Annotated in this window: 103 protein-coding genes (2 of these 103 only partly in view); 63 read left to right on the top strand and 40 right to left on the bottom strand. The window is 65.5% G+C overall.

From position 1 onward, the window contains the following. From AABF56_RS25270 to AABF56_RS25260, 3 genes are all read left to right on the top strand, one after another. Positions 1-1,379 carry the 3' portion of a hydantoinase B/oxoprolinase family protein gene (locus AABF56_RS25270; protein WP_272807687.1) on the top strand. Its footprint begins 280 nt before the window's first position, so only the last 1,379 of its 1,659 coding nucleotides appear in the window; its start codon lies off the left edge, out of view; it ends in the stop codon at positions 1,377-1,379. Positions 1,380-1,505: 126 nt separating this feature from the next. Beyond that, positions 1,506-2,312: an NAD-dependent epimerase/dehydratase family protein gene (locus AABF56_RS25265; RefSeq protein ID WP_272807688.1), complete on the top strand. Its 807-nt coding sequence runs from the start codon at positions 1,506-1,508 to the stop codon at positions 2,310-2,312. After that, positions 2,312-3,505: an NAD(P)/FAD-dependent oxidoreductase gene (locus AABF56_RS25260; protein WP_272808139.1), complete on the top strand. Its 1,194-nt coding sequence runs from the start codon at positions 2,312-2,314 to the stop codon at positions 3,503-3,505. The genes AABF56_RS25265 and AABF56_RS25260 overlap by 1 nt, the downstream gene beginning before the upstream one ends. 19 nt (positions 3,506-3,524) lie before the next feature. Here AABF56_RS25260 and AABF56_RS25255 read toward each other — a convergent pair whose 3' ends face one another. Further along, positions 3,525-4,256 carry a FadR/GntR family transcriptional regulator gene (locus tag AABF56_RS25255; protein WP_272807689.1) on the bottom strand — a complete coding sequence of 244 codons (732 nt, stop codon included), beginning with the start codon at positions 4,254-4,256 and terminating at the stop codon, positions 3,525-3,527. Positions 4,257-4,432: 176 nt separating this feature from the next. On the opposite strand from AABF56_RS25255, the gene AABF56_RS25250 reads away from it, so the two are divergent. Beyond that, positions 4,433-5,182 carry an SDR family NAD(P)-dependent oxidoreductase gene (locus AABF56_RS25250; RefSeq protein WP_272807690.1) on the top strand — a complete coding sequence of 250 codons (750 nt, stop codon included), beginning with the start codon at positions 4,433-4,435 and terminating at the stop codon, positions 5,180-5,182. Then, positions 5,175-5,918 carry an SDR family oxidoreductase gene (locus AABF56_RS25245; protein ID WP_272807691.1) on the top strand — a complete coding sequence of 248 codons (744 nt, stop codon included), beginning with the start codon at positions 5,175-5,177 and terminating at the stop codon, positions 5,916-5,918. Before AABF56_RS25250 ends, AABF56_RS25245 begins: the two co-directional genes overlap by 8 nt. 18 nt (positions 5,919-5,936) lie before the next feature. Here AABF56_RS25245 and AABF56_RS25240 read toward each other — a convergent pair whose 3' ends face one another. The 5 genes from AABF56_RS25240 to AABF56_RS25220 form a co-directional block, all read right to left on the bottom strand. Then, positions 5,937-6,728, bottom strand: coding sequence for a MurR/RpiR family transcriptional regulator (locus AABF56_RS25240; RefSeq protein ID WP_272807692.1), 792 nt, complete (start codon positions 6,726-6,728; stop codon positions 5,937-5,939). Between the two features lie 43 nt (positions 6,729-6,771). Then, entirely contained in the window at positions 6,772-7,629 is an 858-nt protein-coding gene (locus AABF56_RS25235; protein WP_272807693.1) for an inositol monophosphatase family protein, read from the bottom strand. After that, positions 7,626-8,723: an ABC transporter ATP-binding protein gene (locus tag AABF56_RS25230; RefSeq protein ID WP_272807694.1), complete on the bottom strand. Its 1,098-nt coding sequence runs from the start codon at positions 8,721-8,723 to the stop codon at positions 7,626-7,628. The genes AABF56_RS25235 and AABF56_RS25230 overlap by 4 nt, the downstream gene beginning before the upstream one ends. 5 nt (positions 8,724-8,728) lie before the next feature. Continuing rightward, complete coding sequence (locus tag AABF56_RS25225; RefSeq protein ID WP_244766329.1) at positions 8,729-10,411, bottom strand: ABC transporter permease; 1,683 nt, start codon at positions 10,409-10,411, stop codon at positions 8,729-8,731. A gap of 166 nt (positions 10,412-10,577) precedes the next feature. Next, positions 10,578-11,597 carry an ABC transporter substrate-binding protein gene (locus tag AABF56_RS25220; protein ID WP_272807695.1) on the bottom strand — a complete coding sequence of 340 codons (1,020 nt, stop codon included), beginning with the start codon at positions 11,595-11,597 and terminating at the stop codon, positions 10,578-10,580. Between the two features lie 380 nt (positions 11,598-11,977). Between AABF56_RS25220 and AABF56_RS25215 the strand changes: the two genes are divergently transcribed. The 5 genes from AABF56_RS25215 to AABF56_RS25195 all read left to right on the top strand — a co-directional run bounded on the left by AABF56_RS25215 (position 11,978) and on the right by AABF56_RS25195 (position 17,444). Continuing rightward, on the top strand, positions 11,978-12,817 hold the full coding sequence (locus AABF56_RS25215) for a DMT family transporter (RefSeq protein WP_272808140.1): 840 nt from the start codon (positions 11,978-11,980) through the stop codon (positions 12,815-12,817). A 184-nt stretch (positions 12,818-13,001) separates the two neighbouring features. Beyond that, entirely contained in the window at positions 13,002-13,916 is a 915-nt protein-coding gene (locus AABF56_RS25210) for an ABC transporter permease (RefSeq protein ID WP_272807696.1), read from the top strand. A 9-nt stretch (positions 13,917-13,925) separates the two neighbouring features. Beyond that, the gene (locus tag AABF56_RS25205; protein ID WP_398430904.1) at positions 13,926-14,846 is read left to right on the top strand and encodes an ABC transporter permease; all 921 of its coding nucleotides are present in this window, start codon (positions 13,926-13,928) and stop codon (positions 14,844-14,846) included. After that, complete coding sequence (locus AABF56_RS25200; RefSeq protein WP_272807697.1) at positions 14,839-16,473, top strand: ABC transporter ATP-binding protein; 1,635 nt, start codon at positions 14,839-14,841, stop codon at positions 16,471-16,473. The genes AABF56_RS25205 and AABF56_RS25200 overlap by 8 nt, the downstream gene beginning before the upstream one ends. Next, positions 16,470-17,444, top strand: a complete 975-nt coding sequence (locus tag AABF56_RS25195) for a 2-hydroxyacid dehydrogenase (protein WP_272807698.1) — start codon at positions 16,470-16,472, stop codon at positions 17,442-17,444. The genes AABF56_RS25200 and AABF56_RS25195 overlap by 4 nt, the downstream gene beginning before the upstream one ends. Here the strand turns inward: AABF56_RS25195 and AABF56_RS25190 are convergent. Beyond that, the gene (locus AABF56_RS25190) at positions 17,432-18,145 is read right to left on the bottom strand and encodes a GntR family transcriptional regulator (protein ID WP_244766336.1); all 714 of its coding nucleotides are present in this window, start codon (positions 18,143-18,145) and stop codon (positions 17,432-17,434) included. The genes AABF56_RS25195 and AABF56_RS25190 overlap by 13 nt on opposite strands. Before the next feature lie 145 nt (positions 18,146-18,290). Between AABF56_RS25190 and araD the strand changes: the two genes are divergently transcribed. From araD to greA, 7 genes are all read left to right on the top strand, one after another. After that, complete coding sequence (araD, locus tag AABF56_RS25185) at positions 18,291-20,027, top strand: L-arabinonate dehydratase (RefSeq protein ID WP_272807699.1); 1,737 nt, start codon at positions 18,291-18,293, stop codon at positions 20,025-20,027. A gap of 93 nt (positions 20,028-20,120) precedes the next feature. After that, complete coding sequence (locus tag AABF56_RS25180; protein WP_272807700.1) at positions 20,121-20,831, top strand: ribonuclease activity regulator RraA; 711 nt, start codon at positions 20,121-20,123, stop codon at positions 20,829-20,831. Positions 20,832-20,971: 140 nt separating this feature from the next. Continuing rightward, complete coding sequence (locus AABF56_RS25175) at positions 20,972-21,877, top strand: 5-dehydro-4-deoxyglucarate dehydratase (protein WP_244766339.1); 906 nt, start codon at positions 20,972-20,974, stop codon at positions 21,875-21,877. Then, positions 21,877-22,782: a dihydrodipicolinate synthase family protein gene (locus tag AABF56_RS25170; RefSeq protein ID WP_272807701.1), complete on the top strand. Its 906-nt coding sequence runs from the start codon at positions 21,877-21,879 to the stop codon at positions 22,780-22,782. Before AABF56_RS25175 ends, AABF56_RS25170 begins: the two co-directional genes overlap by 1 nt. A gap of 150 nt (positions 22,783-22,932) precedes the next feature. Beyond that, on the top strand, positions 22,933-24,453 hold the full coding sequence (locus tag AABF56_RS25165; RefSeq protein ID WP_272807702.1) for an ABC transporter substrate-binding protein: 1,521 nt from the start codon (positions 22,933-22,935) through the stop codon (positions 24,451-24,453). A 63-nt stretch (positions 24,454-24,516) separates the two neighbouring features. Further along, positions 24,517-25,572: an Ldh family oxidoreductase gene (locus AABF56_RS25160; RefSeq protein ID WP_272807703.1), complete on the top strand. Its 1,056-nt coding sequence runs from the start codon at positions 24,517-24,519 to the stop codon at positions 25,570-25,572. A gap of 105 nt (positions 25,573-25,677) precedes the next feature. After that, entirely contained in the window at positions 25,678-26,160 is a 483-nt protein-coding gene (greA, locus tag AABF56_RS25155; RefSeq protein WP_272807704.1) for a transcription elongation factor GreA, read from the top strand. A 4-nt stretch (positions 26,161-26,164) separates the two neighbouring features. Here greA and AABF56_RS25150 read toward each other — a convergent pair whose 3' ends face one another. Beyond that, positions 26,165-26,863, bottom strand: coding sequence for an LrgB family protein (locus AABF56_RS25150; protein WP_272807705.1), 699 nt, complete (start codon positions 26,861-26,863; stop codon positions 26,165-26,167). Next, positions 26,856-27,230, bottom strand: coding sequence for a CidA/LrgA family protein (locus AABF56_RS25145; protein ID WP_244766345.1), 375 nt, complete (start codon positions 27,228-27,230; stop codon positions 26,856-26,858). The genes AABF56_RS25150 and AABF56_RS25145 overlap by 8 nt, the downstream gene beginning before the upstream one ends. A 168-nt stretch (positions 27,231-27,398) precedes the next feature. On the opposite strand from AABF56_RS25145, the gene AABF56_RS25140 reads away from it, so the two are divergent. The 7 genes from AABF56_RS25140 (at position 27,399) to AABF56_RS25110 (ending at position 34,620) form a co-directional block, all read left to right on the top strand. After that, a complete protein-coding gene (locus AABF56_RS25140) occupies positions 27,399-27,797 on the top strand; it encodes a hypothetical protein (protein WP_272807706.1) in 399 nt (132 codons plus the stop codon). 71 nt (positions 27,798-27,868) lie between these two features. Continuing rightward, positions 27,869-29,341: a multicopper oxidase family protein gene (locus AABF56_RS25135; RefSeq protein WP_272807707.1), complete on the top strand. Its 1,473-nt coding sequence runs from the start codon at positions 27,869-27,871 to the stop codon at positions 29,339-29,341. A gap of 122 nt (positions 29,342-29,463) precedes the next feature. Next, positions 29,464-29,973 (top strand): c-type cytochrome, encoded by a 510-nt coding sequence (locus AABF56_RS25130; protein WP_272807708.1) that lies wholly within the window; start codon positions 29,464-29,466, stop codon positions 29,971-29,973. A 134-nt stretch (positions 29,974-30,107) separates the two neighbouring features. Then, complete coding sequence (locus AABF56_RS25125) at positions 30,108-31,664, top strand: D-aminopeptidase (protein WP_338341920.1); 1,557 nt, start codon at positions 30,108-30,110, stop codon at positions 31,662-31,664. 133 nt (positions 31,665-31,797) lie between these two features. Continuing rightward, positions 31,798-32,649: a D-amino-acid transaminase gene (locus AABF56_RS25120; protein ID WP_272807710.1), complete on the top strand. Its 852-nt coding sequence runs from the start codon at positions 31,798-31,800 to the stop codon at positions 32,647-32,649. A gap of 136 nt (positions 32,650-32,785) precedes the next feature. Then, positions 32,786-33,823: a DmpA family aminopeptidase gene (locus AABF56_RS25115; RefSeq protein ID WP_272807711.1), complete on the top strand. Its 1,038-nt coding sequence runs from the start codon at positions 32,786-32,788 to the stop codon at positions 33,821-33,823. Further along, a complete protein-coding gene (locus AABF56_RS25110; protein WP_272807712.1) occupies positions 33,820-34,620 on the top strand; it encodes a M55 family metallopeptidase in 801 nt (266 codons plus the stop codon). The genes AABF56_RS25115 and AABF56_RS25110 overlap by 4 nt, the downstream gene beginning before the upstream one ends. Here AABF56_RS25110 and AABF56_RS25105 read toward each other — a convergent pair. After that, the gene (locus tag AABF56_RS25105) at positions 34,592-35,563 is read right to left on the bottom strand and encodes a LysR family transcriptional regulator (protein WP_272807713.1); all 972 of its coding nucleotides are present in this window, start codon (positions 35,561-35,563) and stop codon (positions 34,592-34,594) included. The genes AABF56_RS25110 and AABF56_RS25105 overlap by 29 nt on opposite strands. 182 nt (positions 35,564-35,745) lie before the next feature. Here AABF56_RS25105 and AABF56_RS25100 point away from each other — a divergent pair, with 182 nt between their 5' ends. From AABF56_RS25100 to AABF56_RS25060, 9 genes are all read left to right on the top strand, one after another. Continuing rightward, the gene (locus tag AABF56_RS25100) at positions 35,746-37,371 is read left to right on the top strand and encodes an amidohydrolase (protein WP_272807714.1); all 1,626 of its coding nucleotides are present in this window, start codon (positions 35,746-35,748) and stop codon (positions 37,369-37,371) included. A 56-nt stretch (positions 37,372-37,427) separates the two neighbouring features. Further along, a complete protein-coding gene (locus AABF56_RS25095; RefSeq protein ID WP_272807715.1) occupies positions 37,428-39,020 on the top strand; it encodes an ABC transporter substrate-binding protein in 1,593 nt (530 codons plus the stop codon). Between the two features lie 83 nt (positions 39,021-39,103). Then, the gene (locus tag AABF56_RS25090; protein ID WP_272807716.1) at positions 39,104-40,039 is read left to right on the top strand and encodes an ABC transporter permease; all 936 of its coding nucleotides are present in this window, start codon (positions 39,104-39,106) and stop codon (positions 40,037-40,039) included. A gap of 5 nt (positions 40,040-40,044) precedes the next feature. After that, positions 40,045-40,866 carry an ABC transporter permease gene (locus AABF56_RS25085; protein WP_272807717.1) on the top strand — a complete coding sequence of 274 codons (822 nt, stop codon included), beginning with the start codon at positions 40,045-40,047 and terminating at the stop codon, positions 40,864-40,866. After that, positions 40,863-41,774, top strand: a complete 912-nt coding sequence (locus AABF56_RS25080) for an ABC transporter ATP-binding protein (protein ID WP_272807718.1) — start codon at positions 40,863-40,865, stop codon at positions 41,772-41,774. The genes AABF56_RS25085 and AABF56_RS25080 overlap by 4 nt, the downstream gene beginning before the upstream one ends. After that, entirely contained in the window at positions 41,771-42,733 is a 963-nt protein-coding gene (locus AABF56_RS25075) for an ABC transporter ATP-binding protein (RefSeq protein ID WP_272807719.1), read from the top strand. Before AABF56_RS25080 ends, AABF56_RS25075 begins: the two co-directional genes overlap by 4 nt. Before the next feature lie 86 nt (positions 42,734-42,819). Beyond that, entirely contained in the window at positions 42,820-44,691 is a 1,872-nt protein-coding gene (locus AABF56_RS25070) for a sigma-54-dependent Fis family transcriptional regulator (protein WP_272807720.1), read from the top strand. 162 nt (positions 44,692-44,853) lie between these two features. Further along, positions 44,854-45,927, top strand: a complete 1,074-nt coding sequence (locus AABF56_RS25065; protein WP_272807721.1) for a 2,3-butanediol dehydrogenase — start codon at positions 44,854-44,856, stop codon at positions 45,925-45,927. Positions 45,928-45,993: 66 nt separating this feature from the next. Continuing rightward, a complete protein-coding gene (locus tag AABF56_RS25060; protein ID WP_272807722.1) occupies positions 45,994-47,793 on the top strand; it encodes an NAD(P)/FAD-dependent oxidoreductase in 1,800 nt (599 codons plus the stop codon). Between the two features lie 76 nt (positions 47,794-47,869). Here the strand turns inward: AABF56_RS25060 and AABF56_RS25055 are convergent, their stop codons facing one another. The 3 genes from AABF56_RS25055 to AABF56_RS25045 all read right to left on the bottom strand — a co-directional run bounded on the left by AABF56_RS25055 (position 47,870) and on the right by AABF56_RS25045 (position 51,611). Then, a complete protein-coding gene (locus AABF56_RS25055) occupies positions 47,870-49,243 on the bottom strand; it encodes an aspartate aminotransferase family protein (RefSeq protein WP_272807723.1) in 1,374 nt (457 codons plus the stop codon). A 257-nt stretch (positions 49,244-49,500) separates the two neighbouring features. Next, positions 49,501-50,997, bottom strand: a complete 1,497-nt coding sequence (locus AABF56_RS25050) for an NAD-dependent succinate-semialdehyde dehydrogenase (protein ID WP_272807724.1) — start codon at positions 50,995-50,997, stop codon at positions 49,501-49,503. A 131-nt stretch (positions 50,998-51,128) separates the two neighbouring features. Next, the gene (locus AABF56_RS25045) at positions 51,129-51,611 is read right to left on the bottom strand and encodes an Lrp/AsnC family transcriptional regulator (protein ID WP_064332869.1); all 483 of its coding nucleotides are present in this window, start codon (positions 51,609-51,611) and stop codon (positions 51,129-51,131) included. Between the two features lie 102 nt (positions 51,612-51,713). Between AABF56_RS25045 and ehuR the strand changes: the two genes are divergently transcribed. From ehuR to doeB, 10 genes are all read left to right on the top strand, one after another. Further along, positions 51,714-53,099 carry a MocR-like ectoine utilization transcription factor EhuR gene (gene ehuR, locus AABF56_RS25040; RefSeq protein ID WP_443021171.1) on the top strand — a complete coding sequence of 462 codons (1,386 nt, stop codon included), beginning with the start codon at positions 51,714-51,716 and terminating at the stop codon, positions 53,097-53,099. Positions 53,100-53,221: 122 nt separating this feature from the next. Next, positions 53,222-54,007, top strand: coding sequence for an ectoine/hydroxyectoine ABC transporter ATP-binding protein EhuA (ehuA, locus tag AABF56_RS25035; protein WP_272807725.1), 786 nt, complete (start codon positions 53,222-53,224; stop codon positions 54,005-54,007). A gap of 62 nt (positions 54,008-54,069) precedes the next feature. Further along, the gene (gene ehuB, locus AABF56_RS25030; protein ID WP_272807726.1) at positions 54,070-54,921 is read left to right on the top strand and encodes an ectoine/hydroxyectoine ABC transporter substrate-binding protein EhuB; all 852 of its coding nucleotides are present in this window, start codon (positions 54,070-54,072) and stop codon (positions 54,919-54,921) included. A gap of 205 nt (positions 54,922-55,126) precedes the next feature. Continuing rightward, entirely contained in the window at positions 55,127-55,786 is a 660-nt protein-coding gene (gene ehuC / locus AABF56_RS25025) for an ectoine/hydroxyectoine ABC transporter permease subunit EhuC (protein WP_272807727.1), read from the top strand. 2 nt (positions 55,787-55,788) lie between these two features. After that, positions 55,789-56,451: an ectoine/hydroxyectoine ABC transporter permease subunit EhuD gene (ehuD, locus tag AABF56_RS25020; protein WP_272807728.1), complete on the top strand. Its 663-nt coding sequence runs from the start codon at positions 55,789-55,791 to the stop codon at positions 56,449-56,451. Beyond that, a complete protein-coding gene (gene eutA, locus AABF56_RS25015; protein WP_443021172.1) occupies positions 56,451-57,227 on the top strand; it encodes an ectoine utilization protein EutA in 777 nt (258 codons plus the stop codon). Before ehuD ends, eutA begins: the two co-directional genes overlap by 1 nt. A gap of 3 nt (positions 57,228-57,230) precedes the next feature. Then, positions 57,231-58,238: a hydroxyectoine utilization dehydratase EutB gene (eutB, locus tag AABF56_RS25010; RefSeq protein ID WP_272807729.1), complete on the top strand. Its 1,008-nt coding sequence runs from the start codon at positions 57,231-57,233 to the stop codon at positions 58,236-58,238. Then, on the top strand, positions 58,235-59,227 hold the full coding sequence (gene eutC / locus AABF56_RS25005; RefSeq protein ID WP_272807730.1) for an ectoine utilization protein EutC: 993 nt from the start codon (positions 58,235-58,237) through the stop codon (positions 59,225-59,227). Before eutB ends, eutC begins: the two co-directional genes overlap by 4 nt. Before the next feature lie 34 nt (positions 59,228-59,261). Then, positions 59,262-60,443 carry an ectoine hydrolase DoeA gene (doeA, locus tag AABF56_RS25000; RefSeq protein ID WP_272807731.1) on the top strand — a complete coding sequence of 394 codons (1,182 nt, stop codon included), beginning with the start codon at positions 59,262-59,264 and terminating at the stop codon, positions 60,441-60,443. Positions 60,444-60,446: 3 nt separating this feature from the next. Further along, positions 60,447-61,454, top strand: a complete 1,008-nt coding sequence (gene doeB, locus AABF56_RS24995; protein ID WP_272807732.1) for a N(2)-acetyl-L-2,4-diaminobutanoate deacetylase DoeB — start codon at positions 60,447-60,449, stop codon at positions 61,452-61,454. Between the two features lie 106 nt (positions 61,455-61,560). On the opposite strand, the gene AABF56_RS24990 is transcribed toward doeB, so the two are convergent. The 9 genes from AABF56_RS24990 to AABF56_RS24950 all read right to left on the bottom strand — a co-directional run bounded on the left by AABF56_RS24990 (position 61,561) and on the right by AABF56_RS24950 (position 72,467). Further along, positions 61,561-62,412 (bottom strand): hypothetical protein, encoded by an 852-nt coding sequence (locus AABF56_RS24990; protein WP_272807733.1) that lies wholly within the window; start codon positions 62,410-62,412, stop codon positions 61,561-61,563. A 207-nt stretch (positions 62,413-62,619) separates the two neighbouring features. After that, positions 62,620-62,946 (bottom strand): hypothetical protein, encoded by a 327-nt coding sequence (locus tag AABF56_RS24985; RefSeq protein WP_244766375.1) that lies wholly within the window; start codon positions 62,944-62,946, stop codon positions 62,620-62,622. 215 nt (positions 62,947-63,161) lie between these two features. Continuing rightward, complete coding sequence (locus tag AABF56_RS24980) at positions 63,162-64,007, bottom strand: transporter substrate-binding domain-containing protein (protein WP_272807734.1); 846 nt, start codon at positions 64,005-64,007, stop codon at positions 63,162-63,164. 118 nt (positions 64,008-64,125) lie between these two features. After that, the gene (tcuB, locus tag AABF56_RS24975) at positions 64,126-65,289 is read right to left on the bottom strand and encodes a tricarballylate utilization 4Fe-4S protein TcuB (protein WP_272807735.1); all 1,164 of its coding nucleotides are present in this window, start codon (positions 65,287-65,289) and stop codon (positions 64,126-64,128) included. A 15-nt stretch (positions 65,290-65,304) separates the two neighbouring features. Next, entirely contained in the window at positions 65,305-66,699 is a 1,395-nt protein-coding gene (gene tcuA / locus AABF56_RS24970; RefSeq protein ID WP_288084773.1) for an FAD-dependent tricarballylate dehydrogenase TcuA, read from the bottom strand. Between the two features lie 176 nt (positions 66,700-66,875). Continuing rightward, positions 66,876-68,522, bottom strand: a complete 1,647-nt coding sequence (locus AABF56_RS24965) for an amino acid ABC transporter permease/ATP-binding protein (protein ID WP_272807737.1) — start codon at positions 68,520-68,522, stop codon at positions 66,876-66,878. A 127-nt stretch (positions 68,523-68,649) separates the two neighbouring features. Then, positions 68,650-69,630, bottom strand: coding sequence for an ornithine cyclodeaminase family protein (locus tag AABF56_RS24960; RefSeq protein WP_272807738.1), 981 nt, complete (start codon positions 69,628-69,630; stop codon positions 68,650-68,652). 8 nt (positions 69,631-69,638) lie between these two features. Beyond that, positions 69,639-70,841: an NAD(P)/FAD-dependent oxidoreductase gene (locus AABF56_RS24955; protein WP_272807739.1), complete on the bottom strand. Its 1,203-nt coding sequence runs from the start codon at positions 70,839-70,841 to the stop codon at positions 69,639-69,641. An 84-nt stretch (positions 70,842-70,925) separates the two neighbouring features. Further along, the gene (locus tag AABF56_RS24950; protein ID WP_272807740.1) at positions 70,926-72,467 is read right to left on the bottom strand and encodes an aldehyde dehydrogenase family protein; all 1,542 of its coding nucleotides are present in this window, start codon (positions 72,465-72,467) and stop codon (positions 70,926-70,928) included. A gap of 76 nt (positions 72,468-72,543) precedes the next feature. On the opposite strand from AABF56_RS24950, the gene AABF56_RS24945 reads away from it, so the two are divergent. The 6 genes from AABF56_RS24945 to AABF56_RS24920 are packed head-to-tail and all read left to right on the top strand — an operon-like array spanning position 72,544 to position 80,131. Then, positions 72,544-74,196, top strand: coding sequence for a hydantoinase B/oxoprolinase family protein (locus tag AABF56_RS24945; protein ID WP_272807741.1), 1,653 nt, complete (start codon positions 72,544-72,546; stop codon positions 74,194-74,196). Further along, entirely contained in the window at positions 74,186-76,294 is a 2,109-nt protein-coding gene (locus tag AABF56_RS24940) for a hydantoinase/oxoprolinase family protein (protein WP_272807742.1), read from the top strand. Before AABF56_RS24945 ends, AABF56_RS24940 begins: the two co-directional genes overlap by 11 nt. After that, complete coding sequence (locus tag AABF56_RS24935) at positions 76,294-77,904, top strand: thiamine pyrophosphate-binding protein (RefSeq protein WP_272807743.1); 1,611 nt, start codon at positions 76,294-76,296, stop codon at positions 77,902-77,904. The genes AABF56_RS24940 and AABF56_RS24935 overlap by 1 nt, the downstream gene beginning before the upstream one ends. An 11-nt stretch (positions 77,905-77,915) precedes the next feature. Further along, the gene (locus AABF56_RS24930; RefSeq protein ID WP_244766384.1) at positions 77,916-78,701 is read left to right on the top strand and encodes an SDR family NAD(P)-dependent oxidoreductase; all 786 of its coding nucleotides are present in this window, start codon (positions 77,916-77,918) and stop codon (positions 78,699-78,701) included. Between the two features lie 12 nt (positions 78,702-78,713). Beyond that, the gene (locus tag AABF56_RS24925) at positions 78,714-79,628 is read left to right on the top strand and encodes a branched-chain amino acid transaminase (RefSeq protein ID WP_272807744.1); all 915 of its coding nucleotides are present in this window, start codon (positions 78,714-78,716) and stop codon (positions 79,626-79,628) included. Then, positions 79,610-80,131 carry a MaoC family dehydratase gene (locus AABF56_RS24920; protein WP_272807745.1) on the top strand — a complete coding sequence of 174 codons (522 nt, stop codon included), beginning with the start codon at positions 79,610-79,612 and terminating at the stop codon, positions 80,129-80,131. The genes AABF56_RS24925 and AABF56_RS24920 overlap by 19 nt, the downstream gene beginning before the upstream one ends. A 32-nt stretch (positions 80,132-80,163) precedes the next feature. Here AABF56_RS24920 and AABF56_RS24915 read toward each other — a convergent pair whose 3' ends face one another. From AABF56_RS24915 to AABF56_RS24905, 3 genes are all read right to left on the bottom strand, one after another. Further along, positions 80,164-80,913 (bottom strand): FadR/GntR family transcriptional regulator, encoded by a 750-nt coding sequence (locus AABF56_RS24915; RefSeq protein WP_272807746.1) that lies wholly within the window; start codon positions 80,911-80,913, stop codon positions 80,164-80,166. 136 nt (positions 80,914-81,049) lie between these two features. Then, on the bottom strand, positions 81,050-82,504 hold the full coding sequence (locus AABF56_RS24910; protein ID WP_272807747.1) for an NAD(P)/FAD-dependent oxidoreductase: 1,455 nt from the start codon (positions 82,502-82,504) through the stop codon (positions 81,050-81,052). Next, the gene (locus AABF56_RS24905) at positions 82,501-82,740 is read right to left on the bottom strand and encodes a (2Fe-2S)-binding protein (RefSeq protein WP_338341918.1); all 240 of its coding nucleotides are present in this window, start codon (positions 82,738-82,740) and stop codon (positions 82,501-82,503) included. Before AABF56_RS24905 ends, AABF56_RS24910 begins: the two co-directional genes overlap by 4 nt. A 257-nt stretch (positions 82,741-82,997) precedes the next feature. On the opposite strand from AABF56_RS24905, the gene AABF56_RS24900 reads away from it, so the two are divergent. Continuing rightward, the gene (locus tag AABF56_RS24900; RefSeq protein ID WP_272807749.1) at positions 82,998-83,981 is read left to right on the top strand and encodes an NAD(P)-dependent oxidoreductase; all 984 of its coding nucleotides are present in this window, start codon (positions 82,998-83,000) and stop codon (positions 83,979-83,981) included. Positions 83,982-84,225: 244 nt separating this feature from the next. Here AABF56_RS24900 and AABF56_RS24895 read toward each other — a convergent pair whose 3' ends face one another. From AABF56_RS24895 to AABF56_RS24870, 6 genes are read right to left on the bottom strand one after another with little or no spacing between them, the layout of a single operon-like run. Further along, positions 84,226-86,412 carry an acetate--CoA ligase family protein gene (locus AABF56_RS24895; RefSeq protein WP_272807750.1) on the bottom strand — a complete coding sequence of 729 codons (2,187 nt, stop codon included), beginning with the start codon at positions 86,410-86,412 and terminating at the stop codon, positions 84,226-84,228. A 49-nt stretch (positions 86,413-86,461) separates the two neighbouring features. Further along, entirely contained in the window at positions 86,462-86,890 is a 429-nt protein-coding gene (locus AABF56_RS24890; protein ID WP_272807751.1) for a Zn-ribbon domain-containing OB-fold protein, read from the bottom strand. 3 nt (positions 86,891-86,893) lie between these two features. After that, the gene (locus tag AABF56_RS24885; RefSeq protein WP_272807752.1) at positions 86,894-88,039 is read right to left on the bottom strand and encodes an acetyl-CoA acetyltransferase; all 1,146 of its coding nucleotides are present in this window, start codon (positions 88,037-88,039) and stop codon (positions 86,894-86,896) included. Continuing rightward, positions 88,039-89,031, bottom strand: a complete 993-nt coding sequence (locus AABF56_RS24880; protein ID WP_272807753.1) for an SDR family oxidoreductase — start codon at positions 89,029-89,031, stop codon at positions 88,039-88,041. Before AABF56_RS24880 ends, AABF56_RS24885 begins: the two co-directional genes overlap by 1 nt. Before the next feature lie 52 nt (positions 89,032-89,083). Further along, positions 89,084-90,265, bottom strand: coding sequence for an acyl-CoA dehydrogenase family protein (locus tag AABF56_RS24875; protein ID WP_272807754.1), 1,182 nt, complete (start codon positions 90,263-90,265; stop codon positions 89,084-89,086). 10 nt (positions 90,266-90,275) lie between these two features. Continuing rightward, positions 90,276-91,550 carry an acyl-CoA dehydrogenase family protein gene (locus AABF56_RS24870; RefSeq protein ID WP_272807755.1) on the bottom strand — a complete coding sequence of 425 codons (1,275 nt, stop codon included), beginning with the start codon at positions 91,548-91,550 and terminating at the stop codon, positions 90,276-90,278. A 190-nt stretch (positions 91,551-91,740) separates the two neighbouring features. On the opposite strand from AABF56_RS24870, the gene AABF56_RS24865 reads away from it, so the two are divergent. The 5 genes from AABF56_RS24865 (at position 91,741) to AABF56_RS24845 (ending at position 95,497) form a co-directional block, all read left to right on the top strand. Beyond that, complete coding sequence (locus AABF56_RS24865) at positions 91,741-92,571, top strand: transporter substrate-binding domain-containing protein (RefSeq protein WP_272807756.1); 831 nt, start codon at positions 91,741-91,743, stop codon at positions 92,569-92,571. Positions 92,572-92,633: 62 nt separating this feature from the next. After that, entirely contained in the window at positions 92,634-93,104 is a 471-nt protein-coding gene (locus tag AABF56_RS24860; RefSeq protein WP_272807757.1) for a hypothetical protein, read from the top strand. Between the two features lie 9 nt (positions 93,105-93,113). After that, the gene (locus tag AABF56_RS24855) at positions 93,114-93,893 is read left to right on the top strand and encodes an enoyl-CoA hydratase/isomerase family protein (RefSeq protein ID WP_244766399.1); all 780 of its coding nucleotides are present in this window, start codon (positions 93,114-93,116) and stop codon (positions 93,891-93,893) included. A gap of 27 nt (positions 93,894-93,920) precedes the next feature. Further along, on the top strand, positions 93,921-94,109 hold the full coding sequence (locus AABF56_RS24850; RefSeq protein ID WP_244766400.1) for a hypothetical protein: 189 nt from the start codon (positions 93,921-93,923) through the stop codon (positions 94,107-94,109). Further along, positions 94,106-95,497, top strand: coding sequence for an amidase (locus AABF56_RS24845; protein WP_272807758.1), 1,392 nt, complete (start codon positions 94,106-94,108; stop codon positions 95,495-95,497). Before AABF56_RS24850 ends, AABF56_RS24845 begins: the two co-directional genes overlap by 4 nt. A gap of 72 nt (positions 95,498-95,569) precedes the next feature. Here the strand turns inward: AABF56_RS24845 and AABF56_RS24840 are convergent, their stop codons facing one another. The 5 genes from AABF56_RS24840 to AABF56_RS24820 form a co-directional block, all read right to left on the bottom strand. Next, entirely contained in the window at positions 95,570-96,781 is a 1,212-nt protein-coding gene (locus tag AABF56_RS24840) for a HAMP domain-containing sensor histidine kinase (protein ID WP_272807759.1), read from the bottom strand. A gap of 1 nt (position 96,782) precedes the next feature. Next, positions 96,783-97,478, bottom strand: coding sequence for a response regulator (locus tag AABF56_RS24835; protein WP_272807760.1), 696 nt, complete (start codon positions 97,476-97,478; stop codon positions 96,783-96,785). A 9-nt stretch (positions 97,479-97,487) separates the two neighbouring features. After that, positions 97,488-98,024, bottom strand: coding sequence for a cytochrome b (locus AABF56_RS24830; protein ID WP_272807761.1), 537 nt, complete (start codon positions 98,022-98,024; stop codon positions 97,488-97,490). Positions 98,025-98,094: 70 nt separating this feature from the next. Next, the gene (locus AABF56_RS24825; RefSeq protein ID WP_272807762.1) at positions 98,095-98,580 is read right to left on the bottom strand and encodes a Spy/CpxP family protein refolding chaperone; all 486 of its coding nucleotides are present in this window, start codon (positions 98,578-98,580) and stop codon (positions 98,095-98,097) included. 166 nt (positions 98,581-98,746) lie between these two features. Further along, positions 98,747-99,688 (bottom strand): LysR family transcriptional regulator, encoded by a 942-nt coding sequence (locus AABF56_RS24820; RefSeq protein WP_244766406.1) that lies wholly within the window; start codon positions 99,686-99,688, stop codon positions 98,747-98,749. 269 nt (positions 99,689-99,957) lie between these two features. On the opposite strand from AABF56_RS24820, the gene AABF56_RS24815 reads away from it, so the two are divergent. The 6 genes from AABF56_RS24815 (at position 99,958) to AABF56_RS24790 (ending at position 105,515) form a co-directional block, all read left to right on the top strand. Beyond that, positions 99,958-100,782 (top strand): amino acid ABC transporter ATP-binding protein, encoded by an 825-nt coding sequence (locus tag AABF56_RS24815; protein WP_443021173.1) that lies wholly within the window; start codon positions 99,958-99,960, stop codon positions 100,780-100,782. A 13-nt stretch (positions 100,783-100,795) separates the two neighbouring features. Next, entirely contained in the window at positions 100,796-101,455 is a 660-nt protein-coding gene (locus AABF56_RS24810) for an ABC transporter permease (protein WP_244766407.1), read from the top strand. A gap of 11 nt (positions 101,456-101,466) precedes the next feature. Beyond that, positions 101,467-102,198: an ABC transporter permease gene (locus tag AABF56_RS24805; RefSeq protein ID WP_272807764.1), complete on the top strand. Its 732-nt coding sequence runs from the start codon at positions 101,467-101,469 to the stop codon at positions 102,196-102,198. After that, the gene (gene alr / locus AABF56_RS24800) at positions 102,188-103,354 is read left to right on the top strand and encodes an alanine racemase (protein WP_272807765.1); all 1,167 of its coding nucleotides are present in this window, start codon (positions 102,188-102,190) and stop codon (positions 103,352-103,354) included. The genes AABF56_RS24805 and alr overlap by 11 nt, the downstream gene beginning before the upstream one ends. Position 103,355: 1 nt before the next feature. Beyond that, a complete protein-coding gene (locus AABF56_RS24795) occupies positions 103,356-104,201 on the top strand; it encodes a transporter substrate-binding domain-containing protein (RefSeq protein ID WP_272807766.1) in 846 nt (281 codons plus the stop codon). Positions 104,202-104,270: 69 nt separating this feature from the next. Continuing rightward, positions 104,271-105,515 (top strand): CapA family protein, encoded by a 1,245-nt coding sequence (locus AABF56_RS24790; protein WP_272807767.1) that lies wholly within the window; start codon positions 104,271-104,273, stop codon positions 105,513-105,515. Positions 105,516-105,531: 16 nt separating this feature from the next. Here the strand turns inward: AABF56_RS24790 and AABF56_RS24785 are convergent, their stop codons facing one another. Further along, entirely contained in the window at positions 105,532-106,005 is a 474-nt protein-coding gene (locus AABF56_RS24785) for a hypothetical protein (protein ID WP_272807768.1), read from the bottom strand. 201 nt (positions 106,006-106,206) lie between these two features. Between AABF56_RS24785 and AABF56_RS24780 the strand changes: the two genes are divergently transcribed. Both AABF56_RS24780 and AABF56_RS24775 read left to right on the top strand, forming a co-directional pair. Then, a complete protein-coding gene (locus AABF56_RS24780) occupies positions 106,207-108,996 on the top strand; it encodes a bifunctional aconitate hydratase 2/2-methylisocitrate dehydratase (protein ID WP_272807769.1) in 2,790 nt (929 codons plus the stop codon). 324 nt (positions 108,997-109,320) lie between these two features. Beyond that, the gene (locus tag AABF56_RS24775) at positions 109,321-110,706 is read left to right on the top strand and encodes an FAD/NAD(P)-binding protein (RefSeq protein ID WP_272807770.1); all 1,386 of its coding nucleotides are present in this window, start codon (positions 109,321-109,323) and stop codon (positions 110,704-110,706) included. Positions 110,707-110,771: 65 nt separating this feature from the next. Here AABF56_RS24775 and AABF56_RS24770 read toward each other — a convergent pair whose 3' ends face one another. From AABF56_RS24770 to AABF56_RS24760, 3 genes are all read right to left on the bottom strand, one after another. Beyond that, on the bottom strand, positions 110,772-111,107 hold the full coding sequence (locus AABF56_RS24770; protein WP_272807771.1) for a TIGR01244 family sulfur transferase: 336 nt from the start codon (positions 111,105-111,107) through the stop codon (positions 110,772-110,774). Between the two features lie 182 nt (positions 111,108-111,289). Then, positions 111,290-111,850 (bottom strand): FMN reductase, encoded by a 561-nt coding sequence (msuE, locus tag AABF56_RS24765; protein WP_272807772.1) that lies wholly within the window; start codon positions 111,848-111,850, stop codon positions 111,290-111,292. A gap of 167 nt (positions 111,851-112,017) precedes the next feature. Next, positions 112,018-112,248, bottom strand: the 3' end of a protein-coding gene (locus AABF56_RS24760; RefSeq protein WP_272807773.1) for a hypothetical protein. It continues 249 nt past the right edge of the window; the window shows 231 of its 480 coding nt (coding positions 250-480); its start codon lies beyond the right edge, outside the window; its stop codon occupies positions 112,018-112,020.

Raw genomic sequence — 112,248 nt, 5'->3', positions numbered from 1 at the left:
ACGACCCGTGGAAGGGCACCGGCCACCTGCACGACATCACCGTCGTCACGCCCTCCTTCCACCATGGCAGGCTGGTCGGCTATTTCGCCTCCACCGCCCATGTGGTGGATATCGGCGGACGCGGCTTCGGGCCGGATGCGCGCGAGGTCTATGAAGAAGGCCTCTTCATCCCGATCATGAAGTTCTTCGAGCGCGGCGACTTGAACCGCACGCTCATCCATATCGTGCGCAACAATGTGCGCGAGAGCGACAAGGTGGTCGGCGATTTCCACGCGCTCGCCGCCTGCAACGAGACCGGCCACCGCCGTCTCGTCGACATGCTGACGGAGTTCAGCCTCGAAGACCTGTCGATGATCGGCGGCTTCATCCTCAAGCACAGCCGCGAAGCGACGCTGGAGCGCCTCAAAAACCTGCCGCACGGCAGCTGGTCCTATAGCCTCGATCTCGACGGCTATGACGAGCCGGTGCATCTCGCCGCAACGCTGAGCATCGGGCCGGATGGCGTGCTGGTCGATTTCGACGGCACCTCGGGCATGAGCAAGTTCGGCATCAACGTGCCGCTGGTCTATGCGAAGGCCTATGCCTGCTACGGCATCAAATGCGTCGTCGCACCCGAGATCCCGAACAATGCCGCCTCGCTTGCGCCGTTCGACGTCGCCGCGCCGGAAGGCTGCATCCTCAATGCCAAGCGGCCGGCCCCGGTCGCGGTGCGCCATGTGCTCGGCCATTTCGTGCCGGACCTCGTGCTCGGCGCGCTGCACCAGGCGCTGCCCGGCCAGGTGCCGGCGGAAGGGGCGAGCGCGCTCTGGAACCTGCATATGAGCGTGCGCCCGGTTTCCGACCAGATCGGCGGCAAGGGCGCGGAAATCCTGATGTTCAACTCCGGCGGTACCGGCGCACGCGCTTCGCTGGATGGCCTCAACGCGACGGCCTTCCCGAGCGGCGTGCACACCATGCCGATCGAGGCGACGGAGAATGTCGGCCCGGTTATCGTCTGGCGCAAGGAATTGCGCGAAGGTTCCGGCGGGGCGGGCGCCCAGCGCGGCGGCCTCGGCCAGATGATAGAGATCGAGGCGGCCGAGGGGTATTCATTTCGCTTCTCCGCCATGTTCGATCGCTTGAACCATCCGGCCCGCGGCCGCGACGGTGGCCTCGACGGCGCCCCCGGCGGCGTTGCGCTGGACGACGGTACGGTGCTGAAGGGCAAGGGGCTGCAGTTCGTGCCGGAGGGGCGCCGCCTCGTGCTCTCGCTGCCGGGTGGCGGTGGATACGGCGATCCGGCCGCGCGTCCGGCGGAGGCCGTCGCCTATGACGTCAGGCACGGCTATATCACCGGCGAGCAGGCCGTGCTCTACGGCAAGGCGGAAGGGAAAGCATGAGACGATGCGTCCCGTAGACAATCGCGGAAGTCCGGCCACGGGCCGTCCCCTCCCTCGTATGATACGCTCATGCCGGCCATCGGGCGCATCGCCCGTGGACCGGCCGGTTTTGCTGAAGGAAAGATCATGTCGCATTTTCAAAGGGTTCTGTTGACGGGGGCGGCCGGCGGCGTCGGCACGGCGCTACGCCAGTCGGGCATGCGGCTCGGCAAGGTCGTGCGGCTTTCCGACCGCCGGCCCTGCGAAAACCTCGCGCCGCACGAGGAGGATTTCACGCTCGATCTTGCCGATTTCGATGCGGTCTGCGCGGCGGTGAACGGCTGCGATGCCATCGTGCATCTCGGCGGCCAGCCGCTCGAGGCCGAATGGAAGACGATCCTCGACAGCAACATTTCAGGCGGTTACCACATCTACGAGGCCGCACGCCGCCACGGCGTCAAGCGCATCGTCTATGCCAGCTCCGTCCATGCCATCGGCTATTACGAGCGCACGGAGACGATCGACGGCAACGTGCCGACGCGGCCGGACAGCCTCTACGGCGTTTCGAAGACCTTTGTCGAAAATCTCGGCCGCTACTATTTCGACAAGTTCGGCATCGAGAGCGTCAGCATCCGCATCGGCTCCTGCTTCCCGGAGCCGACCGACCGGCGCCATCTCATCACCTGGCTCTCCTACCGCGATTGCCGCCAGCTCGTCGAAAAATGCCTGTCGGCGGAGCGCGTCGGCTTCATGGTCGCCTATGGCATGTCGAACAACAGCCGCGCCTTCTGGGACAACCGCACGGCGGCCTCGCTCGGCTACAGGCCGCAAGACAGCGCCGATGACTATGCGGACAAGGTTTTCGCCGCGACCAGGCAGGGTGACCCGAACGATCCGGCGGTGCGCTACCAGGGCGGCAGCTTCTGCGCGGCCGGCCATTTCGAGGATAAATGATGCAGGCTTCGCGGACATCCTATGATGTGGTGATCGTCGGCGGCGCGGTGGTCGGCAGTGCGGCGGCCTATTTCCTGGCGACCAATCCGGATTTTACCGGCTCCGTGCTGGTGATCGAGAAGGACTGGACCTACCAGCGATCGGCGACCGCGCTCTCCTCCAGCTCCATCCGCCACCAGTTCTCCAACGCCATCAACGTTCAGGTCTCGCAGTTCGGCACCGAGTTCATCCGCAATTTCAAGGAGAACGTCGCTGTCGACGACGACACGCCGGAGATCGGCTTCCATGAGAACGGCTATCTCTTCCTCGCCGGCGACGAACGCGGTGCGGAGGTGCTGCGCCGCAACCATGAAACGCAGGTCTCCTGCGGCGCTGAGGTTTCGCTGCTCGACCCGGAGGGGCTCGCCCGGCGCTTTCCCTGGCTCAACACGGAAGGCCTGATGCTCGGCAGCACCGGCGAGCGCGGCGAGGGCTGGTTCGACAGCGTCGGCCTGCTGCAGGGCTTCCGCAAGAAGGCCCGCGCGCTCGGCGTCGAATATATCGAGGACGAGGTGGTGGCGATCGACCGCGAGGGCGACCGTATCGTCTCCGTGATGACGAAGGGCGGGCAGACGATTGCCTGCGGCACGCTGGTCAACACGTCGGGCACCAACGGCAAGGTCATGGCGCGCATGGCGGGCCTCGACATTCCCGTCGAGCCGCGCCGCCGCTCGCTCTTCGTGGTCGATTGCCGCGAGCCGCTCGGCCCCGGCGTCGGCCTCACCATCGACCCGACCGGCGTGTTCTTCCGCCCGGAGGGCAAGTTCTACCTGATGGGCACCTATCCCAAGCACGACCCGGAGGTCGACCCGAACGATTTCGCTGTCATGCACGACGAGTTCGAGGAGGAGATCTGGCCGACGCTGGCGAACCGCGTGCCGGCCTTCGAGGCGATCAAGGTCGTCAACAGCTGGGCGGGGCACTACGATTACTGCACGCTCGACCACAACGTCATCCTCGGCCCGCACAGCGAGGTGCGGAATTTCCTCTTCGCCAACGGCTTTTCCGGCCACGGGCTGCAGCAGTCGCCGGCCATGGGGCGCGGGCTTTGCGAACTGATCACCTATGGAAGCTTCCGCACGCTCGACCTCTCGCCCTTCGGCTACGAGCGTGTTGTCGCAAACCGGCCCTTCCTGGAGGATGCCGTCATCTGACGGCGCGTGCGCCGGCCCCTCAATCGTCCCATTCGCTGCCCGCCGGCTCGTCCAGGAGGGTGCGGTAGCGGTCCAGGCTTTCCTCCAGATGGGCGGCCAGCGCCTGCTTGGCGGCTTTCGGTTCGCCCTGGGTGATGGCGGCGAGGATGGCGGCGTGCTCGCGGTTGATCTTCTTCAGGTACGCCTTCGAGGCGGGGCCGGACTGGCGGTGCTTGAGAACCAGGTCGAGATTGATCTCGCCCATCACGGCCTCGAGGAAGCGCGGGAAATGCGGGTTGCGCGTCGCCTTGGCGATGGCGAGGTGGAACTCGAAATCGGCGTGTGCCTCGATCTCGGCATTGTTCGTGTCGAGCGTCTCGATATGGTCGAAGGCCCGGGCGATCTCGGCGAGGGCTTCCGGGGTGCGGCGCTGGGCGGCCAGCGCCACGGCCTGCATTTCGACGCCGAGCCGCAGTTCGAGGATCTGCATGGCCGAGCGGATGTCGTCGATGCGGCTGATCTCGAAGTTCAGCGCCCGCGCATCCTTCTCCGTGACATAGACGCCCGCGCCCTGCCGCGCGATGACGCGGCCGGCGACCTTGAGCGAGGCCAGTGCCTCGCGGATGACGGTGCGGGAGACGCCGAATTCCTCGCACAGCTGGGCGCTCGAAGGGATCTTCTCGCCGGGTGGATAGAGGCCCGAGTCGATCCGCTCGGCGAGCCTGGCGACGACGATCTCCGCGAGGTTGCCGCGCTGCGTGATGATCGACATGCCGATCCAGCCTTTCCCGGGTTTTCATTTATCACATATCATACACAGCCGGCTTCTCCAGAGGAAGGACGCCGGCGGGCGGCCTTCGGGAAGCAGCTTGCTTTTCGGCAAAGTTAGCATATAAGTGATAACATACCAATATGGCGTTGCCGCGAAAATCGCGGAGGAGATGGAGCATGCAGGACCAGTCTGTTGTCATCGTCGGCGGCGCTTCGGGGCTCGGTCTCGCCACGGCCCGGCTGATGGTGGAACGGGGCGCTGCGAAGATCGGCCTTATCGACCGCAACGAGGCGCTGCTCGCTTCCTCCGCGGCGGCGCTGTCCGCGATGGGCGCCGAGGTGGCGACCGCCGTTGCCGACATTTCCCGCGCCGAGACGGCCCATGGCGGGTTCGCCGCGGTTGCGGAAAAGCTCGGCCGCGTCCATGCCCTCGTCAACAGCGCCGCCATCTATCCGCGCAAGCCGATCCTCGACATCACGGACGAGGACTGGGACCTGGAGAACGCCATCAACATCAAGGGCACCTATCACATGATGGTGGCGGCGGTGCGCCACATGCGCCGTTTCGTGACCCTGCCGGAGGTGACCGGCCGCATCGTCAACGTCACCTCGGTCGATGCCTTCAAGGCGCATCCGCAGAACGCCCACTATGCCGCCACCAAGGCCGCGGTCGTCAGCCTCACCAAGTCCTTCGCCCAGGAATGTGCCAAGGACCAGATCCTCGTGAACTCGGTCGCGCCGGCCGGCTTTGCCACGGACCGCGCCAGGGAACTCGGCTTCCTGCCCGAGCTTGCCAGGGCAAGCGCGCTCGGCCGGGCGGCTGAACCGGTGGAAATGGCCGAGTGGATCGTCATGATGGCTTCCAGCCGCAACACCTATGCGACGGGCGAGAATGTCGTGGTCAGCGGGGGCTACATCTATGTCTGACGCAAATCGCGTCGCCGTCGTCACGGGGGCTACCAGCGGCATCGGCGAGGCCATCGTGCCGATGCTGCGGGGGCGGGGACTGGCGGTCTACGCCGTCGGCCGCAACGCGGCGGCGCTTGCCGGGCTGGCGGAACGCTGCGGGGCGATCCCCGTCGAGGCGGACGTGCGCGATACGGCGCGCATCGCCGAGGCGCTGGCGGGCGTCGCGGTCGACATCCTCGTCAACAATGCCGGCATCCTGTCGACCCGTGCGGCTTTCCAGGACATCGACCCCGCCGAGATCGACGCGATGATCGACGTCAATCTCAAGGCGCCGATGCACCTGACACGGGCCTTCCTGCCCGGCATGGTGGCGCGCAAGCGCGGCCATCTCCTCTATGTCGGTTCCAGCGGCGGCCAGGCGCCCTATCCGAACATGGGAGCCTATGGTGCCTCGAAGGCGGGTCTCAGCCTCTTTTGCGACAACCTGCGCTGCGACCTCCTCGGCACCGGCGTGCGGGTGAGCGAGGTCGTGCCCGGCCGCGTCCAGACGGCGCTCTACCGCACCTCGCTCCCCGGCGACCAGGCGAATGCCGTGCTCTATGACGGCTACCGGCCCATCCAGCCGGAAAACATCGCGCAGATTGTCCACGACGTGATCGCTCTGCCCGCCCATGTCGATGTCGCCCGCGTCGAGGTCTTCCCGACCGACCAGGCGACCGGCGGCGGCACGATGGTGAAGTTCGAGGCGCCCTGAAACCGCAAGGCGGCCGGCTCAGGCAGGCGGCCCGGCCTCCCGCTTGCGGGCGAGCAGGGCAAAGAGCACGTCGAGCATCACATACATCGGCGCGCGGCCCGTCGGCACGATGAGCGGACGGCCGGAGGCGCGGTAGGCGTTGAGATTGATGTTCTCCTCGGCGAGCGAGGCGACGACCGAGCCGCCGGGCGAGATCGACAGGATGCGCGCGCCGGCCTTCTTGGCGATCTCCATATTGGCGATCAGGTAGCTCGTGCGGCCGGAGAAGGAGAGCACGAAGAGCACGTCCTGCGCCGTCAGCCGCGGGGCGGAGACCATCTGCAGCGTCGGGTCGGCATAGGCGACGCTCGCTATGCCGAGCGAGGCGAGGCGGTGCTGTGCCTCGCCCGCCAGGAAGCCGGATCCGCCATAGCCGTAGACGTCGATGCGGCGGGCGCCGGCGAGCAGGTCCACGGCGCGCCGGAGCGAGTCGAGGTCGAGATCGTGCCGCGCCTCGCGCAGGGATTCCGCCGCGCGGTTGAAGACGTCGTCGACGAGGCCGGTGAAGGGATCCGCGCCGCTTTCCGCCGTGCTCGCCGGCGCCTGGCGCACGGCCAGCTGCTGGGCGAGCTTCAGCCGGAAATCCGGAAAGCCGTCGCAGTCGAGCCGCCGGCAGAAGCGGATGATCGACGGCTCGCTGACCTTGGCGATGCGTGCGGCATCGGTGATCGACCAGGTGATCGCCGTGCTCGGCGTGTCGAGGATCGCCTCGGCGATCCTGCGCTCGGCGGGCGTGAACTGCGACAGCGATTGCCTGATCAGGTCGAGCATGGAACCCTTTGTGCCGGCGGGACGATGGTCTTGCGGGTGACGGTCACAGTGTGCCGCCGGCCATCACCGCCGACAGGCAGGACGATTGATAGTCAAAACCGGCCTGCGCCACAACGAGCCTTTTGACCGATGCCAGCGCATCCTCGTTCGGCTCGATGCGCCGCCCCTCCGCGTCCGCGGCGACAACCTGCCCGCCGGCCGCCTCGACCAGCTGGATTCCGGCCGCGATGTCCCAGGCATTGAACTTCGATTCGTAGCAGACCGCCACGCGGCCGACGGCGACATAGGCAAGATGCAGCGCGCAGGAGCCGAGCCGGCGCACGGCGCGGAACGCGTTGACGAGGTCGGCATGGGCTTCCTGGGCGGCGCGGGAAGGGCGCTCGCCCTCGTAGGGCGCATTCGTCAGCACTTCCACCTCGCGGTCCGTGCGTCCGCGCAGGAAGGGTTTTATCGGCTCGCCGTTCAGCGTCAGCCGGCCGTGCGCGGCCATGAACAGCTCCTCGCGGACCGGATCGTAGACGACGCCGCAGACCGCCTTGCCGGCGTGATAGGCGGCGATCGAGACACAGAAGAAGGGCAGGCCCGAGGCGAAATTGCTGGTGCCGTCGATCGGGTCGATGATCCACGTCGTCTCGCCTTCGCCCTGCCAGCCGCCTTCCTCGCCGAGGATGCGCGAGGCCGGCAGGCGCGACCAGATCGTGTCGCACGCGGCCCGTTCCGCCGCCTTGTCCGAGGCGGTCACGATGTCGAAGAAGCCGGCCTTCTGCTGGGTCTGCAGGGTTTCCGGGCTGGCATTGACGAAGCCCCGGTGCGCGACGATGCCGGCGGCCAGTGCGGCTTCGCAGGCCACGGTCGCGATCATATCATGAAGATCCCCGGTGAGGGGCTGGTTGAGGGTCATGCGGCTTTTCCCATGCTGGCTGTTTCGGTTTCCGGCAGGATCCAGACCGGCCGGCTGTCGATGGAAAGGCGCAGCGTCTGGCCGACCTCGGCAACGCCCGTCCGGTAATAGTCGCTGTCGAGGAAGACGCATTCCTGGCCTTCGATCTCGGTAAGGTACTCGACATGGGCGCCCTGGAAGACCACGCGGCGCACCTTCGCCTCCATCGCGCCGTCGGGATCGACCCGGATATGCTCCGGCCGCACGACGCAGCGCACCGCCTCACCCGGCCTGAAGGCGCGGGGGCCGCGCGCCAGCGTGAAGGCGACCGTCGTGCTGATGCGCACGCGCACCGTTGTCTCGTCCACGGTCTCGACCGTGCCGCGGAGAATGTTCGCCTTGCCCATGAATTCGGCGACGAAGCCGGTGCCGGGGCGGGAATAGACGTTGAGCGGCGTGTCGTCCTGCTCGATGACGCCGCCGCGCATCACCACCACGCGGTCGGAGATCGCCATGGCCTCGCTCTGGTCGTGGGTGACATAGAGGCTGGTGATGCCGAGGCGCAGCTGGATGGCGCGCAGCTCGTCGCGCATGCGCTCACGCAGCTGCGCGTCGAGGTTGGAGAGCGGTTCGTCGAAGAGCAGCACCTTCGGCTGGGTGACGACGGCGCGGGCGAGCGCCACGCGCTGCTGCTGGCCGCCGGAGAGCCGTGCGGGCGCGCGGTCGGCATATTGCGCGAGCGCCATGGTCTCTAGGATGGAATCGACCCGGTCCTTCATCTCGCCCTTGGCCAGGGGCAGAAGGCGCACGCCGTATTCGACGTTCTCGCGCACCGTCATGTGCGGGAAGAGGGCGTAGCTCTGGAACACCATGCCGACATTGCGGGCGTTGACCGGCACGTTGGTGACATCGCGCCCGCCTATGGTGATCGTGCCGTCCGTCGGCGTCTCGAAGCCGGCGAGCATGCGCAGCGTCGTCGTCTTGCCGCAGCCGGAGGGGCCGAGCAGGGTGACGAGCGTGCCTTCCTCGATGGTGAGGTTCAGCCGGTCGACGGCGGTCGCGCCGGCAACGCCGGGAAAGCGCTTGGTGATGTTGGAGAAGATGACTTTCGACATGGGGCTTACCTCTTCGATGTCGAATTGAGAACGAGCTGCATGAGCGCCAGGATGGCGAGCACGACGAAGACGAGGATACTGCAATAGGCCGCCGCGACGCCGAGCTTCAGCGTTTCCACCTGCGACAGGATGGTGACGGTGATCAGCGTCCAGTTGGCCGAGACGAGGAAGATCACCGCCGACAGCGTCGTCAGCGAGCGTGTGAAGGCATAGGAGAGCGAGGTGAACAGCGCGGGCTTCAGGAGCGGCAGGGTGATCTGGAAGAAGGTCCGCGTGTTGGAGGCGCCGAGGATGGTGGAGGCTTCCTCGATGGACTTGTCGATCTGGCGCAGCTGGTTGGAGCCGGCCTCGATGCCGACCTGCAGGTTCTTCACGACCATGGCGGCAATGACGATGAAGGCGGTGCCGGTCAGGAGCAGCGGCGGGGCGTTGAAGGTGCTGACATAGCCGATGCCGAGGATGGTGCCGGGCGCCGCGAAGGAGAGGAGCGTGCCCCAGCGCAGCAGGAAGCTGCCCGGGAAGGCCTTGCGGATCAGGAGATAGGCGATCAGCATGCCGGCGATGGCGGTGACGGGCGTTGCGATGCCCGCGAGCAGCAGCGAGTTGCTGAGCGTGTGGAAGCCGGCGGTGAAGACGGTGACGTAGTGCGCCGTGGTCAGCGTGTTGTCGACGCCCGGCAGCCTGGTGAAGGAGACGTAGATCACCGTCAGGTAGAAGAGCAGGATGGCAAGCACGATGGCGTAGCAGGCGATGGTGAGCGGCACGACGACCGCGCCGGAAATGCGGATCGTCTGGGCGGAGGGCTTGCCCGTGACCGTGACATAGCTGCGCTTGCTCACCCAGTAGCGGTGGATGAGGAAGGCGGTCATCGAGGGCACCAGCATGAGGCTGGCGAGCAGCGCGCCGGCCTGCAGGTTGAAGTAGCCCACCATCTGCGAATAGGCCTCGACGGCAAGCGTGTTGAAATTGCCGCCGATCAGCATCGGATTGCCGAAATCCTCGACCGACTTCACGAAGACGAGCAGCGTGGAGGAGAGGATGGCCGGCGTCACCAGCGGCAGCGTGACGCGCGAAAAGGTCGTCCAGCGCGAGGCGCCGAGCGAGGCGGAGGCGTCCTCCAGCGCGCTGTCGATCGATTGCAGCATGCCGCGGATGTTGAGATAGGCGATGGGCGTGAAGGCAAGCGACTGGATCAGCACGAGGCTATGGAAGCCGTAGACATTGGCGTTGCGGATGCCGAGCAGTTCGCGGGTGATGAGGCCTGAGCGGCCGAACAGGATGACCACCGCCAGCGCCATGACGAAGGGCGGCGAGATGATCGGCAGGAGCGCCACGCCATGCACGAAGATCTTGCCCGGCATCGTGGTGCGTGTCGCGGAGAAGGCGAGCAGGAAGCCGGCGGCCGTGGCGATCAGCGCCGAGGTGGCGCCGAGCAGCAGCGTGTTGGCGAGCGATTCCCAGACGAAGGACTGCGACAGCGTGCTGATGAGGACGGCGATGTCGAAGCCGTGCTCGGTGACGACCGCCTGTTTCAGGACGGTGAAGATCGGCAGGGCGGCGAAGACCAGCACCGAAAGCGTGGTGACGGCGAAAATGCCGAACAGCCAGGGATCGACGACGATGTTGCGCAGGAAGGCCGGCGCTGCCGCCGTCCGCCCGGACGGCGTCGCTTGCGAGGCGAGGGTCATGATGGGGCTCCTTGAGCGGTCCGCGCGGAACCGCATGAAGACAAAGAGAGCGAGCCTTTCGCCTGCTGACAAGCCCCTTGCCAGGGGCTGCCCTTTCTCCCCGCCGGGAAGAAAGGGCAGCCGGCTGGGAGAGGGGAGGCGGCGGCCGGTCAGTGGTCGGGGTGGCTTACTTGGCGTCGGCCTTGTGGCGGACGTCGTTCTCGTAGCGCTCCAGCAGGCGCGCGCGGTTCTCGCCGGCCCAGGTGAAGTCGTAGTCGATCATCTTGACGTTCGACAGGTCGATCCTGGCATCCGGGTTCTTGTAGCCAGGCACGATCGGGCCGCGGAAGGTGGCGCCGATGGCGGCCTGGCCCTTTTCCGTCAGCACCCAGTCGAGGAAGGCGCTGGCGCCCTTGGCCTGCTCCTCCGGCGCATTGGCGATGGCCGCGGCGGCATTCACCTCGAAGCCGGTGCCTTCCTCCGGGAAGGAATAGCCGACCGGATAACCCTGGGCGAGCGCCGCCTCGATGTCCTGCGTATAGGCCATGGCGAGCGCGATCTCGTTGTTGGCGACCATGCGGGAGGGGGCGATGCCGGAGCGGGTGTACTGCACGACGTTCTTGTCGATCTCCTTCATAAGCGTGAAGGCCGGCTCCTCGCCGAGCAGCTGGACGGTCGAGGCGAGCGCGACATAGGCCGTGCCGGACGAGGCCGGATGGGCGAGCGCCACGCTGTCCTTGAAGGCCGGATCGGCGAAGGCCTTCCAGCTCGTCGGCGGCTTGGCGCCGATTTCGTCGAGCACCTGCTGGCTGTAGGCGAAGACGATGGGCGACAGCGAGATCGGCGTCCAGCGGGCTTCCTTGTCGGTGTAGCGCGGATCGACCTTGTCGATGCCAACGGCCTTGTGCGCGGCAAGCAGGCCCTCGCCGGCCGCCTGGATGAAGTTGTCCGCCGCGCCTGCCAGCCAGAGGCCGGCTTGCGGATTGGCCTTTTCGGCGCGGATGCGGGCGAGGATCTCGCCGGCGCCGATGCGCACGAACTGCGCCTCGATGCCGGTATCGTCCTTGAAGGCCTTCAGCACGGCGCCGCAATCGTCTTCCGACATCGGGCAATAGACGGTCATTTCCGCAGCATCGGCGCTACCGGCCGACAAGACGTGCGAGCACAGGACTACGAGCGCTGAGGCCAGCGCGAAACGGCGTGACATATCGATTTCCTCCAGGTGACGCCACGGCCTCCTGCAAAGACCGGTCGGGCCTTCGCGTCTCACCGCCGTGGGTGAGCATGGGTATAATGAAGAAATCTACATTTGTCAAAGAAAATGTAGATAAGCTACATTCGCTTCTCAACCGTGCCGCTGGTGCCCGTGGCGGCGGCTACGCCGCTGTGCGCGCTCTCGCCTTCGGTACTAATATTCTTATATTTTAGTATGGATCGCCGCATCGCCATGCCGTAAGTTCGCGCGCAGGAAGAGGGGCGTGCGCGGAGGAAGGTCATGGCGTTCCACATCATATCCGGGCCGGTCGCGGGCGGTTTTGCGTGAGGGCGGCGGTGCCGGGGCCGCGGGCAGGCGCGGCCGTGCTCATCATGGTGTGTGCGGCCGTGCTGGCCGGGCTCGACGCGGTGATCGTGCGCATGCTGGCGGGCGGCGTCCATCCGCTGATCATCGGGTTCTTCCGGGCGCTGTTCGGCCTTCTCGCCGTGCTGCCCTTCCTGTTGCGGCGGGTCGAGATCATGGCGTCCCCCTATCGCGCGCTGCACGTCGTGCGCGCGGGCCTGAAGTTCGCCTCGCTCGTCGCCCTGTTCATCGCCTTCGGGCATGCCCCGCTCGCCGATGCCACGGCGATCAACTTCACCATGCCGATCTTCCTCACGCTCGGCGCCTGGATCTTCCTCAAGGAGAAGGTCGCGCTGTCCGTGGTCTTCGGCGTGCTGGCCGGATTCATCGGCATCGTCATCATCATACGGCCCGGCGCCGGCGCGTTCGATCCCTGGCTGCTCTTTGCTCTTGCCGGCGCGATCCTGACGGCGATCAGCCAGCTGATCCTGCGGCGCATGGCGCTGCGTGACACGACCGATCGCCTCGTCGCCTGGAACCTGCTGGCGATGGCACCGCTGGGCCTTCTCGCCGCCCTTCCGGTCTGGGCGGCGCCGAGCCCGGCGCAGATCGGCCTGCTGGCGTTGCAGGGTGGGCTGGGGGCGCTCAACATGGCGCTCATCACGCGCGCCTTCGCTATGGCGAGCGCGTCGTTCCTCGCCCCGCTCGATTTCCTGCGCCTGCCGGTCGTGGCGGCGCTCGCCTTCCTGTTCTTCGGCGAGATCGCGCCGGTGGCGACGTGGATCGGTGCCGCGATCATCTTCGGCGCAGCGCTCCTGGCGGCCGGCGGGGCGCGGTGGCGGCGTCACCGCGCCGAGGGCGGCGACTGATTTCGCCGAACGTGAAAAAAAGGTTCACAAAAATCTCAGATGTACTAATATATTACTTACGGTGGGTTCAGGCGACGTGCCGTCGATTGGTCCGCAGGGGCCTGCAGGAGCCGGGAGGGCGGCCTCCTGCAAGACGGCCGCGCGCAGGACCGGACCCATGAAATTCTCGCTCGGGAGGAGTGGCATGAAATCATTCATCGGCAAGCGGGCCATTGCCAGCGGTGTTTCGCTGGTGGGGCTCGTCGTCCTTGTGTTCTTCCTGTCGAGGCTGACGGGAGACCCCACCGACCTTTACCTGCCGCTCGATGCGTCCGTGGAGATGCGCGAGCAGTTCCGCCAGATGCACGGTTTCAACGATCCGCTGATCGTGCAGTTCGGCCGCTATGTCGCCGATCTCGTGCAGCTTGACTTCGGCCATTCGCTGCGCCAGGCGCGGCCGGCGATGGAGGTGGTGCTGGAGGCCTTCTCCTGGACGCTCCGGCTCGCCGTCATCACCATGAGCTGCGTGACGGTGGCGGCGATCGTCATCGGGTCGCTCGCCGCCTTCCGCGTCGGCGGCATCTTCGACCGGATCGCCACCTTCTTCTCGCTGATCGGCGCCTCCGCCCCGGATTTCTGGCTCGCCATCGTCGCCATCGTCATCTTCGCGGTCAACCTGCACTGGCTGCCGACCTCGGGAACGGGGACGGCGCTGCACTGGATCCTGCCGGTCAGCGTGCTCTTCATCCGCCCCTTCGGCCTGATCCTGCAGGTGGTGCGCGGCTCGATGATCAACGTGCTCTCCTCGGCCTATGTGAAGACCGCTCGGGCGAAAGGCGTGCGCACGCCGCGCATCATCTTCGTGCACGGCCTGCGCAACGCCATGCTGCCGGTCATCACCGTGATCGGCGACCAGGCGGCGGCGATCCTCAACGGCGCCGTCGTGGTCGAGACGGTCTTCGGCTTTCCCGGCATCGGCAAGCTGATGATCGATTCCATCCTGCTGCGCGATTTCGCCGTTGTGCTCGCCGTGATCATGGTCTCCGCGCTGGCGATCTTCCTCATGAACCTCCTGATCGACCTCGCCTATGCGCTGCTCGATCCCCGTATCCGGTATTGAGCGATGACCATGACCGACACGCAAACTCTCTCCGGACGAAAGCCGGGCGGTGCGCTGGCCCGCTGGTTCTCCATGCTGTGGGCGGACAAGTTCGCCTTCTTCGCGGCGCTCTTCCTGCTGCTGGCGCTGCTCTGTGCGCTCTTCGGCCCCCTCCTCCTGGAGGCGGTCGCCACGAAGCAGAACCTGCGCGGGCGCAACGCGCCGCCCTTCGACCTGGCGCGCGGCTGGATCTACATTCTCGGCGCCGACGCGCTCGGCCGGCCGCTGCTGGCCCGCATCGTCGTGGCGGCGCAGAACACGATGCTCGTCGCGGGCGCGGCGGTGCTGGCCTCCTCGCTCGTCGGCGGCACGCTGGGGCTGGTGGCCGGCTACAGCCGGCGATCCGCCAGCCAGTGGATCATGCGGCTCGGCGACGTCATCATGTCCTTTCCCTCGCTGCTGCTCGCCGTCATCGTGCTCTACATGCTCGAGCCCTCCGTCGCCAACATCGTGCTGGTGCTCGCCGTCACGCGCATCCCGATCTACCTGCGCACGACGCGCGCCGAGGTGCTGGAGGTGCGCGAGCGCATGTTCGTGCAGGCCGCGACCGTGATGGGCGCCTCGCACCGGCGCATCGTCTTCCGTCATATCCTGCCGGTGATCCTGCCGACGCTGGTGACGATCGCGACGCTGGATTTCGCCTTCGTCATGCTGGCCGAATCCTCGCTCTCCTTCCTCGGCATCGGCATCCAGGCGCCGGAGATCACCTGGGGCCTCATGGTCAGCCAGGGGCGGCCCTATCTCACCAATGCCTGGTGGCTGTCCTTCTGGCCGGGCCTTGCGATCATCCTGACGACCCTGTCGCTCAATCTTCTTTCGAACTGGATGCGCATCGCGCTCGATCCGACGCAGCGCTGGCGCCTTGAAATGGGAGGCCGCAGGAATGGCTGAACACCTGCTGGAGGTCCGCGGCCTGTCGGTCGAGTTCCACACCGCTGCCGGCACGGTCAATGCCGTGCAGGACGTCAGCTGGCATCTCGATCGCGGCGAGACGCTGGCCATCCTCGGCGAAAGCGGCTCGGGCAAGTCCGTCTCCGCCTCGGCGATCATGAACCTCATCGACATGCCGCCCGGCAGGATCACCGCCGGCACCATTCTCTTCAACGGAAGGGACATGCTGGCCATGGATGCCGAAGAACGCCGGGCGATCAACGGTGCGAAGATCGCCATGATCTTCCAGGATCCGCTCGCCCATCTCAATCCCGTCTATGCCGTCGGCTGGCAGATCTGCGAGATGATGACGACGCACGGCACCCCCGGGGCGGAGGCGCGACGGCGCGCGCTGGACCTCCTCGAGCGCGTCGGCATCCCGCAGCCGGAAGCGGCCATGCGCAAATATCCGTTCCAGTTCTCCGGCGGCCAGCGGCAGCGGCTGATGATCGCCATGGCGCTCGCCTGCAAGCCGGACATCCTCATCGCAGACGAGCCGACCACGGCCCTCGACGTGACGGTGCAGGCCCAGGTGCTGGAGCTTCTGAAGGCGTTGCAGCAGGAGACCGGCATGGGCCTCCTCCTCATCACGCATGACCTCGGCGTCGTGGCCGAGATCGCCGACCGGGTCGTGGTGATGAACGGCGGCTCCATCGTGGAGACCGGCAAGGCCGCGGCCGTCTACCAGAACCCGCAGCATCCCTATACGCGCAAGCTGATCGACGCGGCGCCCGGGAAGGGGGCGATGCCCGAGGGGCGCGAGCGCCGGGGCGAACCGCTCGTCAAGGCGGTCGGCCTGCACAAGCACTACGGCCTCTTCCATGCGCTCAAGGGCATCGACCTTGCGATCATGCCCGGCGAGACGGTCGCCGTGGTGGGGGAGAGCGGCTCGGGCAAGTCAACACTCGCCCGCGCCATGCTGCGGCTCGACGATCCCGACGGGGGAGAGATCTTCTATCGGTGCAGGGACCTTCTGGCGATGACCCCGCGCGAATTGTTCGGGCTGCGGCGCGACCTGCAGATGGTGTTCCAGGATCCCACGCAATCGCTCAATCCGCGCATGACGGTGTTCCAGCTCATCTCCGAGGCCTGGGTGATCCATCCGGATATCCTGCCGAAGGCGCGCTGGAAGGAGAAGGTCGCCGAACTGCTGGTCAAGGTCGGGCTGAAGCCGGACATGGCCGGCCGTTATCCGCACCAGTTTTCCGGCGGCCAGCGGCAGCGCATCGCCATTGCCCGGGCGCTGGCGATGGAGCCGAAGCTGATCGTCTGCGACGAGGCGGTGTCCGCCCTCGACGTGTCGATCCAGGCGCAGGTCATCGCGCTGCTCGACGGGCTCCGGCGCGAATTCGGCCTCTCCTACCTGTTCATCGCCCATGACCTGCCGGTCGTGCGCGATTTCGCCGACCGCGTCATCGTCATGAAGGCCGGCGAGATCGTCGAGGAAGGCCCGGTGCGGCAGATCTTCGATGCCCCGCAGCATCCCTATACGCGTGCGCTGCTCGCCGCGAGCCTCGATCCGGATCCCGATATCCAGGCCGCCCGCCGCGCCGCCCGAAACCTCGAAGAAGGACGTGTCACCGCATGAAGCCCGATGTTCTGGTTGCCTATCCGCTCCGCCCGCGCCAGATGGCCCTGCTCGAAGAGGCCTATACGGTGCACCGCCTCGATCTCCTGAAGGGCGATGACCGCGAGGCGATGCTGGCGGAAGCCGGCCCGCGCTGCACCGCCATGGTGGTCAACGGCCATGTGGCGATCGACGACGCGTTCCTGGCGCGGCTGCCGGCCCTGAAGCTCGCCGCCTGCTCCTCCGCCGGCTACGACCAGATGGACGTCGCAGCGATGACCCGGCGCGGCGTCACCCTCACCAACACCTCCGACGTGCTGCTCGACGATGTCGCCGACATGGCGCTGCTCCTGATGCTGGCCGCCCGGCGCCGGCTCGTTGTCGGCGACCGCTATGTCCGCTCGGGCGACTGGGGGCGGCAGGGCATGATGCCGCTGACGACGTCGACCGCCGGGAAGAGGGCGGGCATCGTCGGGCTCGGCCGGATCGGCCTTGCCATCGCCCGGCGCTGCGAGGCCGTCGGGCTGACCATCGGCTACTACGGCCGGTCGCGGAAGACCGGCAACGACTATGCCTATTTCGACGATCCGGTGAAGCTGGCCGAATGGGCCGACATCCTGCTGGTCTCAACGCCCGGCGGGGCGGAAACCGAGGGGCTGATCTCGGCCTCGGTGCTCGACGCCCTCGGCCCGGCCGGCAGCCTCGTCAACATCGCGCGCGGCTCGGTGGTGGACGAGCCGGCGCTGATCCGCGCGCTCAGCGAGGGGAGGATCGCCTCGGCCGGGCTGGATGTCTATTACAACGAGCCCAATCCGGACCCGGCCTTCGCCGCGCTCGACAATGTCGTGCTCTACCCGCATCACGCCAGCGGCACGGAAGAGACGCGCGACCGCATGGCACAGCTCGTCATCGACAACCTTGCGGCCTTCTTCGCCGGAAAGCCGCTCCTGACGCCGGTGAACGGAGCAAAGGCAGCGCGTCAGGCGAAGTAGTGCGGAAACTCGTTGCGCAGCTCCTCGACCTTGGCGACGGTGCGGCTGAGATGATCGCGGATGGCGGCGATGGCGGCATGCTCGTCGCCGGCCGCGATCGCCTCGACGATCGCGCGGTGGCCCTCGAGGATGTTCACCACCTTGCCCTTCTCCGGAAGGTGCAGGCGGCGGATGCGCTCCAGATGCCCAGAGCGCTCGCGGATCAACTGGTGCAGGCCGCTGCGCTTGACGCCGGCAAACAGCGTCTGGTGGAACAGCTCGTCCAGTTCCTGGAAGATGACCATCTGCTCGGGATCGTCGGCGACGGCCTCCTGCATCTTGATGATGGAGCGGGCCCGCGTGACGGTGGAGGGATCCGGCTCCTGCGCCAGGCGGCGGCAGACCTCGGTCTCCAGCGCCACGCGCAGGAAATGCGCCTCGTAGATCTGCGGCACGTCGATGCGCGTCACGACGGTGCGCGACTGCGGATAGATGCGCACGAGGCCCTCCTGCTTGAGGAGCTGCATCGCCTCGCGGATGGGGGTCTGGCTGACCTCGTAGGTCTCGGTCAGCTCGGTGCGCGACAGCGTGGTGTCCGGCGGCAGCTGGATCGTGATGATGCGTTTGCGCAGGTCGTCGTAGACGCGCTGCACGGTGCTTCCCGCGATGGCGGGGAAACCGGGTGACGAAAGGCCGAACGTCTGGGCAAGCGATGTGGTCATCGTGGTGGTCCTTTTTCCCGCAGTGTTATCCGGCGTGCCGCTCATACACAAGAATAGAAATATAGATGTTGATATAGATGTAAAACTAAAATATTAGTATCGATGTTGAAGCGCAGCCGGGAGGCGGCTGCGGAAGGAGACGGAAATGGCCGGGAGGAAGACCTACGAAGAGCTGCGTTCGGCCCGCTGGATGATGCCGGACGATCAGCGGTCGTTCGGGCACCGGTCGCGGACGATGCAGATGGGCTACGCGCCGGAGGACTGGCAGGGCAAGCCGATCATCGCGATCATCAACACCTGGTCGGACGCCCAGCCCTGCCACATGCATTTCCGCGAGCGGGCCGAATGGGTGAAGCGCGGCATCCTGCAGGCGGGCGGCTTTCCGATGGAGCTGCCGGCATTGTCGCTCTCTGAGAATTTCGTCAAGCCGACGACCATGCTCTACCGCAACCTCCTTGCCATGGAGACCGAGGAGCTGCTGCGCTCCCACCCGATCGACGGCGCGGTGCTGATGGGCGGCTGCGACAAGACCACGCCCGCTTTGGTTATGGGCGCGGTCTCCATGGGCGTCCCCTTCATCTACCTGCCGGCCGGCCCCATGCTGCGCGGCAACTATGCCGGCAAGACGCTGGGCTCCGGCACGGACGGCTTCAAATATTGGGACGAGCGCCGGGCCGGGACGATCTCCAGGGAGGAGTGGCAGGGCATCGAGGGCGGCATCGCCCGCAGCTACGGCCATTGCATGACCATGGGCACGGCCTCCACCATGACGGCGATCGCCGAGGCGATGGGGTTGACGCTGCCGGGTGCCTCCTCGATCCCGGCCGCCGATGCCAACCACCAGCGCATGTCGGCCGCCTGCGGCCGGCGCATCGTCGACATGGTCTGGGAAGACCTGACGCCGGACCGGATCATCACGCCCGCCGCGGTGAACAATGCCGTCACGGTGGCGATGGCGACGGGCTGTTCGACCAATGCCATCATCCACCTTATCGCCATGGCCCGCCGGGCGGGCGTTCCGCTGGAGCTGGACGATCTCGACCGCATCGGCCGCACGACGCCGGTGATCGCCAATATCCGCCCGTCGGGCTCGACCTATCTCATGGAGGATTTCTTCTATGCCGGGGGCCTGCGCGCGCTGATGAAGCAGCTCGGCGACAAGCTCGACCCGACCGCGATCACCGTGACCGGCCAGCCGCTGGTCGAGGGGCTCGATGCCGTTAAGGTCTGGAACGACGACGTGATCCGGCCGCTCTCCGATCCGGTCTACCACGAGGGGTCGCTGGCCGTGTTGAAGGGCAATCTCGCGCCCGATGGCGCGGTCATCAAGCCGGCGGCCTGCGATCCCAGGTTCCACCGTCACCGTGGCCCGGCGCTCGTGGCCGACAGTTACCCCGACCTGAAGGCGATCATCGACGATCCGGACTACCCGCTGACGCCGGAGACGGTGCTCGTCCTGCGCAATGCCGGGCCGCAGGGCGGGCCCGGCATGCCGGAATGGGGCATGATCCCGATGCCCAAGGCGCTCCTGAAGCTCGGCCTGCGCGACATGGTGCGCCTGTCGGATGCGCGCATGTCGGGCACGAGTTTCGGCGCCTGCGTGCTGCATGTCTCGCCCGAGGCCTTCGTCGGCGGCCCGCTCGCGCTGCTGAGGACCGGCGACATCGTCGAGCTCGACATCCCGGCGCGCAGCCTCAACATGCTCGTTCCCGAGGCGGAGCTTGCCGCGCGCCGCGCGGCCTGGCGACCGCCGGAGCCCCGTTACGAGCGCGGCTACGGCTTCATGTTCACCCGGCATATCGAGCAGGCCGACAAGGGCTGCGACTTCGATTTCCTGCGCACCGAATTCGGCGGCAAGACGCCGGAACCGGTCATCAACTGACGAGGCGCGCCATGCCCGGTGGGCTGCGGCCTTGCCGGCAGGGCGCGTGACTGGACTGTTGAAACCCGCCGTTTCGGCGATTGAGGAGGACAGATGAAACCCGAAACCCATGAGAAGCTGCAGGGCGTTTCCGTCGCGACCCTGTGCTCGGCGCTCTACAAGCGCGGCCTCCGGAACCAGACGATCCAGGATGTGCGCCCCGTCCGCGCCAAGGGGCGCAACATGGTCGGGCCGGCCTTCACGCTGCGCTACATGCCGGCCCGCGAGGATCGCAATCCGATGTCCGTCTTCCGCGATCCCAAACATCCCCAGCGCCTCGCCATCGAGACCTGCCCCGAGGGGCATGTGCTCGTCATGGACAGCCGCAAGGATCCGCGCGCGGCCTCGGCCGGCGACATCCTGATCACGCGGCTGATGGCGCGCGGCGGGGCAGGGGTGGTGACCGACGGCGGTTTTCGCGATTCCATGGTGATCGGCGCGCTCGACATCCCCGCTTACCACAATCGGCCCTCCAGCCCGACGAACCTGACGCTGCACGAGGCGATCGACATCAACGTGCCGATCGGCTGCGGCGATGTCGCGGTCTTCCCCGGCGACGTGGTGGTCGGCGATGACGACAGCGTCATCGTCATCCCGGCGGAGATCGCCGACGAGATCGCCGACGAGGCTGTCGAGATGACCGCCTACGAGGACTTCGTCGTCGAGCGGGTGAAGGCGGGGCACACGATCATCGGGCTCTACCCGGCGACCGACGAGGCCAATCTCGCGCTCTTTGCCGATTGGCGGGCGGCGAACGGCCGCTAGGCCCTCCGCCCTCAAGGCACGACAGCATAACAAGGCCGGGGTGTCCGTTCCGGCCGAGAGGACGCGCGCGCCCGGCACGGCCATCGGAATTTCCCGCCGCTCTTCCGGAAGAGCGGCGCAACCGAACTGAGGAGAATAGCATGATCCACCCGACCGACCTGCGCGAGATCATTCGCAACGGCCTCCTGTCCTTCCCGGTCACGCCCTTCGATGCCGAGGACAATTTTGCGGCGAAACCCTTTGCTGCGCATCTCGAATGGCTTTCGTCCTACCCGGTGGCGGGCCTCATCGTCGCGGGCGGCACGGGTGAGCTCTTCTCGCTGGCGCCGGGCGAGGTGGTCGAGGTCGTGAAGACGGCACGCATGGTGGCGGGGGATGCGCCCGTCATCGCCGGCTGCGGCTACGGCACGCGGATCGCCTGCGACATGGCGCGCGAGATCGAAGCGGCCGGCGGCGACGGCATCCTGCTTTTGCCGCACTACCTCACCGAAGCGCCGCCGGAGGGCATTGCCGCCCGCATCCGCGCCGTGTGCAAGGCGACCCGCATGGCCGTCATCGTCTACAACCGCGGCCAGGCCCGCGTTTCCGCCGAGCAACTGGCGAAACTGGCCGAGGAATGCCCCAACCTCATCGGCTTCAAGGACGGCACGGGCGACATAGACACCGTCCGGCGGGTGACGGTGATGCTCGGCGATCGCCTGTCCTATATCGGCGGCATGCCGACGCACGAGCTCTTCGCCCAGGCCTATCGCGGCGCCGGCATGCCGACCTATTCCTCGGCGGTCTTCAATTTCGTTCCCGAGACGGCCCTGAGGTTCCACGGGGCCTTTCTTGCCGGCGACGATGCGACCTGCGAGCAGATGCTGCGCGGCTTCTACTATCCCTTCGCCCGGATCCGGGACCGCAAGAGCGGCTATGCCGTCTCCGCCGTCAAGGCGGGCGTGCGTCTGCGCGGCTTCGATGCCGGCCCGGTGCGCGCGCCGCTGACGGACCTTTCCGAGGAGGAGATCGCGATGATGCGCGACCTCATCGCGTCGGCAAAATGATGGCGGGTGATCTGAGAAAGGCGCTGGGCGGCATTTCCGGCATCCTCGTCACCCCGTTCGATGCCGAGGACCGGATCGCGCCGGACCGCTTGCGCCCGATCCTCGACCGGGCGCTCGCCGCGGGCCTGCATGTGCCCGTGGTGAACGGCAATACCGGCGAGTTCTACGCCCTGACCGTCGAGGAGGCCGAGGCGATGACCATCGCGGTCTGTGGGCTCGTCGACGGCCGCGCGCCTGTTGTCGCCGGCGTGGGACGGTCGGTGAAGGACGCCTGCCGGCTGGCGACCGCGGCCCGCCGCGCCGGCGCGGCGGGCCTCATGGTGCACCAGCCGCCCGATCCCTTCGCCGCCCCGCGCGGCGTCGTGGACTATGTCGAGCGGGTGGCGGAGGCCGGCGCGGGACTGCCTCTGGTGCTTTATCTGCGCAACGACGCCATCGGCACCGCGGCCATCGCCCGGCTCTGCGCCATTCCCGGCGTCATCGGGGTGAAATGGGCGACGCCGAACCCGCTGAAGCTCGCCGAGGCGATCGCGGCCTGCGATCCCGGCATCCTCTGGGTGGGCGGGCTCGCCGAGGTCTGGGCGCCGGCGCTCTATGCCGTCGGCGCGCGGGGCTTCACCTCCGGCCTCATCAACATCTGGCCGGAGCGCTCCATCGCCATCCATGCGGCGCTCGAAACCGGCGACTATGCCGCCGCGCGCGGCCTGATCGCGGATATGGCGCCTTTCGAGGCGGTTCGCGCCATGGAGCTGAACGGGGCCAATGTCACCGGCGTGAAGGCGGCGCTTGCGGCGATGGGCTGCGACTGCGGCTCGACGCGCCCGCCCGCGGCCTGGCCGCTTTCGTCCGACCAGCAGGCCATCCTGCGGCAGTTCCTCGTCGCAAACCGACTCATCCAAGCTTGAAATAGGAGGTAAACTGGAATATTAGTGTGCATGTGCATTAGTTGATCCGCAATTCGGAGGGGAATTGCCCGGATCACCATCGCGACCCACAGGTCTGGATTTCATCAAAGAAAAGAGGCGTCCTGCCGGATGCCGAGGGAGGAGACCGAAATGAAACGCCGCATGGCAGCTGTCTGTTTTTCCACCACGATGCTGGCGCTGGGCGCCGGCCACGCCACCGCGCAGGACGCGAACAGGAACGTGACGATCGTGCTTGCCGAAACCGTCGACGTGGTCGAGCCCTGCATGGCGGCCCGCCAGGATGTCGGCCGCGTCATTTCCGAGAATGTCAACGAGATGCTCGTCGAGTTCGACTATGTGAATGGCGGGCTGAAGCCGCGCCTTGCCACGGAATGGTCGCAGGTCGACGCAGATACCTGGGAATTCAAGCTTCGGCCGGGCGTCAAGTGGCACGACGGCAAGGACTTCACGGCCAAGGATGTGCAGTTCACCATCGAGCGCAACAAGAATCCCAAATTCAGCTGCGAGGTGGGCGGCAAGTATTTCGGCGGCACCGAATTCAGCTTCGAGAGCCCCGATGCTCATACGATCCGCATCACCACCAAGCCGGCACAGCCGATCCTTCCGCTGCTGATGACCGTCATGCCGGTCGAATCCGCCGAGGCGACGCCGGCCGACGAATTCACCCGCAACCCCGTCGGCACCGGCGCCTATGTCTTCGACAAGTGGGAGGTCGGCCAGTCGATCGTCCTCAAGCGCAACCCGAACTACTGGGGCGAGCAGCCCGCCGTGGAGCAGGCCACCTATCTGTTCCGCTCCGACAGTGCCGTGGCGGCGGCCATGGTCGAGGCCGGCGAGGCGGATATCGTGCCGTCCGTCGCCTTGCAGGATGCCACGAACAAGGAAACGGACTTCGCCTATCCGAATTCCGAGACGACGTCCCTGCGCATCGACACGCGCGAGGCGCCGCTTGACGACCGGCGCATCCGCGAGGCGATGAACCTTGCCATCGACCGGCAGGCCATGCTCGGAACGCTGTTCCCCCAGCAGGCGCAGATCGCCACCCAGCTCGTCGTGCCGACGACCATCGGCTACAATGCCGACATCCCCGTCTGGCCCTATGATCCCGAAAAGGCCAGGAAGCTGGTCGAGGAGGCGAAGGCCGACGGCGTACCGGTCGACAAGGTGGTCCGCATCATCGGCCGCAATGGCCAGTATCCGAACGCCACCGAGGCGATGGAAGCCATCATGGCGATGCTCCAGGAGGTCGGCCTCAACGTGAAGCTCGACATGTACGACGTGTCGGTCTGGAACAACTACTTCGTCTCGCCCTATGTGGCCGATTCCGGCCCGACGCTGACCCAGTCGCAGCATGACAACGCCACCGGCGACCCGGTCTTCACCGCCTTCGTCAAATATGCCTCGACGGGCGCGCATTCGATGGTGCGGGATCCGGCCGTGGATGCGCTGATCGAAAAGGCGACGACGGCGACGGGCGACGAGCGCACCAAGCTGTGGAAGGAGCTGTTCGCCAAGGTGAACGCGGAGATCATCGCCGATATCCCGATGTTCCACATGGTCGGCTTCACCCGCGTCTCGCCCCGGCTGGATTTCAAGCCGACGATCGCGACGAATTCCGAGCTCCAGCTCTCCCAGATCAAGTTCAAGTAAGCCTGTCGTGCGGGCCGGTCCGACCGGCCCGCATCGTCTGCCAAGCGATGGATGGATAGCCCGATGCCCCATGTCGACCACCGTGCCCTGACCGCTTTCGTCGAACGCATGCTGGCCAAGGCCGGCATGGAGGCCGACAAGGCCGAAGCCACCGCCGCCATCCTCGTCGAAGGGGACATGATCGGCCATGACACGCACGGGGTGGGCCTGCTGCACTGGTATCTCGAGGCGCTCGAGGACGGATCGCTGGCCAAGGCCGGCCGCTACGATGTGGTGGCCGACCGGGGCAGCACCTTCGTCTGGGACGGCAATCTGCTGCCGGGCGCCTGGCTGCTGACCAGGGCGCTCGACCAGGCCTGCGAACGCGTCGCCGATCATGGCATCGTCGCGGCGGCCATCCGCAACTGCCACCATACCTGTGCGCTGTCGGCCTTCATGCGCCGCGTGACCGAGCGCGGCTATATCGTGCAGATCTCCGTTTCCAATCCGGGCGCGTCGCGCGTCGCGCCCTATGGCGGCACCCGGCCGCTGCTGACGCCCAATCCGACGGCGGCGGGCTATCCGACGTCCGGCGATCCGATTCTGATCGACGTCTCCTGCTCGATCACGACGACCACGATGACGCAGACGCTCGCCAAGCGCGGCGAGGACTTTCCGGAGGACTGGGGCCTGACGGCCGCGGGAGAGCCGACCCGCGACCCGCGCGACATCACCGAGCGCGGCGGCTCCATGATGCCGCTCGGCGGCGTGGCCAAGGGGCACAAGGGCTTCGGCCTCGCCCTCATGGTCGATCTCATGGGGCAGGGCCTTTCCGGCAAGGGCCGGGCGAACACGGCGCCCGGCACCTTCGCGCAGAGCGCCTTCCTGCAGGTGATGGATCCGGCCTTCTTCGCCGGGCTCGACGCCTTCACCACCCAGGCGGACTGGACGGCCGCCGCCTGCCGGGACAATCCGCCGGCCCCTTGGAACGACGGTCCCGTGCGCATGCCTGGCGACAGCGCGGCCCGCAAGCGGCAGGCGGCGCTGTCGGGCGGCGTTCCCGTCGGCGATGCGGTCTGGGCGAAGCTCGCCCGGAATGCGGAGCGGCTGGGCGTCGCGATGCCGGCGCCGAACGCCTGACCGCCGGCGCTCCGCCGCCGAGGAATTGACCCGTCCTTTCGCGATGGGATACGGTTACCGTTCCCGCGGGCCATGGGCCCGCCGCGCCAGGAATGGAGTTCGAGCGTGAGCGTTGCCTTCATGAAGGAAGAAAGCGCCGAGACGGCAGCGGAAACCCTGCTGCCCGAACGGGCGATTTCCCCGCACCCGAACCTCGTCACGGAGGCCGGGCTGAAGGCGCTGGAGGCGCAGCTTCAGGAGGCCCGCGAGGCCTATGCGGCGGCGAATGCCATCGAGGACGTCAACGAGCGCCGGCGGCAGGCGGCCGGCCCCGGGCGGGATCTGCGTTATCTCGCCGAGAGGGTCCGCACCGCCGAGCTTGTTGCCGCCCCGGCTTCGAACGATGTCGTTTCCTTCGGCAGCACCGTCACCTTCAGCCGCGACGACGGGCGGGTGCAGACCTATCGCATCGTCGGCGAGGACGAAGCCGACCCCAAGGCCGGCTCGATCTCCTATGTGGCGCCGGTGGCCCGCATTCTCATGGGCAAGGCCGTCGGCGATCTCGTGACCGTCGGCGAGCAGGAGATCGAGATCATCGCCATCGCGTGAGCGGTCACAGGAAGAGATGCACGATGAGCGACGTGAGCACCGCGTTCAGCCCCATCGCGATTCCCGAAAACAGGCCTGCGACCGGATCCACGGAATAGGCGCGCGCCGTGCCGATGCCGTGCGAGGCGAGGCCCACGGCAAAGCCGCGCGCGCTGTAGTCCTTGATGCGCATGGCGTTCATCATCGGCGTCACGACGATCGCGCCGCAGATGCCGGTGAGGACGACGACGGCCGCGGTGAGGGCCGGGTCACCCGCAAGGCCCGACGAAATGGCCATGGCGACCGCCGCGGTCGTGGATTTCGGGGCGAGCGAGGCGACGACCTCGGGCGTGAAGCCGAACAGCCGGCTGAAGAATACAGTCGAGCCGACCGCCGTGAGGCTACCGACGAAGAGGGCGGCGAGCAGCGGCAGGAGGTTGCTCTTCACCAGCGACAGTTTCTCGTAGAGCGGGATGCCGAGCGCCACGGTCGCCGGGCCCAGCAGGAAGTGGATGAACTGCGCGCCCTCGAAATAGGCGGCGTAGTCGATCCCGCCGACGCAGAGCACGGTCGCGATCGCGGCGATGGAGAAGAGGATCGGGTTCAGCAGGGGATTTCCCGGGCTGAGCCCGGCAAGGCCGGTGGCGGCCAGCCAGACGGCCAGCGTGGCGGCGAGCCAGAGCAGGGGCGAGGTGGCGAGATAGACCCAGAGCCCGTCAGTCATCGGCATAGCCTCCGGAAAGCCGCTTCACCAGGATGAAGACCCAGACGGTGACGGCGAGCGTGATGACGGTCGAGAGCAGCACGATGGCGAGCAGCGCCAGGCCGCGGTCGCGGATGAGGTCGAGGTGCTGGATGATGCCGACCCCGGCCGGCACGAAGAGGATGCCGAGATTGGCGAGGATCGCCCTGGAGGTGTCGAGCGTCTGCCGGTGGGCGGATTCGAGGAGCGGTTTGCCGCCGGTCAGCGTGAGGACCACGGCGATCATCGCCATGCCGATGACCGGCCCCGGCACGAAGCCGCCGAGAAAATAGGCGGTCACTTCGCCGATCAACTGGAAAACAAGCAAGATCGTAATTCCGACGAGCATCTGCGCACTCCCTGCCCTGGCCTCGATAGGTCCATTCTCGATCCGGACGAGCGGCAAGGCGCGGCTGTCGGAACGCACGGCCTCGGGCCGTCGCCTGCGAGGATTAAAGGCCTTTTGCCTGTAAATCCATCGCCGTGGCCGGATCGGAGGCCGCGCGGCACTTTGCCCATGGCCTTGCCGATGGACAAAGCCGGGCCGGGCTCCTACTTTCGCTCCATGCTGCGGTTCCTGATGCTTGTCGTTTCGGCGTGTCTGTTCGCGGTCGTGTCCTTCACGGCCGCGGCGCACGAGACCGGCATGATCGTCTCGACGGAACTGGCCGGCCGCATGCAGCCGATGGAGCATGCTTCCATGGCAAAGGCGTCCTGTAGCGACCACGGGACCTGCACGATGGATCCCGGCCTGTGCGATCTCGTCTGCACGGGTGTCGGCGTGTTCCTGCCGGCGGGGCGGCTGTCCGCAGGCCTCGCCATGCCGCGTGAAACCTATACCCGCCATCCCGACGCCGCCCTTGTCTCGACCCCGCCGGCCCTTAACGACCGGCCTCCCATAGCGCATCGCCTCTGAAGCCGCGGCAGGCCGCGCCTGCCGTATTCCTCCAGATTTTTTGAGCGGGACGTCCGTCCCGAGGTGATGCCATGAGATCCTTTTCCCGACGCGGCTTCCTGGCCGCCGGCGCAGCGACGCTCGCTGCAACCCAGTTCCCCGTCCGCGCCTTCGGCCAGGCGGCCGCGCCGCTGCGGCTTGCCGCCACGCGCCGCACGCTCGATATCGACGGCCGCGCCGCCACCGTCTTCGGCCTTGCCGGCCCAGGCGGGCAAGGCCTCGTGCTCGATCCCGGCCAGCGCTTCCGGGTGACCCTCGACAACGACCTGCCCGTTCCGACCATCGTGCACTGGCACGGCCAGATCCCGCCGAACGCGCAGGACGGCGTGCCCGACCTGCCGCAGCCGCTGCTTGCGCCCGGCGAGACGCGCAGCTTCGATTTCGTCCCGCTTTCCGGCACGCACTGGATGCACAGCCACGTTCCCATCCAGGAAATGCAACTGCTTGCCGCCCCGCTGATCGTGCGCCGGCCGGAGGACGTCGCCGCCGACCGGCAGGAGGTTGTGCTCTTCCTGCATGATTTCTCCTTCAAGGCGCCGGAAGAGGTGCTGGCGGAGATCACCGGCGGACACGGCGCCACAGCTTCCGGCACGATGCAGGGCATGGGCCACGGCGGCATGCATGCCGGCGCCGGAACCGCGGGATCGATGGCGATGCCGATGGACATGGGGACCATGGGCGGCATGGCCATGGACCTCAACGACTACGATTGGGATGCCTATCTCGCCAATGACCGCACGCTCTCTGATCCCGAGGTCGTGCCGGTCGAGCGCGGCGGGCGGGTCCGGCTGCGTATCATCAATGCCGCCGCCGCGACGGTCTTCTGGATCGATACCGGCACGGTGGAAGGGCAGCTCGTCGCGGTGGACGGACACCCGGTGCGCCCGCTTGCGGGTTCCCGTTTCGGGGTCGCCATGGGGCAGCGCCTCGACATCGAGATCGACCTGCCGAACGAGGGCGGCGCATGGCCGGTGCTCGCCCTTCGCGAGGGCGCGCGCGAGCGGACCGGCATCGTCCTTGCCACGCCCGGTGCGGCGGTCGCCAGGCTCGACACCCTCACCGAGAGGGCAGCGCCGGCCTTCGATACCGACCTTGCGCAGGAGGCGACCCTTGTCGGCATCGACGCCTTGCCCGAAAGGCCGGTGGAGCGCCGCCACATGATCATGCTGGGCGGCGCGATGCAGCCCTATGCCTGGACCATCGACGGGGCGGTCTGGGGCAAGCATCGCCCCATCGCCGCAAAAAGCGGCGAGCGGGTGGAACTCGCCTTCCACAACATGTCGGTGATGGGCCATCCGATGCACCTGCACGGCCATGCCTTCCAGGTGGTCGGGATCAATGCCCGCCGCTTTGCCGGCGCGCGGCGCGACACGGTCTACGTGCCGCCGATGTCCATGGTCGCGGTGGCGCTGGATGCGGGGGAGGCCGCCCGCTGGATGCTGCATTGCCATCACATGCCGCATCTTGCGACCGGCATGATGACCGAGTTCCGGGTCGAGGCGTGAAGGCGGCATGGATTGCAGGCGAGGCGGCCCGGTGGCCGCCCCGCCTGTCCCGCGGCCCTTTCTGGAAACCGCTCCTTGCCGGGCGCGATCGCTGCGACCGGCTTCCTATCAGGACAGGAACCATGACACGAAACGATCAACAGCCCGGGCATTCGAAGACTGCGCTCGGCGCACCGGAAAAGCCGGCGTCGGCCGGCAGCATGAACAAGGGGAAGATTGCCGTCATCGCCATCGTCGCGGCGGGCATTGCCGCCGTCGCCCTCTGGGCGCGTCGGGGCGCGGAGGCGCCGGCGACCGGAGCAGCGACCGGCAAAGGTTCCATGGTCGCGGTCACCGTTCCCGCCACCCTCTCGGAGGCGGCGAAGATGGGGGAGAAGGCGTTCAACGCCGTCTGTGCCGCCTGCCACGGCGCCAATGCCGCGGGAACCGAGGCCGGGCCGCCGCTGGTGCATGAGATCTACGAGCCCTCGCACCACGGCGACCAAGCCTTCGCGGTGGCCGTCGCCAACGGTGTGCGCGCGCATCACTGGACATTCGGCGACATGCCGCCCCAGCCGGCGATGACGCGGGCCGACCTCCGGAACGTCATCGCCTATGTGCGCGAGCTGCAACGGGCAAACGGCATCGACTGACCGGCGCATGCCTTGCCGGCCAGATTTGCCGAGTTGCGAAGCGACCACGGATGGCAACAATGGCCGCCGGTGAGATTCGCAGCGATCCCCGCAGGGCAGATGCCGGCGGGGCAAGGACGGAAGGCAGGCAGGGCATGATCGACGGCAAGCGGCTCGAAGCGGAGATGGATGCGCTTCCCGTGCGGTTCCCCGGGCCGGGCGGCGTCGCCGGCGTGGTCAGCGAAGGGCGGGTCGTCGCCCTTCGTGCCTGGGGGTTCTCCGATCTCGACACGCCTCGGGCCATGACGGCGGGGACGCGGCTGCCGATCTGCTCGGTCTCCAAGCAGTTCACCTGCGCGGCCATGCTCGCCGCCTGTGGCGCGCCGGAGGCACTCGATGGCCGGCTTGCCGCGCACCTGCCGAGTTTCGAAGGCCCGCTGCCGCGCGTGCGGGACCTCTGCAACAACCAGTCGGGCCTGCGCGACTACTGGGCACTGACCGTGCTGCACGGCGCCAGGGCCGAGCAGACCTTTTCGCGCGATGACGCGGCAGCGGTGTTCAAGCGCATGCGCAGCGGGCACTTTGCGCCCGGCACGCGCTATTCCTACAGCAACGGCAATTTCCGCCTCGTCTCCGATCTTCTCGAGGAGTTCTCCGGCGAAACGCTCGAGGCGCTCTATGCGCGACACATCTGGGAGCCGGCCGGCATGACCGGCGCGGTGCTGACCGCCGATACCCGCCAGCCGGAGGACGGCGTGGTGGGCTACGAGGGCAGCGACGCCACCGGCTATCTGCCGGCGGACAACGGCATCTACTGGCGGGGCGATGCCGGCATTTCCGCCTCGCTCGACGACATGATCGCCTATGAGCGCTGGATCGATGCCACGCGCGGGGATCCGGACAGCCTCTACCGGCAGATCGCGGTGCCGCAGATCTTCCGTGACGGTACGGTCGCCGCCTATGGCTTCGGCCTGCAGCATTCGCGCGTCGGCGATGTCGCCTTCACCGGCCATAGCGGCGCCCTGCGCGGCTTCCGGGCCTACCGGGCCCATTCGGCCGAAGCGCGGCTCTCGGTCGTGGTGATGTTCAACCATCACGGCGATGCGCATGGGGCGGCGCACCGGCTGCTGCGCACCGCGCTCGGCCTGCCGCACCCCGTCCCCCAGCCGCTCGACGAGCGCTGGGGCGGGCAGTGGATGAGCCGCGAGACCGGTCTTCTCGCGCGGCTGGAGCCGGGCCTCGACGCGGCGACCCTGCGGTTCGGCACGTCGCCGGAAAGCCTTTCGCAGACGGAGGACGGCGGCCTTGCCTCCTCGTCCGTCACGGTCGCCCGCGCGGGCGAGGACCTCCTGATGCAGCGCGCGCAGGAAAATTACGCCGAGAGGCTGGCGCCGGTCGCCCCGGTGCCGGCGTTCGGAGACAGGCGCCTTGCGGGCCGCTACCGCTCCGCCGAGCTGGAGGCGGATATCGTCATCGAATGCCGCGACGGGGGGACCTATCTCTGGGCGGAGGGTTTCCTCGGCACGGGCCGGCCCGAGATCGTCCAGCCGGCCGGGCCCGATATCTGGATCGTCGTGACGCGCCGCTCGATGGACGCGCCCGCTCCGGGGGACTGGACGCTGTTGGCCGAGCGCGATGCGGCCGGACACATCACCGGCCTGACGCTCGGCTGCTGGCTGGCCCGAGGAATCCGCTATGCCCGATGCACGTGACAATACCTAAGTCATTGCGAAACAATGGCTCAGGCGATTTTTGCATAGGATGCTGCCCAAATTGAATTGGTCAGCCGCGGCAAGTCGCACCAATGTTCGGCGCGAAGAGCCACAGGCGCAGCAAGGGGAACAGATGGGCAGGATCGTCTACGTCCACGGTCAATTCGTGCCGGAGGAGGAGGCCAGGATCGGGCTGTTCGATCGCGGCTTCCTGTTCGGCGATGCCGTCTACGAGGTGACGGCGGTGATCGCCGGGCGGATGATCGACAACGACCTGCATCTCGCCCGGCTCGAACGTTCGCTGAAGGAGCTGGATATTCCCCTGACGCTCGGCCGGCCGGACATCGTGGCCGTCCAGACGGAGCTGATAACCCGCAACGCCCTGCAGGACGGCACGGTCTATCTGCAGGTCTCGCGCGGCGAGGCGGACCGCGACTTCTTCTACCCCGCCACGCTGGCGCCGCGGCTCGTCGGCTTCACGCAGGCCAAGACCCTCACCGGCACCAAGGCGCAGCAGAACGGCATTTCGGTCGACCTTGCCGCCGATCCGCGCTGGCAGCGGCGCGACATCAAGACCGCCATGCTGCTCGGCCAGGTGATGGCCAAGCAGGCGGCGCGCGCCCGCGGTTTCGACGATGTCTGGCTGGTGGAGGACGGGCTGGTGACGGAGGGGGCCTCCTCGACCGCCCACCTCATCACCGCCGATGGCCGCATCCTCACCCGCGCCGCCTCGCAGGCCACGCTGCCGGGCTGCACCCAGCGCGCCCTTGCGCGGCTCTGTGCCGCCGACGGCCTGCACATCGAGGAGCGCGCCTTCACGCCCGAGGAGGCGCAGGGCGCGGCAGAGGCCTTCCAGACCTCCGCTTCCAGCCTGGTCACGCCCGTCGTGCGCATCGGCGACCGGGTGATCGGCGACGGAAAACCAGGGCCGCGGACGCGGGCGCTGCAGGAGCTCTATCTGGAAGCGGCCGGCGTTTCGGTCTAGAGCATTTCCCGCCGAAGCGAAGTCGCTTCGGCGTCGGATAATGCGGTAAAAGCAGGAATCCAGAGCATTTCCGACGAGGCGGCTCGCTCGGAAAAAGGTCATCCTTTCAAGGATTGGAAGGCCGGGAGGGGCGGACATGAAGACGGCGCGTGAACTGGGCCTGATCCCTGAGGGGCGGCTGGAGCCGGGGCCGGGCAATGCCATCACCGATGTTCCCGGGGTCGCCGTCGGCCATCGCTCGCTGCGCGGCGAAGGCCTCTTCACCGGCGTGACGGCCATCGTGCCGCATCCCGGCGATCTCTTCCGCGTCAAGCCGCGGGCGGCGGTCGAGGTCGTCAACGGTTTCGGCAAGTCGGCCGGGCTGATGCAGGTGGCCGAGCTCGGCACGATCGAGACGCCGATCCTGCTCACCAACACGTTCGGCGTCGCCGCCTGCACCGAGGCGCTGATCCGCCGCGCCATCGCCGCCAATCCGGCGATCGGCCGCAAGACCTCGACGGTCAACGCGCTGGTCTGCGAATGCAACGACGGCAGCATCAACGATATCCAAGCGCTCGGCGTGACGCCCGCGGATGCAGAGGCGGCCCTCGATGCGGCGCGGCCGGGGCCGGTCGAACAGGGCGCGGTCGGTGCCGGATCCGGCATGACCGCCTTCGGCTTCAAGGCCGGCATCGGCACCGCCTCGCGGCTGATGCGCATCGGCAAGCGCGACTTCACGCTCGGTACGCTGGTGCTCGCCAATTTCGGCGCGGCGGGCGATCTCGTCCTGCCGGACGGCCGCCGGCCCGATCCGCGGGTGCCGGCAAGCCCCGAGCGCGGCTCGGTCATCGTCGTCATGGCGACGGACCTGCCGCTGGGGGACCGGCAATTGCAGCGCGTCGCCCGGCGCGGCGGCGCGGGGCTTGCAAGGCTTGGCGCCTTCTGGGGCCATGGCAGCGGCGATGTCGTCCTCTGTTTCACCACGGCCGATCCGGTGGAGCACGATCCGGCGGCGCCCGTCGCCATGCAGCAGCGGCTGTCCGACAGCTATATCGACGTCGCCTTCCGCGCTGCCGCGGAAACCACGCAGGAGGCGGTGCTGAACGCGCTCTGCGTGGCCTCCGCCATGCCGGGGCGCAGCGGCCGCATCTATCCCGCCCTCACGGACTGGCTGAAAGAGAGCTCCGCCCCATGAAAGTCTTCATCTCCGCCGACATCGAAGGCACGGCCGGCATCGCCCATTGGAACGAGGCGGAGCGCACCCACCCGGACTGGGCCGAATTCCGCGCGCTGATGACGGGCGAGGTTGTCGCCGCCTGCGAAGGCGCGCGCGCCGCCGGCGCCACGGAAGTGGTGATCAAGGATGCCCATGACAGCGGCCGCAACCTCATCCTCGACCGCCTGCCCGACTACGCCCGCATCGTGCGCGGCTGGTCCGGCCATCCGGACGAGATGATGTTCGGCATCGACGCCGGCTTTGCCGCCGCGATCTATACGGGCTACCATTCCAAGGCCGGCACGGAGGGCAATCCGCTCGCGCACACCTCCAACCTGCGCATCTCGCGGCTCCTGATGAACGGCGAGGTGGCGTCCGAGTTCACCTTCAACGCGCTCTGCGCGGCCGGCTACGGCGTACCGTCCGTCTTCCTCGCCGGGGACGTGGGCATCTGCGCGGAGGCGCGGGCCATGGTGCCCGGCCTTGCGACGGTGGAAACGCTGGATGGCCGGGGCCGCGCCTCGACATCCATCTCGCCGGCCTGGTCGCGCCGCCTTATCCGCGAAGGCGTGGCGGCGGCGCTGTCGGGCGACTTCGCGCAGGCGCTGCCCGCAAAGGCGGATCACTACGAAGTGGTGATCGAGTTCAGCACGCCGACCGAGGCCTACAGGGCCGCATGGTATCCAGGTGCGAAGGCGCATGGTCCCCGCGCCGTCGCCTTCGAGCACAGGGATTTCTCCGAAATCCTCAGGGCGCTGCTCTTCCTGAAGGTCTGATGTCCGGCGGCCCGCGTTCGAGAAGCTGCCGCGCCGTGCGCCAGAAATCCTCGACCTTGCCGGTCCGGCTCGCCGCATGGCGGTAGAGGCGGACTTCGAGGTCGAGGTTCCAGCCCTCGTCCACGGAGGCCGGCACGAGGCGGCCCGCCTCCATCTCCTCGCGCGCCAGGCTCTCCGGTAGCCAGCAGACGCCCGCGCCCGTCACCGCCATGTTCATCAGCCCGGCGCTGATGGTGTTTTCATGCGTCGTGCGCCGGCGGAAGGGCGGGCGGCGCAGGAGGAGGCGCGACAGGGCGACGCCGAAGAACGAATTGAAGCCGTAGCTGAGATAGGGAATGGCGAGCCGCGGCTGCGCGACGGCGCGGTCGAGGAGATTGCGTCCGGGCTGCAGCTGGCCCGAAATCGCGATCTCCGCCGATACCAGCGGCATCAACCGGTCGCGCCCGACCGTCAGCGAGGCGAACTGCCCGCGGTCGAGATGGAACGGCACCTCCGGATGGGCATAGGTGAGGAAGAAATCCGCCTCGTCGCCGACCAGCGCGTCGAGATTGGCCTCGATGCCGCCGCGATCGGGGATGAGCGAGGTGCTGAAGGCGCCCCCCGCGCCTTCCAGTGTCTTTAGCCAGCGCGGGAAGAAGGTGACCGTCAGCGTGTGCAGGGCGGCAAAGCGGATGAGGCCAGGCTCATGCGCAGGGCGCAGCGCTTCCCGCGCCGCATAGAAGGTGCGGATCGCCTCCTGCGCGACGGGCAGGAAACTGCGGCCCGCGGGCGTCAATTCGGCCGGCATGGTGGCGCGGCTGATCAGCGTGGCGCCGAGCCAGCCTTCCAGCTGCTTGATCCGGCGGCTGAAGGCCGGCTGGGTGACATTGCGCAAGTCGGCGGCGCGCGAAAAGCTGGACGTGTCGGCCAGCGTCACGAAGTCCTCCAGCCACTTGATCTCCATTTGCGCGTCCCCCGGTGCCTTCTGTGCGGCGAAGGCGATCATAAGTCATTCAATCGAAATGGGTATGCCGATTTCGCATAGGATCGTGCCAAAAGCGAATTGGCCAAGCCCGCCGCAACCTTTCAGTTTGCGCGTGGAGGAAATGGGCGCTGGTTCGCCGGTGCCGACAGGGGGAGCTGTGCATGGCATTCGGAATTGAAGCCGATCTTGTCCTCATCAATGGCCGCATCTGGCGGGGGCGGGAGGAAGGCATCTGCGAGGCCCTGGCCATTTGGCAGGGCAAGGTTCTGGCAACCGGCAGCACGGCCGACATGCTGAGCCTGAAGGGGGCGGCGACCGAAGTGATCGACCTCGAGGGCCGTTTTGCGACGCCCGGCCTCATCGACAACCACCTGCATCTCATCGCGACCGGCATCGCCATGGGCTTCGTCGATGCGACGCCCGCAGCCGCGCCGACGCTTGCAACCCTGATGAAGGGCATTGCCGAGCGCGCGGCTTCGACGCCGGAGGGCGGCTGGGTGCGCGCCCGCGGCTATGACCAGGTCAAGCTCGACACCGGCCGCCACCCGACGCGGGACGATCTCGACCGCGCCGCGCCCGATCACCCGGTCCTGCTGACGCGCGCCTGCGGCCATGTCTCCATCGCCAATTCCCGCGCGCTGGAGCTTGCCGGCATCAGCGAGGCGACGCCGGTGCCCGATGGTGGCGTGATCGGCATCACCGACGGGAAGCTCAACGGCTTTCTCGCGGAGAACGCCCAGAACCTCGTCAAGGCCGTCATGCCGCCGGCGACCACCGAGGAGCTGATCGACGGCATCGAGCGGGCCGGCCGGCATCTGCTTTCCTTCGGCATCACCAGCTGCATGGATGCGGCGGTCGGCCATGTCGCCGGGTTCGCCGAGATCCAGGCCTATGAGATGGCAAAACTGTCCGGCCGCCTGCCGGTGCGCGTCTGGCTGACGCTGCTCGGCGATCCCGGCGTGTCCATCGTCGAGGACGCCTGGCGCGCCGGGCTGCTGTCGGGTGCCGGCGACGACATGCTGCGCGTCGGCGGCGTGAAGGTCTTCCTCGACGGCTCGGCCGGCGGGCGCACCGCCTGGATGACGAAGCCCTATGAGGGCGAACCCGACAATATCGGCGTGCAGATGCTGCCGGACGAGACGGTCGAGGCGGTCGTTCGCGATTGCCACGATCGCGGCTACCAGATGGTCTGCCATGCCATCGGCGACGGGGCGATCGAACAGCTGATCACGGCCTATGAGAAGGCGCTCGCCGCCAACCCGGATCCCGACCGCCGCCACCGCATCGAGCATTGCGGCTTCTCCACGCCAGAACAGCATGCGCGCATGCAGGCCGCCGGCATCCTGCCCGCGCCGCAGATGGCCTTCATCCACGATTTCGGCGACAGCTACATTTCCGTGCTCGGCGAGGCGCGCGGCAAGCCGTCCTATCCGATCGGCACCTGGATGCGCATGGGCCTCAACCCCTCGACCGGTTCGGATTCGCCGGTCTGCTCGCCCGATCCCTTCCCGAACCTTCACGCGATGATCACGCGCCAGACCGGCAAGGGCACGGTGATGGACGCGTCCGAGCGGCTGAGCCCGGAGGAGGCGCTGCAGGCCTATACGGAACACGGCGCCTATTCCCAGAAGGCCGAGGGCGTAAAGGGCCGGCTCATACCCGGCCAATGGGCGGATATCGCGGTCTTCGACAACGATCTTCTCGCCGCGGAGCCGAAAACCATTCTCTCAGGCACGCGCTGCCTGCTGACCCTGCTTGCAGGCCGTGTCGTGCATGATGCGCGGTAAACGCCTGCCGGACTGAACTGAAACGATGCCGAAAACGGCACGAGAGGGAGAACGACATGCTCAAGACACTGACACTGGCCGCAATGCTCAGCCTCGGCGTGGCTTCCGGGGCGCTCGCCGCGGGCGAACGCCAGGGCGGGACGCTCGTCTTCACCGCACCCTACGGATCGAGCTTCGCCACGCTCGACGTGCAGGCGAGCCCCAACACGCAGGAAGAGTTCATCACCCAGGCGATCCACCGCGCGCTCTACAGCTGGGACTCGATCCAGAACAAGCCGGTGCTGGAACTGGCGGATTCCGAGGATGTTTCCGAGGACGGCACGGTCCATACCTATCACCTGCGCAAGAATGCCGTCTTCCACAACGGCAAGCCGCTGACGGCGGATGACTTCATCTACAGCTACAAGCGCATCGCCAATCCGAAGAATGCCTTCCCGGGGGCGAGTTTCATCGCCAATATCAAGGGTGCGGACGACTATATCGCCGGCAAGGCCGAGGAGATTTCCGGCCTGAAGAAGATCGACGACAACACGCTGGAGATCACCTATACCGGCCCGATCAATCCCGGTTTCCCGCTGATGCAGAACACGACGGTCATCTATCCGTCGAATGTCGAGGACGAATCGAGCTTCGGCAAGTCCCCCGTCGGCCTCGGCGCCTTCACCTTCAAGGAGCATGTTCCGGGCTCGCAGATCGTCGTCGAGAAGTTCGACAAGTATTACGAGGAGGGCAAGCCCTATCTCGACCGCATCAACATCGTGCTGATGGCCGAGGATGCCGCGCGCGACGTTGCCTTCCGCAACAAGGAGATCGACGTCTCCATCCTCGGCCCCACGCAGTACCAGGCCTATCAGGGCGAGGACGCGCTGAAGGGGCAACTGCTGGAGGTCGCCGAGGTCTATACCCGCAACATCGGCTTCAACCCGGCCTTCGAGCCCTTCAAGGACAAGCGGGTGCGCCAGGCGATCAACCATGCCATCAACGCACCGCTGATCATCGAGCGCCTCGTCAAGAACAAGGCCTATCCGGCTTCCGGCTGGCTGCCGATCTCCTCGCCGGCCTTCGACAAGGACAAGCCGGCCTATGCCTTCGATCCGGAAAAGGCCAAGGCCCTGCTGGCGGAAGCGGGTTATGCCGACGGCTTCGAATTCGAGGTAACGGCGAGCCCGAACGAAAGCTGGGGCGTGCCGATCGTCGAGGCCATCCTGCCGATGCTGCAGAAGGTGGGCATCACCGTGAAGCCGAAGCCGGTGGAAAGCTCGGCGCTCGGCGAGGCGGTGACGACCAACAACTTCCAGGCCTTCATCTGGTCGAATCTCTCCGGTCCCGACCCGCTGAATGCGCTGCGCTGCTACCACTCCAAGACGGCGCAATCGGCCTGCAACTATACGAGCTATGCGAGCGCCGAGTTCGACAAGCTCTATGACGCGGCCCAGCAGGAGCGGGACCCCGCCAAGCAGAACGACCTCCTGCGCCAGGCCAACAACATCGTGCAGGACGACGCGCCCGTCTGGTTCTTCAACTACAACAAGGCAGTCATGGCCTACCAGCCGTGGATCCACGGCCTCGTTCCCAACGCGACGGAACTGGCGGTCCAGCCCTATGACGAGATCTGGATCGACGAGACCGCGCCGGATTCGCGCAAATAAGCCTTGAGGGGTTCGGGGGCGGCATCGATGTCGCCCCCGCATCGATTGTCGCGCCCGTCCGGGCGGCCAAAACGGAACCGCTCATGCTTCGCTTCACCCTGCGCCGCATCTTCCAGATCATTCCGACGGTCGTCGTGGTGGCGCTGCTGATCTTCGTCATCTTCTCCGTCGTGCCCGGAACCTTCGCCGCCAGCCTCTTCGCCGATGGCAAGCGCGCCGCCGATCCGCAGATGACCGCCCGCCTCAACGAGGAGTTCGGCCTCAACAAGCCGCTGATCGAGCGCTTCACGACGTATGTCACGGATCTTGCGCAGTTCGACCTCGGCACCAGTTTCCGCACGCGCCAGCCAGTGATCGACCTCATCAACGACCGCATGTGGGCCTCGCTGCAACTCGCCATCGCCGCCATGGTCTTCGCCCTCGTCGTCGGCGTGCCGCTCGGCTTCCTCGCGGCGCTCCGGCCGGGCTCCGTGCTCGACACGGTGACGATGATCGGCGCGGTCTCGGGCCTGTCCATGCCGCAGTTCTGGCTGGGCCTCCTGATGATGTATCTCTTCGCCCTGCAACTGAACTGGCTGCCGAGCTTCGGCTATGGCGACGGCTCGTTCCGCAACCTCATCCTGCCCGCCGTCACCCTCGGCGTCACGCCGCTGGCGCTTCTTGCGCGCACCACGCGGGCGGGCGTGCTCGATGTGCTCAACGCCGATTTCATCCGCACCGCCCATTCCAAGGGCATGAGCGAGGCGAAGGTCGTGCGCTGGCATGTGGCGCGGAACGCCTTGGTGCTGATCGTCACCACGGTCGGCCTGCAGTTCGGCTCGCTGATCGGCCAGGCCGTCGTCATCGAGAAGCTGTTCGCCTGGCCCGGCATCGGCTCCCTGCTGGTCGACAGCGTGGCGATCCGCGACATTCCCGTGGTGCAGGGCACGATCCTCGTCATCGTGCTGTGGTTCCTCGTCATCAACACCGCCGTCGATCTGATCTATGCCGCGATCGATCCGCGCATCAAGCAGGAGTGACGGGAATGCGCCTCGGCTTCAACTTCTGGCTCGGCGCGAGCCTGACGGCGCTGGTCATCCTCGCCGGCGTGCTCGCCCCGTGGATCGCGCCCTTCGATCCGGTGCTCGACGCGGACCTGATGAGTTCCGAACTGCCGCCCGACGCCACCTTCTGGTTCGGCACGGACGGGCAGGGGCGTGACGTCTATACCCGCATCCTCTACGGCGCGCAGATCTCGCTGACGGTCGGCATCGTCTCGCAGGTGATCAACTCGGTCATCGGCGTCACGCTCGGCATGACCGCCGGCTACTGGGGCGGCTGGTGGGACGACCTGGTGAACGGCCTCACCAACGTCATGCTCGCCATCCCCTCGCTGATCTTCGCGCTCGCCGTCATGGCGGTGCTCGGCCCCGGCCTGCCGTCGCTTTTGATCGCGCTCGGCCTCACCAACTGGAGCTGGACCTGCCGCATCGCCCGCTCCTCGACGCTGTCGCTGAAATCGCAGGGCTATGTGCAGGCAGCGCAGACGCTCGGCTACGGGGACCTGCGCATCATGTTCACGCAGATATTGCCCAACATGATGGGGCCGATCCTCGTCATGGCGACGCTCGGCATGGGCTCGGCCGTCCTTTCCGAGGCCGCGCTCTCCTTTCTCGGTCTCGGCATCCAGCCGCCGTTCCCGAGCTGGGGCTCGATGCTGACGGATGCGCGCCAGCTCATCCAGCTTGCGCCCTGGGTGGCGATCTTCCCCGGCCTTGCCATCTTCCTCTCCGTGCTCGGCTTCAACCTTCTGGGTGACGGCCTGCGCGACAGCCTCGACCCGCATATGAGGACGCGCAAGCCATGACCGCGCCGCTTCTTGACATCCGGAACCTTCGCCTCGGCGTCGCCCTCGGCCGCTCCGCCCACCATCCGCTTCTGAAAGACGTCACCTTCCAGATCATGCCGGGCGAAGCCTACGGGCTCGTCGGCGAATCCGGTTCCGGCAAGTCGATCACCTCGCTGGCCGTCATGGGGCTTTTGAAGAAACCGCTCGCCGTCTTCGGCGGCGAGATCCTGTTCAAGGGCCAGAACCTGCTTTCCCTGCCGAAGCGCGAGATGCGGCGCCTGCGCGGCAACCGCATCGCCATGATCTTCCAGGAGCCGATGACGGCGCTGAACCCGCTGTCCACGGTCGGCCGGCAGATCGCCGAGATGTTCGTGCTGCACCAGGGCAAGAGCTGGGGCGAGGCGGAAAAGCTTGCCGTCGAGGCGCTGGGCAATGTGCGCGTGCCCAATCCCGACCGCCGCGCGAAGAACTATCCGCACCAGATGTCCGGCGGCCTGCGCCAGCGCGTGATGATCGCCATGGCGCTCGCCTGCAACCCCGACCTCCTCATCGCCGACGAGCCGACGACAGCGCTCGACGTCACTGTGCAGGCCGAGGTGCTGCGGTTGATCAAGGAGCTTTGCGCCGCGCGGGGTACGGCCGTGCTCTTCATCAGCCACGATCTCGGCGTCATCGCCAGCATCTGCCAGCGCGTCGGCGTCATGTATGCCGGCTGCCTCGTGGAAGAGAACGAGACGCGGGCGCTCTTCGAAAATCCCCGCCACGCCTATACGCGCGGCCTGCTCGGCGCCCTGCCGCGCCTCGGCAGCCGCAGCGCGCACGGCCGCCAGCGTCTCGTCGATATCGACAGCATCATCGCCGACCGCTCGACGCTGACGGAAACGCGTTTCATCGCGCCGCGCGGGGCGGAAAGGGGCCAGCTATGACAGCGCCATTGCTGCAGGTGGACGATCTTCATGTCCGCTTCCCGATTTCCGGCGGCGGCCTGTTCGGCACGGGACGGCGCATGCTGCACGCCGTCAACGGCATCAGCTTCGACCTCGCCAAGGGCGAATGCCTGTCGATCGTCGGCGAATCCGGCTGCGGAAAATCCACCACGGCCCTCTCCATCCTCGGCCTCCAGGAGCCGACGGAAGGCACGATCCGCTATCGCGGTCAGCCGCTTGCCGGTCCCGGCGCGCCGGGCCGCATGCAGCGCGCCAAAGCGGTGCAGATGGTCTTCCAGGACCCCTATGCCTCGCTGAACCCGCGCCAGTCCGTGCGCACCTCGCTTGCCGCGCCGTTGAAGCTGCACGGCGTCACCGCGGCGTCGGAAATCGAGGGCCGAATCGAGGCCATGCTGAAGAATGTCGGCCTGACGCCCGAGCAGGCGCGCCGCTATCCGCACGAGTTCTCCGGCGGACAGCGCCAGCGCATCGGCATCGCCCGCGCGCTCATCCTCGAACCGGAGATCGTCGTGCTCGACGAGCCGGTCTCCGCCCTCGACGTCTCGATCCGCGCCCAGATCATCAACCTGCTGCTCGATCTGCAGGAAAAGCTCGGCCTCTCCTACATCATGATCAGCCACGACCTCAGCGTCGTCGAGCACATGAGCGACCGGGTGCTGGTGATGTTCTTCGGCGAGGTGGTGGAGGAGGGCGGCTGGCGGCAGATCTTCGAGACGCCGACCCATCCCTATACCCGCCGGCTGATCGCCGCCATTCCCGATCCGGATGTGGCGCTGAACCCGGGCGCGGCCGCTTTCGCGACGGATGCGACCCTGCCCGATGGGCGCCGCTTCGTGTCCGATGGCAGCGCGGCGCCGGATGTCTTCACGCCGCCGGTGCCCTCCGCGCTCACCGAGATCGCCCCCGGCCATCGCGTGCGGCTGGCATCGACGGCTTGACCGCCCGCAAGGGCATTTTACATCCGACCTATGGGCGATTGTCCCGCGGCGGCTCCTGTGCCACCATGCGGGCGGGAGGATGTCTTATGGTGTCGACGCTGTCGCACATACGGGAGATCGAACGCGTCGGCATGGGCGCCGTCAGCCCGCGCGATGCGCCCGTCGTCAAATCCTGGCTGCGCTGCCTCAACGATTACAAGCTCGACCCGACCATCGCCCAGGAAGCCTATATCGTTCCCGAACTGAAGCTGCGCGAGCACCGCGAGCAGGCGGAGGAACTGATCCGCATCGGCCGCTCCGGCCTCGAAGGCCTGTTCAACCAGGTCGCCGGGCAGAACTATGTGCTGCTGCTGTCCGATGCGCGCGGCGTCACCGTCGATTTCATGGGCGATCCGACCTTCGACAACCAGCTGCGCAAGGCGGGGCTCTATCTCGGCTCGGAATGGTCGGAAAACCGCGCGGGCACCTGCGCCGTCGGTGCCTGCATCGTCTCCGGCGAGCCGGTCATCATCCACCAGGACGATCATTTCGATGCCAGCCATATCGGGCTGACCTGCACGGCCGCGCCGGTCTTCGACACCTTGGGCGACCTCACCGCCGTGCTCGACATTTCCCAGCTCCGCTCGCCGACCGCCAAGGCCAGCCAGCAGCTGGCGCTGCATCTTGCCACCTCCACCGCGCGGCGCATCGAGCTTGCCAACCTCATGACCCGCACCCGCAACGACTGGGTGCTGCGCCTTGCCCGTTCGCCGGAATTCCTGGACGTCGATCCGGACGCCGCCATCGCGCTCGACGGTTCCGGCCGCATCACCGGCATGACCCATGGCGGTTTCGGCGCGCTCGCCCGCTCGATGAACATGCGCGGCCTGGCGACGCGCGATTTCCTCGGCCTGCCGATCTCCGAGGTCTTCGACATGGATGTGGATGACCTGCCGCGTTTCATGCGCGGCCGGCCGAACGGCGAACGCCTGCTGCGCGCGAAAAACGGCCTCGTGCTCTTCGCCAGCGCCATCGCGCCCGCCGTCAGCCTGCGCGCGCCGAACATGCCGGCGCCGCGTCTGCCGCGGGCGTTGCGCGACCTCAGCCAGGGCGACACTGCTATGGAGCGGGTGCAGGCGCGGGCGGCGAAGCTTGCGGCGCGCGACATCCCGATCCTCATCCAGGGCGAGACCGGCAGCGGCAAGGAGTTCCTCGCCCGCGCGATCCATGACAGCTGCGGCGGCAGCGGCAATTTCGTCGCCGTCAATTGTGCGGCGATCCCCGAACACCTCATCGAATCCGAACTGTTCGGCTACACGCCCGGTGCTTTCACCGGCGCCAGCCAGAAGGGCAAGCGCGGCCTGATCGAGGAGGCGAACGGCGGAACGCTCTTCCTCGACGAGATCGGCGACATGCCGCTTATGCTGCAAAGCCGGCTGCTGCGCGTGCTTTCGGAAAACGAGGTGCAGCCGGTCGGCGCGCTGAAGGCGCGCCCGGTGCGCCTGCGCGTGCTCTCCGCCTCGCACCGCGACCTTGCCGACCTGGTGAAGGAGGGCCGCTTCCGGCAGGATCTCTACTATCGCCTGAATGCGGCGATGCTCAGCCTGCCGGCCTTGCGCGAACGGCAGGATCTCGGCTGGCTGATCGACCAGCTTCTCGCCCGCGTCGAAAAGGAGAACGGCGAGACCTACCGCATCGACAAGGCGGCGCAGGCCGCCCTGCTGGCCCATGCCTGGCCGGGCAATCTGCGCGAACTTTCCAATGCGCTGCGCGTCGCCGCGGCGCTCTCCGAGGGCGGCGTCATCGATGTCGACTGCCTGCCGGACCATCTCTTCGCCGGGCCTGTTGCCGCCCCGTCCGACGATGACGGCGAACTGCGCCAGGCGCTCAGCGATTGCGGCAACAATGTCTCCGCGCTCGCCCGCAAACTCGGCGTCAACCGCTCGACCATCCACCGCCGCCTGAAGCGTCTCAACTGACGCGGCGCCTGCAACACCTGTTGCACGCCACCTGTTGCATTTCGCCCGGCGGCGGAATCCTCTTCCTCGCAATCGTTTGAAAAGGCATTGAAATCGGGCGCTCCGCCAGTCTGGCACGGCGCTTGCTGACCTTCCTGTGCAAGAACAACAGGAGGAAACACAATGAAAGCTCTGCGCTTTCACGCCGCCAAGGATCTGCGCATCGAGGAGGTCGATGCCCCGCCGTCGCCCGGCCCGGGCGAGGTGCTGGTCGAGAACCGCTTCTGCGGCATCTGCGGCACGGACCTGCATGAATATGCCTATGGCCCGATCTTCGTGCCGAAGGAGCCGCATCCCTTCACCGGCGCGCACGGGCCGCAGATCCTCGGCCACGAATTCGGTGGCGTCGTCAAGGCGGTCGGCGCGGGCGTCGCGCATGTGAGGCCCGGCGACCGGGTGTCGATCCAGCCGCTCATCATGCCCCGCCAGGGCGACTACTACGCCGATCGCGGCCTCTTTCATCTCAGCGGCAACCTCGCGCTTGCCGGCCTTTCCTGGCATTCCGGCGGCATGGCCGAGGCCGCCCTTCTCAACGACTACAATGTCCAGCCCATTCCGGACGCCCTGAGCGATGAGGAGGCCGCGCTCATCGAGCCGACGGCGGTCGCGGTCTATGCCTGCGATCGCGGCGGCGTGACGGCCGGCAACAGCGTGCTCGTCACCGGCGCCGGTCCGATCGGCATTCTCGTCGCCATGGCGGCGCGTGCCGCGGGCGCCTCGCAGATTTTCCTCTCCGATCTCAACGATACGCGGCTGGCGCTGGCGCGCGAGGCGCTGGGCACGGTGCGCACCATCAATCCGAAGACGGAAAAGGTGGGCGACGTCATCCGCGCCGAGACGGAGGGCGGCGTCGGCTGCGATGTCGCCATCGAATGCGTCGGCAACGAGCACGCGCTGAAGAACTGCGCCGATGCGGTGCGCAAGCAGGGCGTCGTCGTGCAGACCGGGCTTCACCCCGGCGAGAACCCGCTGAACTGGTTCGACGTCACCTTCAAGGACATCGATATCCGCGGCTCCTGGGCCTATCCGACCCACTATTGGCCGCGCGTCGCCCGGCTGATCGCCAGCGGCCAGATCCCGGCAAGCCGCATCGTCACGAAATATGTCTCGCTCCGCGAGGCCGTTTCGGAAGGGTTCGACCAGTTGCTCGACCCGGCCGGCAAGCACCTGAAGATCCTGATCGACCTGTCCCGCTAGGCCGGTCCGTCTTGCGGGGCGGTTGAGGAGCCGCCCCGTCTTTCACCTGAGTAGGAGGAGAAACATATGCTCGACAAAACCCCCACCACCCGCGTCCAGACGCTTCTCGATACGTTCGGCGCGGCCCTTGAAGCCGGCCGGATCGACGATGCCGTCGCCCTCTTCGCCGAGGAATGCTACTGGCGCGACCTCGTCGCCTTCACCTGGAACCTCAAGACCGTCGAGGGGCACGATCAGGTGCGCGACATGCTGCAATCGCAGCTCTCCACCGCCAGGCCTTCCAACTGGCGCGTCGCCGACGGCGAGGAGGCGACGGAGGCGGATGGGGTCCTGGAAAGCTGGATCTCGTTCGAGACGGCGGTCGGGCGCGGTTATGGCCTCGTGCGCTTCAAGAACGGCCTCATCTGGACGCTGCTGACGGTGCTGTCCGAACTGAAGGGCCACGAGGAGAAATCCGGCTTCACGCGCCCGCTCGGTGCCAGGCATGGCCAGAATGTCGGCGCCAAGACCTGGAAGGAGGAGCGCGAGGAAGAGGAACGCACGCTCGGCTACGAAAAGCAGCCCTATACCGTCATCATCGGCGGCGGGCAGGGCGGCATCGCGCTCGGCGCGCGGCTGCGCCAGCTCGGCGTGCCGACGATCATCCTGGAAAAGAACGACCGGCCCGGCGACAGCTGGCGCAAGCGCTACAAGTCGCTCTGCCTGCACGATCCCGTCTGGTACGACCACTTGCCCTATATCGATTTCCCGAAGAACTGGCCGGTCTTCGCGCCGAAGGACAAGATCGGCGACTGGCTGGAGTTCTACACCAAGGTCATGGAGCTGAACTACTGGACGCGCTCCGCCGCCAAATCCGCCAAATGGGACGAGGCCGCCAGGGAATGGACAGTCGTCGTCGACCGCGACGGCGAGGAGGTGGTGCTGCGGCCGAAGCAGCTGGTCTTTGCGACCGGCATGTCCGGCAAGGCGAACATCCCGGATTTCAAGGGCCGCGAGCGGTTCAAGGGCGAGCAGCACCATTCCTCGCAGCATCCGGGGCCGGACGGTTACAAGGGCAGGAAGGTCGTGGTCATCGGCTCGAACAATTCGGCGCATGACATCTGTGCCGCGCTCTACGAGGCCGGCGTCGACGTCACCATGATCCAGCGCTCGACGACCCATATCGTGCGCTCCGACACGCTTATGGATATCGGCCTCGGTTCGCTCTATTCGGAGCAGGCGCTGGCGAACGGCGTGACGACGGCGAAAGCCGACCTCATCTTCGCCTCGCTGCCCTACCGCATCATGCACGAGTTCCAGATCCCGCTCTACGACAAGATGCGCGAGCGCGACGCCGATTTCTACGCGGCGCTGGAAAAGGCCGGGTTCCAGCTCGACTGGGGCGCGGACGGCTCGGGCCTCTTCATGAAGTACCTGCGCCGCGGCTCCGGCTACTATATCGACATCGGCGCCTCGCAGCTCATCATCGACGGCAAGGTGAAGCTTGCCGCGGGGCAGGTGGAGGAGATCACGGAAAACGCCATCAGGCTTTCCGATGGCAAGGAAATCCCCGCCGACGTCATCGTCTATGCGACGGGCTACGGCTCGATGAACGGCTGGGTCGCCGATCTCATCGACCAGGAGACCGCCGACAAGGTCGGCAAGGTCTGGGGTCTCGGTTCGGATACGCCGAAGGATCCGGGCCCCTGGGAGGGCGAGCAGCGCAACATGTGGAAGCCGACGCAGCAGGAGGCGCTGTGGTTCCATGGCGGCAACCTGCACCAGTCGCGCCACTATTCGCAATATCTCGCCCTGCAGCTGAAGGCGCGCATGGAAGGCATCCCGACGCCGGTCTACGCCCTCCAACCGGTGCATCACCGGAAGTAGGCCGGCGCGCCGAGGGCGGGCGGCGTTGCGCCGCCCGCCCTCGATGGGTTCGTGCCGGTGTGGATTGCCGGCCGGCTTAGCCGAGAACCGCCTTCACCGCATCGGCCGTCGCCTTCACGACGATGTCCGCTTCTTCCCTGGTCAGGCACAGCGGCGGGGCGAAGCCCAGAATGTCGCCCTGCGGCATGGCGCGGCCGATGACGCCGCGTTCCAGGAGGGCGGCGGAGACCTGCGGGCCGATCTTTTTGCCCGGATCGAAGAAGGCGCGGTCGTCCTTGTCCTCGACGAATTCGACCGCCGCCATCAGGCCGTCGCCGCGAACCTCGCCGACATGCTTGTGGTCGCCGACGGCCTTGGCGAGTTCGCTGCGGAAATAGGCGCCGGTGGAGCCGGCATTTTCCACAAGGCCGAGCTCGTCGATGAGTTCGAGATTGGCGACGCCGGCGGCGGCGCAGATCGGGTGCGAGGAATAGGTCCAGCCGTGGCCGATGGGGCCGAGTTCATCCGAGCCCTTCACCAGCACCTCCCAGACCTTGTCCGAGACGATGGTGCCGGAGAGCGGCGCATAGGCCGAGGTGAGGCCCTTGGCGATGGTGATGAGGGCGGGCTTCATGCCGTAGTGGTCGGAGCCGAACATCGTGCCGAGGCGGCCGAAGCCGGTGACGACCTCGTCGGCGATCAGCAGGATGTCGTACTTGTCGAGCACGGCCTGGATCTTCTGCCAGTAACCCTTCGGCGGCGGCACGATGCCGCCGGTGCCGAGGATCGGCTCGCCGATGAAGGCGGCGACGGTGTCCGGGCCCTCGGCAAGGATCATCTCCTCCAGCTTGTCGGCGCAATATTGCGCGAACTGTTCCTCGTCCATCGACCGGTCCGGCCGGCGGAAGAAATAGGGGGCCTCCGTGTGGAGGATCGGCGCGCGCGGCAGGTCGAAGGCATTGTGGAAGAGATGGAGGCCGGTCAGCGAGCCGGTCATGACGCCGGAGCCGTGGTAGCCGCGCCAGCGCGAGATGATCTTCTTCTTCTCCGGCCGGCCGAGGATGTTGTTGTAGTACCAGACGAGCTTGATGTTGGTCTCGTTGGCATCCGAGCCGGACAGGCCGAAATAGACGCGGCTCATGCCCTCGGGCGCGCGGTCGATGATCATCTTGGACAGCGTGATCGAGGCTTCCGTGCCGTGGCCGACATAGGCGTGGTAGTAGGCGAGGTTCTTCGCCTGCTCTGCGATGGCGTCGGCGATCTTCGTGCGGCCGTAGCCGACATTGACGCAATAGAGGCCGGCAAAGGCGTCGAGGCTCGTCTTGCCGTTCGTGTCGGTGATGTAGACGCCTTCGCCGCCGCCGATCACGCGCGTCGGCGTCTCGCCGCGGGCGTGCATGCCCATATGGGTGGAGGGGTGGAAGAAGTGGTCGCGGTCCCAGGCGGTGAGTTCGTTGCGTCGGTCGAGCATGGTCTTTTCCTTTCGAAGTCGGTTGTTTTTAGAGTTCTGGGGCGCGGTTGTCCGATATTTTCACCGTCATTCCCTTTTTCCCATCGTCATCCTCACTCTCCCTCCGTCATCCTCGGGCTTGACCCGAGGATCCACAATCTCGGTAGCACATGGATCCTCGGGTCAAGCCCGAGGATGACGATCGAGAGGTTGGGCACCTCGGGGGCGGGCGCCCGGAGCAGGTGCCCGGAATCAAGCCGGTGGAGACGCGCCCGCGCTCAAGCAGCGGTGTCGATGCAGAGATATTTCAGTTCCGTGAAGGCCTCCATGCCGTGGCGCGAACCTTCGCGGCCGACACCGGATTGTTTCCAGCCGCCGAAGGGGATCGGCCCGCCGGTGATCTTCACGCGGTTGACCGCCACCATGCCGTATTCCAGCGCGCGGGCAAGCCGCATCTGGCGCGCGCCGTTCTCGGTGACCACATAGGCGACGAGGCCGTATTCGGTGTCGTTGGCGCGGGCGATCACTTCCGCCTCGCTGTCGAAGGCGGTGACGGCGGCGACGGGGCCGAAGGTTTCCTCGCGCATGATTAGCGCATCGTCGGAAACCTCGGTCAGAAGCGTCGGTTCGTAGAACAGCGGGCCGGCCTTGTGGCGCCTGCCGCCGGTGAGGACCTTCGCGCCGTGTTTCACGGCGTCGGCCACCTGCTCCTCCACCTTGGCGATGGCGCGCTCGTGCATCAGCGGGCCGATCTCGACATCCGCCTCCAGCCCGGCGCCGACCTTCAGCGCCGCGATGCGGGCCTTGAAGGCCTTGGTGAAGGCGGCAAGGACGGGGCGCTCGACATAGATGCGGTTGGCGGCAAGGCAATCCTGTCCCGATGTGGCGAACTTGGCGTTGACGGCGATGTCGGCCGCCTTCTCGATATCGGCGTCGGCAAAGACGATCAGGGGCGCATGGCCGCCGAGTTCCATGACGAGGCGCTTCATGGTCGGCGCGCACTGGCCGGCGATCAGCTTGCCGATCTCCGTCGAACCGGTGAAGCTCATGGCGCGCACGCGGGCGTCGGCGTTCATGCAGCCGACGATGGTGGCGGCATCGCCCGTCACGACATTGAAGACGCCTACCGGAAGGCCGGCCCGTTCGCCGAGTTCGGCAAGCGCGAGGGCGGAAAGCGGCGTCTCGCTGGAAGGGTGGGCGACCACGGTGCAGCCGGCGGCAAGCGCGGCGGCGGCCTTGCGGGTGATCATGGCGGAGGGGAAGTTCCACGGCGTCACGATGCCGACGACGCCGAGCGCCTCGCGGCGCACGATCATCTCGGCGCCGGGCAGGTGGCTCGTCACGCTCTCGGCATTGAGGCGCTTGCCCTCCTCGGCATACCACTCGATGAAGGAGGCGGCATAGTCGATCTCGCCGCGGGATTCGGCGAGCGGCTTGCCCTGTTCCAGCGTCATCAGCAGCGCGAGGTCCTCGCGCGCTTCGAGGATCAGCCCGTGCCATTTGCGCAGGATCGCGGCGCGCTGCTGCGCCAGCAGGTCCCGCCAGGCGGGGAAGGCCTGCGCCGCGGCCGAGACCGCCTCCGACGTCTGGCCGGCATCGAGCGCGGCGACCCAGGCGAGCGTCGCGCCGGAGGCGGGGTCCGTCACGGCGAAGCTGTCGCCGTCGCGGCCGGCCACCCAGCGGCCGCCGACATAGGAGAGTTCGCGCAGCAGGTGAGGATCGCCCAGGCGGGCGAGCGCTTCGTGGAAAACGGTCCGGGCGAATAGGGCGGTCATGTCGGCCTCCTCTGGCTGTGTCGACGGTGAGTCTGCCAGAGGCGCGGCGACAGATTGTCTATTGCCGGGCTCGGCCGCAGAGACTTTGACCAAACCGACCGCCGGCCATAGACAATCTCTCTACGTCGATATCAGTCCGGGGCCGGCAGCAGCGTCGTCAGCGGCAGCGCGGTCTCCTCCTTCACAGTCTTGGTGACGATGTAGGTGAAGTAGCGGTCGATGCCGAGTTCGCGGTCGAGCAGGTCGTCGACGAGGCGCTGGTAGGCGTCGATGTCGGGGGCCATGATCTTCAGGATGTAATCGACGCCGCCGCCGACGGACCAGCAGGCGACGATCTCCGGTGTTGCCGCCACCGCGCGCTCGAAGCGGTCGAAATCGGCCTGCCGGTGGTTGGCCAGCGTCACCTCCATCATGACGCTGGCGACCGGCGCCAGGCGCCGCACCGCGACGCGCGCATGATAGCCCGTGACGATGCCCGCCTTTTCCAGCTTGCGCAGCCGCAGCCAGCAGGGCGTCGGGGATAGGCCCGCCTTTTCCGCCAGCGCCAGCTTGGTGATGCGCCCGTTCTCCTGGATCGCCTCCAGGATGCGCAGGTCGATGGCGTCGAGTTTCATGCGGTCGCCCTCCGGGCGGATATCATGTCAAAGCCGAGAAAAAGACCATGGAAAGGCATTTTGGCGTTGTCAATTGAACTGAATTTGAGCACTGTTGAAATCATGACAAATTGGCGACCCGATATATCCCAATTGCGCCGGCCGGCCTACCTTTCTCTCGCCGAGCAGATCGCCCGCGCCATCCAGGAAGGGCTGCTGCCCAACGGTACACGCCTTCTGCCACACCGCAAGCTTGCCGACGACCTGAAACTTTCCGTGCAGACCGTCAGCCGCGCCTATGACGAGCTGATCCGCCGCGGCCTGATCTCCGGCGAGATCGGCCGCGGCTCCTTCGTGCAGACGCGGCCGAAGGAGCCGGAACCGCCCTACCTGCCCGAGCGGCTCGGCGAGCTGGTCGACCTGTCGATCCTGAAACCCGTCTGCGAGCAGATCCACCTGGAGCGCATGCGTGAGGCCTTCGGATGGCTCGCGGAAAACCTGCCGTCGAGCTCGGCGCTCTCCTTCCGCCCCAACATGGTCTTCCCGCGCCACCGGACCGTCGCGGCCGAATGGCTGGCGCGCTGCGGGCTCGACATCTCGCCGCTCAACATCAGCCTCACCAACGGCGCGACGTCGGGCATGACGGTGGCGCTGATGAGCGTCGCCCCGCCCGGCGCGACCGTTGCCACGGAGGCGATCAGTCACCACACGCTGGTGCCGCTTTCCACCTATCTCGGCCTCCATCTCGAAGGCCTGCCGATCGACCGCGACGGCATGATCCCCGAGGCGCTGGACGAGGCCTGCCGCAAGGGCGTCATTCGTGCCGTGTTCCTGCAGCCCTCCGTCATCAACCCGGCCGCGACGCTGATGAGCGGAGAGCGCCGGCAGGCGCTGGCCGAGGTGGCGCGGCGCCACGATATCGCGATCATCGAGAACGACATTCTGGGGCCGCTCGTCGAGGAGAGGGCGCCGCCGCTCGCCGCCTACGCGCCGGAGCGCACGCTCTACGTGACGAGCTTCACCAAGATCACGGTGCCGGGCCTGCGCATCGGCTATCTCGCCGCGCCCGACCGCTATGTCGCGGCCGTCGCCAACCGGCACCTCGTCTCGAACTGGATGGCGACGCCCTCGATCGCCGAGATCGCCACGCGCTGGGTCGGCGACGGCACGGCGATGGAACTCGTCACCTGGCAGCGCCGGGCGCTGGCGGCGCGCCACGCCATCGCGGAGGAGATCTTCGCGGGCCTGCCCTATCGCTCGCATCCGCAGAGCCTGCATGTCTGGCTGCCGCTGCCGGAAGGGCATACGGAGGAGGGTTTCGTCTCGCAGGCCCGCCTGCGCGGCGTCGCCATCGCGCCCGGCTCCTCCTTCCGCACCGCCGACCAGGGCTGGCAGCCCGCCGTGCGCATCTCCCTCGGCTCGACGACGGAGCAGGAACTTCGCACGGGCCTCGGCATCCTGGCTTCGCTGGCCAGCGGGAACCCGGAGGCGCTGCTGCTCGCGATTTGAGTGCGGATGCCCGCGAAATGGGCGGTGAAACAATAATTGTCATGAGATTATTATCTACATTGACATGATTTCGATCGCCGCGCATCGTTAGGCCAACACGGTCTCGACAGGGAGAGACATGCATGGCCGCACCCATCATCCGCATCGACAATATCGTGAAGCGCTACGGTCCCTTGACCGTGCTCGACGGGTTGTCGATGGAGGTGCTGCCGGGCGAGAAGCTCGCCCTCATCGGCCCCTCCGGCTCCGGCAAGACGACGATCCTGCGCATCCTGATGACGCTGGAGACGATCAGCGACGGCCATATCGAGGTCGACGGCGACCAGCTCTACCACATGCCGAAGAACGGCGGCCTCGTGCCGGCGGACGATCGCCACCTGCACAGGATGCGCGAGAAGATCGGCATGGTCTTCCAGCACTTCAATCTCTTCCCGCACAAATGTGTGCTCGACAATGTCACGCTGGCGCCAATGCTGACCAAGGGCGCGGCGAAAGCCGCGGCCGAGAAGCGGGCGATGGAGCTTCTCGACATGGTGGGCCTTGCCGACAAGGCGAGGAACATGCCCGCCCAACTGTCCGGCGGACAGAAGCAGCGTGTCGCCATCGCCCGCGCCCTGGCGCTCTCGCCGAAGATCATGCTGTTCGACGAGGTGACCTCGGCGCTCGACCCGGAACTGGTCGAGGAGGTTCTGAACGTCATGCGCAAGCTCGCCTCCGAGACCGACATGACCATGCTGCTCGTCACCCACGAGATGGGCTTCGCCCACGATTTCGCCGACCGCATCCTCTTCTTCGATCGCGGCAAGATCGTCGAGGAGGGCAAGCCGGACGAGATTTTCCGCAATCCCAGGCAGGAACGCACGCAGACCTTCCTGCGCAAGATCATCGCGGCAGGGCACCGCGTCTGAGGATCTTCCTCGGAAACAAGGCTCCAAGCAACAACTAGAGACAGCCAGAGGAGTTCGGAACAATGAGCATCAGGACGTTTTTGACCATGGCCGCCGGCGCAAGCGCGCTCGTCGCCATCGCCGCCGCTTCCCCCGCTACGGCCGATGACGGTAAGCTGGAGGAACTGAAGGGACAGGGCTTTGCCCGCGTCGCCATCGCCAACGAGCCGCCGTTCACGGCGGTCGCCGCCGACGGCAAGGTTTCGGGCGCGGCGCCCGACGTCGCCCGCGAGGTGTTCAAGCGCCTCGGCGTCGGCGACATCGTCGCCTCGATCTCGGAATATGGCGCGATGATCCCGGGCCTGCAGGCCGGCCGCCACGACGTCATCACCGCCGGCCTATTCATGAAGCCGGAGCGTTGCGCCGCCGTCGCCTATTCCGAGCCGATCCTGTGCGATGCCGAGGCCTTCGCGCTGAAGAAGGGCAATCCGCTCGGCCTCAAGAGCTACAAGGACATCGCCGACAATCCGGATGCCAAGATCGGTGCGCCGGGCGGCGGCACGGAAGAGAAGCTGGCGCTCGAAGCCGGCGTGCCGCGTGACCGTGTCATCGTCGTGCCGGATGGCCAGAGCGGCCTGAAGATGCTGCAGGACGGCCGCATCGACGTCTATTCGCTGCCGGTCCTGTCGATCAACGACCTCGTCTCCAAGGCGAACGATCCGAACATCGAGGTCGTCGCGCCGGTCGAGGGCGCCCCGGTCTATTGCGACGGCGCGGCCTTCCGCAAGGGCGACGAGGCGCTGCGCGATGCCTTCGACGTCGAGCTCGCCAAGCTGAAGGAATCCGGTGAATTCGCCAAGATCATCGAGCCCTACGGCTTCTCCGCCGCAGCGGCCATGTCGACGACGCGCGAAAAGCTCTGCGCGGCGCAGTAAGAATGGTGGATCTGCCCCTCATCCCGCTGCCGCGACCTTCTCCCCGTAGACGGGGAGAAGGGGCTGGTGGCCAGGCTTTCCCGTCATCGCGTGCTTTGGTGGGCGGGGAGCCGGCTCCTGTTCTGACTTCTCCCCGCTTGCGGGGAGAAGGTGCCGGCAGGCGGATGAGGGGCGATGCTCCGTTGACGTTAACGTGGAACACACCATGACCGACTGGTCCGGCTATATAGGCTTGATCCTGCAAGGCGCGCTGGTGACGCTTCAGCTCACCGTGATGGGTTCGGCACTCGCCCTCGTCATGGCCTTCGTCGCCGGGCTCGGGCGCGTCAGCCGCTTCATGGCGGTCCGGGCGCTCGCCACCACCTATATCGAGTTCTTCCGCGGCACCTCGATCTTCGTGCAGCTCTTCTGGGTCTATTTCGTGCTGCCCTTTGCCGGCGTCACGCTCTCGCCGCTGCAGGCGGGCGTCCTGGCGCTCGGCCTCAATGTCGGGGCCTACGGGGCGGAGGTGGTGCGCGGCGCGGTCAAGGCGATCGGGCGCGAGCAGCGCGAGGCCTGCATCGCGCTCAACCTGACGCGCGGCCAGGCGATGCGCCACGTCATTCTGCCGCAGGCGCTGCCCCTGATGCTGCCGACCTTCTGCAACAATGCGATCGAGCTCCTGAAGGGCACGGCCGTCGTCTCGCTGATCTCGCTCACCGACATGACCTTCCAGGCCCAGGTGGTGCGCGCGCAGACCGGCAACACGCTGATCCCCTTCGCCACCATCCTCGTGCTCTACTTCCTGATGGCGCTCGCCATCTCCACCGCCATGCGCTGGCTGGAACGGCGCGTCACCCGCGGCCTCGATGGTGTGAGGACCTGACGATGGAATGGGACTGGAATTTCGTCTGGGAGATCATGCCGACCCTGCTCCAGGGCCTGAAGATCACCTTGCTGGCGACCGTGCTCGGCGCCGCCGTGGCCGCCGTGATCGGCCTCGTCTTCGCGATCCTGCGCATGACGGCACCGAAGCCGATCGCCAGGGCCACGGGTTTCGTCGTGGAATTCATCCGCGGCACGCCGCTGCTCGTGCAGCTCTATTTCATCTTCTACGTGCTGCCCGATATCGGCATCCGCCTGCCGGCGCTGCTCGCCGGCGTCATCGGCCTCGGCCTGCACTACGGCACCTACGCGGCGGAGGTCTATCGCGCCGGCATCGAGAACGTGCCGCGCGGGCAGTGGGAGGCGGCGAAGGCGACGAACCTCACCAGCCGCCAGACCTGGATCCACGTCGTCCTGCCGCAGGCAATCCCGCCGATGATCCCGGCGCTTGCAAACTACCTGATCGCCATGTTCAAGGAGACGCCGCTGCTCTCCGCCATCACGGTGCTGGAGCTGATGAACCAGGCCAAGAGCGTCGCCAACAGCAGCTATCGCTACATCGAGCCGATGACGCTGGTCGGCGTGTTCTTCCTGATCATGAGCCTGATCTCCGTCGTCTTCCTGCGCTGGCTGGAAGAGCGCTACGCCCGGGTGGAGGAACGCTGATGCAGACCCTTGATCTCTCGCTGGCCTCCCGCGCGCCGAAACTCGACGATCGCCCGTTGGAAAAACGCGTCGGCCTGATCATCCTGGCGACCGACCACACGACGGAGGTGGATTTCCAGCGCATGGTGGCAAACGGACGGATCGGCGTCTATGCGACGCGCATTCCCTACGCCAATCCGGTGACGCCGGAGAACCTCGCCGCCATGCAGCCCTCGCTGACGGCGGGCGCGGCGCTCATCCTGCCGGATGAACCGCTGGATGTCGTGATGTATTCCTGCACCTCGGCCTCGGTCGTCATCGGCGACGCGGCAGTGAAGGCGGCGATCAAGGCGGCCAAGCCCACCGCCACGGTGGTGACGCCGACCGCTGCCGCGGTTTCCGGCCTGAAGACGCTCGGCGCGAAGCGGATTTCCGTCCTGACGCCCTATACGCTCGAAACAAGCCGGCCGATGGCCGACTATTTCCTGGCGCTCGGCTTCGACATCGCCCGATTCACCTGCCTCGGCCTTTCCGACGATCGGGACATGGCACGGATTTCCCCGGAAGAGATCGTCGCCTTCGCGAAGGAGGCGACGGCGCCGGATTGCGATGCGCTTTTCATCTCCTGCACCGCCGTGCGCGCGGCGGGCGTGGCGGCGCAGATCGAGGCGGCCATCGGCAGGCCGGTCGTCACAAGCAACCTCGCCACCGCCTGGGCGTGCCTGCGCCTTTGCGGCGACGAAACGGCTCGGCCGGCGCTCGGCCGGCTGATGACGCGCGCCTATCCGGGACGGTGACGCATGACGAAGACAGACCTTCCCGTGACATTGGCGGATATCGAACTGGCTGCCCGGCGTATCGACGGCCGCGTGCTGCGCACGCCCTTCGTCCCGTCGGCGTCGCTGACCGAACGCTGCGGCGTGCCGGTCGGCCTGAAGCTCGAACACCATCAGACGACGGGCAGCTTCAAGCTGCGCGGGGCGACGAATGCCGTGCTGTCGCTTTCGGCGGACCAGCGGGCGCGCGGCGTCGTGGCCGCCTCGACGGGTAATCATGGGCGGGCGCTTGCCTATGCCGCGAAGGCCGAGGGATCGGTCGCGACGATCTGCATGTCGCGGCTCGTGCCGGAGAACAAGGTCGCGGAGATCCGCCGGCTCGGCGCGGACGTGCGCATTGTCGGCCGGTCGCAGGACGAGGCGCAGGTCGAGGTGGACCGGCTGGTCACCGAGGCCGACCTGGTCATGGTCCCGCCTTTCGACAATGCGGCGGTCGTGGCGGGGCAGGGCACACTCGGCCTCGAGATCGTCGAGGCGATGCCGGATGTCGCGACCGTTCTCGTGCCGCTGTCGGGCGGCGGGCTGGCGGCGGGCGTTGCCGCGGCGGTGAAGGGACGCGTGCCGAAGGCGCGCGTCATCGGCCTCACCATGGAGCGCGGCGCGGCGATGAAGGCGAGCCTCGATGCGGGGCGGCCGGTCGCGGTCGAGGAGGTGGCGAGCCTTGCCGATTCGCTCGGCGGCGGCATCGGCCTCGACAATGCCGTGACCTTTCAAATGTGCCGCGCGCTGCTCGACGAGGTTATCCTCCTGTCGGAAGCGGAGATCGCGGCCGGCATGCGCCATGCCTATGGCGAGGAGCGCGAGGTGATCGAAGGAGCGGCGGCGGTCGGCATCGCGGCACTGCTTTCCGGCCGACTTGGCCGGCTGGATGGCCCGGTGGCCGTCATCCTTTCCGGCCGGAACGTGGACATGGGCCTGCACAAGCGGGTCCTTGACGGCGTGGCCGATCCCTTTACGGAGGACAGAACGTGACGCGGATGAAGATACTGACGGAAGCGGAGCTGCGGCGCATCGTTCCGCTCGACCTTGAAGCCATCGCCTGCGTGGAGGACGCCTTCCATGCGCTCGCCACCAAGGCCGTCGCCATGCCGCCGATCCTTCGGCTCGACATTCCCGAGCACCGCGGCGAGGTGGACGTGAAGACCGCCTATGTGCCCGGCCTCTCCGGGTTCGCCATCAAGATCAGCCCCGGCTTCTTCGACAATCCGAAGATCGGCCTGCCGAGCACCAACGGCCTGATGGTGCTGTTCTCGGCGACGACCGGCCTCGTCGAGGCGGTGCTGCTCGACAACGGCTACCTGACGGATGTGCGTACCGCCGCAGCCGGTGCCGTCGCCGCCCGGCACCTCTCGCGTCCGGATGCGACGGTCGCCGTCATCTTCGGTGCCGGCATGCAGGCGAAGCTGCAACTGGAGGCCTTGTGCCTCGTCCGGCCGATCCGGGAGGCCCGCCTCTGGGCGCGCGACGGAAAGAAGGCGGAGGCGGCTGCGTTGGAACTGACGGCAAGGCTCGGCCTTCCCGTCCGCGCCGAGGCCGATGGCCGGGCGGCGGTCGATGGTGCGGATATCATCGTCACCACCACGCCCTCGGAAACCCCTGTCCTCAAGGCCGAATGGCTCCAGCCCGGCCAGCATGTCACGGCCATGGGCTCGGATGCCGAGCACAAGAACGAGATCGAGCCGGCCGTCATCACGGGCGCCGGCCTCTATGTCGCCGACAGCCTCAAGCAGACGCGCCGGCTCGGCGAACTGCACCACGCCATCGCGGCGGGGCTCGTGACGGAGGGCGCGGGCTTCCCCGAACTCGGCGAGATCATCGCCGGGCGCAAACCGGGCCGCAGCGGCCCCGAAGAGATCACCGTGGCGGACCTGACCGGCACGGGCATTCAGGACACGGCTATCGCAACGCTTGCTGCCGCCCGCGCGGTAGCGGCGGGCGCCGGCACGGCCTTCGAGAGTTGAGACCGGCTTTTCGCCGGGTATAGAGGAAAAACCGATGAAACAAGCGAACCTGAAGTTCTCACTTCCGGAGTATGAGGCGCGCCTTGAGAAAACGCGCAGGGCCATGGAAGCCAGGGGCATCGACGTCCTGATATGCAGCGATCCTTCCAACATGAACTGGCTAACGGGCTATGACGGCTGGTCCTTCTACGTGCACCAGTGCGTCGTCGTGCCGCCGACGGGCGAGCCGATCTGGTACGGCCGCGGACAGGATGCCAACGGGGCGAAGTTCACCGCCTATCTGAAGCACGAGAACATCATCGGCTATCCCGACAACTACGTGCAGTCCACCGAGCGCCACCCGATGGACTATCTCTCGGCCAAGCTCGCCGAGCGCGGCCTCGACAAACTGACCATCGGCGTCGAGATGGACAATTACTGGTTCTCCGCCGCCGCCTTCGCCTCGCTGCAAAAACACCTGCCGAATGCCCGCTTCGTCGACGCCACCGCGCTCGTCAACTGGCAGCGTGCGGTGAAGAGCGAGACGGAAATCAAGTACATGCGCAATGCCGCGCGCATCGTGGAAAAGATGCACCAGCGCATCTTCGACAGGATCGAGGTCGGCATGCGCAAATGCGATCTCGTGGCCGAGATCTACGACGCCGGCATCCGCGGCACGGACGGCATCGGCGGCGATTATCCGGCCATCGTGCCGCTGCTCCCCTCGGGCGTCGAGGCCTCCGCGCCGCATCTCACCTGGGACGACCGGCCGATGAAATCGGGCGAGGGCACCTTCTTCGAGATCGCCGGCTGCTACAACCGCTACCATGTGCCGCTCTCGCGCACCGTCTTCCTCGGCAAGCCGACGCAGGCCTTCCTCGATGCGGAGAAGGCGACGCTGGAGGGCATGGAGGCGGGCCTTGCGGTGGCGAAACCCGGCAATACCTGCGAGGATATCGCCAATGCCTTCTTCGCGGTGCTCAAGAAATACGGCATCGTCAAGGACAACCGCACCGGCTACGGCATCGGCGTCTCCTATCCGCCGGACTGGGGCGAGCGCACCATGAGCCTGCGCTCCGGCGACCGGAGCGAACTCAAACCCGGCATGACCTTCCACTTCATGACGGGCCTCTGGCTCGAGGACATGGGCTTCGAGACGACGGAGAGCATCCTCATCACCGAGACCGGCGTCGAATGCCTCGCCGACGTGCCACGCAAGCTTCTCGTGAAGGATTGAACCATGGCGGACCGCACGCTTCGTCCGTCGCCGATCAGCCCCACCGTCGATTTCTCGGCCGAGGGCGTGCAGCACGGTTTCCTGCGCCTGCCCTACAGCCGGGACGATTCCGCCTGGGGCTCGGTGATGATCCCGGTGACGACAATCAAGAACGGGGAGGGGCCGACGGCGCTCCTCACCGGCGGCAACCATGGCGACGAATACGAGGGGCCGATCGCGCTCTTCGACCTCGCCCGCACGCTGAAGGCGGAGGATGTGACCGGCCGCGTGATCATCGTGCCGGCGATGAACTACCCGGCCTTCCTGGCCGGCACGCGCACCTCGCCGATCGACAAGGGCAACATGAACCGCAGCTTTCCGGGCGCGCCGGACGGCACGGTCACGCCGAAGATCGCCGACTACTTCCAGCGCATGCTATTGCCGCTCGCCGATATCGTGCTGGACTTCCATTCCGGCGGCAAGACGCTCGACTTCCTGCCCTTCTGCGCCGCCCACATCCTGCCGGACAAGGCGCAGGAGGCGAAGGCCTTCGCGCTGGTGCGTGCCTTCGGTGCGCCCTGGTCGATGAAGATGCTGGAGATCGATGCGGTCGGGATGTACGACACGGCGGCCGAGGAGATGGGTAAGGTCTTCATCACCACCGAACTTGGCGGCGGCGGCACGGCGACGGCGAGAAGCGCCGGCATCGCCAAGAAGGGTGTGGCGAACGTGCTGAAGGCGGCGGGCATCCTCAAGGGCGCCGTCGAGGCGTCCGGGACGACCTGGCTCGACATGCCGGACGGCAACTGCTTCTCCTTCGCCGAGGACGGCGGCCTCATCGAGCCGCTTTACGACCTTGGGGACATGGTGCAGGCCGGCGCCGTCGTCGCCCGTATCCATCCCGTCGGCCGTACCGGCGTGGAGCCGCTGGAGGTGAAGGCAAGGATGGACGGCATCCTCGCCGCCCGCCATTTCCCCGGCCTGGTCAAGCCCGGCGACTGCGTCAGCGTCCTCGCCGCCGTCGTCGCGTGAAACCCTGGTATCGTCGCCGCAGACCATTTTTGCGGCGACGTCCGGGGTGGTCCTGCGGCAGCGCTTTCCCTGGACAAAGGCAGCCGTCGAACATTTCCTGCTATCGTCAGAACCGCTCCTCGTTCTCGCGCGCCAGTGCTGCGAATGCATCCGAATCGGCAATGTACCGCTGCCCGGCGTCGTCCCAGCGATAGGTCACGGCGATGGTGCGTGTTCCCGGTTCTGGAGCGGTTGCATCGCCGCATTGCTCTCCGGAGCCTACCGTGCGTTCGGTCACGGTGGCCTCCATATCCGCGAACGGCGCTCCCGTCCCCTGCCGGATGTCGAGCCGCTGCGTGCGCTCGAAGGCGCATGCCCTGTCGTCCAGCGTGGAAATCCTGTCGATGAGTTCGAAGCGGTCTTCGCGCAGGAGTACCAGGGCCGTGGTCGCATAGCCCTGGCTGGAATTGAAATGGGTGCTGCGGGTGACCAGCAGATCGTCACCTTCGCCGACCGCAAGCCGACCCGGTTCGGCAAAGGATGTCCAGCGGTCGAAGGCGACATCGGCGGCGTCGAGAAGCCTCGGCTCGCCCGTGACGTCGAAGAGGGCAAGTACGGCAAAACCGGAGGCGCTGTCCCGCGCCTGGCCGAAATCCAGAAGCAGCACCATCCGATCCAGACCACCGGAGCGCGCCGGAAGAGCCGCAAGCTTCAGAAGTTCCGTCGCCTCTGGTCCGGCACTGCTCCACGCTTCGCCGCCAATGTGGCGGACGTCGATTGCCTCGTCGCCGGAAGACGCCTCGCCGTTTGCGGCGATCCGGGGCACGACGAGCCGGATGAGGTCGGCAAAGGTCACATCCTTCCTGCCGGCGACCGAATCCGCGAGATCGGGAAACGACGCCGGTTCGGCGAACGCGCGATCAGCCGGCGCCCATGAGATCGCCAGCGCGATCAGCGCCATGCGCAACAGAACAACCATCGTGACGGCTCCCGTGGGATCAGCGTACGAAGAATAGCTTTTTTGGCGGCCCGATAGGAGCGCCATCGAGCGCGAGCCTGCCTTCCTGTCCCGTTGTGGAGCTCCTGCAGAAGTCTTGGTGTAAAGCCTGCATCATCCCTCGGTTCGCGTGTCATGCGGTCGATTTCAGGTTCGGCTCGATGAGGTTGCCGTTCACGGCCTTCTCCACTAGCCGGTGAGCCGGGTCAGATCGGAAACCCGCACCTCATGATGCTCGACGAATTCCGGCCGATCGAGCAGATACTGGTCATCCTCGGGATAGTAACGCGCGACGCCATAGTCATGGCCGGCAAAGCGGCGGACGGCGTCGAGATCCGTCCACCAGCTGATGGTCGAAATCTCGCTGGTGCCATCGCCGAGCTCGCGCAACACGATCTGGTAGCCAAGGTTGCCCTCGGTCTCGGCATAATGACCAGCGCCCGTCTTCTCCACGTACTGGACGTATTCTTCCGCCTGCGCGGTGCGGATGCGAGCCGACCATTTTCTGAGGATCATCTTTCCTGCCCCTATGTTTCGGTGTCCGGCAGACTTTCGCCAGCGCGGGGTCGAGCGCGAGCACTATATCACATCCGGCGTGTCCTGGATGGCGTTGGCTACAGGGTGGCAGATAGTGAGCGGGCGACTGCGCATCGGCAGTTGCGGGCCTGCTGACCGACGAGCCATCGGCGCTATGCCGATGGCTCGTCATCATTCGTCCTGGATCGACTTCTTTACTGTCGTGTCTCGATGGGAATGAGGATCTCGGCAGGCAGCCCATATTTCTCGGCCAATGCCTTGAAGCGGCCGTCCTGTTGCTGGACCGCCAACCCGTCGGCGATGACCTGGAGCATTTCCTTGTTGCCCTTGGCGACGACCATCCCGGTATAGATGTCCGTAATGACGGTTTGGACGATTTCCATCGACGCTTCCTTCTGGATTCGTGCGTTTGCCGCGACCGCGTCATCCATTACGAAGTCCATGCGGCCGGTCAGGATCTGGCGATAGGCGGATTCAGCGGAATCGGCGGGCCGGTAGTCGATTGCGGTCAATCCATTCTCGACGCATTTCTGGCTTTGGCGCTGAAGGGATTGCGCGGACGAACCGCTCATGTTTGCCGAACCGACGAGGCCGCACACGTCGTCGAGCTTCGCGATCTTTTTCGGATTGCCCTTCGGCACGATCACGCTCTGGCCGGCACGCGCGTAGAGAACGAAGTCAGCCTTCTCGGCGCGCTCGGGGCGGTAGTTGACCGAGCCGATCATAAGATCGGTCGAGCCGGCAAACAGCGTCGGGAGCAGGCCGGACCATGCGCCTTTGTAGTATTCATACTTGAGGCCGGCACAGTCCATGACGTTCTGAATCAGTTCGGCTTCGAAGCCGATCATCTCGTCCGGGTTGTCGGGGTCGGAATAGGCGAACGGCGGCTGCGCCGGCGACGCGGCGATTTTCACGACTTTGCCCGCGAAACCGGGGTACTTCTCAGCGACTTTCCCGGGTTCGCACTGAGCGGCGCTTGCAGCGGAGATCGCGGTGCCGAAGAATGCTAGGCATGCAAATGGCAACAACATACGTTTCATGACATTCTCCCCTTTTTTCTATAACTAGTATACTGGTTTAATGGTAACGCGATGTCAAGCGAGGCGGCCGTGGAAAGTGATTTTCGGCTGTTGCGAACGGAAAAGCCGTTGCGGCGGATCACTCGCCGCCGCCTGCCTGAACCGGATTGGGCCGACGCTTCTCGATCGCGTATTTCAAGAGAGCCGCGCTGCGGAAGATGCCGTGGGCGAACTTGCCGTAGGGCAATGTGAGGAAGAAGCCCATGACGAACCCGAGATGGACGGCGAGAAGCAGCGGCATTGCGGCGGTGTCTCTCCATGCCAGGAGCGCGAGCCCTGTCAGGCTCACGAAGAACAGAAGCGCTATGAAACCTCGATCCATCGTTTTCTGCGTCTCATCGGCCTGCATCGGATTACGCCGGATATTGAGCCAGAACAGCCCCGCGGGGCCGATCAGGAGGCCGATGCCGCCGGCGGTGCCGAGGAGGACCGGCAGGCTGAGGATCGGGTAGGGTGCCTCCATGGCGAACAGGTAGTGGTACAGGGTCGCGACCGACGTCGAGGCAAAGCAGAGCATGAACCCGTAGAACGTAAAATGGTGAAAGCGGCGCCGCCAGAGCGTGAACGCGTCGTCTTCATTGTTGCAGCCGTCACGGTGGCCCCCGTCGAGATACTGAAGCGTCAGGACAGCCCGGGCCGCTTCTCCTGCAGCGTTTGGAAGGGGCACGGGCTTTCCCGGCTCGGATACCTGCCTCCAGAACCGGATGACCCCGATCGCCAGCGCCAGAACAGAAAAGCCGAAGGCGGCACCAAAGAGGACGGCGAGGAGGTTGTGGGGGAAGATCGCGTAGAATTGCCCCTCGAGGCCATGCACGAACAGGCTGCCCTGCATCAGGATCGCACCGACAAGGAACGCCGCGACGCCAAGGCTGACAGCCATGGCGACGGTCAGTCCGTTGCGGCGGTAGAGCACGCCGAGGGATTTCGGGAAGGCATATTCGACATAGGTGTCGCGCCGTACCTGCGCCAGTGTCTTCGGCACGTTGACGCCGAACTCATGCGGAGGCGCGTACTGGCATGCATAGAGGCAGGCGGAGCAGTTGTGGCATAGATTGGCCAGGTAGTGCGCATCGGCCACGTTGAAGTCGAGCCGGCGTGTCATGGCTGGAAACACTGCGCAGAAGCTTTCGCAGTAGCGGCAGGCATTGCAGATATGCAGGATGCGGTCGACCTCCGCGGCGTTCGTCTCGAGTTCGCGCTCGGCATCCGATGCGAGCCTTTCCAGGTCTTCAATTGCGGCCATTTCGAACGCCCTCCATTATGCCGGCCTGCCGAGCGCGGCGGCCGCGGCCCGGGTTCCGGCGATCCGCCCGAAGGCCGTGCCTATGCTCATGCCGACCCCGGCGGTGTAGCCTTTTCCGAGCACATTACCGGCCATCATCTCGCCGGCGACGAAGAGGTTGGAGCTCGGCTTGTTGCCGAACCGCACCGCGGCCGTGTCATCCACTTTCAGCGAAAGGTAGGTGAAGGTGATCCCCGGCCGCAGGGCATACCCGTAGAAGGGTGGCGTATCGATCGGCAGAGCCCAGTGGGTCTTTGCGGGTACGACGCCCTCCGTCCGGCAGTCGTCGAGGATCGTGTGATTGAACGTACCCGGCCGGCAGGCTGCATTGTAGCTGTCCAGCGTGCGCATGAAGACCTCGACCGGCACGCCGAGCCTGGTCGCCAGTTCAGGCAGGCTGTTGGCTGTGATCCCCGGGAATACCGGAGGCATGAAGCGTCCGATCACCTTCCTGTCGATGATCGAATAGCCGATCTGGCCTGGTTGCTGGGCAACGAGACGTCCCCAGATCGCATATCGTTTTGGCCAGAAGTCCTCGCCTTCATCGTAGAAGCGTTCACCATCGCGATTGACGACCACGCCGAGCGAGACGCAGTCGATGCGGGTGCAGATGCCTCCGTCATAGAGTGGCGCGCGCGCATCGATCGCGACGCAGTGGCCCTGCGACGGATCGCCGATCATGTCGGCTCCGGCCCGCATCATGTCTTTGAGGAGGACCCCCTGATTGAAGCGGGTCCCGCGGATCAGGAAGTTGTCGGCCGGCCATTCGCCGCGATCATTGCGGCCCCAGGCCTCCCGCAGCCATTCCCGGTTCGATTCGAAGCCGCCGGCGGCCAGCACGCAGGCCCTGGCGGTGATCAGTTCCCCGCTTTCCGTGCGAGCGCCGACGAAGCGATCGCCGTCGAGCACGATCCCGGCCACCGGCGTTTCGTAGCGAACACGGACACCAAGGGCCTGGGCGCTTCGATAATAGGCATTGACGAGCGCCTTGCCGCCGCCCATGAAAAATGCGTTCGTCCGGGCAACATGCAGCGCGCCCGATAGCGGCGGCTGAAAGCGCACGCCGTGGCGGCGCATCCAGTCCCGGCAATTCGAGGAGGCGCGGATAACAAGACGGGCGAGATGTTCGCTGGTCTCGCCTCCCGTCACCTTCAGCAGGTCCTGCCAGTATTCCTCTTCCGGATATGCCTCGACAAGGACGTCCTGCGGCGCGTCGTGCATGCAACGCAGGTTGCGGGTATGCTGGGAGTTGCCGCCGCGCCACTCCTTCGGCGAGGCTTCGAGCATCAGCACCGAGGCGCCCGCCTCGCGCGCCATCAGCGCCGCACACAATGCCGCATTGCCGCCTCCGATGACCAATACGTCAATCACGATGAAATCCTCACTTCGTGTTACCCGGAACCTCCCATTCGAGGGCACGGGTCATCGGCCGCCCTTGGATGTCCAAGGAACGAGACCATTCACAGTCGGCAGTTTGAGAGGACCCCTCCCGGGGGTGTGCCTGCTCCCTGCACGGCGGAGCGGACCGTCTGCCCGGCGGTCCTGTGTCAGTCGCGCCGGTCGACCATGCGCAGGAACTGCTTCGTGCGTTCCTCTTTCGGGTTGGTCAGCACCTCGCGGGCCGGGCCGTCCTCGACGATCACGCCCTTGTCCATGAACACCACCCGATCGGCGACGTCGCGGGCAAAGTTGATTTCATGGGTCACGACGATCATCGTCATTCCTGCTTCGGCAAGGCTGCGCATGACGGCAAGGACCTCGCCGACGAGCTCGGGATCGAGTGCCGAGGTCGGTTCGTCGAACAGCATGAGCTTGGGTTCCGTGGCGAGCGCACGGGCAATCGCAACGCGTTGCTGCTGGCCGCCGGAAAGGCGCATCGGCAAGTGGTCCGCATGCTCTTCGAGGCCGACGCCCTTCAGCAACTGCATCGCGCGTTCGCGGGCCGCCTGGGGCTTCATCCCGTAGACCTGGATCGGCGCTTCCATGATGTTCTCGAGCGCCGTCTTGTGGTCGAAGAGATCGAAGCTCTGGAAAACCATGCCGATCTTCGCATCCGCCCGGGCCTTGGCCAGGTGCTTGGTGGGCACGAGCTTGCCGCGTTTGCGCTCGTAGCCGACATGCTTGCCTTCGACCAGGATTTCGCCGTCGTTCAGGACTTCGAGGTGATTGATCAGGCGCAGAAGCGTGCTCTTGCCGGAGCCGCTGGCGCCGAGGATGGCGACGACCTCGCCCGGATGGACCTCGAAGTCGACGCCTTTGAGAACTTCGAGGTCACCCCTTCCGCGCAGGTGATACGCCTTGTGCACGTTCTTGCAGATGACGAAGGGTGTATCGGCCGTCTCGCGTGCGCTCCTTGACGCACTGGCCGCGAGCACCTTGATGATGGAGTTGTCGTCGGGCTTGGCGGGCGCGGGTTTCGAACTGTCGGCGGCCATGGTTCCGGCGCCGCCTGCCGCTCCGCCATCGTCTGCATCGACGACCTCGTAGTGCTGGGTGCGCACGCCGGTGACCCAGCGCTCCCAGATGGACGGCTGTTTGCTGAGGCTGCGCAGCTCCGGATCGAGCCGGCGCTCGATGACGAGCTGGCCGAGCGATATCAGCGTCGTCGTGAAGAGATAGAGCGATGCGGCAGCGATGAAAACCGTGAAGAAGTCGAAGTTTGTCGCGACGATCTGCTGTGCGCGGAACGTCAACTCGTTCACGAAGACGACCGAGGCGAGCGATGTTCCCTTCAGCATCGATATCGTCGCGTTGGATATCTGCGGGGTGATCGACCGGAGCGCCTGGGGAATGATGATCCTGCGCAGCGTTATGAACGGGCCCATGCCGAGCGCCGAGGCAGCCACGGACTGGTTTCGCTTCACCGACAGGAGCCCGCCACGGATAAACTCCGCCGCAAAGGCCGCTTCGTTCAGGGCGAAACCGATGACCGCCGTCGTGAACGGATCCAGCCGGATTCCCAGCCGGGGCAACGCATCGAAGATAAAGATCAGCTGCAGCAGGATCGGCGTACCGCGCATGATCCAGATATACACCCACGCCACGCCGCTGATGGCCGGATTCTTCGACATCCTCATCAATGCGAGGGCCAGGCCCAGCGCCAGGCCGCACACCATGGCAAGCGCGGTAATCTGGATAGCGATCCAAAGGCCCGTCAGCAGGTTCACGCTTGTGAGGTATTTCACGATTTCCATGACATGTTCCCTTATCGTTATTAAGGATACTAGTATAACTAATATCCTTGTCAATCGGGATTATGATCGAGACATTGCGAGGTGCCGGGCATGCGCAACCCGGATGAGCGATTGAGACCCCGCAGGTCTAGAAGTCGACAACCACGCCCGCGCCCTTTTCCAGGGCCCGCCGGTAGACATGGCGGGCGATGACCAGATCCTGCACGCCCACGCCCGTGGACTTGAACACGGTCAACCTGTCTGCAAAGGTCCTGTGGTCGAGCTTGCCGTCCGCAAGGTCGCCGATCTCGGCGACAAAGTGATCGGCATCGTAGAGGCCCTCGGAAATGGGAATGAGATAGTCGCCGGCTTCGGCCATCAGCGCGTCCTTGCTCTCGATGAAGATCGCGGCCGCGGCCATGGTCGCGCTGTCCACCTCTCGCTGATCCTTGCGATGCGCTCCGAGCGCGGAAACATGACAGTTTGCGGTCAGCCATTCGCGTTTGATCACCGGATCGTGGGACGTAGTTGCCAGCGACACGAGGTCCGCGCCGCTTACCGCCTCTTCGTTCGATGCGCAGATCGTCACGGTGATGCCGGTTTTCCGCTCCACGACCCCGCGAAACCGTTCCGCAGCTTCCCGGTTCGGATCATGGACCGTGATCCGCGACAACGGACGGACTGCGGCCATGACTTCCGCTTCCGCCTGACCCATCGGTCCGCAGCCGAGCACCGCAAGGTGCGAAGCCTTCGGTGAGGAAAGGAACTTCGCGGCGAGCGCGGAGCAGGCAGCGGTACGATACATCCCGAGCAGGGTTCCGTGCATGACCGCCAGAAGCCGCCCTTCCGTGTCGCCGAGGGCGATGATCTGCGTCAGGTGACGGGTGCCATCCACGTCCCGGAGCGTGGGATGACTGAAACCGAGCTTTGCACTGAACAGTTCTTCACCGGAGAGATAGCAGGGAAGGCTCGCCAGAAGGCCGCCTGTCCTGCTGGAAAAAACCCGGGTCCTCAGCGGCTGCACCGCCTCGCCCCTGCTCAACGCGGCCATCCCGTCGCCAATCTCGTCGACCAGCTTGTCCAGCTCAAGGCAATCGAGCGTGGCGGCCTTGTCCAAAATCAGTACCATTTGATCTCCTATTGAATGGGCGGCGCCACGAGATTGCCAAGATGGCCGACACGGCTCACCGGCTCGTCGGACGCTTCGATGTCGAGTGGCCGTTCAAACCGGACGGGCGCGAATGGATCGAGGCTGACCGTCGGGGTTTCGCCGAGAATCGCCTGCGCCAGGCTCTCGGTTACCGACGGCGCGATCGCCATGCCGTGGCCGTTGAAACCAGTCGCAATCCACAGGCCGGAGACATGCTCGGCCGGTCCGATCATGGCGCGGCCGTCGGGCGTGAGGTCGAAGAGCCCGCTCCAGCTGCGCACGATATGCGCGTCCTTGAGGGCCGGCACCAGCCGTATCGTCTCCCTGGAGATCGCTTCGATCTTGCTCGGTTCGACGCGTTGCGGCGCATCCGGAGCGATGTCGCTGGCCGGGCCGAGGCCGAGCAGCAGCGTTCCGCTGGCGGTTTGACAGAAGCTTATTCGTGGCGAGGCGCAGCGAAGGTAGGGCCCGGTTACGAAGGGCAGCTTCTCCGTCACCAGGATCTGGTGGAGCGCGAGGCTGATCGGAGTCTTGATTCCAAGCGGTTCGAGGAGGCGGACACTGTCGCCGGCAGCCGCGACGAGAATGCTCTCCGTCGCTATCCGGCCGGCACTGGTTTGAACGGCCGTAACCTTGCCGTCGTCGTATTCGATCAGGTCCGCGGCAGTTCCGCGAAGGAAGCGGACACCGGCGAGCTTGGCTTGCCGGGCGGCCTCCCATGTGGCCAGCTGCCCGTTGACGTGCCCGTCCTGTGTCGTCAGGAAACCGGCGACGATGTCCGGCGAAATATGGGGAACGAGTTCGCGAAGGGCAGCGCCCTCGACGATATGCGCATCGAGACCGATCGCCCTATGGCGGTCGACTTCGATCTGGAAATCGGCGGTGAGGGTCTCGTCATAACTCACCAGCAGGTTGCCGGTCACTCTGTACTCGACCGTCGTCCGGGCGCTTTCTTCGAAGTCCTGCCAAAGGACAAGCGACCGGTTGATGAGATCGCGCTCGACGGCTTCGCGCAGCTGGACACGCACGTTTCCGCGGTTTCGGCCTGAGCCGTTATGCGCGATCTCGGCCTTTTCGACGACGCAAACCTGTTTGCCTGCACGGGCGAGGTGCAGGGCGGTCCAGCAACCGATGATGCCACCCCCTATGACCACGAAGTCAGCGCTCTTGAGATTGGGTGAGTTCGACATTTCCTTCTCGGTCTCCGTCGGCGCGCCATTCAAGTCATGCGCCTGTTTGCGAGAATAGTGTTAAGAACGCCGTGCCCGCGACGGTCACACGGGCCAGAAGATCGCCTTTGACTGGAGATACTGCCGCAGGCCGTCCAGACCCTTTTCACGCCCGAGGCCGCTTTGCTTGTGGCCTTGGAACGGCGTGGAAATCGAGAGGTTCTTGTACGAGTTGAGCCAGAGCGTGCCGGTTTGAAGCCTGGTGGCGATCTTCCAGGCGCGTTCGATGTCCCGTGTCCACAGGCCGGCTGCCAGTCCGAACGCGCTGTCATTGGCCTGCGCGATCAAGTCCTCGTCGTTCTCGAAGGTGAGAATGACGCCGACGGGCCCGAAAACCTCCTGTTGCGCAATGTCCGAACGGTTCGAAAGGCCGTTCAGGAGGGTCGGCGGATAATAGGCGCCGGCGGCGAGTTCCTCGTCGGTCGGCAGGGCGCCGCCGGTCAGCAGATTTGCGCCGGCGGCCACGGCACGGCTGACATGGGCGTGAACGGTGTCTCGATGGGCGAAGCTCACCAAGGGGCCGAGATGCGTACCGGTGTCCGCGGGGGATCCGAGCCGTAGGGATCGGGCGATGCCCACGAGCGTTGCGGTGAACGCGCTCGCGATCCGCCTTTCGATGAAGATCCGCGATCCCGCGACACAGCTCTGGCCCGCGCCGGAAAAGATGCCCATCGCGACGGCGTTGGCCGCCTTTTCCAGATCCGCGTCGGCGCAGACGATATGCGGGGACTTGCCGCCGAGTTCGAGAACGACGGGCTTGAGCTGGCGCGCGGCCTCCGCTGCGATGTGCCGCCCGCCGGCCGTGCCGCCGGTGAAGCTGATCATGTCGATACCGGGATGGGACACCATCGCGCGACCGAGCTCGATCCCGCCGGTCAGGACCGATACGATACCGTCGGGGAAACCGGCCTCCCTGGCCAGGGACGCATATTCCAGCCCGATGAGCGGCGTCACCTCCGACGGCTTCAGTATGACGGCATTGCCGGCAGCCAGGATCGGAGCCAGTTTCTGCGCCTCCAGCGTGGCCGGCGAATTCCAGGGCGTTATGGCGCCGACCACACCGACGGGAACATCGACCGCGATATTGAGATAGGCGCCCCGGGAAGGAGGAACCGTGCCCTCCATGGTCTCGCAGGCGGCCGCGTAATAGCGAAAGGTGTTCGCGGCACTTTCCAGAAGGGCGCGACATTCCGCGAGCGTCTTGCCGTTGTCCACCATCTGAACATGGGCAAGCCGCTCGCGATCACGATCGATGAGCTCACCCATCTTGTGCAGCATGCGGGCGCGCAGATGCGGCGCCAGGCCCGCCCAGGACGGTGCGGCGACAGCCTCGCGGGCCGCCCGTACCGTTTCGTCGAGGTCTTCCGCCGAAGCGGACGACAGGACCTCGATGACATCCCCCGTTGCCGGGTTTCTGCTTTCGAGCGGTACGCCGCGGCCCTCGGTCCACACGCCTGCTGAGAAGAATGGTCGAGTTGCCATGAAGTGATTTCCTCTGGAGGTCGCCGGTGGGCCTGTCATTCCAATGTTGTATATGATACTAGTGCACTCATTAATCGCTGGCAAGTTCCAAAATTCCGTTGACATTACTTATACCAGTATACTAGTAATTTGAAAAGCCTTTAAGCCGGCCAACGGCTGGGGCGGCCCCCAGGAGCGGTTCATGAGCGATGTGTTCGACCCCATTTCCCTTGAGATCTATTGGTCTCGATTGATCTCGATCGCCGACGAGTCCGCGGCTGCCCTGCTGCGCACGGCGTTCTCGACGGTGGTCCGTGAATCCAATGACTTCACCACCGTTCTCATGGATGCGGATTGCAACTGCCTCTCGGAAAACACCGCCGGCATCCCGTCCTTCGTCGGCATGTTGCCGAGCGCGGTCCGCTCGTTCCTTCAGCATATTCCGCGCGAGGAATGGCGGCCCGGCGACTGCATCATCACCAATGATCCGGAAATCGGCTCGGGGCACCTGCCGGACATCACGATGGCCGCGCCGATCTTCTACAAGGATCGCCTGGTCGGCTTCTCAGGTTCGATCGCGCACCTGCCTGACATCGGCGGCGCCGGCTGGGCAGGGGACTGCCGCGAGCTGGTCGAGGAAGGACTTCGCCTCATGCCGGTGAAGTTCATCAGCGAGGGGCGCGAAAACACCTATGTGACCCAGCTTATCCGTCACAATGTCCGCGCTCCCGACCAGGTCATCGGCGACATCTACGCCCAGGTCTCCGCCCAGCGGGTCTGCGCCGCCGGCGTCCGGCAGTTTCTGGAAGACACCGGCATGGACGATCTCGTCCTGCTGTCCGCCGAACTTCGCGCCCGCGCGGAAGCCGCCATGCGCAAGGCGATCGAGGCGCTGCCTGACGGCTCCTGGACATCGAGCGTGCGCGCCGACGGCTTCGACGCCGACGAGACCTTCATCAACTGCCGGCTGACCATTCGCGGTTCGGATCTCGAGATCGATTTCGAAGGAACCTCGCCGCAGATCAATCGCGGCATCAACTCGGTGCTCAAATACACGACGGCATACGCCACCTATCCCATCAAATGCGCCCTCGACCCGGAAAGCCCCCGCAACGAAGGTTCGTTCCAGCCGGTTTCGGTGAAGGCGCCGGTCGGTTCCATCCTCAATCCGATCTTCCCGGCACCTGTCGCCGCGCGCCAGCTGACGGGGCACCTTCTTACCGGCGCGATCTATGGATGCCTGGCGCAGGTCGTTCCCGAGCTGGTCGTCGCGGAATCCGGCAGCGCCCCGACGCTGCGCACCGTCTTCGGTGGCCGCACGCGGGATGGCCAGGCCTTCAACCAGGTTCTGTTCGCCTCGGGTGGTCTCGGCGCCAGCAGCAGGATGGATGGCTACGGCTGCACGGCTTTCCCCTCGAACACCGGCGCCGGCAGTATCGAGGTGCTGGAAAGCGTCTCGCCCTTGCTCGTGCGCCACAAGGAGCTGGCGCAGGATTCCGGCGGCGCGGGCAGGTTCCGGGGCGGCCTGGGCCAGGACGTCGTGCTGGAGATCCAGTCCGACAGCCCGGTCAATATCTCGCTCCTTTCGGACCGCCACAAATACCCGCCGCAAGGTCTGCTCGGCGGCCGACCCGGCTCGAAATCGATCGTGGCCCTGTCGGACGGGACGCGCCTGCACCCCAAGTCGCGCAGCGTCCTGCAGCCGGGCGAAACCCTGCACATTCATTTCCCGGGCGGCGGTGGCTTCGGCCCGCCGGCCGACAGAGACCCCGCCGCGATCAAGCGGGACATCGAATTTGGATACGTGTCGCAGGATGCGGCCGAGAAGCTCTATGGGGTGCGAAATGACCGCTAATCTCCGTGTCAGGATCGGTGTCGACGTCGGCGGGACATTTACCGATCTCGTTCTCGTCGATGACCGTCGTGGTGTGATCTACACCGGAAAGCAGCTCACCACGCACCAGGACCCCTCGCAGGCGATCTGCGAAGGCATCGCGCGGATCGTTCGGGAATCGGGGCTCACGATCGATCAGGTCGACGGCATCGTCCACGGCACGACGCTGGTGACGAACACCCTGATCGAACGGAACGGATCGCGCGTCGGTCTTGTGACCACGAAGGGGTTCCGCGATGTCCTGGAGGTCGGCCACGAGATGCGCTACGACCTCTACGACCTCTTCATGGAAAAGCCGGAGCCGCTCGTCCCTCGGCCGCTTCGCCTGACCGTGACCGAACGCATGTCGGCAAAGGGCGAGGTTCTCGAACCCCTTGACGAAGAGGAGGTCCTGGCGGTGGCGAGGCAGCTGGTCGAGGCCGGGGTCGATGCGATCGCCGTCAGCTTCCTCAATGCCTTCGCCAACCCCTCGCATGAAACGCGGGCCGCGGAACTGATCGCCGGGGCCTATCCGGACATCCCCGTCACGACGTCCGTCGGCGTCGCCCCGGAAATCCGGGAATACGAGCGGACCTGCACGGCCGCTGCCAATGCTTATGTGCTCCCGCAGATGCGCCGCTACATCAAGGTCCTGCGCCAGAAGCTTCAGGACCTCGGCTTCCGCGGAACGTTGAGCGTGATGCTTTCCAACGGCGGCACGGCCGCGCTCGGCGTTGCCGAGGATGCGCCGATCCAGATGATCGAGTCCGGTCCCGCCGCCGGCGCGATATCGGGCGCCCACTACGCCGGCCTCAGCGACACCGATCATGCGGTCGCCTTCGACATGGGCGGCACGACAGCGAAGATGTGTCTGATCGAGAAGGGCCAGCCCGAACATTCGCAGACCTTCGAAGCCGGCCGCGTTCGCCGTTTCCGACAGGGCTCCGGCATCCCGCTGAAGGTCCCGGTCATCGATCTCATCGAGATCGGCGCCGGCGGCGGCTCGATCGCGCGGCTCGACCGTATGGGCCTCCTGAAGGTCGGCCCGGACAGCGCGAGTTCCGAGCCCGGGCCGGTCTGCTACCGCAAGGGGGGAGAAAACCCGACCGTTACCGATGCGGACCTCATGCTCGGCTATCTCTCGCCCGAATACTTCCTGGGCGGGGAGCTGGAACTCGACACCAGCGCCGTCGAGGCCGCCCTGAAAAGGAAGCTCGCGGACGATGCCGGGCTGGAGACGATCGAAAGCGCTGCCGGCATCCATGCCGTCGTCAACAACAACATGGCGGCCGCCACCCGGCGCTACATCGCCGAGAAGGGGCGCGATCCCCGCAAGTACACGCTGATCGCGACGGGCGGCGCCGGACCGGTCCATGCATACGGGCTCGCCAAGGAACTCAAGATCAGCCGCCTGATCATCCCGTTCGGTGCCGGCGTCAGCTCGGCCCTTGGTTTCCTGCTTGCAGCCCCGGCGGTCAATGACGTGCGCAGCCAGATCGTCCTGCTCGATCAGGCAACGCCGGAGGTCGCGGCGGGTCTCTACGGACAGATGCGGGAAAACGCAGTCGCGCAGCTGACGGCGGCCGGTGCGAACCGGGACGAGGTGACGATGAAGTCGTCCGTCGACATTCGCTATCGGGGGCAGGGCTTCGATATCGAAGTGGAGCTTCCGGCCGATTTCCTCGAAGCGGACTTCCGTGCGGGGCTGACGGCGCGGTTCGAAGAGAAATACGAACTCCTGTTTGGCCGCCACATCACCGATGTGCCGATCGAGATCGTCTCCTGGCGCCTCACGGCGAGCTGCCCGCGCCCGGAAATCAAACTGCGGTTCGAGGGCCGGCAGATCGACCGGCGCGAAGCGCGCAAGGGAACGCGCCGCGTGCATTTCGGCCAGTCCGGCTTCGTCGAGGCGCAGGTCTACAACCGCTACGGCCTGACGGCCGGGACGACCTTCAAGGGGCCGGCGGTGATCGAGGAGCGCGAATCCACCGCCGTTGTCGGCCCCGACGCCACGGTCAGCGTCGATCAGCACCTGAACCTGATCGTCGACATTCAAGATACCAGAGGAGACCTCGTCTAATGGCTAGCACAGTCGAAGTTTTGGCCGACGCCATCAAGGAAAGCGGCACGCCCTTTATCGTCGGCCATCCGGGCGGCGAGACCGTCGAGCTGATGGATGCGGCCAGCCAGCGCGACATGCGCTATATCCTGATGAAGCAGGAGACGGCCGGCGCGATCCTCGCCGCGACATGGGGCGAGATCACCGGCAGTCCGGGCGTCTGCACGTCGACCCGCGGGCCGGGCGCCACGAACATGGTCAATGGGGTCGCCTATGCCTGGCTCGACCGCGCGCCGCTCATCGCCCTCACCGATCAGTATCCGGGCGCGACCCTGGAAACCGGCCAGCGCCAGGTGATCAATCATCGGGCGATCTACGATCCGATCACCAAATGGAGCACGACGCTCTATGCGAAGAGCGCGCAGCAACAGATCCGCCGTGCTCTGAGGACCGCCACCGCTCCGACGCCGGGGCCTGTTCATATCGACGTTCCGGCGGGGGAAACGACCGCCGAAGCCCCGGAGATGAAGTTCCCGCCGGATCTGCGGCAAAACACGCTGTCGACGATCCCGGTCGAGGAAACGCTGACGCCGGCGCTCGATATGATCCGCCGGGCGAAGCGGCCGATCCTTCTTGCGGGTCTCGGCGTGCTGTGGGACCGGGCATCGGCCGAGTTCGTCGGCTTCGCCGAGGCACTTGGTGCACCGGTTCTGACGACGTCGAAGTGCAAGGGCGTCATTCCCGAGGACCATCCGCTCCGGGCCGGCTGCATCATCGGCGGCCTGATCGAGCGCGATCTCGTCAGCCAGGCGGATCTCATCATCACCGTCGGCCTTGACGCCGTGGAGCTTCAGCCGAAGGCGTGGCCCTATGGCACGCCGCTCCTGAGCCTTGCGAACACCCCGACGCTCGATGCGCTCGTCCCCGCGACGCTCGAAATCCTCGGTGAGATCAATGGTCTCCTCAAGGGGCTGCGCGCCGGCATCGGCGGCCAGGGGGAATGGGGCGAGAAGGCCGCCGCCACATTCCGCACCGCGGTCATCGACGCCCTGAACGTGCCGACCAAGGGGCTTTCGCCTCACCGCGCGATGGAAGTCGCGCGCGCAGCGCTTCCGCGCGACACGATCGCGACGTGCGATGCCGGTGCAAGCCGACTGCTCGTCGTGCAGAAGTGGGAATCCTACGGTCCCCGCGAGTTCCTGACGTCGAACGGCCTCGGTACGATGGGCTACGCGATCCCGGGCGCGCTTGCCGCGCGCCTTGCCCATCCGGGCCGCCCTGTCATCGCTTTCGCCGGCGACGGCGGTTTCCTCATGGCTGTCGGCGATCTGCACACGGCGGTGAAGGAAAAGCTTCCGATCATCGTCATGGTCTTCGACGACCGCGAGATCGCACTGATCCGCATCAAGCAGGAACTCAAGAAGATCAAGCGGTTCGGCATCGAACTGGGCGGTCTGGACTGGGTCAGTCTCGCGCAGGGCTTTGGTGCCGATGGTGTCGTCGTCGAGACGGAAGGCCAGCTGACCGACGCCCTTCAGGCAGCGGTGAAGTCCGGCAATACGACCGTCATCGCCGTTCGCATCGATGGCTCGTGCTACGTGGATCAGTTCAACGCTCTGCGTGAGCTTTAAGGGGCATCGAAATGCGTATGAAGGGAAAACGTGTTGTCGTCACGGGAGGCGCGCGTTCGATCGGACGCGCCTGCGCCGAACGCTTCGCCGAGGAAGGCGCGGATGTCGCCATCCTCGATGTTCTTGCCGACCGGGGCGGGACAACCGCGGCGGAGATCGCCAGGCAATACGGCGTCGATTGCCGTTTCTATGAATGCGACGTCGGCACGAAATCGTCGGTGGACAGCACCATCGACCGGGTCATCGGGGACTTGGGCGCCATCGACATCCTTTTTTCCAATGCCGGCATCACGCGCCGTGCCGACTTCCTCGAGCTCACCGAGGAAGACTGGGACGATGTCATCCGGATCAATCTGAAGTCGATGTATCTGGTTGGCCAGAAGGTCGCCAGGCATATGGTCGAGCGCGGCGGAGGAGGGGCGATCGTCAATATGTCGTCCTCCTCGGTCAGGATGACCATGCCGACGATTGCACCCTATGCCGCGTCGAAAGGGGGCATTTCGGCGCTCACGACGGCCATGTCGCTGTCGCTGGCTCCGCACGGCATCCGTGTGAACGCCGTCGGTCCGGGCACGATCTACACCGAGCTCAACAAGGACAATCTCCTCAAGGATGTGGAGAAGCGCCGGGAAGTCCTGTCGCGCATCCCGCTGATGCGATTTGGCGAGGGGCGCGACGTCGCCAATGTCGTGCTGTTCCTGGCCAGTGACGATGCCGGCTACATCACCGGCGAGACCCTCTACATCGACGGCGGCCGGTCCGGTCTCAACTACACCCTTCCCGTCGAAGAGAAATAGGAACCATCCGCCATGTCCGACTACTCAAATCTTCTGGTCTATCTCGACGGAGAATTCGTCGCGTGGAACGACGCCAGGATCCACGTTTTCACTCCGGCGGTCAAATACGGCGCCGCCGTGTTCGAGGGCATTCGTGGATATTGGAATGCCGACACGGAAAAGATGTATCTCTTCCGGCTCGAAGAGCATATGCGACGCCTGGAGCTCAGCCAGCGGATCATGCGCTTCGGCCGGATCGTCCCGGCTGAAACCATGATGGAGGCGACTGTCGATCTCATTCGCAGGAATGCGTTCCGTGCGGCGGTCCACATTCGCCCGACGGTCTATGTCGCCGGCGCCGGCGAGAGCAATGCGCAGACCCCGATCGGCACGTTCATAACGGCAATCGCGCGCGATACGCCCAAGAAGGTGGAACGTGGCGTGCGCGCTCAAATCTCGTCCTGGCAGCGCATCTCGGATAACGTCATGCCGGCGCGCGCCAAGGCGAACGGCAATTATAACAATTCCCGTTATGCCGGCCTGCAGGCCGCCAAGGACGGCTACGATGCGGCGATTTTCCTCAACAGCCGTGGCAAGCTGTCGGAAGGTCAGGCAATGTGCCTCTTCCTCGTTCGCAACGGTGTTGCGGTGACGCCCTCGGCAACGAGCGACATCCTCGAGAGCATTACCCGTGACACCGTCATTCGCCTGCTTCGCGAGAAAGGTATCGAGGTGCAGGAACGGGACGTCGATCGCAGTGAATTCTTCGATGCGAGCGAGGCGTTTTTCTGCGGGACCGGGGCCGAGATCACGCCGATCATCGATGTCGACGGCGACGCTATCGGCGCCGGCACGCCCGGCGAGCTGACCAGGGCACTGCAGGCCACGTATTTCGATCTCGCGTTCGGTCGCACGAACCCGGATCACGCGTGGCTGACGGCGGTATGACAGGCGGTATGGACGAGGAGGGCGCGATGGATACACGGATCTTGTCGACAATCGATGCGGTTCTCGCCGCGATCGGCAGGGAAATCGGCGTAAGCGAATGGCTGCTGATCGAGCAGTCACGCGTCGACGCCTTCGCGGCTGTCGTCGGAGATTTTCAATGGATCCATTGCGACCCCGCACGGGCCGCGAAGGAGAGTGCGTTCGGCGGTACGATCGCCCATGGCGCCCTCACATTGTCGCTGGTCTCGACCCTGCGCGAAGACCTGCGCGGAATGCGGATCGAGCTGAACGCGAAGATGGGCGTGCTCTACGGCTACAACAAGGTGCGTTTCGTCTCGCCCGTCCCCGTGGGATCGAGGATCCGCCTGCGGCAGACCCTGGCCGATGCAAAACTGGTCAAGCCGGGGGTTTTCGAAATGCAGTTCAAGGAGACCGTCGAGGTCGAGGGCAAGGAGCGCCCGGCGCTCATCGTCGAGGCCATCAACCGCAAGTTCCTGGACTGAGAAGGCCGGAACGCCTCGTGACCTGCTTCGACCTATCGAAGCAGGTTTCTCGTCATCTGCTCGCTTGTGGCGTCGTTTCTGAGTTTGTAGCCGGTTTGCGAGGACCGAACCGCGAACTCGCACTGATGCGCGTGATCGAGCGTTGCCTCACGAGCCGCTTCGGCATCGCCCTTCTTGATCGCATCGACGATACGCTGGTGTTCTTCCGCGACTTTCAGCGGCCGTTCGCCCACGCCCTGATAGTCCAGGCGGACGATCACCTGCCGGATCATCGTGCTGAGGAAGATCAGCATCTGGTTCTTGGTGGCGCGCGCCAACAACACATGGAAGCGGTTTGCCTGGGTTTGGCAAAGCACGCGGTCCGTGGTGTTGGCGAGCATGATATCGATCGACTCCTGGAGGGCGTCGATGTCTTCCTTCGTGTGCCGCTGTGTCGCCAACTCGGCTATGATCGGCTCGATGTGTTCGAGCGTCTCGTGGACCTGATCGATCGAGGTGTTCTGCAGCCGCATGAGCGTTGTGATCGCCGGCACGAACTTCAGCGGATCAGGCTCGCAGATCTCCGCGCCGCCGTTTCGTCCGGAGACGAGGCGGATGAGGCCTTCCGCTTCCAGCGTTCGCAAGGCCTCGCGGATGACCGCGCGGCTGAAGCCGAACTGCTCGATCAGATCCTTCTCCTGCGGCAGGCGGTCGCCGACGCGCAGCTTGCCGGCATCGACCGCCTCTCGAATCTGAGAGACGATCACCTGAGATGCTTTTCCGGGATTGGCTGAATCAAACATCTTCCTGGTCGCCGCCTGCGATGTGTCTTGCTGAGTATCCACCAGACTAAGGCCTCGCGCTGTTTCTCGATATCTGTCTATCGGGGTTACTATTCTACTCATACCCAATCCGTCTTTGCATGTCTATCATACGCCCTCAGGGCGTTTGATCTGTCGGCCGCGGCGCTCCTTGCGTCGGATCGTTCCATGGCGCGACTTCACGCAGGGCCAAGGGTTTGACGGGCATTCGTGCCGTGTCGGGCGCCGGGATGCTGTCGGCGGCAGCGCAATGCCGGCGGACGAGTTGCGCGACGGCAAAGCCGCACATCCGCCCCTGGCATCTTCCCATACCGGCACGCGTGCATTGCTTCACCGCTCGCTGGGCCCCGTCCCACATCTCGGCATGGTAGTCGATTTCCCCGCGAGGGACGGACTCGCATCGGCAGACGATCGTGTCCGGCTTCGTGAGATCGAAGATCTTCGGCTTCAGCGCGAAGGACTTCAGCATGTGGTGAGCGAACTGCCGGCCGGCCGACCTGGTTCGCGACGCTGCCTCCCGCTTTTGGACCGCTCCTGGAGCAAGCCTGTGGCCCAGGTGCTCGAGAACGCTTGCGGCGGCAAGGATGCCCTCGGCCTTCGCCACGCGGTGCCCGCCAATTCCGGCGATTTCACCGGCAAGATAAACGCCGTCACGCGAGGTTTGGAGCTGACCGTCGGCTTTGACGAAGTGCGCCTGCTGAACCGGATCCCAGCGCAGCTCGCATCCCAGAAGCCGGGCTATCTGAACATTCGGCACGAAGCTGAAACTGGTCAGCAACGTATCGGCGGGTATCGTTCGGCGCGTTCCGGGAATTTCGCTGTGCGCAGCGTCGAATTCGGCGACCACGACCGCACGCAGAGCGACATCGCCAACAGCTTCCACGACGCTGGTTCCCATGGAGACGTGAAGGCCCAGTCGCCGCATCCTGGCCAGGTACCCGAGCGCTTCCCGATAGATATGAAAATGCCTGTAGGGCTGCTTGACACGGAGCGGCCAGAAGCGATCCCGCGACAGTTCGCAGATTGCCGCCAGTTCGGCGCCTGCAGCCGCCAGCTGGGTCGACACGGGATACAGAAAGGGGCCTGTGCCGGCAATCACGACCTGTTTTCCGGGAAGAATCCCCTGGGCTTTCAAGAGGGTCTGGGCGGCCCCGGCCGTCATGACACCGGGCAGAGTCCATCCGGGAAACGGGATAACCCGTTCATGGGCGCCGGTGGCCAGAATGATCGCTCCCGCCGATATGCGCCCCGAATGTCCGCCCTGCGTGTAAAGGATGGTCTTGCTGTCCTCGACGCCCCAAACGAGGGTGTCGGTGGAGATGGTTGCGTGATCGGCCTTGACCTTGCCAATCAGGTCGCGACCCGCCTCCTGCGAGGGGCCGACGATCGTTTCGGGCAGGGAGCCGGCCAGCCTGCTCTGACGGTAGTACTGGCCGCCGGGACGCGCATTCTCGTCGAGAACGACGACGTTCACACCCGCATCGCTGAGGAGCGCGGCAGCCGAAAGGCCGGCCGGACCGGCACCGATGACCAGGACGTCCGTGCTGGCTGGAGGGCGTTGCTGCGTCGTCATTCCGCACGATCCTTCGACAAGGCGGGAACCTCGATCTTCATGCCCGGCGCAACAGCCGTCATGCACGCTCGCTGGGACCGCTGGCCGTCCACGTCGACAAGACAGTCGTAGCAGACGCCCATCCCGCAGAACTGGCCGCGTTCGCGGCCCGTTTCGCGGGTTTTCCTGAAAACGTTCATGCCCGCGGCGAGGAGGACACCGGCCACCGTCTCGCCGGGATATGCGCGAACCGGCATTCCGTTCACGGAAATGTCGAACGGTTGTCCGCGCTTTACGGGGGCGACGCGTAGATCAATCATTTTGACCTCACATTCATAAAACTAGTATACTATATATCCTGCCATGAAGGGTAAGTCCAGTGAACGGAACAAACATTCGAGGCGGCAGGAACCCGGTCTCCATCGATGGCAGCCGACTGAGGAGGTTCCATTGCGAAACTGCATTATTGGGTGTACTGGTATCATATAATCGTGCTGAGGGAGGTGAAACCGTCATGGTGCATTTGGCGTTTCTGGATGCCGTGGATCCGAGGATTCGGGAAGAGATCGGCAGGCTTCTTCCCTTCGGCTGGCAGGTATCGTGCACCCCTTCCAACGATGGACGCGACCGGCAGGTGGCTGCCGCAGGTGCTGACGTGGCGATGATAATCGGAACGGGGATCGATGCTGCGCTCCTGGAGGCAGCGCCGAATCTGAAGTTTGTCCAGAAGCTCGGTGCGGGTGTCGACAATGTGGACCCCCAGGCGTGCCAGCGGCACAATGTAGGGCTCGCGCGTCTTCAGGCCGGGAATGCGGGGCAGGTCGCCGAGCATACCGTCCTGTTGATGCTGGCGGCACTCCGCCGGTTACCCTATTTCGATCGTCGGACACGGGCCGGACAGTGGTTGCGGGCGGAAGGTCGGGCGACTCAGCGGCAATTAGCCGGCAAGACGGTCGGGATCGTCGGTCTCGGCGCGATAGGGCGCGAGGTTGCGCGCCGTCTTGCCGGTTTTGACGTCGATGTCGTCTATTACGATATCAGACGGCCGGACGAGGATACCGAGGCAAGACTGGCGATCCGCTTTTGCGAATACGAGGAGCTGCTCACCTGCTGCGACGTGGTCAGCCTGCATGTCCCGCTCACGGCGCAGACCCGGAACATGCTCGATGAAAGACGCATCAGGATGCTGAAGCCGGGCGCCACGATCGTCAATTGCGCCCGAGGGGGCTTGATAGACGAAGCGGCATTGGCACTCGCACTCGATCGCAAGGGGATCTTCGCGGCGGGTCTCGATACGTTCGACGTCGAACCTCTGCACGAATCGCCGCTGTTTACGCGCGACGATGTTGTGGTGACGCCCCATCTGGCGGGCGCGACACTGGAGAATTTCGTGAAGATCTATGAACGCGGCCTGGCGAATATCGAGCTGTTTCTGTCCGGACGCCCGCTCCCCGACGGCGAACTCTGCATCCGGCTGGGCGAGGGATGGTCAAACTAGAGCATTTCCAGCCGGAGCGGGATCGCTTCGGCGTCGGATAATGCGGTAAAAACAAGAACCTAGAGCATTTCCGGTGAACCGGAGTTCACCGGAAATGCTCTAGGCGGTCTTCCGCTTGCCGTGCGAGGGGAGACTTCCGATCCGGCATGGCCGGCGTTCGTTCCCGGTGCCGCCTGGCGGAAAAATCAGGGCGCCTCGATCGTGCTTTCGCCGGTCGAGGCGCCCATTCCGCTGGATGGTCCGATCATCCCTCGGTGACGATGAGGACGTCGAGTGCCTCGACCTTGTCCTCAAGACACCATAGGGGGTTGATTTCGAACGCCTGCACCTGATCGCCGAGCGACAGGCTCGCCTGCGTGATCCGGTGGATTGCCGCCGCGGCCTTTGCGATATCCACTTTCGGGCCGCCCCGAGCGCCGTTCAACAGCGGGCTTGCGCGCAGAGAGCGGAGCATCGTCTGGATATCGTCCTGCGTCACAGGAAGGACGCGCAGGCTCACGTCCTTCAGGGTTTCGATCCAGATCCCCCCAAGTCCGACCGCGAGCGTGGGGCCGAAGGATGGATCGATCGTGACGCCGGCGAAAAGTTCCACCCCACGAGGGCGCATCGGGCTCACAAGGACACCCTCGACATTGGCGCCCGCGACACGACGCCCCGCCGCGGCGACGCGCTCGTAGGCTTCGCGCACCGCCTCGGCCGTCTGGAGATCGAGGGCTACGCCACCGATGTCGGACTTGTGCGCGATCTCGGCGGCGCAGATTTTCAGGACGACCGGATATCCGAGCTTTTCCGCGGTGCTGACGGCTTCCTGCGCGTCGTTCACCAGTTCCGCCGGAACAAGCGGCACGCCGCTCGCTTCGAGAAGCTTGCGGCCGGCATATTCCGACCAGGGGCCTTTGCGGGAATCGTGACGCGTGATCGCCGGCGCCGGGGTTTCGGCTTTGCCTGCGGCGAGGGCCGCGCTGCGGGCCTTTTGCCACCGGACGCAATGCCCGAGGGCCGTCATGCCGAACTCGATGCCGCCGAGCATGAAGATGCGGTTTGCATCGTAGAGCTCCCGCGCAAACGGACCCACTTCCATGCAACTCAGGCTGACCGGAACGATCGCGACAGGGGATTTGTCCAGCATGTCCCGAACATAGGCCATTCGGGCCGCTTCCTTTTCCGCCGCGGCATCGTCGGGACGGGTCTGCGGAACCACGTTGAAACCGAGATAGAGGACGAAGTCGATGTTCGGGTCACGGCTGACGATTTCCGCAACGACATCCATCGGAACGGCGGCCGTGCCCGTTTCACGCAGGGTATCGACGGCAGCCGTGTCCAGGGGATTCTGCACCGTGGCGAATGAGGGGAGATAGTCCGCGAGCGCCTTCCTTGTCTCGGGGCTGAAGCCGGGAAGCTCCAGACCCTCGTCGGATGCGCGGTCGGCAATGATGTCGCAGGCGCCGCCCGACGCGGTGACGGCGCCCATGCGTGCGCCCTTGATGTGTACGCCGCTCGCGAAGAGGCCGGCGGTGATCAGCAATTCCTCCAGGCTGCGCACGCGCGCAACGCCCACCTGGCGAAGGGCCGCATCGACCACGGCTTCGTCGCCGGCGACCGCGCCGGTATGGGCAAGCGCGGCTTTCTGACCTTCCGGCGTGCGCCCGGCCTTGAGCACGACGATCGCCTTGCCTGCGACGAGAGCCTGGCGCGCGAGATCGAGGAAGCGGCGCCCGTTGCGGAATTGCTCGGCGAAGATCGCGATCACCCGGGTCTCGCCATCGGCGATCAAATGCTCGATCACATCCGCCGTATCGACGATGGCTTCGTTGCCCATGCAGATGAGCTTGGAAACGCCGATGCCATGGGTCCGGGCGAGCCTCATGATGACGGTGGCAAGCGCGCCGCTCTGAAGGACGATGGAAACGTTGCCGCTTTTCATCCCGGCCGGGATTTCCTGGCCATAGGCGGAAACACCCTCCGCGATGTTCACGAAGCCCGGGCAGTTCGGTCCAAGGATCGTGATGCCGTGCGCGGCGGCCTTGTCCTGCAGCTCGCGCTGGCGATCATGCGCGCCGGATTCGCCGAAGCCTGCGGCGATGATCACCGCGTTGCGGATCCCGACGCTGGAAGCATCGTCCAGGACAGACCCCACGAAATCGGTCGGAGTCGCGATATAGACGAGGTCCACCGGCTCCTTGAGATCGCGGAGGCTGGCGAGGCAGGGAATGCCGAAGATCGTCCGGCGCTTGGGATTGACCGGCACGATGCGGCCCTCGAAGCCCTGCGCTTTGAGGTTGCGGAAGATATTCCGGCCCCAATAGGACGTTTCGGACGCGCCGACGACCGCGATGCTGCGCGGTGAGAAAAAGCCGTTCAGGGAGAGGCCGGCGGAATGGCCGTTGGTTCGACCGTCGTCGCTCGACTGGCGGAGAGCCGGGGTGCTCATTGGTTTTCTCCTGGGTTGAGGAGGTGCGCTTTTTTGGCGTGTGCCGGGCCTAAGCCTCGGCACGCACGACCGGACGGAACTTCGGCAGCGTCACGTCGTCCGTGACATGGTGGTAGACGATCTCGACGGGCATGCCGATCCTGACATGATCGGGATCCGCAAGGACGTCGACGATGTTCGTCATCATGCGGCAGCCTTCGTCGAGTTCGACGAGCGCGACGACGTAGGGCGCATCGGCCTTGAAGGCCGGCCCCGGCGCCTTGTGGACGATCGTGAACGTGTAGATCCGGCCGCGTCCGGAGACCGGGGTCCATTTCAGCCGGCGCGAACTGCAATGGGGGCAGAGCGCGCGGGGATAGAAAATGTGGGCTTCGCAATCGTCGCAACGCTGAACCTCGATTTTCTCCCGCTTGAGGCTTTCCCAGAAGGGCGCCGTGACGGGGTCGGCTTTCGGAAGCGGCTTCGTGTATTCGGTCATGGTTCAATCTGCCGCCAGAATGGCGGTCCCCGTTGCTGAAAGCTTGCCGCCCGTGCCATGGACCAGGCCGATCTTCGCGTCGGCGACCTGGCGCAGGCCCTGTCCGCGGAAATCTCCACGAAGCTGGCGGACGCATTCGATGATGGTGAAGATGCCGAACATCCCGGGATGGGTATAGGAGAGGCCGCCGCCGCTCGTATTCAGCGGGAAATCGCCACCGGGCGCGATCCGGCCGCCCGAGACGAAATCGCCGCCTTCGCCCTTCCTGCAGAAGCCGAGATCTTCCAGCGATGTCAGAACCGTGTAGGTGAAGGAATCGTAGACCTCGGCAACATCGATGTCCGCGTGCTTGACGCCAGCCATCGCGAAAGCGTCGGGGCCCGAAATCCGGCCGGGACCCGATGTGACGTCCGGCATCTGGCTGATGATCTGGTGATCGTGGCCTTCGCCCCAGCCGAGCACGCGCACCGGTGCCTTCTTCAAGTCCCTTGCGCGTTCGACGCTGGTGACGACGACGGCGCCTGCTGCATCGGTCACGAGGCAGCAGTCCAGCTTGCGGAACGGCCAACTGACATAGGGGGAGGCGAGGACCTCCTCGATCGTCAGCGGATCGCGCTTGAACGCCCTGGGGTTCAGTCGCGCCCATTGGCGCGCCGCAACGGCGATTTCCGCAAGCTGGCGGTCGGTCGTGCCGTACTGGTGCATATGGCGCGCGCAGGCCATGGAATACGCGCCCGGCGCGCCGGGCATGCCGTAAGGGTTTTCGAACTGGCCTTCCATTCCCTGCGCGCTGCTGGCGGAAGCGGGCAGGCCGATACGAGACCTGCCGCTTTCGCCGTGGACGATCAGGGCCACCTCGATCCTCCCCGAGGCGATCGCCGCTGCGGCATGGCCGAGATGCACGACGAAGGACGAGCCGCCGACATGCGTTCCGTCGTAATAGCGGGGGTGGATGCCCAGATATTCGGCCACCTCGGTCGTGCGGAACCCCGCCGTGAACAGTCCATCCACGTCGCGGAGCGCAAGGCCGGCATCGTCGAGCGCATTGAGCACGGCTTCACCCTGGAGTTGAAGCGTGGATTTGTTCGGAACAACGCCGATCTCGTCGGATTCGGCAACGCCGACGACGGCGGCTTGTCTGGTTGGCATTACCTGCTCTCCTCTTTGCGCACCCAATAGCGGCGTCCCTCGCCGATCGCGTGCCAGTCATCGTCGCCCAGGTTGTCGACGTCGCGGCCGAACGGCATTGCGGGACGGGGCTTCATGTCGGGTTCCATGTATGTGTCGAAGGCATCTGCCAGGCTCTCGGCCGTCCAGGCATGATCGCCTTCCAGCCGCGCCAGCGTGCGCGGAGGCTCGACGAGCGTGTAGCCGAAACCGTAGGAATGGAAGACCTGGCCGTTGACGTTCGCGGCGCGATCGGAAGCAAGGAAGGAGACCAGCGGCGCGACATTGTCGGGATCCTTGGGCGTGCCTCTGGCGTGCTCGCTCGGCCATTTTCCGGTTTCCTCGAAGATCTTCCGCGATTCCGGCTTCGAGTCGATCATGCGCGTCGTACCGGTCGGCAGGACGACGTTCGAGGTGACGCCGTATTTCGCCATCGCATTGGCCGTGGAATAGCTGAGCCCGATGATGCCGGCCTTGGCGGCGGAGTAGTTCGGCTGTCCCGCATCGCCATAGGCCGAGCCTGACGCCAGCGAAATGATGCGGCCGCCCTTCTGCTGGCGCATCAGGGCCGTTGCCGGGCGCAGAACGTTGAACAGCCCCTTGAGGTGAACGGCGACCACGACGTCCCATTCCTCCTCCGTCATGTTGAAGATCATGCGGTCGCGCAGGACGCCCGCCGCGTGGACGACGATATCGAGGCGACCGAAGGTGTCGACCGCCTGTTCGACCATTCCCTGGGCGGCGGCATGGTCGGCGACCGAACTGCCGTTGATGACGGCTTTACCGCCGAGCGCCTCGATGGCGGCTTGCGTTTCTTGCGCCGGTCCGGCGTCGGTGCCGTCTCCTGCCAGTCCCGCACCCAGATCGTTGATGACGACTTTCGCACCATTGGCCGCCAGGGACAGCGCGATCCCGCGACCGATCCCGCGCCCTCCGCCGGTGACGAGCGCGACTTTTCCGTCCAGCAACTTCATTTCCGTTCCCTTTCCTGTCGTTCCTGCGTGCCCAAGTCCTCGGGCGTGTCGGCTATGCCACCTCGGACGGCTTCATCCGATCGTCCTGCGTCCGCGCGCGGATATGTTCGGGCAAAGTCTGACCGAGTTTCTTCAGGTACCAGTCGGCATCGCCGAACATCGCTTCGCAGACGCACAGCCGCTTGTAGAGATGGCCGGCTTTCAACTCGTCCGTCATGCCGATGCCGCCATGGAGCTGAAGGCTCTGGGTCCCGACGAAGCGCGCGGACTGGGCGGTCTGTACCTTTGCGTGCCAAACGGTGCGCTGCGCCGACGCTGCGCCGACGTCGAGCGCTTCAAGCGCGGCATGAACGATCGCGCGCGCCTCCTCGCAGGCAAGGCTCATATCCACCAGGCGGTGCTGGAGAACCTGGAATTTGGCAAGAGGCTGGCCGAACTGCTCGCGGACCTTCAGGTATTCGATCGTGTTTTGGGTGGCCTCGGCCATGGCCCCGCAGGCCTCGGCACAAACCGCGATCGCGGCCCGGTCGATGAGATGGTCGATCGAGGCGGTCCGGTCGGCATCGGCACGGCCGAGCAGCGCGGAACCCGGAACCCGGGCCGACAGGCGGACTTCAGCGCCAAGCCGCGCATCGAGGGCAGGGGCTATGTTGAGAGAAACGCCGTCCGTTTCGCGCGGTACGAGGAACAGGCCGACAGGGCCATCGGCCGCGCCCAAGCGCGCCGAAACGACCAGCAAGTCTGCCGCCTGTGCGCCGAGCGTGAAGGCCTTGCGGCCTTCCAGGGCGTAGCCGCCGTCGACCGGACGGGCGATCGTGGTGACGTAGTCGCGCGCATATCCGGCGTCCTGTTCGGAATGACAGAAGGCGAGACGCAGCTCTCCGGCAGCGATTTTCGGAAGCAGGTCGCCCTTTTGCGCTTGCGTACCGGCCAGTTCGATGGCGCCGGCTCCAAGAACGACGGTGCCGAGCAGCCCTTCGAGAACCATGTGCCGGCCGGCCGCCGCCATGACGATGGCAAGTTCCGTCAGCCCTCCGCCGGTGCCTCCGAATTCCTCGGGTATCGCAACGCCGAGCCATCCGAGATCCGCAAACTGGCGCCATTCATTTGAACCATATTGATCGCCGGACGGACCCGAACGCTGCTGCCACCGTTCAAAGCCGTATTTTTCCGAGAGGAAGTTCTGCAGGCTTTCGTCGAGAAGCTGGCGTTCGTCAGCGGAGAAACTGGTCATGGATCGATCCTCAAAGCCCCAAGGCGCCCTTGGCGATGATGTTCCGTTGCACCTCGTTCGAGCCGCTGTAGATCGTCGCCGCCCGGCGATAGAGGTGCTCGTAGATCAGGCCCGCGGAGACGTCCGGGCCGACAAATTCCCCGTCCCAGTTCTGTTCCAGCGCCAGGTCCTGATAAACGGGCCCGTTCCGGCCGAGCACTTCCAGTCCCATCTGGAGAATGCTTTGCTGGAGTTCGGTCCCGCGAAGCTTCAATGCCGCGGCGCCCATCATCGGCGGAGAGCCGGTCGTCCGCGCGGCGGCCAGCTGATCGGCCATCAGCGCTTTTGCCGTCGCCATCCTGACGTCGAGTTCCGCGAGCTTCCGCCGATAGGTGGGATCTTCCGACAGGGGGCGCCCGCCATCCTTGACGACGTCGAGCGCTTTGCGGATCTTCGCCAGATAGGCTTCGAACTTCGCGAAGCTCAGACTGTGCAGCCGCTCGTTGGCAAGGAGGAACTTGGCATAGGTCCACCCCTGGTTCTCTTCGCCGATGCGGTTCTCGACAGGCACGCGGACATTGTCGAAGAAGACTTCGTTGAGGTGGTGGTGCCGCGTGATGCCGATGATGGGGCGGACGGTGATGCCCGGGGTGTTCATATCGATCAGCAGGAACGAGATCCCGGCCTGCTTCTTGACGGTCGCATCCGTCCGCACCAGGACGAAGATCATGTCGGCCCAGTGAGCCCACGAGGTCCAGGTCTTCTGGCCGTTGACGACGTAGTGATCCCCGTCGCGGACAGCGCGGGTCTTGAGGCTTGCAAGATCGGAGCCTGCGCCCGGTTCCGAATAGCCCTGACACCACCAGGTGTTGTTCTTGGCGATATCGGCGAGGTACTTCTTCTTCTGCTCGTCGTTTCCGAAGGTGAAGATGACGGGACCGGCCAGATTGATGCCGAAATTGATCAGGGGCGGTGCCCCCGCCTTGCCGAGCTCTTCCTCGAACACGAGGAACTGTTCGGGCTCCCATCCGAGGCCGCCATGCTCCTTCGGCCACTTGCCGGTAAGCCAGCCTTTTTCGCCGAGCAGTTTCAGCCAGGCATCATATTCCGCTTTTTCGAGGTGCTGTGACTTCTCCTGCTTTCGCCGGATTTCCGCAGGGATCTTTTCGCGGCAGAATTGGCGGACCTCCTCGCGGAATGCATTCAAGCGGTTGTCGCTGCCGACAGACCTTATGAACATGCGTGCCTCCTGCACAAATAAGTATACTATTTGCCCGGTATACCTAATATCGCTTTTGCTTGTCAACCGATCTTCGCGGATTCTGGCAGATTCCGCTGCCCATATCGGGCACGAGAAAAACACACATCCGGCAATTGACGAAAAAGTAAAATAGTCGCACAGTGTACTGGTGCACTCTTTTATTGCGGCCGGACAAGGCAAGCCGGGTGCGTCCTTTCAGGTCATAATCAGGGGAATTCAAATGAGCAGACGAGCAATGCGTTTTCTGGTTGCCATCGCTGGGCTTGGCTTCATGACTGCCGCGGCGAGCGCGGCATGTGAGCCCGACAAGGCCGCCGAGAAGTACCCGACCTTCGCTGGAAAGTCCGTGAAGATCGCCATATCGCCGCTTTACGCGCCGTTCGCCTATGCCGAGGAGGGCTCCGACAAGCTCATCGGGAGTGACGTCGAGATCGGCGAAGCGGCCCTGGAATGCGTCGGCCTCAAACCGGAATATGTGAAGGGCGTCTTCACCAGCTTGCTTCCGACCGTGCTGAACGGCCAGACCGACATCATGAACGCAAACCTCTTCTACAACGAGGAGCGTGCGCAGAACGTCGATTTTGTCGTCTACATGAAGGCCGGCAGCGCCCTGGTGGTGCCGAAAGGGAACGAGCACGGTATCAAGTCGATGGACGACCTCTGCGGCCTCACGACAAGTGCGGTCATCGGCACCTTCTCGCAGAAGGCGCTGGAGGAGCAGTCGAAGACGTGCGAGGCGGCGGGCAAGCCCGCGATCAATATCGTGGTCGCGACCGAAACGGATGCGGCCGTGCGCGGGATATTGAACAAGCGCATCGACTTTCTGCTCGACAATGCGGGCGCCGCCGTCGTGCGGGTGAAGGACGATCCGGAGACGCTGGAGATCGCCTTCACCCAGGCGCGTGACGTGAAGGTCGGCTTTGCCGCCAAGAATGACAACAACGAGATTCTCGACGCCTATCTGAACGGGATGCAGGAGATCTATCGGAACGGCACGGTTGCGAAAATCCTTGAGAAATATGGGATCGACCCGCAGCTTGCCATCGAGCCCGAGATCGTGCGCTGACCTGGAGCACAGACGGGACCGGCCCGATTCCATCGGGCCGGCCTTCGATCCGGAGGCCGACCATGCGCTTGCGCGTCATTTCGACCTGCGCCGACCTCCAAGCCGTCCTCGCGAAGGACCTTGGCCCAGGCGCATGGTCGCAGATCAGCGAAGAACAAGCTCGACGCTTCGAGGCGGCCCGGCGTGCCGGACCGCACGACACCGGGAGGAGATGCACGAAATCCCGGCCAGCGCTTGTTGACGGGGCACTGCTTCTCTCCCTTCTCGGGCGATTGCGGGCGAGCATCGAGGATCTGCGTTTCGAGTTTCCCAGCCGGATGAACCTCCTCTACGGCTTCGACGACGTTCGCTTTTCCGATCCGGTGCCGGCTCCCGTCATGATCCGCCTTTTCCTTAGGATCATCGACGTGAAGCTGCTCGAACCGGGGACGATCCATGTCGTTTACGCGCACCGTCTCAAAACGTCCGAGGGCCTCACGATCCTTGAGGCAAACGCGATCAACCGCATTTACCTGCAGGAGCAGGCTGTTTGAGGAAACCTGATGTCGATAGATTTTCTCGCTGATGAGAATGGAATTGCCACGATCACGATCAATCGGCCGGAACGCTTGAATGCCCTCGACCGCGCTCACTACGCCGAGCTTTCCAGGGCGTGGGTGGAGGTGCGGGACGACCCGAAAATCCGGTGCGCCATCGTGACGGGGGCGGGCGAGAAATCGTTCTGCGCGGGCGCGGACATCAAGGATGTCATCGGCGCGAGGGAAGAACTGCGGAACCTCTGGCAGACGCAGGAAATGCCGTTGCTGAACCGTGGCCTTGAACTGTGGAAGCCGGTGATCGCGGCGGTCAACGGCCATTGTCTCGGAGGGGGCATGACGTTGCTTCTCGCCACCGATATCAGGGTCGCCTCGCCGAATGCCGCATTCGGCGTCGCGGAAGTCAAGCGCGGCATCGTTGCCGGTCTCGGCGGAACACAACGGCTGGTGCGGCAACTGGCCCATGCGCACGCGATGGAAATGCTCTTGACCGGAGACACCATCGATGCGGAAACGGCGGAACGGCGCGGCCTCATAAATCGTGTCGCGCCCGCGGGCGAATTGATGGCCGTGGCGAGGCGCTATGCGGACACCATGGCCCGCAATGCACCGCTCGCCGTTCAGGCGACGAAGGAATTGGCAATGCGCGCGCGTGACATGAGCCTCCAGGACGGGCTGCGGATCGAGCAGCTGCTGAACAATCTGCTTCAGCGCAACTCGGTTGACGTCGCCGAAGGGCGCGCTGCCTTTATCGAAAAACGGTCCGCGGCATTCCGCGGGGAATAGCGCAAGGGGCCTCTCGAAGGGCGTGTTATGGCTGAGACAACTTTTGAAGATTTCATCGTCCTTGTCCGTCGGAGTGGACTGCCTCATGACGACGTCGACCTTGAGCTGCTGTTTGATGGTTATCTCAAGCTTCAAGGCATGATCGCCTCGCTCCGCCGGCCGTCGGACCTCACGACCGGCCTTGCCGTCGGCTTTCAGCCGGAACCCGTCGAATGAGCCCGTTGACGATCGCTGAAGCGGGCAGGAAGCTTGCCGCAAAAACAGTGTCGCCTGTCGAGCTTACCCGCGAATGCCTCGATCGGATCGAAGCTCTCAATCCGACGCTCGCAGCGTTCATCACGGTGACGGGCGAACGAGCGCTTGCCGATGCCCGGGCGGCTGAAGAGCGGATGATGAAGGACCGGAGGCGAACGCCGCTGGACGGCATTCCCATCGCCCACAAGGATCTTTTTGAAACGGCGGGAATTCTGACGTCTGCGCATTCCCGGATCTTGCAGGATAATGTTCCTTCGTCCGATGCCACCGTTGTGCGCCGCCTGGCGGACGCGGGGACCGTCATGCTCGGCAAGCTCGCCACGCTGGAATTCGCTCTTGCCGGGCCTTCGTTCGATTTACCCTGGCCTCCCGCCCGGAACCCCTGGAATCCCGATTACTTCACCTCTGGCTCGAGCAGTGGAACGGCCGCGGCGGTGGCTTGCGGCATGGCTCTTGGCGGGACCGCCACCGATACCGGCGGCTCCATCAGGGGACCGGCCGCCATGTGCGGTGTTTCCGGCATCAAGCCCACATTCGGCCGCTGCAGCCGATCCGGCGTGATTCCCCTTGCCCATACGCTCGACCACATCGGGCCCATGGCGTGGACGGCGCAGGATTGTGCCCTCCTGCTTCAGGAGATGGCCGGCTTCGACCCCTCGGATCGGGCGAGCGCCGACGTTCCCGTTCCCGATTTTTCAGGTGAGATCGGCAAGAGCCTGCGGGGTTTGAAAGTTGGCGTTGTCGCTCACTTCCATGAAAGAGACAATCCCGTCAGCGAGGAGACGGCAGTCGCGGTATCGCAGGCCATCGAGATCCTGCGGGACGGCGGCGCTGTCGTTTCCGATGTCAAGCTGTCGTCCCTGGCGGAATATTCCTCGGCAAACCGCGTGATAATGAACGCGGAGGCCGCCGCATATCACGAGCAGACGCTGAGGAGCCGCTTCCGCGATTTCGGTGAGCGTCTACGGCACAGGTTGCTGCTGGCATCCTTCATGACAAGCAACGACTACATCCAGGCGCAACGGCGCAGGCGCGAATTGTGTAACGAGTTCGCACGGGCTATGGAAACGGTCGATGTCCTCATAACCGCAGCTTCGGCTTCCGAGGCGCCGCTCATCGAGGACGTCCCCTTCTGGGACGGCCTTGAAAAGCCGAGTTTTGCATTGCCTTGGAATTTGACCGGCTATCCTGCCATCGCGGTCTGCATGGGGTTTGGGCCGAAAGGCCTGCCGCTCTCCGTGCAGATCGGCGGCCGACCCTTCGGCGAGGCCACGCTTTTCCAGGTCGCTACGCTCCTCGAAACTTCAACCCTATGGAGGCAGAGACGCCCTGTTCTCTGCTCGTCCTGACATTGTGCGGGGCTGCCTTGCCGCGCGCCCGATAGCGTTCTGCTCAGCATGCATGTATGGCGGCCGCGGGGCTCAGGGCGTATCCAATCGTGGCAGCCGCAGTATAAACCGTGTGCCTCCATCCCTGGGCGGGTCGTGCAGCACCGTTCCTCCATGCAGCTGTGCGATCTGGCGCACGAGGGAAAGGCCGAGGCCCCATCCTCCGGCAGCCTCGCCGTGGCCGCCCGGGCGGTAAAAGGGTTCGAAGACACGTTCGCCTTCTCCCGTAGGGATACCGGCACCATGGTCGCGGACCGACGGTTCGGTCATGGCGCCCGTGGACCTGACGCTGATCGTGATGGGCGCCGCGCCATGACGAACCGCGTTCTGTATCAGGTTGCGGATCGCCCGGGACAGGAGCCGCGCATCGCCCACGACCTCCGCCGGCGTTCCGGAGGCGTCCAGCCCCGCCCGCGCGGCCTCTTCCGCGGCAAGCGCCAGAAGGTCGAGCGGCTGGAACGCTTCGGTCCGCTCGCCATGGGTCAGCCGGCTGGAAAGCAGGATTTCGCCGACAAGGTCGTCCAGTTCGCCCAGGTTCCGCGCGATCTCCTCGCGCTGCGTCTGTGTGGGGTTGTCCTCATGGAGATGCACGGCCATGCGCAGGCGGGCAAGCGGGGAGCGCAACTCGTGGCTGGCATTGGCCAGGAGCGAACGGTTCGAATTGACCAGCGCCTCGACCTGCGCAGCGGCCCGGTTGAAACTGTCGGCGACGCTCGCGACCTCGTCGCGCCCCTCGACGGCGACGCGCAGGGACAGGTTGCCCTTTCCCCAGCTCTCGACACCGTGGCGCAGACGCTCCAGCCGGCGCGTAAGGTTGCGCACGACCGGCCAGGCCGCGAGCGCCGTCAAGCCGGCAACGAGCGCCAGAAGCAGCAACGGATTGCCGCGCGGCCGGAACGGCAGGGTGAAACGCGCGGTCAATGTTCCGCCGTCCCGCACCGCAACGGTGACGGGAGCGAAGGTGGTGATGCCATCCCGTTCGGCGGGCTGATAGGCCGCGACGAGGGTTCCCGCCGCATCGCGCAGTTCGATCTCCGCATGGCTTGCCGGGCCGATGCGGTTCAGCACGGCCTGCGGCTCCTCGGGACCGGACAGCATGGCTGCCAGCAGCTCGGCACGCTGGTTGACCCAGCCGCGATCCTCGCGATCCACGAACAGCGCCACCATGACGATCCCCGCAATCGCGAGGATCGCGATGCCGGCCAGAACCGTCAGATAGATCTTGAGAAACAGCCGCCCGCGCATGTCAGTCCTTGTCGTCCTGGCGTCGTGCGAAGACATAGCCCGCGCCGCGCACGGTGACGATGCGGCGAGGGTGCCGGGGATCGTCCTCGATCGCCGCCCGGATACGGGAGACATGGACATCGACCGACCGGTCGAACGCATCGGCTTCGATCCCCTTCACGCGATCAAGCAACTGCTCGCGCGTGAGAATCCGCCCGGCGCTTTCGGCAAGGGCCAGAAGGATGTCGAACTGGTGGCCGGTCATGTCGCAGACCTGCCCGTCGAGCCGCGCGCTGCGGGAGCCGGGGTCGATCTCCAGCCGCCCGAAGCGAAGGATGCCCGCCACCGGAGAGGCGCCGCGGCGGCGCAGGATTGCGCGCAGCCGGGCCAGCAGCTCGCGGGGGCTGAAGGGTTTGGGCAGATAGTCGTCGGCGCCGATCTCGAGCCCGACGATGCGATCGGTCTCGTCTCCCCTGGCGGTCAGCATCAGGACCGGGACGTCCGATCCGGCGCGGATGCGCTTCAGCACCTCGAAGCCGTCGAGGTCGGGCAGCATGACGTCGAGGATCACCGCTTCGGCAGGGCTGCGGCTGAGATCGGCCAGTCCCGCCGTGGCCGTGGGCGCCGATCGCACCCGATAGCCATTGGCGGACAGGTAGTCGTTCAGCATGGCGGAAAGCCTCGTGTCGTCGTCGATGATCAGGAGATGTTCCGCCATGCCCGTTCCTCAGCGCACCGCGCTGTCCTTGCCATACCACAAACGCGTGAAGATCGCCTCACGCCGGACGAAGGCGTGATAGAGCGCGGCCCCGACATGGGCAACCAGGAGGCCGATAAGAGCCATCGCGCCGATCCCGTGCGGGCCGCGCGGCGCATAGGCCGCGAAATCCGGCAACGACCCGGTCCCGCCGAACAGGATGGCTCCGGCCCCGCTCATCGCCATCAGCGCGATGCCGCTGCCGAACATGCCGAAGAGGACGATATAGAAGGCGGCATGAACCCCTCGCGCCAGACGTTCCTGCCAGGGCGGCGTATTTGCCATGGGCGCCGGCTTGCGGTCGAAGACCAGCCACCACGCCACGCGCAGGATCGTCAGCGCAAGGGTGGCGATGCCGAGCGGCACATGCACGCGCAGGAACATCGCCGGATCGCTCGAGGCGGCGGCTCGAAAGCCGGTTCCCAGGAGGACGAGAATCGCGGCGGCGCTGAGCCAGTGGATTGTCACGGCAACGCTGCCGTAGCGATCTGCGCTGCTCTTCATCATGATCGGAACTCCTGATTGGATATCGGGTCGGGGAGCCGGGGCGTGGCCGCCCCGGCCGAACCACGCGCCTTCATTCACGGCCCGGCCTGAAGCCGGGACCGAAAGAGCGGCGCTTCTCCAGCAGTTCCGTCCGCTGTTCGGGCGTCAGGACCTCGGCTGCCTGGATGAAGGCCTCGAGCGCCCGGGCCGAGACGGCGTCCGCGGTGGCAAGGGCTTCCTTCCGCAGGGTTTCGATCGCGGCGCGGTCCAGCGTCTCGGCCCTCACGAGGGCGGCCAGGCGGTCACGCCTATCGTCCAGATCGCTGATCATGGGGCGGATTTCCGTCCGGGCGGCATCGACGATGGCCCAGATTCTCTGGCGCTGCTCTTTGGTCGTGTCCACCGATTTCAGCGCGCGTTCCAGGCCGAAGCCGCCGAAGGGGCCGCCGAATCCATGGCCGCGAAAGCCGTTCGCCTGAACCACGCCGGTGACTGCGAGCGCGCCGAGCGCCAGAACCGCGGTCATCCCGCCTACCAGATACTTGCGCAGGCGGCCTTTCTTGCTGCTGTCTTCCATGTTGCTTCTCCTCGTCTTGCACGGCCTCTCATCGCCGCGACAAGGAGAAGATGATGTCCGCGTGTTTCTCCCATCCACGCGTCATATTAAGTTTTGTGAAGAAGCAGGAGGAGGGCGCCGACGGACATTCGCGTGCCGGGCCGCCGGCTGGCGTCCTTCAAGATCCCTAGCCATCGGGTGCTTTTGCGCCCGCTGGCAGATCGGTGTCTTGCGCGCACGCGACGAGTACGTTCACGGCTTCCTGCAACATGGGGCCCAGATATCGGCCTTTCTGCCAGAACACGACGTAGTGATAGAGCGCGCTTGGCTCGAAGGGGCGGATCTCGACGTTGAAGCACGCAGCCTGCCGGGCGGCGAAGGTATTGCTGCTTGAAATGCCGAGGCCGGCGGCGACGAAACTGACCTCCTGGCCGATGACATCCACCTGGATGGCGAGGTGCGGCTCCGCTCCCATGTAGCGAATGGCATTCTCGCTCATGAGGTGGGATTGCATCTGCGGTTCGATATCCGCAAGCGGCTCGCCGACCAGATCCTCCGGCCGGATCAAGTCCTTCCGGGCAAACCGGTGCTCCGGATGGAAGATGCATACATTGGTCGCCGTCGTCATCGGGCGCCAGTCGAAGACGTTTTCGTCGAGCGGCAGGCGGCCAAGTCCGAGATCCGCCCGCCCTTCGAGCACATGGTCCGTCACCTCCCGGTAGGTGCCGGATTTGATGTGGACCGCCGCGACCGGCTGGCGCGACCGCAGCATGCGGATGGCATCGGGAAGTAGCCGGAGCGAGAAGACGTGCGGCGCGGCGATGCCGATCGTGTCGCTGTCGATGCCCTTCAGCGAGGAGACGGTCCGGGCGATCCTTTCCATCTGCACGAAGGTCGCATCGGCGTCGCGAAAGAGGGTCATCGTCTGCGCCGTTGGAACGAGCCGCCCCTTGTCGCGCATGAACAGCTGTACGCCGAGCAGGGTTTCCAGCTGCTTGATCTGCTGGCTGACGGCGGGTTGGGTGATGTCGAGGGCCTTTGCCGCCGCCCTCTCGGAACCGGTCCTGACGACCTCGCGCAGAATCTGAAGCTGGCGAAGCGTGACGCCCGTCCCTGCGATTTCGACCATGATGGTGCGTTCCTGCGTGCGCGGTTCGTAGCTCTGCAAATGCAAAGACCAACTTATACCCTCTCGCGTGGAGCCGCCACCTCCGAGCCGGATGGCTCTTCTTCATATAAGCCAGGCTTATCTAAAAATAATCCTGCTTATAAATTGACCCTATGGGCGCGACAGGCAATTCTATGTCCGTAACGCCGCCGTGACGGACAGCCGGCGCCGACGGAACACAAGGGGTTCCGCTACATCGAAAATCGAAAGCGAAAGGGTGGTGCCGCTTCATGCGCGCAGCAAAGGCTTTGTCGTATCCTGCATTCGGCGTCGGTGAACCGGCCGCGGAACCCGGTATCCGCGCCGAGCGGATCGAAAAGCGGCTCGGCGGCAACGATGTCCTGCGGGGTGTCGAGCTTATCGTCCGTCCCGGCGAGATCCTCTCGATCCTCGGCAGCAGCGGTTCGGGCAAGAGCACGCTGCTCAGGTGCCTCAATCTCCTGACCATTCCCGATCGCGGAGACATCTGGGTGCACGGCGAGAAGCTGGCGATCCGCGCCGCATCGCCGCACGGCGGACCTGCCGGCATCCTCGATCACCGGCAGGTCCGAAGGGTGCGGGCTTCCATGGGCATGGTTTTCCAGAACTTCAATCTCTGGCCGCACAAGACGGCGCTCGAGAACGTCACGGAGGGGCCGGTTCTCGTCAAGGGGATCCGGCGCGGCGCCGCCGCCGAGCTCGGCCGCCACTACCTCGCCAAGGTAGGGCTCTCGGACAAGGCGGATGCCTATCCGCGCCATTTGTCCGGCGGCCAGCAGCAGCGCGTGGCGATCGCCCGGGCGCTGGCGATGGAGCCGCAGGTGCTGCTTTTCGACGAGCCGACCTCGGCGCTGGACCCGGAACTGGTGGGCGAAGTGCTGCGTGTCATGGCGGCGCTTGCCGGGGAGGGGCGGACCATGGTGATCGTCACCCACGAACTTGCTTTCGCGCGCGAGGTCTCGACGCGGGCCGCCTTCATGCACGGCGGGCTGATCGAAGAGGAAAGCCCGCCGCAGGAATTCTTCTCCTCTCCCGTCTCAGGCCGTCTTCGCGGCTTTCTCGCTTCCCATCGATAGGAGGACCTCGCGCATGGACGGTTTCGTGGTGCAGTTCGTCAACGGACTGAAGACGACGGTACTGCTGGCGCTTGTCAGCGGCGCGCTCGGCATGGCGCTCGGATTGCTTGCTGCGGCGGGGCGGCTGTCGCGGTGGAGGGCGGTAAGCGCCGCGGTCGGCTTCTACACGACGATCATTCGGGGCGTGCCCGAACTCATCATCATCCTGCTGATCTATTTCGGCGGAACTGTCGCCATCAGCGCCTTCTTCGGACGTTATGTCGAGGTCAACGCGTTCCTCGCCGGGGTCGTTTCCCTCACCGTCGTCTTCGGCGCCTATACGGCGGAAATCTTCCGAGGGGCGGTGCTCAGCATACCGGCAGGGCAGATCGAGGCGGCCCGCTCGCTCGGGCTGCATCCCTGGCAGACCTGGCTGCTCGTCATCCTTCCGCAAATGCTGCGCATCGCCCTGCCGGCGCTTGCGAACCAGTGGATCTCCCTTGTCAAGGAAACGTCGCTGATCTCGATCGTCGGGCTGACCGATATCATGCGGGTCGCCGCCATCGGCGCGGGGTCGCTGCGGGCGCCGCTGACATTCTATCTCGCGGCATCGGCGCTCTATCTCGCGCTGACCAGCCTGGCGCTGGTGATCTTCAATCTCCTCGAACGGCGTTTCGCCGTTCCCGGGCGGTGAGGTGCCGCGCCATGGATATCATGCTCCTCCTCACCAGCACGGTCACGCTTACCGGCGGCATTCCGCTGACGCTTCTCCTGACATTCGCATCGCTCCTGGCGGGTTTCGTCCTCGCCGTGCCCCTTGCCTTCATGCGGGCGTCGCCGCGCAAGTGGCTTTCCCTACCAGTGCTCGCCTATACATACGTGTTTCGCGGCACGCCGCTGCTCGTCCAGCTTTTCATCATCTATTACGGCCTCGGTCAGGTCGGCGCCATTCGCTCGAGCGTGCTCTGGGTCCTGCTGCGCGATCCCTTCTGGTGCTGCCTGCTGGCGTTCTCCCTGAACGGCGCCGCCTACACGACGGAGATCTTTCGCGGCGGGATCCAGGCCGTGGCGACCGGCATGATCGAGGCGGCGCAGGCGGTCGGCATGTCGCCGTTGCAGATCAAGCGCCGGATCATCTTTCCGATCGCCTTCAGAAGCGTGCTTCCGTCCTATGCCAACGAGGTCATCAGCCTGGTGAAGGCGACGTCGCTCGCCAGCACCGTGACCTTGCTGGAGATCACCGGCCTTTCGCGAAAACTGGTGTCGGAGACCTTCGCACCCTACGAGATCTTCATCGCCGCGGGCGTGCTCTATCTCGGCCTGACCTTCCTCCTGACCGGTTTCTTCAACGTGCTGGAGGCCCGGTTGAACGCGGCGCCCCAGGCAAGGAGAAATCCGCGCCGGGTCATCCTGCGGCAGGTGCCCCATGAACAGTAACGCCCGTCAAGACCTGCTGCCGCTCCGGGAGAGCGCGTGGCGCGAGATCGATCCGTCGGCGATTGTTTCCAACTACCGCGCCATACGGGCGGCGATCGGTCCCGGGACAAAGATCTTCGCCTGCCTGAAGCAGGACGCCTATGGATGCGGGGCGGGGAAGGTAGCCTCTCTCCTGTCCGCGGCCGGCACCGATGCCTTCGGCGTCGTGTCCATCGCCGATGCGATCGCCGTGCGGCGGGCGGCGCCCGGAACGCCGATCCTCATGTATCCGGGCATCGGTCCGGATGCCGTCGACCTTATCAGGGACCTCGACCTGACGATTTCAGTTTCCGGCGAGGAGGACCTGAAGGGCTGGCTTGCGACCGGCGTGCCGCTCAAGGTTTTCGTGAAGGTGGATCTCGGCTTTTGGCGCGCCGGCGTGGTGCCCGCCAGCCTCCGGCGCTTGGTGAAACTGTGCGCCTCGCAAAGCAATCTCGCCGTTGACGGCCTTTATGCCCATCTCAGTGAGTTCGGCGACGCCGGGTCTTCTGCGCCGGCGCAGGTCGCACGCCTGACGCCGCTTCTTGACGCGCTGAAGGCGGAGGGGCGGCTTCCCGCAACCGTCATGGTTTCAAGCAGCGAAAGCCTGCTTCAGCACCCGGAATTCGACATGGACGCGGTCGATCCCGGTGCCCTCCTCTTCGGATTGGCCCGTTCCGGGGCCGGGCGTCGGACCCTCTCAATCCGGCCGGCCCTGTCGGCGATCAAGGCGCGCATCGTGGCGCTCAAGACGTGCCACGACAGCATGGGAAGGCCGCCGGGCCTGCCGGGCTACCACCCGGCGATGCGCCTTGCCGTGCTGGGGATCGGCTGGGGGCACGGGGTGCCGCGAGACCTCGGCTCCTCGGCCTCGGTGCTCGTCCGGGGGCGGCGTGCGCCCGTCGTGCCGCCCGTCCATCTCGAACATCTTCGCATCGACGTCACGGATATTCCCGAAGCGGTGCTCGGGGATGAGGCGGTCCTGCTCGGCTCTTCCGGTGCGGACCGCATCACGCTGCCGCAACTCGCCGAAGCCTGGAACACCGATGAAACAGGCGTCGGCTGCGGCCTCAGGGAGAGCCTGCGGCGGATAGACGCCGCACCACGATCGAAACCGAACCAAGAAGAAGGGGAATGACATGAAACGACAACTGACCTGCGCCCTCGCGGCGCTCCTGCTGGCTGCCGGCCTTGCCCATGGCGCGGAGCGCACGGCCATCACCATCGCCTCGGAAGGCGCCTCGCCGCCGTGGGACTATATCGACGAGAACGGCGCGCTCGTCGGTTTCGACATCGACGTCGGCAACGAGCTCTGCACCCGGATGAAGCTGCAATGCACCTTCGTCGCGCAGGACTGGGACGGCATCATCCCCGGCCTTCTGGTGAAGAAGTACGATGCGATCATGGCCGGCATGTCGATCACCGAAAAGCGCAAGAAATCAATCGCCTTCTCCGTTCCCTATGCGGTGGCGCCGAACCAGATCGTCATGCGCCGGGCGCTCGGCCTGCCGCCCGGGGATATCGAGGCGAAGCTGAACCTCACGGATATCGACGCGGCGAAGAAGGAGACCATCGACAAGCTGAGGGAAAGCCTGAAGGGCAGGACCCTCGGTGTCCTTCGCTCCTCCAACTCGGAGGCGGTCGTGCAGGAACTCTTCGGCGACATTGCGGAGGTGCGCAGCTATGACAGCCAGGAAAACCTGAAGCTCGACCTGACATCGGAGCGTATCGACGGCGGCCTCGGCGATCGCCTGGTCTGGAAGCAGTTCCTCGACACGCCGGAGGGCAAGGCGGTGGAATTCTTCGGCCCTGAACTTTCGGGAGGCACCTGGGGCCCCGGCGTCGGTGTCGGTCTTCGCAAGGAGGATGCCGATCTTGCCGAGGCCTTCGACAAGGCCATCGAAGCGAGCACCCGGGACGGCGCGCTCGGGAAGATCAGCCAAAAGTGGTTCGGCGTGGATATTGCTCCGCAGCTCGCGAACTGACTGTCCCCCTGCGACTATCGGCGGCCCTCGGGCCGCCTCCTCCTGAATTCTTCTCCAAGGTACATCGCCATGTCTTCACCGTTCACGCTCGCCGTCACCGGGCAATCTCTCATTCATCATGATGTCCGGCAGGTCCGGGACGATGGATTTGCCGCAATCAAGGCACTGATCAAGCAGGCCGATATCGCTTTTACGAATTTCGAGACGACGGTGTTCGGCCGGCATGGCGGGTGGCCGATGAAGGGGTCCTATTTCGGATGTTCGGCGCCGTTTGTGCTGGATGCGCTGAAGGACATCGGCTTCAACACCCTGGCGCTCTCCAACAACCACGCCTTCGACCTCGGCCCTCCGGGCGTTCTGTCGACGCTGGAGGAAGTGGCGGAGAGGGGGTTCCTTCACGCCGGTATCGGTGTCGATGCCACAGACGCGGGCCGGCCGGGAATGAAAACCTTCGGCACAAGGCGGGTGGCGCTCGTTGCCATGGACGCCGGCCCCGGCCCGGCGACCATGTATGCGGCCGACGCGACGGACCGGCGTCCTGCAAGGCCGGGCGTGAATGGGCTCGACGTGTCGAGGCGTTTTGCGGTCGAGCCCGCGGTATTCGCGAGCCTCTCCGGCATTCAGGACATCTTCCAGAGCAGTCCGATGGAACGGGGCAACTACGCCCAGCCGCACGATCCGCCGGACCTGCAATCGGCCGATGAGATCGATTTTTACGGAACGGTCTTTTGCCGCGCCCCGGAGAACCGGCGCCGGATCCTGGTGGACGAGGCGAGCCTGCAGCGTCATCTGTCGGCGATCCGCCACGCTGCCGCGGAAGGCGCCTTCGTCATCGCCTACCTCCACCATCATCATTGGGAGCCGAACTGGCGGGAGGTGCCTTCCTGGGTTCAGGCGTTCGCACGGGCTTGTATCGATGCCGGCGCGGGGATGTTCGTCAGTCATGGCGCGCCGGTCCTGCAGCCCATCGAAATCTATCGCCGCGCGCCGATCTTCTTCGGGCTCGGTAATTTTCTCTTCCATCTCGATGAGGGGGAGGTCGTATGGAGCGCACCGGATGTCTGGAAAAGCGTGGTGGCGACATGCCGTTTTGATGCCGACGCGAGGCTCCGGTCGATCGACCTTCATCCTGTCGTCATCGGCGGCGAGAATCTGGACGCTGACAATTATCACGAACGGATCGTTCCGGTCCCTGCCCCGGAAGGGCTGGCAGCGAGGATGATCGAGGATTTGGCAATCCGCTCGAAGGCACACGGCGTGTCGATCGCCTTCGCCGAGCGTTTTGGGAGAATAACGGCAGAGATCAGCGCGTAACGACAATGACCGGAAATCAGCTTTGGTAACTGAGCGACCCCGAGAATCCAGGGTAAAGCACGTCGAATACCTTCGCGGTTTTCCGGTCAACCGCCTCCGCAAGGTGATCGTAACCGGACCGAGGGATCTCCGATGCAGGACGAATTGTCGTGCCTGCTTCTTCCAGAACCTGCTGGAACGCTTTGACGCATCCTCTTGGCATGGTGTCGAGCGAGCCGATCTCGTCGAGCAGCGCCTCCTCAACCGAGGTCAGAACGGAACTGTCATTTTTTGTTCGTCGCCTATTCTGGTCCGGAAGCGTTCCAAAAAGGTCAAACAGCGACAGGAGGCCCTCATGCAGGCGGTCATTCTTCAGCATTTCGGTCAGGCTGCCTTCGGCCTCCTTGCATGTCGAGCCGCAAGATTGCCAGTGCCGGAAAACCGAAACGACGAATGCTTCATCACTGGTCAGATCGGAAAAGCCAAGCGGGGTAAAATTGATGGTTTCCATAAATCCAGTCCGAGCGGCACGCGGAGGCCTTCTTTAGCTGATTAAAGTTGATTTCGAAACACCACTTTTTAATGAAATGCGGTATCTTGTCACGCGGTCCTGGTTGACGTACTCGAAACCCACAGAGCCCTGTGGGCCAAGCAACAAACCGCTCGGTGGCGCTACGTTTCCGCGCCATGCAGTTCATGACGTGGGATAGCGATGAACCTTTACCTGGATTACCTGGCTGAGATCAAAAGCAGAGAAGCGCAAGGGCTCGCCCCCAAGCCGATCGACGACGGCGGATTGACCGGCGAAATCATTGCAATCATCCAGGATGCCGGTAACGAGCATCGGGCCGATGCCCTGAATTTCTTCATCTACAATACGCTGCCGGGCACGACCAGTGCGGCTGGCGTCAAGGCCGCGTTCCTGAAGAAGATCATCCTCGGCGAAACGATCGTCCCGGAGATCACCCCCGAATTCGCCCTCGAACTGTTGTCGCATATGAAAGGCGGCCCTTCGATCGACGTGCTGCTCGACATCGCGCTTGGCGATGACGCCGCGATCGCCGGGCAGGCCGGCGAGGTGCTGAAGACGCAGGTCTTCCTCTACGATGCCGACATGTTCCGGCTGCGCGATGCCTTCAAGGCGGGCAATGCCATCGCGAAGGGCGTTCTGGAGAGCTATGCCAAGGCCGAATTCTTCACCAAGCTCCCGGCTGTCGAGGACGAGATCAAGGTCGTGACCTTCATCGCCGCCGAAGGCGATATTTCGACCGACCTGCTGTCGCCCGGCAACCAGGCGCATTCGCGCTCGGACCGCGAGCTGCACGGCCAGTGCATGATCACGCCCGAGGCGCAGCAGGAAATCGTGGCGCTGAAGAAGCAGCACCCGGACAAGCGCGTGATGATGATCGCCGAGAAGGGCACGATGGGCGTGGGCTCGTCGCGGATGTCCGGCGTGAACAATGTGGCGCTCTGGACCGGCAAGCAGGCCAGCCCCTATGTGCCCTTCGTCAATTACGCGCCGGTCGTCGCGGGCACCAACGGCATCTCGCCGATCTTCGCGACCACCGTGGACGTGACCGGCGGCATCGGAATCAACCTGAAGAACTGGACCAGGAAGACCGGCGAGGACGGCAAGCCGATCCTCAACAACGACGGCAACCCGGTCCTCGAGCAGCAATTCTCGGTCGAGACCGGGACAGTCCTGAAGATCGACACGAAGAACAAGAAGCTCCGCGACGAGAACGGCAAGGAGCTGGTCGACGTCGCCGCCGCCTTCACGCCCCAGAAGATGGAGTTCATGAAGGCCGGCAGCTCCTATGCCATCGTCTTCGGCAAGAAACTCCAGACCTTTGCCGCCCAGACGCTCGGGGTCGAGCCGACCCCGGTCTTCGCCCCGAACAAGGAAATCACCGTCGAGGGCCAGGGCCTGACCGCGGTCGAGAAGATCTTCAACCGCAACGCCGTCGGCGTGACGCCGGGCAAGGTGCTGCACGCGGGCTCGGATGTGCGGGTCAAGGTGAACATCGTCGGCTCGCAGGACACCACCGGCCTGATGACCGCGCAGGAACTCGAGGCGATGGCGGCCACCGTCATCTCGCCGCTCGTGGACGGCGCCTACCAGTCGGGTTGTCACACGGCATCCGTCTGGGACAAGAAGGCGCAGGCGAACATTCCGAAACTCATGGCCTTCATGAACAACTTCGGCCTGATCACCGCCCGCGACCCGAAGGGCGTCTATCATTCGATGACGGACGTGATCCACAAGGTGCTGAACGACATCACCGTGGATGACTGGGCGATCATCATCGGCGGCGACAGCCACACCCGCATGTCCAAGGGCGTGGCCTTCGGCGCCGATTCGGGCACCGTGGCGCTGGCGCTGGCCACCGGCGAGGCGACCATGCCGATCCCGCAGTCGGTCAAGGTGACCTTCAAGGGAACGATGAAGCCCTATATGGACTTCCGCGACGTGGTGCATGCGACCCAGTCGCAGATGCTCAAGCAGTGTGGGGACAACGTGTTCCAGGGCCGGGTGATCGAGGTCCATATCGGCACGCTTCTGGCCGACCAGGCCTTCACCTTCACCGACTGGACGGCCGAGATGAAGGCCAAGGCGTCGATCTGCATCTCGCAGGACGAGACGTTGATCGAGTCGCTGGAAATCGCCAAGTCGCGCATCCAGATCATGATCGACAAGGGCATGGAAAACGCGGCACGGACCCTGCACGGCTTGATCGCCAAGGCGGACAGGCGCATCGCCGAGATCCGCTCGGGCGAAAAGCCTGCGCTCGCGCCCGACGACAATGCGAAATACTTCGCCGAAGTCGTCGTCGATCTGGACGTGATCGACGAGCCGATGATTGCCGATCCCGACGTGAACAATGCCGATGTGTCCAAGCGTTACACCCACGACACGATCCGTCCGGTGTCCTATTACGGCGGCGCCAAGAAGGTCGACCTGGGCTTCGTGGGCTCGTGCATGGTGCACAAGGGCGACATGAAGATCGTCGCGCAGATGCTGAAGAACATCGAGAAGGCCGAGGGCAAGGTCGAGTTCAAGGCGCCGCTCGTCGTCGCCGCCCCGACCTACAACATCATCGACGAACTGAAGGCCGAAGGGGATTGGGAAATCCTGCAGAAGTATTCGGGCTTCGAGTTCGACGACCTGATGCCGAAGAGCAAAGCGCGGACCGAATACGAGAACATCCTCTATCTCGAGCGTCCGGGCTGCAACCTGTGCATGGGCAACCAGGAAAAGGCGGAGAAGGGCGATACCGTCCTGGCGACCTCGACCCGCCTGTTCCAGGGCCGCGTCGTGGAAGACACCACCGAGAAGAAGGGTGAATCGCTGCTGGCCTCGACCCCGGTCGTGGTGTTGTCGGCGATCCTCGGACGCACGCCGAGCATGGAAGAGTACCGGGCTGCCGTCGACGGAATAGACCTGACAAAGTTCGCTCCGCCGAAAGTCGCTCCGATCGATTCTTTGTCCGTCCATTACTAGGGGTTCGACATCGAGAGGGCGCTGTAAAGCCTGACGCCGATTGGGTGGCCCGGCGAGGCGCCCTGCTGTCAGGCGGGCGCAAGCCCGAGCGATTCATTACACTCGCTGATCCCCGGAATCTGCGCGCGGATGAAGATCCGGCTCGGACCGGCGGCGTGCTGTCCCGTGGCACCCCTGCCGCTGGGTGAGCGCGGGCGCGCTCGGGAGGGCTTGATTTTACGGGAAGTATTCTATTGTTTTAGTAGAGAATGCCGTGTCACCCACTCGTCGGACAGGACGAGTTCCTGGAAACCGCCTCACGCCGTGCAGGAAAGGAACCCATCGATGACGCTTGCGCCCGCCCAACTCCTTCCGCAATCGCAGGACGCCGATACCCTTGCACGGATCGCCATCATCGGTCGTGGCTTCACCGGCCTCATGACGGCGATCGCGCTCTTGAAGGCCGTCCACAGGCCGTTCCATCTCGTGATGTTCGACCCCTATCCAAAAATCGACGGCGGGGAGAGCATCGGCCGCCCGGCGTCCGGGCTCCTGAACAGCCGCGTCCGCGATCTCTCGGTCGATCCGGCGGCCCGCGACGATTTTCGTCATTGGCTGGAGGCCAATGACGACTGGCGTGACCGCGACCAGGCGGTGTCCGGCAATGTCGATCATGCCTTCGTGCCCGGGGAGGTGTTCAGCGCCTATGCCTATCAGCGTTTCTCCGAAGCGCTGCGCGAACGGGCCGATGTGATGGTTCAGGTGCGTGCCGAGAGTGTCGCGGCCATCGGGCGCCACCCGCGGGGCGGTCTTTCCGTTCTTTCGGGCGAGGGCGATCAGGCGCGCTTCGATGCCGTCTTCCTGGCGACGGGCTATGGCCTGCGCGAAATCGCCGAAGGCAATGCCGGCCCGACCGGCGCAAGGGAGGTGCAGGTCATCGGCGGCGGCGTTCATGCCGTCGACCGTGCGCTGCGCCTGCTTGCGGCAGGGGAGGCGTCCCATGTCACGCTCATTTCCGCGTCCGGTTTCCTGCCGCAGCCGCATGCGCCGTCGGCCGTCGGCGCCGTGTCGTCCGATCGTCCGTTCCCGAACACGCTCCGCGGCGCCTTCCGCCATCTGCGCGAGGCCGCGAACCGGGCGGCACTGGAGGGGACTGGCTGGCAGGGCATCATGAACGATTTCCGCCTGCGCGCCCGCGAGCTCTGGCAGGGCCTGACGCCGGAGGAGCGGCGCCGCTTCAAGCGCCATGTCAAGCCGATCTACGACAGCCACCGCAACCGTCTTCCGCTCGGCCACTATGAGCGGCTGCGCCGGGCAATCGACAGCGGGGCAATCACGGTGCGCAAGGGCAAGGTCGAGCGCATCGCGACCAATGGCGTGCTGCTCTCGGGCGCGGGGGGACTGCAGGTTCTGCCGGCGGACCGGACGATCGATTGTCGTGTCCGCCCGACCGATCTCGATTCCCCGCTCTTCCGCTCGCTCCTGTCGGCGCAGCTTGCGCGGCGGGACGAGCTCGACCTCGGCATCCTCGTCGACGGTGACGGCCGGGTCTTTTCGCAAACGGGGGCATTCGAGGGGCTCTTCGCGATGGGGCCGCTGGGTCTTGGAAGCCTGCCGGATATCGACCTCGTGCCGCAGATCGTCGTTCAGGCTCACGCGGCAGCCGACGCCCTCGGGGCTTGGCTTGCGGAAGCCGCGAGCAGCAAAGCCGCGGAGTCTCGCACGCGCTAGAAAGACGCCGGCCCGGCCGCCGGCCGGGTCAGGCCAGTCCCGAGAGGGCGCGACAGGTGCGCGGATCAGCGGGGCAGCAGCGCCTGTTCGTAGATCTTCGTCGAACGGGCGCCGGAACGGCAATAAGCCAGGATCGGCCGGGGAAGATCGTCCAGCGCCTGGACCATGCTGCCCACGGCCTCGTCCGTCAGTCCCGTGGAAAGCACGGGGATATGCCGGACCTCGATCCCGAGCTGGGCCGCGCGGCCGGCAATCGACGAGAATGCGGGCTGGTCGGCTTGCTCCCGGTCGGGCCGGTGGCAGACGATGGAGCGGAACCCCAGCAGGCTGACGATGTCGACATCTTCAGCCTCGATCTGCGGTGAAACCGAGTAGTCCTCGTTGATCTTGCGGATGTCCATGCCTGTCCTTCCTTTGTCGTTCTGGCGAAGGCGCGTTGTCTTTCGGGCTTCAGGAAAAGCCCAGGGGCCGCACAGACACGCTGAGCCACAGGGCGGCGGCAACGAGCGCCACGGCTGCCGCCACCCCGACGAAAAACCAGCCCAGTTCGCTTGAAGGCCTCAAGACCGGCCCGCGGCCGATGTCACGCCGCATGATGGACATCCTTGTCGACAGCCGGAAGAAGGCCGGACAGATCCGACAGGAGGTCGTCGAAGCGCGCCGCAAGGCGGGCCGATGCAACCCTGTGGTCCTTGAAATCGACATCGGATGCATAGATCGCCGTCGGGAGTGTCCGGGCGCTGAAGAAGCCGAAGAGGGGACGCAGCTGATGCTCGACCACCAGCGCATGCCGGTCGCCGCCGCCGGTCGCCGTGAGGATGACGGGTTTCCCGCGCAGTTCGAGAGGGTCGATCAGGTCGAATAGGTGCTTGAAGAGACCGGGATAGGAGCCCTTGTACGTAGGCGAGCCGACCAGCAGCAGGTCTGCCGCGACGATATCGGCGACGACTTGCCGGGCCTGATGGTCGAGGTCCTTGCGCCAGAGCGCGCGGCCGAGCGAAGGGCCGACGTCATTGAGGTCGTAGGACGATGTCTCCACCGCGTAGCGGGCCTGGATCAGCGAGGCGATGTGCCCGGTAAGCGCCTGGGTTTTCGACGGTCTGTTGTAGCTGCCTGTTATGCTGACGAGCCTCGGTATCGACATGGCGTTCTCCATTTTAATCCATGATTCTCTATAAAAATTATAGATTAAAGGAAAAGCGCGCTATTTTCGGCTCGTCTGGAGGAAAGATCGCCCACGCATCCGGTGCCTCCCAGGCCCCGGCGGGCGTATCGCGCGCCGCTCCTGCTTTTCCGGAGCTTTCCCGTCTCTCAGATAACGGAGGATTTTCCGTGATATCGAACGGTTTTGCATTCGCAGCGGATGGGGCGTTCGTTCCATTGGAGGAAAGATTCTTGGAAAGAATTATCTCCTTGAGCGTGTTTCGCGCATTTATTACCCATCCGGTCATTGAAACGCGAAACACGGGCCGCGGGCCGGGAGACCTTGATGAACACTGCGATGAACATGATGCCGATGATGAACGCCATGATGGGTGGCAT

Source organism: Shinella sp. WSC3-e (genome assembly GCF_945994535.1).
GTDB lineage: Bacteria > Pseudomonadota > Alphaproteobacteria > Rhizobiales > Rhizobiaceae > Shinella > Shinella yambaruensis.
Note: the sequence above shows the minus strand (reverse complement) of the source record. Positions and strands in the feature narration are given on the sequence as shown.

What these genes read in the sequence shown, in the direction of transcription:
- AABF56_RS24825 (WP_272807762.1), bottom strand. Translation starts at nt 98,580, where the DNA reads ATGGAAGACAGCAGCAAGAAAGGCCGCCTGCGCAAGTATCTGGTAGGC.
- AABF56_RS25150 (WP_272807705.1), bottom strand. Translation starts at nt 26,863, where the DNA reads ATGACTGACGGGCTCTGGGTCTATCTCGCCACCTCGCCCCTGCTCTGG.
- AABF56_RS24950 (WP_272807740.1), bottom strand. Translation starts at nt 72,467, where the DNA reads ATGTCAACGGAATTTTGGAACTTGCCAGCGATTAATGAGTGCACTAGT.
- AABF56_RS24935 (WP_272807743.1), top strand. Translation starts at nt 76,294, where the DNA reads ATGGCTAGCACAGTCGAAGTTTTGGCCGACGCCATCAAGGAAAGCGGC.
- AABF56_RS24830 (WP_272807761.1), bottom strand. Translation starts at nt 98,024, where the DNA reads ATGATGAAGAGCAGCGCAGATCGCTACGGCAGCGTTGCCGTGACAATC.
- doeB (WP_272807732.1), top strand. Translation starts at nt 60,447, where the DNA reads ATGGCGGACCGCACGCTTCGTCCGTCGCCGATCAGCCCCACCGTCGAT.
- AABF56_RS25230 (WP_272807694.1), bottom strand. Translation starts at nt 8,723, where the DNA reads ATGTCGAAAGTCATCTTCTCCAACATCACCAAGCGCTTTCCCGGCGTT.
- AABF56_RS24815 (WP_443021173.1), top strand. Translation starts at nt 99,958, where the DNA reads ATGCGCGCAGCAAAGGCTTTGTCGTATCCTGCATTCGGCGTCGGTGAA.
- AABF56_RS25175 (WP_244766339.1), top strand. Translation starts at nt 20,972, where the DNA reads ATGATCCACCCGACCGACCTGCGCGAGATCATTCGCAACGGCCTCCTG.
- AABF56_RS25105 (WP_272807713.1), bottom strand. Translation starts at nt 35,563, where the DNA reads ATGGAGATCAAGTGGCTGGAGGACTTCGTGACGCTGGCCGACACGTCC.
- AABF56_RS25065 (WP_272807721.1), top strand. Translation starts at nt 44,854, where the DNA reads ATGAAAGCTCTGCGCTTTCACGCCGCCAAGGATCTGCGCATCGAGGAG.
- ehuA (WP_272807725.1), top strand. Translation starts at nt 53,222, where the DNA reads ATGGCCGCACCCATCATCCGCATCGACAATATCGTGAAGCGCTACGGT.
- AABF56_RS24795 (WP_272807766.1), top strand. Translation starts at nt 103,356, where the DNA reads ATGAAACGACAACTGACCTGCGCCCTCGCGGCGCTCCTGCTGGCTGCC.
- AABF56_RS25050 (WP_272807724.1), bottom strand. Translation starts at nt 50,997, where the DNA reads ATGACCGCCCTATTCGCCCGGACCGTTTTCCACGAAGCGCTCGCCCGC.
- AABF56_RS24990 (WP_272807733.1), bottom strand. Translation starts at nt 62,412, where the DNA reads ATGGTTGTTCTGTTGCGCATGGCGCTGATCGCGCTGGCGATCTCATGG.
- AABF56_RS25100 (WP_272807714.1), top strand. Translation starts at nt 35,746, where the DNA reads ATGGCATTCGGAATTGAAGCCGATCTTGTCCTCATCAATGGCCGCATC.
- AABF56_RS25090 (WP_272807716.1), top strand. Translation starts at nt 39,104, where the DNA reads ATGCTTCGCTTCACCCTGCGCCGCATCTTCCAGATCATTCCGACGGTC.
- AABF56_RS25260 (WP_272808139.1), top strand. Translation starts at nt 2,312, where the DNA reads ATGCAGGCTTCGCGGACATCCTATGATGTGGTGATCGTCGGCGGCGCG.
- AABF56_RS24840 (WP_272807759.1), bottom strand. Translation starts at nt 96,781, where the DNA reads ATGCGCGGGCGGCTGTTTCTCAAGATCTATCTGACGGTTCTGGCCGGC.
- AABF56_RS24895 (WP_272807750.1), bottom strand. Translation starts at nt 86,412, where the DNA reads ATGAGCACCCCGGCTCTCCGCCAGTCGAGCGACGACGGTCGAACCAAC.
- AABF56_RS24900 (WP_272807749.1), top strand. Translation starts at nt 82,998, where the DNA reads ATGGTGCATTTGGCGTTTCTGGATGCCGTGGATCCGAGGATTCGGGAA.
- AABF56_RS25145 (WP_244766345.1), bottom strand. Translation starts at nt 27,230, where the DNA reads ATGCTCGTCGGAATTACGATCTTGCTTGTTTTCCAGTTGATCGGCGAA.
- AABF56_RS24885 (WP_272807752.1), bottom strand. Translation starts at nt 88,039, where the DNA reads ATGCCAACCAGACAAGCCGCCGTCGTCGGCGTTGCCGAATCCGACGAG.
- AABF56_RS24805 (WP_272807764.1), top strand. Translation starts at nt 101,467, where the DNA reads ATGGATATCATGCTCCTCCTCACCAGCACGGTCACGCTTACCGGCGGC.
- AABF56_RS24980 (WP_272807734.1), bottom strand. Translation starts at nt 64,007, where the DNA reads ATGAAACGTATGTTGTTGCCATTTGCATGCCTAGCATTCTTCGGCACC.
- AABF56_RS24930 (WP_244766384.1), top strand. Translation starts at nt 77,916, where the DNA reads ATGCGTATGAAGGGAAAACGTGTTGTCGTCACGGGAGGCGCGCGTTCG.
- AABF56_RS25195 (WP_272807698.1), top strand. Translation starts at nt 16,470, where the DNA reads ATGAAGCCCGATGTTCTGGTTGCCTATCCGCTCCGCCCGCGCCAGATG.
- eutB (WP_272807729.1), top strand. Translation starts at nt 57,231, where the DNA reads ATGACGAAGACAGACCTTCCCGTGACATTGGCGGATATCGAACTGGCT.
- ehuB (WP_272807726.1), top strand. Translation starts at nt 54,070, where the DNA reads ATGAGCATCAGGACGTTTTTGACCATGGCCGCCGGCGCAAGCGCGCTC.
- AABF56_RS25160 (WP_272807703.1), top strand. Translation starts at nt 24,517, where the DNA reads ATGCCCCATGTCGACCACCGTGCCCTGACCGCTTTCGTCGAACGCATG.
- AABF56_RS24850 (WP_244766400.1), top strand. Translation starts at nt 93,921, where the DNA reads ATGGCTGAGACAACTTTTGAAGATTTCATCGTCCTTGTCCGTCGGAGT.
- AABF56_RS25205 (WP_398430904.1), top strand. Translation starts at nt 13,926, where the DNA reads ATGACCGACACGCAAACTCTCTCCGGACGAAAGCCGGGCGGTGCGCTG.
- AABF56_RS25130 (WP_272807708.1), top strand. Translation starts at nt 29,464, where the DNA reads ATGACACGAAACGATCAACAGCCCGGGCATTCGAAGACTGCGCTCGGC.
- AABF56_RS25085 (WP_272807717.1), top strand. Translation starts at nt 40,045, where the DNA reads ATGCGCCTCGGCTTCAACTTCTGGCTCGGCGCGAGCCTGACGGCGCTG.
- AABF56_RS24775 (WP_272807770.1), top strand. Translation starts at nt 109,321, where the DNA reads ATGACGCTTGCGCCCGCCCAACTCCTTCCGCAATCGCAGGACGCCGAT.
- AABF56_RS25200 (WP_272807697.1), top strand. Translation starts at nt 14,839, where the DNA reads ATGGCTGAACACCTGCTGGAGGTCCGCGGCCTGTCGGTCGAGTTCCAC.
- ehuR (WP_443021171.1), top strand. Translation starts at nt 51,714, where the DNA reads ATGACAAATTGGCGACCCGATATATCCCAATTGCGCCGGCCGGCCTAC.
- doeA (WP_272807731.1), top strand. Translation starts at nt 59,262, where the DNA reads ATGAAACAAGCGAACCTGAAGTTCTCACTTCCGGAGTATGAGGCGCGC.
- msuE (WP_272807772.1), bottom strand. Translation starts at nt 111,850, where the DNA reads ATGTCGATACCGAGGCTCGTCAGCATAACAGGCAGCTACAACAGACCG.
- AABF56_RS25215 (WP_272808140.1), top strand. Translation starts at nt 11,978, where the DNA reads ATGGTGTGTGCGGCCGTGCTGGCCGGGCTCGACGCGGTGATCGTGCGC.
- tcuB (WP_272807735.1), bottom strand. Translation starts at nt 65,289, where the DNA reads ATGGCCGCAATTGAAGACCTGGAAAGGCTCGCATCGGATGCCGAGCGC.
- AABF56_RS24965 (WP_272807737.1), bottom strand. Translation starts at nt 68,522, where the DNA reads ATGGAAATCGTGAAATACCTCACAAGCGTGAACCTGCTGACGGGCCTT.
- AABF56_RS25120 (WP_272807710.1), top strand. Translation starts at nt 31,798, where the DNA reads ATGGGCAGGATCGTCTACGTCCACGGTCAATTCGTGCCGGAGGAGGAG.
- AABF56_RS24945 (WP_272807741.1), top strand. Translation starts at nt 72,544, where the DNA reads ATGAGCGATGTGTTCGACCCCATTTCCCTTGAGATCTATTGGTCTCGA.
- AABF56_RS24835 (WP_272807760.1), bottom strand. Translation starts at nt 97,478, where the DNA reads ATGGCGGAACATCTCCTGATCATCGACGACGACACGAGGCTTTCCGCC.
- AABF56_RS24860 (WP_272807757.1), top strand. Translation starts at nt 92,634, where the DNA reads ATGCGCTTGCGCGTCATTTCGACCTGCGCCGACCTCCAAGCCGTCCTC.
- AABF56_RS24940 (WP_272807742.1), top strand. Translation starts at nt 74,186, where the DNA reads ATGACCGCTAATCTCCGTGTCAGGATCGGTGTCGACGTCGGCGGGACA.
- AABF56_RS24985 (WP_244766375.1), bottom strand. Translation starts at nt 62,946, where the DNA reads ATGATCCTCAGAAAATGGTCGGCTCGCATCCGCACCGCGCAGGCGGAA.
- AABF56_RS24905 (WP_338341918.1), bottom strand. Translation starts at nt 82,740, where the DNA reads ATGCCGGTTCGCGCATATCCCGGCGAGACGGTGGCCGGTGTCCTCCTC.
- AABF56_RS24855 (WP_244766399.1), top strand. Translation starts at nt 93,114, where the DNA reads ATGTCGATAGATTTTCTCGCTGATGAGAATGGAATTGCCACGATCACG.
- AABF56_RS25235 (WP_272807693.1), bottom strand. Translation starts at nt 7,629, where the DNA reads ATGACCCTCAACCAGCCCCTCACCGGGGATCTTCATGATATGATCGCG.
- AABF56_RS25110 (WP_272807712.1), top strand. Translation starts at nt 33,820, where the DNA reads ATGAAAGTCTTCATCTCCGCCGACATCGAAGGCACGGCCGGCATCGCC.
- AABF56_RS24770 (WP_272807771.1), bottom strand. Translation starts at nt 111,107, where the DNA reads ATGGACATCCGCAAGATCAACGAGGACTACTCGGTTTCACCGCAGATC.
- AABF56_RS25070 (WP_272807720.1), top strand. Translation starts at nt 42,820, where the DNA reads ATGGTGTCGACGCTGTCGCACATACGGGAGATCGAACGCGTCGGCATG.
- AABF56_RS25045 (WP_064332869.1), bottom strand. Translation starts at nt 51,611, where the DNA reads ATGAAACTCGACGCCATCGACCTGCGCATCCTGGAGGCGATCCAGGAG.
- AABF56_RS25180 (WP_272807700.1), top strand. Translation starts at nt 20,121, where the DNA reads ATGAAACCCGAAACCCATGAGAAGCTGCAGGGCGTTTCCGTCGCGACC.
- AABF56_RS25075 (WP_272807719.1), top strand. Translation starts at nt 41,771, where the DNA reads ATGACAGCGCCATTGCTGCAGGTGGACGATCTTCATGTCCGCTTCCCG.
- AABF56_RS25250 (WP_272807690.1), top strand. Translation starts at nt 4,433, where the DNA reads ATGCAGGACCAGTCTGTTGTCATCGTCGGCGGCGCTTCGGGGCTCGGT.
- AABF56_RS25115 (WP_272807711.1), top strand. Translation starts at nt 32,786, where the DNA reads ATGAAGACGGCGCGTGAACTGGGCCTGATCCCTGAGGGGCGGCTGGAG.
- alr (WP_272807765.1), top strand. Translation starts at nt 102,188, where the DNA reads ATGAACAGTAACGCCCGTCAAGACCTGCTGCCGCTCCGGGAGAGCGCG.
- AABF56_RS24790 (WP_272807767.1), top strand. Translation starts at nt 104,271, where the DNA reads ATGTCTTCACCGTTCACGCTCGCCGTCACCGGGCAATCTCTCATTCAT.
- AABF56_RS25095 (WP_272807715.1), top strand. Translation starts at nt 37,428, where the DNA reads ATGCTCAAGACACTGACACTGGCCGCAATGCTCAGCCTCGGCGTGGCT.
- AABF56_RS24780 (WP_272807769.1), top strand. Translation starts at nt 106,207, where the DNA reads ATGAACCTTTACCTGGATTACCTGGCTGAGATCAAAAGCAGAGAAGCG.
- AABF56_RS24820 (WP_244766406.1), bottom strand. Translation starts at nt 99,688, where the DNA reads ATGGTCGAAATCGCAGGGACGGGCGTCACGCTTCGCCAGCTTCAGATT.
- ehuD (WP_272807728.1), top strand. Translation starts at nt 55,789, where the DNA reads ATGGAATGGGACTGGAATTTCGTCTGGGAGATCATGCCGACCCTGCTC.
- AABF56_RS24925 (WP_272807744.1), top strand. Translation starts at nt 78,714, where the DNA reads ATGTCCGACTACTCAAATCTTCTGGTCTATCTCGACGGAGAATTCGTC.
- AABF56_RS25080 (WP_272807718.1), top strand. Translation starts at nt 40,863, where the DNA reads ATGACCGCGCCGCTTCTTGACATCCGGAACCTTCGCCTCGGCGTCGCC.
- AABF56_RS24845 (WP_272807758.1), top strand. Translation starts at nt 94,106, where the DNA reads ATGAGCCCGTTGACGATCGCTGAAGCGGGCAGGAAGCTTGCCGCAAAA.
- AABF56_RS25255 (WP_272807689.1), bottom strand. Translation starts at nt 4,256, where the DNA reads ATGTCGATCATCACGCAGCGCGGCAACCTCGCGGAGATCGTCGTCGCC.
- AABF56_RS25125 (WP_338341920.1), top strand. Translation starts at nt 30,108, where the DNA reads ATGATCGACGGCAAGCGGCTCGAAGCGGAGATGGATGCGCTTCCCGTG.
- AABF56_RS25055 (WP_272807723.1), bottom strand. Translation starts at nt 49,243, where the DNA reads ATGCTCGACCGACGCAACGAACTCACCGCCTGGGACCGCGACCACTTC.
- AABF56_RS25060 (WP_272807722.1), top strand. Translation starts at nt 45,994, where the DNA reads ATGCTCGACAAAACCCCCACCACCCGCGTCCAGACGCTTCTCGATACG.
- eutA (WP_443021172.1), top strand. Translation starts at nt 56,451, where the DNA reads ATGCAGACCCTTGATCTCTCGCTGGCCTCCCGCGCGCCGAAACTCGAC.
- AABF56_RS25210 (WP_272807696.1), top strand. Translation starts at nt 13,002, where the DNA reads ATGAAATCATTCATCGGCAAGCGGGCCATTGCCAGCGGTGTTTCGCTG.
- AABF56_RS24875 (WP_272807754.1), bottom strand. Translation starts at nt 90,265, where the DNA reads ATGACCAGTTTCTCCGCTGACGAACGCCAGCTTCTCGACGAAAGCCTG.
- araD (WP_272807699.1), top strand. Translation starts at nt 18,291, where the DNA reads ATGGCCGGGAGGAAGACCTACGAAGAGCTGCGTTCGGCCCGCTGGATG.
- AABF56_RS25135 (WP_272807707.1), top strand. Translation starts at nt 27,869, where the DNA reads ATGAGATCCTTTTCCCGACGCGGCTTCCTGGCCGCCGGCGCAGCGACG.
- AABF56_RS25245 (WP_272807691.1), top strand. Translation starts at nt 5,175, where the DNA reads ATGTCTGACGCAAATCGCGTCGCCGTCGTCACGGGGGCTACCAGCGGC.
- AABF56_RS25225 (WP_244766329.1), bottom strand. Translation starts at nt 10,411, where the DNA reads ATGACCCTCGCCTCGCAAGCGACGCCGTCCGGGCGGACGGCGGCAGCG.
- ehuC (WP_272807727.1), top strand. Translation starts at nt 55,127, where the DNA reads ATGACCGACTGGTCCGGCTATATAGGCTTGATCCTGCAAGGCGCGCTG.
- AABF56_RS24910 (WP_272807747.1), bottom strand. Translation starts at nt 82,504, where the DNA reads ATGACGACGCAGCAACGCCCTCCAGCCAGCACGGACGTCCTGGTCATC.
- AABF56_RS24955 (WP_272807739.1), bottom strand. Translation starts at nt 70,841, where the DNA reads ATGTCGAACTCACCCAATCTCAAGAGCGCTGACTTCGTGGTCATAGGG.
- AABF56_RS24865 (WP_272807756.1), top strand. Translation starts at nt 91,741, where the DNA reads ATGCGTTTTCTGGTTGCCATCGCTGGGCTTGGCTTCATGACTGCCGCG.
- AABF56_RS24785 (WP_272807768.1), bottom strand. Translation starts at nt 106,005, where the DNA reads ATGGAAACCATCAATTTTACCCCGCTTGGCTTTTCCGATCTGACCAGT.
- AABF56_RS25220 (WP_272807695.1), bottom strand. Translation starts at nt 11,597, where the DNA reads ATGTCACGCCGTTTCGCGCTGGCCTCAGCGCTCGTAGTCCTGTGCTCG.
- AABF56_RS25240 (WP_272807692.1), bottom strand. Translation starts at nt 6,728, where the DNA reads ATGCTCGACCTGATCAGGCAATCGCTGTCGCAGTTCACGCCCGCCGAG.
- AABF56_RS25190 (WP_244766336.1), bottom strand. Translation starts at nt 18,145, where the DNA reads ATGACCACATCGCTTGCCCAGACGTTCGGCCTTTCGTCACCCGGTTTC.
- AABF56_RS24960 (WP_272807738.1), bottom strand. Translation starts at nt 69,630, where the DNA reads ATGGTACTGATTTTGGACAAGGCCGCCACGCTCGATTGCCTTGAGCTG.
- AABF56_RS25265 (WP_272807688.1), top strand. Translation starts at nt 1,506, where the DNA reads ATGTCGCATTTTCAAAGGGTTCTGTTGACGGGGGCGGCCGGCGGCGTC.
- AABF56_RS25140 (WP_272807706.1), top strand. Translation starts at nt 27,399, where the DNA reads ATGGCCTTGCCGATGGACAAAGCCGGGCCGGGCTCCTACTTTCGCTCC.
- AABF56_RS25165 (WP_272807702.1), top strand. Translation starts at nt 22,933, where the DNA reads ATGAAACGCCGCATGGCAGCTGTCTGTTTTTCCACCACGATGCTGGCG.
- AABF56_RS24880 (WP_272807753.1), bottom strand. Translation starts at nt 89,031, where the DNA reads ATGAAGTTGCTGGACGGAAAAGTCGCGCTCGTCACCGGCGGAGGGCGC.
- AABF56_RS24915 (WP_272807746.1), bottom strand. Translation starts at nt 80,913, where the DNA reads ATGTTTGATTCAGCCAATCCCGGAAAAGCATCTCAGGTGATCGTCTCT.
- AABF56_RS24810 (WP_244766407.1), top strand. Translation starts at nt 100,796, where the DNA reads ATGGACGGTTTCGTGGTGCAGTTCGTCAACGGACTGAAGACGACGGTA.
- AABF56_RS25170 (WP_272807701.1), top strand. Translation starts at nt 21,877, where the DNA reads ATGGCGGGTGATCTGAGAAAGGCGCTGGGCGGCATTTCCGGCATCCTC.
- AABF56_RS24890 (WP_272807751.1), bottom strand. Translation starts at nt 86,890, where the DNA reads ATGACCGAATACACGAAGCCGCTTCCGAAAGCCGACCCCGTCACGGCG.